Source organism: Streptomyces sp. NPDC050418, assembly GCF_044458745.1.
Classification (GTDB): Bacteria; Actinomycetota; Actinomycetes; order Streptomycetales; family Streptomycetaceae; genus Streptomyces.
Genome location: NZ_JBITIG010000008.1, coordinates 225970 through 338959, shown reverse-complemented (window position 1 = coordinate 338959; position 112990 = coordinate 225970). Strand labels below are relative to the sequence as shown.

Genomic DNA, 112990 nt, shown 5'->3' with positions numbered 1-112990 from the left:
GGCTGTGGACGGCCATCGCGGGCGCGGTGCTCTTCGCGTTCCGCCGCCCCGACGGCCGCTTCCGCTTCGCGGGTCCCGTCATCGGCGCGTATCTCGGCGTGGCCCTGCTGCACGCGCTCTGGGACTCGATGCACGGCATCGCGATCTGGCTTGTCGCGCGGATCACCACGGGCGGTCTCGACCGCTCGCTCTTCGCCCAGGGCTATATCCCCGAGCCGACCGACCAGCAGAAACATCTCTTCACGCTGTTCTCGATCGGCGGTCTCGTCCTGATCTCCCTGATCGGCATCAAGTGGCTGCGCTCGCTCGCGCAGCGCGACAGCACTTGGAAAAGTACCCCCTAGGGGTATACGGTGGAGAGCGTGAGGGAGGCCCCGGCAGAACCGGCCTCCTCATGGGGCACTCTGGTGCCGGGCAGCAGCCCGACACGAGCGCGCCCCTCCCCGACGCACTCCCTCGACAGGAGAACGACATGACCGCCCAGACCGAGCTCCCCCAGGCCGAGACCACCGGTTCCTGCTGCGGCGGCGGCAGCTGCAGCAGCACGCCGGCCGCCGACACGCAGGACGGCATCACCACCGTCTACCAGGTCACCGGCATGACCTGCGGCCACTGCGAGGGCGCGGTCTCCAGCGAGATCTCCGAGCTGCCGGGCGTCACCTCGGTCAAGGCCGTGGCCTCCACGGGCCAGGTGACCGTGATCTCCGCCGCTCCGCTCGACGACGAGGCGGTGCGCGCGGCGGTCGACGAGGCCGGTTACGAGCTGACCGGCCGCGCCTGATCCGGCACGGCAAGCAGGGGGTGTACGGCCATCGGCCGTGCGCCCCCTTCAGCCGTTGCGCGTACGGAACCTCGTCCACGTATCCCTGGAAGTCACCCCATGCCCACCACAGCCTCCGCCGCCATAACCCCGCCGACCGCCGGGCCCGCCGAGGTCGAGCTCTCCATCGGCGGGATGACCTGTGCCTCCTGCTCCTCGCGGATCGAGCGGAAGCTCAACAAGATCGAGGGCGTCACGGCCTCGGTCAATCTCGCCACCGAGAAGGCGAAGGTCGCGTACGGGGACGAGGTCGCGGTCGACGACCTGATCGCGACCGTGGAGAAGCTCGGGTACTCGGCGCGCGAGATCGTGCCGGAGCCGGTCGCGGCCGGACCGGCCCCGACCACCGCCGAGGACCATGAGGCGGACGGGCTGCGGCAGCGGTTCACCGTCAGCGCCGTCCTCACCCTGCCGGTGATCCTGATGGCGATGGTCCCGGCGCTGCAGTTCGACAACTGGCAGTGGCTCTCGCTGACGCTCGCCGCGCCCGTCGTGGTCTGGGGCGGGCTGCCCTTCCACCGGGCCGCGTGGACGAACGCACGGCACGGCGCCGCCACCATGGACACCCTTGTCTCGGTCGGCACGCTCGCCGCCTTCGGCTGGTCGCTGTGGGCGCTGTTCCTCGGGGACGCGGGGATGCCGGGGATGCGGCACGGCTTCGACCTCTCGGTCGGCCGCGGCGACGCCTCGTCCACGATCTACCTCGAAGTGGCCGCCGGGGTCGTCACGTTCATCCTGCTCGGACGCTGGCTCGAGGCGCGCGCCAAGCGCAAGGCGGGGGCGGCGCTGCGGGCACTGCTCGAACTCGGCGCGCGCGACGCGGCGGTCCTGCGCGACGGCAAGGAAGTGCGGGTTCCGGTCGGGGCGCTGCGGGTGGGCGACCGTTTCGTCGTACGGCCCGGCGAGAAGATCGCCACGGACGGCACCGTGGTCGAGGGCGCCTCGGCGATCGACGCCTCGCTCCTGACCGGCGAGTCGGCGCCGGTGGACGTGTCGCCCGGCTCCGCGGTGACGGGCGCGACGGTCAACGCGGGCGGGCGGCTCGTCGTCGAGGCCACGCGCGTGGGCGCCGACACGCAGCTCGCACACATGGCGAAGCTGGTGGAGGACGCGCAGACCGGGAAGGCGGAGGTCCAGCGCCTCGCGGACCGGATCGCGGCGGTGTTCGTGCCCGTCGTACTGCTGATCGCGGCCGGGACGCTCGGGGCGTGGCTCGGGATGACGGGCGACGCGAGCGCGGCGTTCACGGCGGCCGTCGCGGTCCTGATCATCGCGTGCCCGTGCGCGCTGGGGCTCGCGACGCCGACCGCGCTGATGGTCGGTACGGGGCGGGGCGCCCAGCTCGGGATCCTGATCAAGGGGCCCGAGGTCCTGGAGTCGACGCGCCGGGTCGACACCGTGGTGCTCGACAAGACCGGGACCGTGACGTCGGGGCGGATGGAGCTCGTGTCGGTGACTGCGGTTTCCGGTGGGGGTGGGGCGTTCGGGGGCGGCGGAGCGTCGGCGGCCGGGGACGCGTCGTCCGTGGCCGCGGACGAGGAGCGGGCGCTGCGGTTCGCCGCGGACGAGGAGCGGGCGCTGCGGTTCGCGGCGGCCGTCGAGCACGCGTCGGAGCATCCGGTGGGGCGGGCCGTGGCCGCCGGGTACGCCGGGGAGCTGCCGGCCGTCACGGACTTCGCGGCCGAGCCCGGACTCGGGGTGCGCGGGACGGTCGAGGGGCACACGGTCCTTGTGGGGCGGGCCGCGCTGATCGAGTCGGCGGGGATCGCCGTGCCCGCCACTCTGGCCGCCGCTCAGCGCGAGGCCGCCGACCAGGGCCGTACCGCCGTGCTCGTCGCATGGGACGGGGCCGCGCGGGCCGTGCTCGCGGTGGCGGACACGGTGAAGCCGAGCAGCGCCGAGGCCGTGACCCGGCTGCGGGCGCTGGGCCTGAAGCCGGTGCTGCTCACCGGGGACAACGCGGCCGTGGCGCGGGCGGTGGCCGCCGAGGTCGGGATCCCGGCCGAGGACGTGACCGCCGAGGTGCTCCCGCAGGACAAGGTCGATGTCGTACGGCGCCTGCAGGGCGAGGGCCGTACGGTCGCGATGGTCGGCGACGGCGTGAACGACGCGGCGGCGCTCGCCACCGCCGACCTGGGCCTCGCCATGGGCACGGGCACGGACGCGGCCATCCAGGCCGGCGACCTCACGCTCGTCCGCGGCGATCTGCGCGTGGCCGCCGACGCGATCCGCCTCGCGCGGCGCACGCTGGCCACGATCAGGAGCAATCTCTTCTGGGCCTTCGGCTACAACGTCGCGGCGCTGCCGCTGGCCGCCGCGGGGCTCCTGAACCCGATGATCGCGGGGGCGGCGATGGCCTTCTCCTCGGTCTTCGTGGTCACGAACAGCCTGCGGTTGCGGCGCTTTTCCTGAGCGGGCGGGGCGGGGCGGCACTCCGACCGGACCTCGGCCCGAGCTGGGGCTTCACATACTCACCACAACTCCCTTACGCTATGGATCGATTCGGCACATCAGGTTCGGACGTGCCGGTTCGGGACATTGCCGAGAGACGTAGATCACATCGAATCCAACGTAACCATTCGGAGGGCTCGTAGGTCTAAGAGGCGATGGCAGGAACGTCTTGGGGGGCGTTTCGGTCATCAGGGGATGTCTTGGGGGACGTTCCCAGTCCGCGTTGGCCGGGACACGTGCACGGAGAGCTTTGAGCGGCCCTCCCGCGTTACGCGTCCCGGCGGACCGCAGCACCAAAAGGCTTCAGCGCTCCACAGACGCCCGGCCGGATCCCGTGGGGGGAATCCGCACCGGGGCTAGGAAGGCGCCTCACCAGCCGGCCCGTGGGGGGACTGGCGGGTGAGGCGCTTTTCCCTTTGAGCCCCGGAAACGACTGAGCCGAACCCCGGAAACGACCGAGCCGCGCAGCCCCCGTACCAACGGGAACCACGCGGCTCGAAGTCAACGTTCAGGTGAGCCCTGAAAAACCTCAGCGCGCCTCGACGGGGACGAAGTCCCGCTCGACGACACCGGTGTAGATCTGGCGCGGGCGGCCGATGCGCGAACCCGGCTCCTTGATCATCTCGTGCCACTGGGCGATCCAGCCCGGCAGACGGCCGAGGGCGAAGAGCACGGTGAACATCTCGGTCGGGAAGCCCATCGCGCGGTAGATGAGGCCCGTGTAGAAGTCCACGTTGGGGTAGAGCTTGCGCTCGACGAAGTAGTCGTCGGACAGCGCGTGCTCCTCCAGCTTGAGGGCGATGTCGAGCAGCTCGTCCGACTTGCCGAGGGCGGAGAGAACGTCGTGCGCGGCGGCCTTGATGATCTTGGCGCGCGGGTCGAAGTTCTTGTACACCCGGTGGCCGAAGCCCATCAGGCGGACGCCGTCCTCCTTGTCCTTCACCTTGCGGATGAAGGTGTCGACGTCGTTGCCCGAGTCGCGGATGCCCTCGAGCATCTCCAGGACGGACTGGTTGGCGCCGCCGTGCAGCGGACCCCACAGCGCGGAGATACCGGCGGAGATCGACGCGAACATGTTGGCCTGCGAGGAGCCGACCAGACGCACGGTGGAGGTCGAGCAGTTCTGCTCGTGGTCCGCGTGCAGGATGAGCAGCTTGTCGAGCGCGGCGACCACGGTCGGGTCGAGCTCGTAGTCCGCGGCCGGCACGGAGAACGTCATGCGCAGGAAGTTCTCGACGTAACCGAGGTTGTTGCTCGGGTAGACGACCGGGTGGCCGACCGACTTCTTGTACGCGTACGCGGCGATCGTCGGAAGCTTCGCGAGAAGACGGATCGTCGAGAGGTGACGCTGCTTCTCGTCGAACGGGTTGTGGCTGTCCTGGTAGAAGGTGGACAGCGCGGAGACCACCGAGGACAGCATCGCCATCGGGTGGGCGTCCCGCGGGAAGCCGTCGTAGAAGCGCTTCACGTCCTCGTGGAGGAGCGTGTGCTGGGTGATGTCGTTGCGGAACGTGGCGAGCTCGTCCACGGTCGGCAGCTCACCATTGATCAGCAGATACGCGACCTCGACGAAGGTGGAGCGCTCGGCGAGCTGCTCGATCGGGTAGCCCCGGTAGCGCAGGATCCCGTTCTCGCCGTCGAGATAGGTGATCGCCGATTTATACGCGGCGGTGTTGCCGTAACCGCTGTCCAGGGTCACCAGACCGGTCTGGGCGCGCAGCTTCCCGATATCGAAGCCCTTGTCACCGACGGTGCTGTCGATCACCGGGTAGGTGTACTCGCCATCGCCGTACTGAACTACTACAGCGTTGTTCGCGTTGTCGCTCACGTCATCCCTCACCGACGTAGTGCCTCTTCTTCGAGGTGCCCTGACTGCTGTCCACCATCCCCCATTTGGCCCTGGGCAGTGCACTCGGGGTGGACCATTAGGTCGATTGACGGCACTCAGTGCCGTCAGCCTGCTCATCCTGCCCCCTCGACCATGGTTCCGGAACCCCTTGGTGATGTTTGCCACCGGGATGATCGATCAACGATCACCCCTCGCGGCCCCTCCGGTTCCACCGAGCCGATGGCTCAGGGCTGTACACCTCCTGCCCGCTGAAACCGTACGAACTGCCTGGCCAAGCGCCTTGCGCGACCCGACGAGCACCACCAGCCGCTTGGCTCGGGTGACCGCCGTGTAGAGCAAATTGCGTTGGAGCATCATCCAGGCTCCGGTGGTGACCGGGATCACCACTGCGGGGTACTCGCTGCCCTGCGAACGGTGGATCGTGACCGCGTACGCATGGGCCAGTTCATCGAGTTCGTCGAAGTCGTAATCGACCTCTTCGTCCTCATCTGTGAGGACCTTCAGCTTCTGGTCCACGACATCGAGTGCCGTGACCACACCGACGGTCCCGTTGAACACCCCGTTGGCGCCCTTCTCGTAATTGTTGCGAATCTGCGTGACCTTGTCGCCGACACGGAACGTCCGTCCGCCGAACCTCTTCTCCGCGAGGTCCGGACGCGCCGGTGTGATGGCCTGCTGAAGGAGCCCGTTGAGCGTCCCCGCGCCGGCCGGGCCGCGGTGCATCGGGGCGAGCACCTGCACATCACGGCGGGGATCCAGGCCGAACTTCGCGGGAATCCGGCGCGCCGCCACATCGACCGTGACCCGCCCGGCGTCCTCCGTCTCGTCCTCGACGAAATGGAAGAAGTCGCTGAGCCCCTGAGTGAGCGGCGGAATCCCGGAGTTGATCCGGTGGGCGTTGGTGACGACGCCCGACAGCTGCGCCTGCCGGAAGATCCGGGTGAGCCGCACGGCCGGCACCGGCGACCGCTCGGCCAGCAGATCCCTGAGCACTTCGCCCGCTCCGACGCTGGGCAGCTGGTCCACATCCCCGACGAACAGCAGATGGGCGCCCTGGGGCACGGCCTTCACCAGCTTGTTGGCGAGCAGCAGATCCAGCATCGAGGCCTCGTCGACGACCACCAGATCCGCGTCCAGCGGACGGTCCTGGTCATAGGCCGCGTCCCCGCCGGGCTTCAGCTCCAGGAGCCGGTGCACCGTCGAGGCCTCGGCGCCGGTGAGCTCGGCGAGGCGCTTGGCGGCCCGGCCGGTGGGCGCGGCGAGCACCACCGTGGCCTTCTTGGCGCGGGCCAGCTCCACGATCGACCGTACGGTGAAGGACTTGCCGCAGCCGGGCCCGCCCGTGAGCACCGCGACCTTGCGGGTCAGGGCGAGGCGCACCGCCTCCTCCTGCTCGGGCGCGAGATCGGCTCCCGTGCGCTCCTTGAGCCATCCGAGTGCCTTGGCCCAGTCGACGTCACGGAATCCGGGCATCCGGTCCTCGTCCGTGCCGAGCAGCCGTTTGAGCCGGCTCGCGAGGGACAGCTCGGCACGGTGGAACGGCACGAGATAGACCCCGGTCACCGGGGCGCCGTCGGGACCCGGCACCTGCTCCCGTACGACACCCTCCGGATCCTCGGCGAGCTCGCCCAGGCACTCGATCACCAGGCCCGTATCCACCTGGAGCAGCTTCACCGCGTCCGCGATCAGCTGGTCCTCGGGCAGGAAGCAGTGCCCCTGGTCGGTGGACTGCGAAAGGGCGTACTGCAGACCGGACTTGACCCGCTCAGGACTGTCGTGCGGAATCCCGACCGACTGGGCGATGCGGTCGGCGGTGAGGAAGCCGATGCCCCAGACGTCTGCGGCCAGTCGGTACGGCTCGTTCCTGACTATGGAGATCGAGGCGTCCTGGTATTTCTTGTAGATACGGACGGCGATGGACGTGGAGACGCCGACGCCCTGCAGGAAGACCATGACCTCCTTGATGGCCTTCTGCTCCTCCCAGGCGTCCGCGATCTTCTTGGTGCGCTTGGGCCCGAGACCGGGGACTTCGATCAGCCGCTTGGGCTCCTCCTCGATGATCCGCAGGGTGTCGATGCCGAAGTGCTGCGTGATGCGGTCCGCGAACACCGGGCCGATGCCCTTGACCAGGCCGGATCCCAGATAGCGGCGGATGCCCTGGATCGTGGCGGGCAGCAGCGTCGTGTAGTTCTCCACCGTGAACTGCTTGCCATATTGCGGGTGCGAGCCCCAGCGGCCCTCCATCCGCAGTGACTCCCCCACCTGGGCGCCCAGCAGCGCGCCGACGACGGTGAGCAGATCGCCGCCGCCGCGTCCGGTGTCGACGCGGGCGACCGTGTATCCGTTCTCCTCATTGGCGTACGTGATCCGCTCGAGGACTCCTTCGAGCACCGCGAGCCGCGGCGGGGGCACTCCCGCGCTGATGCCGGTCCGGCTGGTCATGAGGCGAATTTAGCGGTCGGCACCGACAGCGCGGGAAGCCTGTGGAAAACCCGGCGGACAGCCGCCCGCGGCCTGTGGACAACATGTTTGAGGGGGCCCGGCCCCCCGGCCGAACCCCCTCTGGTCCCCTCCTACAGGCCTTCCCGATCCCCCCTCGGATCCCCTCCCGGAAGCCCTGATGCCTAATACGACCCACGTCACCGAGAAAGGGTTGTACGGCTGCGCGCAGTAATTTTCGTGAGAGCCACAGCTCCGTTTGCGAGTACCGCGGCTCCGCTTCCGAGCAGGGCGGATCCCGGTTGGGCCGCAGGCCCTGGCCTCCCCTTCCAGGCGGGTCCGGGCCCTTCCAGGTGCCGACGAACCAGGGCGGCCGTAGCGTTTCAGGCATGAGTGAAGATGCGAACGTGCCGCTGGAGAAGGCCGTCATCGACGAGCTCGGCGACGACAAGCTGCAGGAGATCGCCGGTCTGCTCGATACGGACGCCGCCGGTGCGCAGAACATGATCACCGAGACGGTCTCGGCGCTCTCCGGCGGAATGCAGGAGAAGGCGCAGGGCGCCCCCGAGGACGTGGACGAGGTACGCCAGGCCTTCGCCGAGGTCGACGAGGCCGCCGGCGCGGCACCCCTGCAGGGCGTCGCCACCTTGGGCGGCGGGCTCGGCGGGTTGCTCGGCGGCGGCATGATGGCGGGGATGCTCGGCAAGATGAGCAAGCCGGTCGCTCAGGCGGTGTCCAAGAAGACGGGCATCCCGGCGGCGACGGTCTCGCGCGCGATCGAGCTCCTCATCCCGGTCCTGCTCGCGGTCCTCACCAAGCGTGCCGCCTCCACGAAGGGCGGCGGAGGCGGGGGTTCGGCCCAGGCGGGCGGGGTGCCCAGCCCCGGGCCGGTACCGCCGAGTGCGACGGCACCGGCCCCCGGCGCGGCTCCCTCCGCCGACGGCAAGGCGGCGGGCGGGCTCGACCTCGGTGATCTGCTGGGGAGCATCTTGGGCGGCGGCAAGAAGTAGCCGTCGCCTAGAGGGCTTCGGGTACAACGCGACGGAACGCTTCGGCGGTCTCCCGGAGAACCGCCTCGCCGTCCTGCCGCGCCCATAGCTCCGCGTTGAAGAGCTCGACCTCGATCGGGCCCGCATATCCGGCCCGGTCCACCAGATCGCACCAGTACGCGAAGTCGATGGAGCCGTCGCCGAGCTGACCGCGCCCGGTGAGCACGCCTTCGGGCAACGGCGTGGTCCAGTCGGCCAGTTGGAAGCTGTACAGCCGCCCTCCCGCGCCCGCCCGGGCGATCCCCGCGGGCGCCTGGTCGTCCCACCAGATGTGATACGTGTCCACGCAGACCCCGACCTGCTCGGCGGGGAAGCGTTCCGCCAGGTCGAGGGCCTGGCCGAGGGTCGAGACGACACAGCGGTCGGCCGCGTACATGGGGTGCAGCGGTTCGATCGCGAGGCGGACGCCGTGCTCCGCGGCGTACGGACCGAGTTCGGCGAGGGCGTCGGCGATCCGTTCCCGTGCGCCCGCCAAGTCCTTGTCCCCTGCGGGCAGTCCGCCCGAGACGAGGACGAGTGTGTCGGTGCCGAGTGTCGCGGCCTCTTCTATGGCCGCGCGGTTGTCGTCGAGCGCGCGGCGGCGCTCGGCCGGGTCGACCGCTGTGAAGAAGCCGCCGCGGCAGAGCGTCGTGACCGCCAGACCGGCGTCCTTGAAGAGCTTCGCGGCCGCCTCGACACCGAATTCCTGCACCGGTTCGCGCCAGAGGCCGACGCCGGGAACTCCTGAATGCCAACAGGCGTTGGCAAGTTCAGGCAGCGAAAGCTGTCTGACCGTCATCTGATTGATGCTGAAGCGCGAGAGGCCGGAGAGGGGGGTGCCGGGCGCGGGGTCCGCGGGCGACTGCGGCGGGTTGTTCACTGGGCGACTCCGTGCACATCGAGCAGGGATTTCATACGGGATGCGGCGAGCGCCGGATCCGGGAACAGGCCGAGGCCGTCGGCCAGTTGGTACGCGCGTGCCAGATGCGGGAGCGAGCGTGCCGACTGCAGACCACCGACCATCGAGAAGTGGGACTGGTGGCCGGCGAGCCAGGCGAGGAAGACGACTCCGGTCTTGTAGAAGCGGGTGGGTGTCTGGAACAAGTGCCTCGACAACTCAACAGTGGGATCCAGGAGTTCACGGAAGCCCTTGGTGTCACCCGTGTCCAGGACACGGACCGCCTCGGCCGCCAGCGGGCCGAGCGGGTCGAAGATGCCGAGCAGGGCGTGGCTGAAGCCGTGGTCGTCACCTGCGATGAGTTCGGGATAGTGGAAGTCGTCGCCGGTGTAGCAGCGCACGCCGTCGGGCAGGCGGCGGCGCAGCGCGATCTCGCGCTCGGCGTCGAGCAGTGAGACCTTGATGCCGTCCACCTTGTCCGCGTGGGCGGCGATCACATCGAGGAAGGTCTCGGTGGCGACGTCGAGGTCGGCCGATCCCCAGTAGCCCTCCAGGGCCGGGTCGAACATGGGGCCCAGCCAGTGCAGGATCACGGGTTCGGAGGCCTGCCGCAGCAGGCTGCCGCACACGGCGAGGTAGTCCTCGGGGCCGCGCGCGACGGCCGCGAGGGCGCGGGACGCCATGAGGATCGCCTGCGCGCCCGTCCCCTCCACGAGCGCGAGTTGTTCCTCGTACGCGGCCGTCACCTCGGCGAGCGTCGGCAGTCCGGCCGGTCCGGTGAGCTGGTCGGTGCCGACACCGCACGCGATCCGTCCCCCCACCGCCCTGGCCTCGGCGGCGGAGCGGCGGATCAGCTCGGCCGCGCCCGCCCAGTCCAGGCCCATGCCCCGCTGCGCAGTGTCCATGGCCTCGGCGACGCCGAGGCCATGCGACCAGAGGTGACGGCGGAAGGCGAGGGTCGCGTCCCAGTCGACGGCGGCCGGGGCGTCGGGTGACACATCGGCGTAGGGGTCGGCGACCACGTGCGCGGCGGAGAACACCGTGCGCGAGACCAGGGGTGCGGTGCCGGAGACGGTGAGCGGTGCGGTGTGTGGTGCGGTGCGCGGGGTGTGGGCGTAGGTGCCGCCGCCGGCGCGCGGCAGGTGGAGGGTCATGGTGCGGGCTCCGTCGGTTCGCGGCCGGTCACAGGGTCAGTTCGGGGACGTCGTAACGGCGGCCGTCCGTCGAGGACTTGAGGCCGAGGTCCGCGAGCTGGACGCCGCGGGCGCCGGCGAGCAGGTCCCAGTGGTAGGGCTCGTCCAGGACGACGTGGCGCAGGAAGAGCTCCCACTGCACCTTGAACCCGTTGTCGAACTCGCCGTTGTCGGGCACCTCCTGCCACTGGTCGCGGAAGGACTCGGTGGCCGGGATGTCCGGGTTCCAGACGGGCTTCGGGGTGGCGGAGCGGTGCTGGGCACGGCAGTTGCGCAGTCCGGCGACGGCCGAGCCCTCGGTGCCGTCGACCTGGAACTCGACGAGCTCGTCGCGGTTGACCCGGACCGCCCAGGAGGAGTTGATCTGGGCGATCACCCCGTTCTCCAGCTCGAAGATGCCGTACGCGGAGTCGTCGGCCGTGGCGGCGTAGGGCTTCGACTTCTCGTCCCAGCGCTGCGGGATGTGGGTGGAGGCGAGGGCGGTCACCGACTTCACGCGGCCGAACAGCTCGTGGAGCACGTATTCCCAGTGCGGGAACATGTCGACGACGATGCCGCCGCCGTCCTCGGCGCGGTAGTTCCAGCTGGGGCGCTGGGCCTCCTGCCAGTCGCCCTCGAAGACCCAGTAGCCGAACTCGCCGCGCACGGACAGGATCCGGCCGAAGAAGCCGCCGTCGATCAGGCGCTTCAGCTTGAGCAGACCCGGCAGGAAGATCTTGTCCTGGACGACGCCGTGCTTGATGCCCGCGTCCTTGGCGAGGCGGGCCAGTTCGAGGGCGCCCTCGAAGGACGTGGCGCTGGGCTTCTCGATGTAGAGGTGCTTGCCGGCGGCGATGGCCTTCTTCACGGCCTCCTCGCGGGCGGAGGTGACCTGGGAGTCGAAGTAGATGTCGATCGAGTCGTCGGCGAGGACGGCGTCGACATCGGTGGTCCAGTGCTCCAGGCCGTGACGTTCGGCGAGCTCGCGCAGGGCGGGCTCGCGGCGGCCGACCAGGACCGGCTCCGGCCACAGGGTCGTGCCGTCACCGAGGTCGAGGCCGCCCTGGTCGCGCAGGGCGAGGATCGAGCGGACCAGGTGCTGGCGGTAACCCATGCGCCCCGTCACGCCGTTCATGGCGATACGCACCGTTTTGCGAGTCACTGATGTCCCTCCGTATGCAGGCGCGCGCCGGGCGGCCTCGACGCCGGTTCAGTTGGTGGCCCTGCGGCCCGGTGGCCCCGTCCCCGGTGTCCCGGTGCATGCCGTTCGTCACCCGGGCATCGGCACGGATGACGCGCACCACCGGCCACACCCTCGACGACGCTCGATAGCAAGCGCTTTCTATCCGGGCCTGCGGGAAAGTTAGCCTGCGGGATGATGCCCGGACAAGAGGGCGGCTCAAATCCCTGCAAACGCTTGAGGGTTCGTTTGCCTGGGGTGGGGGGTCTCACCGGGGCTCGGCTCTCTGCGCGTGGGGCGCCCCACGCCGGCCCGCACCCGCGACCTCGCCCGCACCCACCCCGCACTCACCCCGCACGCCTCACCCGCACCCACCCCGCGCCCCCGCGCACGGGGTGGGGTTGCCCCCGTGGGCTGTGGTGTTCGTGCAGACCAGGGGGCCGGTGGGGCGGGGGTGGGCTCTGCGGGTGTGGGCGGAAGTCGTAGCCATCTCGTGGCCGGAAAACGTATCCGGAGCGGGGGTTCTGCCGGTATCACTGACTGCAACGGTGCAGTTCGCGACGGGCGGCTGCGACCGGGCCGCCGGATTCCGGGCGGTAGTGACCACCCAGCTCCCGGCCCCGGAGGACGACATGACCGTGACTTTGGCGGATGTGGCGGCGCGCGCCCAGGTCTCCCCCGCGACCGTCTCCCGTGTCCTGAACGGGAACTATCCGGTCGCCGCGGCCACCCGCGAGCGCGTGCTGCGCGCCGTGGACGAGCTGGACTACGTGCTCAACGGCCCCGCGAGCGCGCTCGCCGCCGCCACCTCCGACCTGGTCGGGATCCTGGTCAACGACATCGCGGACCCGTTCTTCGGGATCATCGCCGGGGCGGTCCAGTCCGAGATCGGCGGTCCGGGCGGGCGGGCCGGCGGGGAGCGGCTCGCGGTCGTGTGCAACACCGGCGGCTCCCCCGAGCGCGAGCTGACGTATCTCACGCTGCTGCAGCGCCAGCGCGCCGCGGCCGTGGTGATCACGGGTGGCGCGGTCGAGGACGTGCCGCATGCCGAGGCCATGGCGGCCAAGCTGCGCCGGCTCACCGAGGCGGGGACACGGATCATCCTGTGCGGCCGTCCGCCCGTGCCCGACACCGGCGCCATCGCCCTGGCCTTCGACAACCGCGGCGGCGGGCGGCGGCTCACCGAGCATCTGCTCGGCCTGGGCCACCGCCGGATCGGCTACGTCGCGGGCCCCGAGGAGCGCACCACCACACGGCACCGGCTCGAAGGGCACCGTGACGCGCTCAAGGGGGCGGGGGTCGACGAGGGGGAGACGGTCCATGTCCCCTACGACCGGCAGTCCGGTTACGAGGCGGCGCGCGAACTGCTGCGCAGGGACCCGGAGTTGACGGCGATCGTTGCCGCGAACGACACGGTCGCGCTCGGCGCGGCCGCCGCGGTGCGCGAGGCGGGGCTGCGGATTCCCGAGGACGTGTCGGTGGCGGGCTTCGACGATCTGCCGTTCAGCGTCGACGTCGTGCCCGCGCTCACGACCGTACGACTTCCGCTGCATGAGGCGGGGGCGCGGGCCGGGCGGATCGCCATGGGGCGGGAGGCGGAGCCGCCGGGGCGGATGGCGGTGATCGCCGGGGAGCTCATGGTGCGGGGGTCCACGGCGCGGCCTCGCGGCTGAGGGGCCGACAGCCGACACAGAGGCCGGGCCCACCCCGGCCCATCCGGCCCACCCGGTCCGCCCCGGTTCCCACGGCCCGCTTCGCGCGTTACCTTTGACTGAGTCAACGGTAACTCCCGAGGTGCCGAGGTGCGCCATGGCCCAGCAGTTCATTCATGAGATCCGGGCGTTCAACCGCTTCTACACGAACCTGATCGGCGCGCTCGACTACAGCCGCCATCTGTACCTTCCGCACACGCTGACCGAGTCCCGTGTCCTGTACGAGCTCGCGCACCGCGACGAGCCGGAGGCCGCGGATCTGCGGGCCGAACTCGGTATCGACGCCGGGTATCTGAGCCGGCTGCTCGCCAAGTTCGAGAAGGACGGCCTGGTCGAGCGTGCGCCGTCGCCGCGCGATCCGCGCCGCCAGCGGATCACGCTCACCGCGCGCGGGCGCGAGACCGCGGCGCTGCAGGAGGAGCGTTCGCGCGAGGCGGTCGGTGTGCTGCTCAGCAAGGTGCCGGCCGCCGAGCGTCCGCGTCTGACCGAGGCGATGCGGACCGTGCGCGGCATCCTCGCCGCCGCCCGCCCCACCAAGCCCGCCGAGGTCCGGCTGCGCGAGCCCGGGCCCGGTGACCTCGGCTGGATGGTGATGCGCAACGCGGCGCTGTACGCGGCGGAGTACGGCTGGAACGCGGACTACGAGGGGCTTGTGGCGCGGATCGTCGCCGACTTCGCCGAGGATCACGATCCGCATCTGGAGCGCGTGTGGATCGCGGAGCTCGACGGGATTCCCGTCGGTTCGGTGATGTGCGTACGGGATGACGCGCCCGGTACCGCGCGGTTGCGGCTGCTGCTCGTGGAGCCCGACGCGCGCGGGCACGGCATCGGGGACCGGCTCGTGTCGGCGGTGGTGGAGTTCGCGCGGGAGCAGGGGTACCGGGAGGTGGTGCTGTGGACGAACGATGTGCTCACCGCCGCGCGGCGGATCTATCTCCGGCATGGGTTCGTGCTCGCCGCGGAGAAGGCGCATCGGTCGTTCGGTCACGATCTGGTGGGGCAGGATTGGCGGTTGGGGTTGTCCTCGGGGACGGTCTGACGCGGAAGGCAGGGGCTTGAACGCCCCAGGCCCCTGACCTGCCACTCACAGCGAAAGGACCCCCATGAAGCTCGCCTTCTCCACCCTGGGCACCCCCGCCCTCCCCCTCCCCGACACCCTCCGCCTCGCCCAAACCCACCGCTACCACGGCATCGAACTCCGGGCTCACCCCGATGAGCCCGTGCACCCCGGGCTCGACGGCGGCGAACGTGCCGACGTGCTGCGGCAGTTCGAGGGCGCCGGGGTCGAGGTGCTCGGGATCGCCGGGTACGCGCGGGTCGCGGCGGCCGGGGCGGATGAGCCCGTGCTGGAGGAGATACGAGGGCTGGTGCGGCTGGCGCATGACGTGCGGGCGCCCTTCGTGCGGGTCTTTCCCGGCGGGGGTGAGCAGAGTTCCGAGGAGGCCGACGCGACGGCCGCGCGACGGCTCGGGGCCGCCGCCGAGTACGGCGCCGGGCTCGGGGTGCGGGTGCTCATCGAGACGCATGACTCGCACCGCGAGGGTGCCGCCGTGAGCCGGGTGCTCGGGACCGTGGGGCACCGGCACGCCGGGGCGCTGTGGGACGTGATGCACACGTGGCTCGGCGGGGAGCAGCCGAGTACGTCGTTCGCCGCGCTCGCCCCGTATCTCGGCTACGTCCAGGTGAAGGACATCGCCTCCGCCGAAGACACCACACCGCTCGCGCTCGGTGCAGGAGTGCTGCCTCTCACCGAGTGCGTGGAGGTGCTCAGCCGCCAGGGGTGGGACGGCTGGCTGTGCTGGGAGTACGAGAAGCGGTGGTATCCAGCGGCGACGGCGCTGCCCGCGCTGCTCGGCGCGGGCCGCGAGCATCTGTCCCGGCTCCTCAGCGACGCCGCCTGAGCCACGGGGGCGGAGCGGGGAGGAACAGGCGTATGAGCGGGAGTTCCGCAGGCCCCGTATGGGGCCGTCACCGGCGCAATCGGAGGGGGGCGCGCCGGTGACGGCATGCTGCCGGCCGCGTGCGTTGGAGAGGGTGGTCAGCGTTCGCAGCCAGCAGCGAGGCCGACAGCGCACCGCGGTGACTCTCCGGCAGCTGTGCATGGGACGAGCAAGGGCTGCAACAGGTTCCCGGCAGGAGCCGCACAGATGACCCGCCAAATGCCGCCACGCGTTCCGCTTCCGTCCCGGGAGTCTTGACCGGCAGAAATTTTCCGACTATCCGTGATCCCTGGAAGTTTCCTTCAGGGAGTCCCGAGGGTGCCCCACCGCCCGGGCCCCCACGGACAGTTGGGAGTGCTCGTGCAGCAAGGTCCGCTCCGTACCTCCAGACGCACGCTGCTGACCGTCACCGCGACCGCCGTGGCGGCCGCCGCGGCCGGTACCGGCCCCGCCTTCACCGCCCATGCCCAGGAAGCCCCGGAGGTCACCCGGACCCCACAGGGCAGCTCCGACCGGAACCACAAGGACCGTGCCTTGCGCCGCATCATCGCCCGGATGTCCCTGGAGGAGAAGGTCGGCCAGCTCTTCGTCTCCCGGGTCTACGGGGAGTCCGCCACCGACCCCGCCCAGGCCGACATCGACCTCAACCTCGCCCAGCTCGGCGTCCGCAGCGCCGCGGAGCTGATCGAGAAGTACCACGTCGGCGGGATCATCTACTTCGTCTGGGCGCACAACGTCCGCGAGCCGCACCAGATCGCCGACCTGTCGAACGGGCTGCAGGACGCGGCGCTCGGCCAGGACACGCCGATCCCGCTGCTGATCTCGACGGACCAGGAGCACGGCATCGTCTGCCGCGTCGGCAAACCCGCGACCCTGATGCCGGGCGCGATGGCGCTCGGTGCGAACGGGTCGCGCTCCGACGCCCGCCGCGCTGCCCGGATCGCGGGCCGTGAACTGGCCGCGGTCGGCATCCGGCAGAACTACGCGCCGGTCGCCGACGTCAACGTGAACCCGGGCAACATCGTCATCGGCGTACGGTCCTTCGGCGCCGACCCCGAGGCGGTGGCCGGTCTCGTCACCGCGCAGGTCGACGGATACCAGGGCGCCGGGATCGTCTCCACGGCCAAGCACTTCCCCGGGCACGGCGACACGGAGAACGACAGCCACTTCGAGCTGCCGTGGATCCACCACACGCGCGAGCAGCTGGAGGAGCTCGATCTGCCGCCGTTCAAGGCGGCGATCAGGGCGGGGATCGACTCGATCATGACCGCCCACATCGTGGTGCCCGCCCTCGACCCGAACGAGGACCCGGCCACTCTGTCCCACCCGATCCTCACGGGCGTGCTGCGCGAACAGCTCGGCTACGACGGCGTGGTGGTCACCGACGCCCTCGACATGAAGGGCGTCCGCACCAAGTACGGCGACGACCGGGTGCCCGTCCTCGCCCTGAAGGCGGGCGTCGACCAGCTGCTCAACCCGCCGAAGCTCGACGTCGCGTGGAACGCCGTACTGAACGCGGTCAAGAGCGGCGAGCTGACCGAGGAGCGGCTCGACGAGTCGATCCTGCGGATCCTGCGCCTCAAGGACAAGCTGGGCCTGTTCGACGACCCGCACACCACGCATCGCGCCGTGGACCGCACCGTGGGCGTCCGTGCACACCGCAAGGCCGCCGAGAAGATCGCGGACGAGACCACGACGCTGCTCGTGAACAAGGACCGCGTGCTGCCCCTCGCGCCCAGGCGGACGCCGAACGTACTGGTGGCGGGCGTCGATCCGGCCTCTCCTTCCGGTACGACGGGCCCGCCGACGACGGTGTTCACCGCGGCCCTGACCGGCCTCGGCTTCACGGCGACCGCGCTGTCCACCGGGACCGCACCGAGCGCCGCGAAGATCGACGAGGCGGTGGCGGCGGCCGCGGGCAAGGACGCGGTCGTGGTGCTCACGTCCAACGTCTCGGCGACGAGTTCCCAGCGCACGCTCGTCAGCCGTCTCGCCGCGACAGGAGTCCCGGTCGTGGCCATCGCCGTGAACCGTCCGTACGACGTGGCGCGGCTGCCCGACGCGAAGGCCGTGCTCGCCGCGTACTCCTGGACGGACACCGAACTGGAGGCGGCGGCCCGGGTGATCGCCGGCACCTCCCCCAAGGGACGGCTGCCCGTCCCCGTGCAGGACCCCGACGATCCCGCCACCACGCTGTACGCGATCGGTTACGGACTGTCGTACTAGCCCGGGGCCGGGTGTGTGACGTATCCGGCGTACGCCGCACACCCGGCGCCCGACCCCCAACTGGCCCAAAGCACCCTGCACATCTGGCGTGCGCCCCCGGCCTGCCTTCACGCTGGAAGGACGTCTCGGGGGGTTCACCATGCGCTATGCGCACTTCGCGCGGGTGCCGTGCGCGCCGGTTCTTGTCAGGTTCGTGGCTCTGGTGGGGGTGCTTGCGGGGCTGCTCGCCCTGTCCGCCTGCCAGAAGTCGCCCGGTGCGAGCGGCAGTCTGAACGACAATTCCGCATCCAAGTCTCCGTCCGGCTACGGCCTCGTCTTCCTCGGTGTCGACGAATGCGCCTCGCGCGGCCGCGGTTTCACCGAGGTGCCGTGCACCAGCGAGAAGGCGCGGGCGAGAGTCATCGCCCGCTATGACGGCAAGCAGTCGGAGGGGCCGTCCTGTCCGGGCACCACGGACTTCGTGCTGCACATCAGCGAGTCGCGCCCGGCGCACGACGAGGACGGCGACGGGGCCGTGCCCAAGGGCTATGCCTGCATGCGCAATCTGGAGGAGCCGCACCCGGGCGACCCGGGCGGAGGCGGCGGTCCGCGCACGGTCGTCGGTGACTGCGTCTACACGGCCGGCAAGAGCGAGGTCCGTGAGACGGCGTGCGACGGCTCGGCCAAGAACAAGCCGCAGTTCAAGGTGGCTTCCGCCGTCAAAGACCGGGACAAGTGCCCGGCGAGCACCGCTCTGTACGTCCAGCTGGGCGGGAAGAAGCCGGTCGGCTGCGCCGAGCCGGTCTGAAAAGCAGAACCGGTGTGACGCCCCGCGGAGGGGCGCCACACCGGCTTCAACGCGTCAGGCGTCAGGCTTCACGCGTCAGGCATCACGGACGCAGCGTCCGCGGCCCGTCCTGCCCGTCGAGCCCGTCCTGCCCGTCGAGCCGTGCGTCGTACGCGGTGAGCGCCTTCGCCTTGGCCGGGTCCGCCTGGACCGAGGCCGGTGCGACGTTCGCCCACTCGAGGATGCGCGCGGTCGCGAGCGCCTTGTCGTCGGCCTTCAGACCGGCCACGTTGGCCCCGTGGTTGGCGCCGGGCGCGGTGAACACATAGCTGTCATGCGTGCCCTTGCCCGGCCGGAAGCGCTCCGCGCCCCACGGGTCGTTCTCGCCGTAGACGTACATCATGCGCGTGGCGTTCTTGCGCACCCAGCTGTCCACGTCCCGCATCGACGACGGCTTGAACTTCATCGCGATGTCCCGCGGCACGAAGTTCCGCGGCGGCTGGTAGCCGTAGCGCGACAGGCCCTTGAGGTGCGGCTGCGCGATGTCCGGGGAGCCGAGCTCGGTGCCCGCCTGGTAGTAGTACGGCGTGTACGGCGAGAGCCCCTGGTCGGTGTAGAAGGAGAAGCCGGAGATCCCGTCGACCACGTTCCAGATCTCCTCGTCCGTGGCGGACTTGGCGACCGGGATGGAGGCGCAGTCGGCGAGCAGGCTGTACTGCCAGAACGCCCAGGTGAAGTCGAGGACGACGGCCTCGTACGCCTTGTCGAGCGAGCCGACGGTGTCGAAGGTGTAGCCGTTCTCCTTCGCGTACGCGGCGTACTTCTCCTCCAGCGGCGCGCGCCGGATCAGGGCCTCGCGCTGGATGTTGTTGAGCTTGTCGCGGCACTCCTTGGTGCCGACGGTGGCGAGGAAGCGGTCGTAGGCCGAGTCCTCCTTGTTGACCACGTCGTTCGGCGCGACGTACGCGACGACGCCGTCCATGTCCTTGGGGTAGAAGCGCTCGTAGTACGTGGCCGTCATGCCGCCCTTGGAGCCGCCGGTGGACAGCCAGCGCTTGGGGTAGACGGCGTCGAGCGCCTGGAAGATGCGGTGCTGGTCGCTGGCGGCCTGCCAGATGTCGAGCTTCGACCAGTCGGCGGGCTGCGGACGGGACGGCGTGAAGAAGCGGTACTCCATGGAGACCTGGTTGCCGTCGATGATCCGCGTGGGCTCGCTGCGGCCCGGGTTGGTGGAGACGCCGTAGCCCGAGGTGTGGAAGACGGTCGGGCGGTCCGTGTCCTTGTGCAGCACGGTCAGGCGCTGCTTGAAGGTGCCCTTGGACGGGTGGCGGTGGTCCACGGGCTGGGTGTAGTTGAGGACGAAGTAGCGGTAGCCCGCGTAGGGCTTCTCCTCGATCAGGCTCATGCCCTTGATCGAGAGCAGTCGGTCCAGGATGTCGGTCGACTGCGGGGTGGCGGCGGCGGTGGCCGTTACCGTGCCCGCCAGCACGGTGGCTATCAGCACCGCGAGTGTGAGCAGCCGTCTGAGCGTTTTGCGCATGCAGGTCCCTCCCCCTGTGGTCATGGATAGCACCGGAACCTAGTGCAGCAACTGATCCCGCACCAGGGGCAGTTCACCGCACCGGCATCGGTTCACGAGGAGAGGCGGAACGTTCACCGCCGGTAGGCGAACCAGCCCTTGCTCACCTTGCCGGAGCCCACCGAGGCCTTGATCCACACCTTGCGGCTGCCGACGTGGGTGCGCACCGGTCCGACGGACTTGCGGTGGCGGCCCGCCTTCACCACGGGACGGCTGCCGCGCGGCTGGATGCTGACGCTCATCGAGCGCACGGCGCCGGGGCGTTTGGCGTGGGTGATCGCGCAGAGGAAGCCGCCGCTGCGGTACACGTGCACGGATCCGGTCGAGAACCGCAGGGTGTCGACTTTGCGGCCCGGGCAGTGCGCCGCGGCGTGTGCGGCGCCGGACAGCGGGCCCACCAGCGTGAGCAGCACGGCGGCGGCGAGCAGCACGAGTCCGCTCCGGACCCTGCGCAGCGCCCCACCCTTCACCTGAGTCCCTCCCACCCCTGCAGCGTACGAAGATACGACGCCGTACCGGTACGGGTCGGTTCCGGCTCTGGCCGAAAGTGTTCGCTTCTATAAGGGCTCTGCCCGGTTCGGGCACGCTCGTAAGGCGAGCGGGAAGATCTCCGGCATCACCGAGCGCTGCTGACCGGGGCCGCCCCGGCCTCCTCCTCGGCCTCGCCGATGAAGGTGCGCCACAACCGCGCGTACATCCCGTCCAGCGCGAGCAGTTCGTCGTGCGTCCCGTCCTCCGCGACCCGCCCGTGGTCCATCACGACCACGCGGTCCGCGCGGGCCGCGGTGCTCAGGCGGTGGGCGACCACGAGGGTCGTACGGCGCGCGCCGAGACGGTCCGTGGCCTGGTTGACCTGGGCCTCCGTGGCGAGGTCGAGCGCGGCGGTGGCCTCGTCGAGCAACAGGACGTCCGGGTCGACGAGTTCGGCCCGGGCGAGCGCGATGAGCTGGCGCTGACCGGCGGAGAGGTTGCGGCCGCGCTCGCTGACCTCGTGCAGATAGCCGCCGTCGAGCGTGGCGATCATGTCGTGCGCACCGACCGCGCGGGCGGCCGCCTCGACCTGCGCGTCGCTCGCGTCGGGGCGCCCGTAGGCGATGGCGTCGCGCACCGTCCCCGCGAAGAGATAGGCCTCCTGCGGGACGACACCGAGGCGGTGGCGGTACGCGGTGAGGTCCAGGCCACGCAGATCGGCGCCGTCCACCGTGACACGTCCGCCGGTCGGGTCGTAGAACCGGGCGACCAGCTTGACCAGCGTGGACTTGCCCGCGCCGGTCTCGCCGACGAACGCGACGGTCTGCCCGGCCGGGATCGTCAGCTCGATGTGGTGGAGCGCGTCCTCCCCGTCCCCGTAGGCGAACTGCACGTCGTCGAAGACGATCTCGCCCCTCAACTCCGGGACATCGAGCGGCTGTTCGGCGCTCTTCGTCGACGTCGGCTCCTGGAGCAGCTCCTGGATCCGGCCGAGCGAGACGGTCGCCTGCTGGTAGCCGTCGAAGACCTGCGAGAGCTGCTGCACGGGCGCGAAGAACAGGTCGATGTAGAGGAGATACGCGACCAGGGCGCCCGTGGTCAGCGTCCCCGCGTCGACCCGGTGCGCGCCGACGATGAGGACGGCCGCGGCGGCCACGGACGACAGGAACTGCACGAACGGGAAGTAGACCGAGATCAGCCACTGGCCCTTGATGCGCGCCTGCCGGTAGCTGTGGCTGCGCTCGGCGAACCGCTCGCTGCCCGCCCGCTCGCGCCGGAAGGCCTGCACGATCCGGAGTCCCGCGACGGACTCCTGGAGGTCGGCGTTGACCACGGAGACGCGCTCGCGGGCGAGTTCGTACGCCTTCACGCTGGACTTGCGGAAGAAGTACGTGCCGACGACCAGGATCGGGAGGGTCGCGAAGACGACGAGGGCGAGCTGGAGGTCGATCACGAGCAGCGCGGCCATGATGCCGAAGAAGGTGACGACGGAGACGAAGGCCGTGACGAGGCCGGTCTGCAGGAACGTGGACAGGGCGTCCACGTCCGTGGTCATCCGGGTCATGATGCGGCCGGTCAGCTCGCGCTCGTAGTAGTCGAGTCCGAGGCGCTGCAGCTGCGCGAAGATCTTCAGCCGGAGCGAGTAGAGGACCTGTTCGCCGGTGCGGCCCGTCTTGCGGATCTCGCCGGTCTGCGCGGCCCACTGGATCAGGACGGTGAGCAGCGCGAGTCCGGCGGCCGCCCAGACGGCGCCGAGCGCGGCCTGCGTGACGCCTTCGTCGATGCCGTGCCGGATGAGGACCGGCAGCAGCAAGCCCATGCCCGCGTCGACGGCGACCAGCGCGAGCGCGACGGAGAGCGGCTTGCCGAAGCCCTTGAGCAGCCGCCGCAGCCCGTACGAGGTCTCGGCGGCGACCGCCTTGGCCTCGTCGATGCCGGGGGTGTCGTCGGCCGGGGGCAGCGCGTCCACGGCGGTGAGCAGTTCGGGCGTCGAGGGGGTGTCGCTGAGCGCGGTGTCCTTGGGCGTACGGTCGCCCGCCCACAGCTCGGGGGTGATCCCCCGCTCGGCGTCGAACTCTGCGTCCAGTTCGGCCCGTACGGAGGTGTCCTCCAGCTCCTTGGTGAGCGGGGTGAGGTGCCCGGGCGAGACGGCGCCCAGCTCGTCCGGGTCGGTCAGGAGCCTGCGGTAGAGGGCCGAGCGCCGCTCCAGTTCCTCGTGGGTGCCGAGGTCGGAGAGCCGGCCCTCGTCGAGGACGGCGATCCGGTCGGCGAGGCCCAGGGTGGAGCGGCGGTGGGCGATGAGCAGGGTGGTGCGCCCTGCCATGACCTGCTTCAGGGCCTCATGGATCTCGTGCTCCACGCGGGCGTCCACCGCGGAGGTGGCGTCGTCGAGGACGAGGAGGCGGGGGTCGGTGAGGATCGCGCGGGCGAGCGCCAGGCGCTGGCGCTGGCCGCCGGAGAGGGTGAGGCCCTGCTCGCCGACCTTGGTGTCGTAGCCGTCGGGCAGCTCGTCGATGAACCGGTCGGCCTGCGCGGCGCGGGCCGCGGCCTCGATCTGCTCCTGGGTGGCATCCGGGACGCCGTACGCGATGTTGGCGCGCACCGTGTCAGAGAAGAGGAAGGAGTCCTCGGGGACCAGGCCGATCGCGGCCCGCAGCGACGCGAGGGTCAGCTCGCGCACGTCCTGTCCGCCGACGAGGACGGCGCCGTGGGTGACGTCGTAGTAGCGGGGCAGCAGCAGCGAGACGGTGGACTTGCCGCTGCCGGAGGAGCCGACGACGGCGACGGTCTCGCCGGGCGCGATGGAGAGCGAGAAGTTCTCCAGGACCGGGCGGCCGTCCTCGTACGCGAAGGAGACCTCGTCGAACTCGACGGTCGCCGGGGCGTCGGCGTCGAGGGTCTTCGTGCCGTCCTCGATCACCGGCTCGGTGTCGATCAGCTCCAGGACGCGCTCGACGCCCGCCCGGGCCTGCTGGCCGACGGTGAGGACCATGGCGAGCATCCGGACCGGGCCGACGAGCTGGGCCAGATACGTGGAGAAGGCGACGAACGTACCGAGCGTGATCTCCCCGCGCACCGCCAGCCAGCCGCCGACGGCGAGCATCGCGACCTGGCCGAGGGCGGGGACGGACTGGAGGGCCGGGGTGTACCGGGAGTTGAGGCGGATGGTGCGCAGCCGCCCGGCGAACAGCCGGCGGCCGACCTCCCGCAGCTTCCCGGTCTCCTGCTCCTCCTGCCCGAAGCCCTTCACCACGCGTACGCCGGAGACGGCACCGTCCACGACGCCCGCGACGGCGGCGGCCTGGGCCTGGGCATACCAGGTGGCCGGGTGGAGGCGGGTCTTGGAGCGCTTGGCGATGAACCAGAGGGCGGGGGCGACGGCGAGCGCGACGAGGGTGAGGGGCAGCGACAGCCAGGCCATGATGGCCAGGGAGATCAGGAAGAGCAGGATGTTGCCGATGGTCATCGGCAGCATGAAGAGCAGGCCCTGGATCAGCTGGAGGTCGCTGGTGGCGCGGCCGACGACCTGCCCGGTGGACAGCTCGTCCTGGCGCCGCCCGTCGAGCCGGGTGATCGCCCCGTACATGTCGGTGCGCAGGTCGTGCTGGACGTCGAGGGCGAGCCGGCCGCCGTAATAGCGGCGGATGTACGTGAGGACGTAGACGACGAGGGCGGCTCCTATGAGCAGCCCGGTCCAGGTGCCGAGGGAGCGCTCCTTCGCCGTGATCACGTCATCGATGACGACCTTGGTGATCAGCGGGACGAGCGCCATGACGGCCATGCCGCCCAGGCTGGACCCGAGCGCCAGGACGACATCCTTCGGATAGCGCCACGCGTACCCGGTCAGCCTCCTGGCCCACCCCTGCTGTCCCGCCGCCGCCACGTGCTGCCTCCCGCTGTCGCCTCGCTGCCGAAGGGATCAACACCGGGGTGGAGCGGATTCATCCCGGATACGTGCTCATCCCGGATGCGTGGCCGCGAAGAGCCGTACGACCGCGGGCAGGACCACGACGGAGGGCCCGGGGTCCGCGAGGGCCTTCGCCAGGTCGTCGGCCAGGGTCTCGGGGGAGGTGCGGAGGGCCGGTACGCCGAAGGACTCCGCGAGGGCCACGAAGTCCGGCCGGGACAGTTCGGTGCCGGAAGCCTCCCCGTACGCATCGGTCATGTACTCGCGCAGCACCCCGTACCCGCCGTCGTCCACGATCAGCCAGGTCACCGGCAGATCGTGCTGGCGGGCCGTGGCCAGCTCGGCGATCGAGTACAGGGCGCCGCCGTCGCCGGAGACCGCGAGGACCGGGCGCGAAGGGTCGGCGACCGCCGCGCCGAGCGCCGCGGGGTACGCGTAGCCGAGTCCGCCCGCGCCCTGCGCCGAATGCATCGTGTTCGGGCGGCGGGCGTCGAAGGCGGACCAGGCCCAGTACGACAGGATCGTCATGTCCCAGAAGCTGGGGGACGTGTCCGGGAGTGCGCTGCGGATCGAGGCCAGGAGTTCCTGTTCGGCGTCGAGGTCCTGGCCGGCGATCCGTTCGCGTACACGGCTGAGGACCTCCCGTACCCGGGGAGCCGCCGTCGCGTCCTCGCGCGGTCCGTCGAGGGTCTCCAGGAGCGCGGTGAGCGCGAGGCGGGCGTCCGCGTGGATGCCGAGCGCCGGCAGGACGGCCTCCAGCTTGCCCGCGTCGGCCTCGATCTGGATGACGCGGCCCCTGGGGTTGAACGTGTAGTAGTTCGAGGAGAGTTCGCCCAGGCCGGAGCCGACGACGAGCAGGACGTCCGCGTCCTCCAGGAAGTCGGTGGTGTGGCGGTCCTCCAGCCAGGACTGGAGCGAGAGCGGGTGCTCCCAGGGGAAGGCGCCCTTGCCGCCGAAGGTGGTGACCACCGGGGCGTTGAGCTGCTCGGCGAGCGCGCGCAGCTTCCCCGCCGCGTCGGCACGTACGACGCCGCCGCCCGCGATGATCGCGGGGCGTTCGGCCCCCGCCAGGAGATGCGCGGCGACCGCCGTGAGCTCGGGGCGCGGGGCGAGGTCCTCGGGGAAGGCGTCCGGGGCGTTCACCACCGGCAGTACGGTCTCGGCGGCGAGCACGTCCACCGGGATCTCCACCCACACCGGACCGTGCGGCACCGTCAGCGCCGACCGCCAGGCGTCGGCGATCGCCGACGGGATCTGGGACGCGGTCCGTGCCGTGTGGACGGACTTCACCACGTCCCTGAACGAGGCCTGCTGGTCGCGGAGTTCATGCAGATGCCCCTGGCGGTGGCCGCCGAGGCCCCGCACCGGGATCTGGCTGGAGACCGCGAGCACGGGAGCCGAGGCGGCCGCGGCCTCCTGGAGCGCGGCGAGCGAGGTCAGCGCGCCCGGACCGGTCGACAGGAACAGCGGGGCGGCCTCCCCGGTGATCCGGCCGTATCCGTCCGCGGCGAAGCCCGCGTTGTTCTCGACGCGCAGCCCGACGTACCGCAGCGAGGAGCGGCGCAGCGCGTCGAACAGGGCGAGCGCGTGCTGGCCCGGCAGCCCGAAGACCGTCGTCGCGCCGAGTCCGTGCAGCGTCTCGATCACGAGGTCGCCGCCGGTGCGCCCGGCCGGCGGGTGCAGCGCGGCCTCGGTCTGGGCCGGGGTGGGCCGCAGCTCGACGTCGTGGTCGTGGGTCACTTGGCCCGCTCCTGCGCGATCTGCCGGCTCATGATCGTCGTCAGCTCGTACGCGGTGTGGGAGGCGGCCACCGCCGTGATCTCCGCGTGGTCGTAGGCGGGCGCCACCTCGACCACGTCCGCCGAGACGAGGTTGCAGGAGGCGAGGCCGCGCAGGATCTCCAGGAGCTCGCGCGAGGTCATGCCGCCGGCCTCGGGGGTGCCCGTGCCGGGCGCGTGCGCCGGGTCGAGGCAGTCGATGTCGATGGAGATGTACAGCGGGCGGTCACCGATGCGCTGGCGCAGCTGGTCCGCGACCTCGTCGGCGCCGCGCCGGTAGACGTCGGCGGAGGTGACGATGCCGAAGCCCATCTTCTCGTCGTCGGTCAGGTCCTGCTTGCCGTACAGCGGGCCGCGGATGCCGACGTGGGACAGCGCCTCGGTGTCGAGGATGCCCTCCTCGACCGCGCGCCGGAACGGGGTGCCGTGGGTGTACTCGGCGCCGAAGTACGTGTCCCACGTGTCGAGGTGCGCGTCGAAGTGGAGGAGCGCGACGGGGCCGTGCTTCTTGGCGACGCTCCTGAGCAGGGGAAGCGCGATGGTGTGGTCGCCGCCGAGGGTCATCAGCCGGGCGCCGGTGCCGAGCAGTTCGTCGGCGGCGGCCTCGACGGTCTCCACGGCCTCGTTGATGTTGAACGGGTTCGCCGCTATGTCGCCGGCGTCCGCGACCTGCGCGAGGGCGAAGGGCGAGGCGTCCTGCGCCGGGTTGTAGGGGCGCAGCAGCCGCGAGGCCTCACGGATCGCGTTGCCGCCGAAGCGGGCGCCGGGCCGGTAGGAGACACCGCTGTCGAAGGGCACACCGACGACCGCCACGTCCGCGGCACCGACCTCGTCGAGCCGCGGCAGCCGCGCGAACGTGGCCGGACCCGCGTACCGCGGGATGCGGGAGGAGTCCACGGGGCCGCGCGGGCCGGAGGGGGCGGAGGTGCCGGGGGTCTGGCTGCTGCTCATCGTCGAGCTCCTTCGGGTGGCGCCGTCTGTGCCTCACCAGTGTCACACCGTCCCTCCCGCGGGCCACCTTCCACTTCGTCGCCCCGGCCGCCGCCGACCTGCCACATCGTCGCGCCGCGCGCTCCCCGGTTCACCTTCCGCGGTGTCCGACCACCGGGACGCCCGGTCGGCCCGTACGGCCTGAAGGCACAATGAACCCATGCCGATACCCAGCCGCGAAGCCCTCGTCGACCATCTCGTCCGTACGCGTATCGCCGGTGATGTCGCCACACCCCGCGAGAACAACCTCTCCCACTACCGCAAGCTCTCCAACGGCGACCGCCACTACTGGCTGGGAATCGACCTGGGCGACCGGTGGACCGACGAGCAGGACGTCCTCGCGGTAATGGCCGAGCGCTGCGGGGTGATCGACGATCCCGAGCACCGTTTCGGGCAGGACACCATCGACCCCGAGCTGACCGTCGCCGGTCTGGAGCGGATGGCGGCGCGACTGCGCAAGGCCGCGGAGGCGCAGCAGCGCGTCCTGTTCGCGACCGGGCACCCGGGTGCGCTGCTCGACGTGCACCGGGCGACCGCGGACGCGATGCGGCGCGCGGGCTGCGAGATCGTACGGATCCCCGGCGGGCTCGTCGCGGACGAGGGCTATGTCTTCCAGTTCGCCGATGTCGCCGTCTTCGAGCGGGGCGCGAGCCTGTGGCACACGCACTCGCCCGAGCCGATGAACGCGATCCTCGACGCCCTGGAGGCCGAGGGCAGCCCGCTGCCGGACCTCGTGGTCGCCGACCACGGCTGGGCGGGGCGGGCGGGCCAGCGCGGCATCGACTCCGTGGGGTACGCGGACTGCAACGACCCGGCGCTGTTCCTCGGCGAGGCCGAGGGAACCGTGCAGGTCACGGTCCCCCTCGACGACCACGTCCTCGACCCGCGGTTCTACGAGCCGATGACGGCGTTCCTGCTGGACGCGGCAGGTCTGGAGCAGTAGGCCACCTGCCCCGGTCTCACCAGACCTTCCCGGCCTGCTCCCGTACGGTCCGGTTGATCCGGTTGAAGAAGTTGGTGAGGGCGATCTCCAGGATGAGCCCGGCGAGCTGCTCCTCGGTGAAGTGGTCGGCGGCCGCGTCCCAGATCTCGTCGGTGACGCCGGCCGCGCCGTCCTGGATCCGGGTGGCGGCCTCCGCGAGGTCGAGGGCCGCGCGCTCCTCGTCGCTGAAGAAGGGGGTTTCGCGCCAGGTGACCACGTTGTGCAGCCGTACGTCACTCTCCCCGCGCTTCTTCGCGCCTTCGACCCCGGCGTAGACGCAGGGGCTGCACCCGTTGATCTGGCTGGCCCGCAGATGGACCAGGCCGAGCAGGCTCTCGTCGACTCCGGCGGAGTGGATCGCCTTGTAGAGGTGCTGGACGGCGGTGGTCACGTCGGGGTTGGAGGCGCCCTGCATGCGCGGGGTGCGGGCGTCGGTACGTTCGCCGGTGCGCGCTTCGGTACGTGCTTCGGTACGTGCTTCCATCGGACTGCTCCTTCATCGGTTACGTGGGCCCGTCCGGGCCCGTCACCTTCCTGACGGAGCAGTCGCGAGGAAGGTGACAACATGAGCGGGAGCAGTCCGAAGGATCCGATGGCCGAGGCCTTCGAGGCCCAGCGCACCCGGCTGCGGGCCATCGCGCACCGCATGCTCGGCTCGGCGGCCGACGCGGAGGACGTGGTGCAGGAGGCCTGGCTCCGGCTGTCCCGCCAGGACCCGGCGGAGATCCACAACCTCGGCGGCTGGCTGACCACGGTGGTGGGCCGGATCAGCCTCGACGTGCTGCGCTCGCGCCAGGCCCGTCCGCAGGCCTCGCTCGACGACGAGGAACGCGGCGAGCTCGTCGTCACGGCCGACGACGGACCCGGACCCGAGGAGTCGGTGGCGCTCGCCGACTCGGTCGGGCTCGCCCTGCTCGTCGTCCTCGAATCCCTCCGCCCGCACGAGCGGCTCGCGTTCGTGCTGCACGACCTGTTCGCCGTGCCCTTCGACGAGATCGCCCGGATCCTCGGCAAGTCCACCGACGCCACGAAGATGCTCGCGAGCCGAGCCCGCAGGAAGGTGCAGGCGGGCGAGCGGCCGACGGCCTTCGCGCGGGAGCAGCGTCCGGTCGTCGAGGCGTTCCTGACGGCGGCCCGCGACGGTGACTTCGACGCGCTCCTGCGCGTCCTCGACCCCGAGGTGCGGCTCACCGCCGACACCCCGGACGGCCGTTTCGTCGTCATCGGCGCCAGCAAGGTCGCCGCAGGCGCCCGGATCGGCTCGGGCGCGGGGGCGCTCGGACGGGCCGTCCTCGTGAACGGACGCCCCGGCTACCTGGCCTGGCGCGCGGACCGCACCCCGCTCGCGCTGCTCGCGTTCACGGTCACCGACGGCCGCATCACGGAGATCACTTCCGTGGCCGACCCGGCGTGGCTGGCGGCGCTCGACCTGCCGGATCCGGTTGAGGCGTGAGAGCCCGCCGGACGGGGCGCGCCGGGGTGGACCGGGGGACCAGGGACGTCAAACCGCTCCCCCCTCGCACCCACCCGCACGCCCCGCCGCGGCTCAGGCCCTCTCAGCAGCCCCCGCCGCAGCAGCCGCGCGCTGCCGCGCCCCGACCTTGGCCGCCGTCTCCCGCAGCAGTCCGGGGCCCAGCCTGCGATGCACCGCGGACAGGGGCGTCCACACGAGCCGGCCGGGGGTCCGGTCGTAGCGCAGGAAGGTCGTCAGGGACACGCGGCCCTCCGCCGCCCGGACGATCAGCTGGCCGGTCAGGGACCCGGACGCGGCCTCGAGCCGCACCCAGTCCTCGCCCCGCCCGGCGATCCGCCAGCCCGCCACGGTCCGCGGCGAGCGGCCCCCGGCCAGCCGCAGGCCCAGCAGCCCACGCCATATGAACCGTTCCGTGCGGCTGGGCTCGTCGCCGAACATCGCCCGCGCCCAGTCCTCGGCGCTCGTCCTGCCGGTCGCCTCCCCCGCCGTCTCCCCCGCCGCGTCCGTACGCAGCGCGAACCAGTCGACGTAGTCGTACGACGGCAGCGAGGTCAGCGCACGGGCGTGGGCGGGGACGGCCCGCTCCCCGACCGCCCGCTCGACCGGCTCCGCGGACGGGGCCGGCTCCACGGACGGGACCTGCTCCACGGACGGGAGCTGCGGGCCCGGCTTCACGTGCGGCCCGCCCCCAGGTGCCGCCTCCCCCACGAGCCCGCGCTCGCGCCACGCCCGCTCCCACAGCCGCGTGAGCGTCGGCAGGACGATCAGGTGGCGGAACGGTGCGATGCCTGCCATGTACAGCCGGCCCAGCCGCCCCTTCGGCCGGACCAGGACCGCCATGCGCAGCTCGTGGTCACCGCTCGCGGCCGGCACCCAGCCGAGGTGCATGATCGCGTGCGCGGTGCCGTTGGCGATCTCGCGGGCGCACTCGCGGTCCAGGACGTACAGGGTGCTCAGCTCGCCCGCCGGTGCGGGCTCGGGCGCGAGCGCCCGCAGGTCGTCAGGGAGCCGGTCGCGCAGCGAACCGTGCGCCGCCGGGCCCGTTCCGGCCTTGTCCCAGCCGAACCAGGCACCCAGCTTGAAGCGCACGGCGAACAGGAACCGCAGCGGCCACGGCTGCCGCGCGGGCTCAAAGGCGGCGTCGAACGCCGCCAGCATCTCCGGGAAGTCCCCGGGGCCGGCGCCGGGGGTGCGGATGGCCCACACGTCCTCGAGCCGGAAGTCGTCGGCCAGTGCGTGAATGCGCCACGGCTGGTCCGTATGGGCAGTTCCGGGGAGCCTCATCGTCGTCTCCGTTCCGGTACACGTCCGGTACACATCGCGTTATACGGTGGCGTACAACTCAAGGCTAACGCCTTTTATACGGTGGCGTATAACTGGGCGTACGACCGGTCACGGTGAGGTGGGACACAGCATGGGCGCAGCGCGCACTCCGCGGGAGAAGTGGATCGAGGAAGGACTGCTGGCCCTGGCCGACGGCGGCCCGGACGCCGTCCGCGTGGAGGCGCTCGCGAAGCGGCTCGGGGTCACCAAGGGCGGCTTCTACGGCTACTTCACCGACCGCGCGGCACTCCTGACGGCCATGCTCGACACGTGGGAGCGGGAGAGCACCGACGAGGTGCTGCAGCAGATCGCGCAGGAGGGCGGCGACCCGAGGACGCAGGCCCAGCGCGCGGGCGAACTCACCTTCTCCGACGACCGGCTGCTCCCCCTCGACCTCGCCGTCCGCGACTGGGCCCGGCGCGACCCGGAGGTGGCCGAGCGGCTGCTGCGCGTGGACGAGCAGCGCATGGCCCTGCTGCGCGAGGTCATCGGCGGCTTCTGCTCCGACCCCCTGGAGGTGGAGGCCCGCAGCCTGATGGCCTTCTGCGTGGCGATCGGCGAGCACTTCCTCTCGGTCGGCCACGGCGGGCACACCCGGGCCGAGGTCATCCGCCGCGCGGCCGACCTCGTCCTCAACCGCCCGGCACAGTCCCCTTAGTCGCCCTCCGTGGGCGGCGCCGGATCGATGTCCGTGGGCGGCGTCGGATCGATGAAAACCCGCCGCACCGAGGGGAAGCGGGCCCGCAGGCGGTGTTCCGCCTCCTCGCAGGAGCGCTCCACGTCCGCCGCCGTCACCACGTCACGGAAGTCCGCCTTCGCCGCGATCAGCACCTCGCCCGGGCCCTGGACCAGCGTCACCAGGTCCACGACCTCCATCACATGCGGGACGGCGAGGAGTTCCTCGCGGATCTGCTCGCGCGTCTCCGGAGGCAGCGAACGGCCGATCAGGAGGTCGGCGTTGCTGCGGCCCAGCTCCCATGCCACCCCCACGAGCAGCAGGCCGATGAGGACCGACGCGATGCCGTCGTAGACCCCGGAGCCGGAGAGCTGGCCGCCGAGGAGGCCGCCCGCGGCGAGCGTGAGGCCGATCAGGGCCGCGCTGTCCTCCAGGAACACCGCCTTGACCGCCGTGTCCGGGGTCCAGCGGACATAGCGCTTCACGCCGACCCGGTACCGCGCGGCCTCACCGCGCACCTGCCGCCACGCGACCCGCAGTGAGGAGGCCTCCAGGGCGAAGGCGAGCGCCAGGATGATGTACGAGACCGTCGGATCGCCCGGTGCCTCGCCGTGCGTGAGCGTGTGGATGCCGTCGTACACGGCGAAGACCCCGCCGCCGACGAAGGTCGCGACGGCCGCGAGCATCGCCCAGACGTAGCGGGCGCCGCTGTAGCCCAGCGGGTGGGCCTCGTCGGCCGGCTTCCCGCCCGCCCTGAGGGAGACGAGCAGCATCAGCTCGGTGACGGTGTCGGCGAGGGAGTGGGCGGCCTCGGAGAGCATGGCGCTGGAGCCGCTGATCACTCCGGCGAAGGCCTTCGCCACGGCGATGGCGAGGTTGACGCAGACGGCGACGATGACCGTCCCGACGGACTCCGAGTGCTCCGGCTCGCTCATGTCGCGACGGTATGTCCGGTTCGGATGCGGTGCGATCCGGGCCGCGCGGCAGGCGAGTCAGCGCGGTACCCGGACCACGCCTTCCTGGATCACCGAGATCGCCAGGCGGCCGTCCTGGGTGTAGATACGGGCCTGGCCCAGGCCGCGGCCGCCGGAGGCCGAGGGGGACTCCTGGTCGTAGAGGAGCCATTCGTCCGCGCGGAACGGGCGGTGGAACCACATCGCGTGGTCGAGCGAGGCGCCGACCACATCGCCGACCGTCCAGCCGCCGCGGCCGTGCGCGAGCAGCACCGAGTCGAGGAGCGTCATGTCGGAGACGTACGTGGCCAGGCAGACGTGCAGCAGCGGGTCGTCGTCGAGCTTGCCGTTCGCGCGGAACCAGACCTGCGAGCGCGGCTCGCGCGCCTCGCCGACGGTCCCGTACGGCGGGGCGTCCACGTACCGCAGATCCACCGCGCCGCGTGCCTTGATCATGCGGTCCACGACGCCGGGGTCCCGGAAGTTCGCCGCGTACCGCGGCAGCATCTCGGCCGCGGTCGGCAGCGACTCGGGGTCGGGCGCGGGCGGCATCTCCGCCTGGTGCTCCATGCCCTCCTCGTACGCCTGGAACGACGCCGAGAGGTGGAAGATCGGCTTGCCGTGCTGTACCGCGACGACCCGGCGCGTGGTGAAGGAACGCCCGTCGCGGATCCGGTCGACCTCGTACACGATGGGCGCGCCGGGGTCCCCCGTGCGCAGGAAGTACGCGTGCAGGGAGTGGGCGTCGCGCCCTTCGGGCACGGTGCGGCCGGCCGCGACCAGGGCCTGGGCGGCGACTTGCCCGCCGAAGACCCTGGGCACGAGCGCGGACTGCGACTGCCCGCGGAAATAGTCCTGCTCGATCCGCTCCAGGTCGAGCAGATCGAGCAGGCGCTGCAGTTCTTCGTTCAAGGCAGGTGGCCTTAGAGGCCCATGTCCTTCGCGATGATCGACTTCATGACCTCGGACGTGCCGCCGTAGATGCGGTTGACGCGGTTGTCCGCGTACAGGCGGGCGATCGGGTACTCGTTCATGAAGCCGTAGCCGCCGTGCAGCTGCAGGCAGCGGTCGATCACGCGGTGCGCGACCTCGGTGCAGAAGAGCTTCGCGGAAGCGGCCTCGGCGGGGGTCAGCTCACCGGCGTCCAGGGCCTCCAGGGCGCGGTCGGCGACGGCCTCGGCGGCGTCCACCTCGGCCTGGCAGGCGGCCAGTTCGAACTTGGTGTTCTGGAAGGACGCGACGGTCTTGCCGAAGACGGTGCGCTCCTGGACGTACTCCTTGGCGAACTTCACCGCGGCCGCCGCCTGGGCGTACGCGCCGAAGGCGATGCCCCAGCGCTCGGAGGGCAGGTTCTGGCCGAGGTAGTAGAAGCCCTTGTTCTCCTCGCCGAGGAGGTCCTCGACGGGGACCTCGACGTCGACGAACGCCAGCTCGGCGGTGTCGGAGGTCTTCAGGCCCAGCTTGTCGAGCTTGCGGCCGATCGAGTAGCCGGCGGACTTGGTGTCCACGGCGAACAGGGAGATGCCGAAGCGGCGGTCCTGCTCGGTCGGCGCCGAGGTGCGGGCGCAGACGATCACACGGTCGGCGTGCACACCGCCGGTGATGAAGGTCTTGGCGCCGTTGAGGATGTAGTGCGTGCCGGCCTCGTTGAGCTTGGCCGTGGTCTTCATGCCGGCGACGTCGGAGCCGGTGCCCGGCTCGGTCATCGCGAGCGCCCACATCTCCTCGCCGGAGACGAACTTCGGCAGGTAGCGCTTCTTCTGCTCGTCGGAGGCGAGCAGCTGGATGTACGGGAGGCCGAGGAGGACGTGCACCCCGGAGCCGCCGAAGGAGACGCCGGCGCGGGCGGTCTCCTCGTACATGACGGCCTCGTACTTGTGCGAGTCGATGCCGGCGCCGCCGTACTCCTCCGGGACGCGGATGCCGAAGATGCCCAGCTCACCGAGCTTGTAGTAGAAGTCGCGCGGGGCCTGGCCGGCCTCGTACCACTCGTCGTAGACGGGGACGACCTCGTTCTCGATGAACGCGCGGATGGTCTCGCGGAAGGCGTCGTGGTCCTCGGTGAACACGGTGCGGCGCACGGGGTCTCCTCTTACGTCGGTGGGGCGCCCACAGTCGTTGAGGGGCTGCACCCTGGCTAAGCGCTTGCTCAGGTTACCGGCCGGTTGGTACGCGCGTCCAGGGTGGCGATGGCCACACCACTGGACGCGAACGCCCCGCGAGCCATCCGGTGCAGCAAGCCCGCCATGGCCGCCCGCCCCGGAAGCGCGCCGGGCCGGCTCAGGTGCGGGGTCGAGTTCAGGAGACCGAAGACCGCGTGGACCGAGGCGCGGGCATCCGCCTCCACCAGGGACGGGTAGACCTTGCGGACGACCTCGACCCACAGCTCGACGTACTGGCGCTGCAGCTGGCGGACCAGTTTGCGGTCGCTGTCGCGCAGGCGGTCCAGCTCGCGGTCGTGCAGGGTGATGAGAGGACGGTCGTCGAGCGCGAAGTCGATATGGCCCTCGATGAGCGAGTCGAGGAGCGCGGAGGGCTCGCCCTCCGCCTCGGCCACCCGGCGCTTGCCGCCGGTCAGGAGCTGTTCACTGATGCCGACGAGCAGTTCGGCCAGCATCGCGTCCTTGCCGGCGAAGTGCCGGTAGAGGCCGGGGCCGCTGATACCGACCGCGGCCCCTATTTCATCGACGCCGACCCCGTGGAACCCGCGTTCGGCGAAGAGCCGCGCCGCTTCCTTGAGGATCTGCTCGCGGCGGGTCGCGCCCGCGGTCGTGGTGCTCATGAAGTCATTCTAGACAGTGCGGTTAGCGGTCGTTAACCTGTTGGCAATGGGTTAACGCTCATTAACCGAGCAAGGGGGCTCACCACCATGCAGCAGGCACCCGTGCTGAGCAGCGGCGCCGATCCGGCGTCCGAGGCCTGGCGGTCCAACGAGGCGGCGCACCGCGCGCTCGTCGAGGAGCTGCGCGAGAAGCTCGCCGCGGCCCGGCTCGGCGGCGGCGAGAAGTCGCGCGCCCGCCATGTCGCGCGCGGCAAGCTCCTGCCGCGCGACCGTGTGGACACGCTGCTCGACCCGGGCTCCCCGTTCCTGGAGCTGGCCCCGCTCGCCGCGGACGGCCTGTACGGCGGGGACGCGCCGGCCGCCGGGGTGATCGCGGGGATCGGCCGGGTGTCCGGGCGCGAGTGCGTGATCGTCGCCAATGACGCCACCGTCAAGGGCGGCACGTACTACCCGATGACGGTGAAGAAGCATCTGCGCGCCCAGGCCGTGGCCCTGGAGAACCGTCTCCCCTGCCTGTATCTGGTCGACTCCGGCGGCGCCTTCCTGCCGATGCAGGACGAGGTCTTCCCCGACCGTGAGCACTTCGGGCGGATCTTCTACAACCAGGCCAAGATGTCCGGCGCGGGCATCCCGCAGATCGCGGCCGTCATGGGCTCGTGCACGGCCGGCGGCGCGTACGTCCCGGCGATGAGCGACGAGGCCGTGATCGTGCGCAATCAGGGCACGATCTTCCTGGGCGGCCCGCCGCTGGTGAAGGCCGCGACCGGCGAGGTCGTCACGGCCGAGGAGCTGGGCGGCGGCGAGGTCCACTCGCGGACGTCGGGCGTGACCGACCACCTCGCTGAGAACGACGCGCACGCGCTGCGGATCGTACGGAACATCGTCGCCACGCTGCCCGAGCGCGGCGCGCTGCCCTGGTCGGTCGAGGCTCCCGAGGAGCCGAAGGCGGATCCGGCCGGGCTCTACGGCGCCGTGCCCGTCGACTCCCGTACGCCCTATGACGTGCGGGAAGTGATCGCGCGGATCGTCGACGGCTCGCGCTTCCAGGAGTTCAAGTCCGAGTACGGGCAGACGCTCGTCACCGGGTTCGCGCGGATCCACGGGCACCCGGTCGGGATCGTCGCGAACAACGGCATCCTGTTCTCCGAATCCGCCCAGAAGGGCGCCCACTTCATCGAGCTGTGCGACCAGCGCGGCATCCCGCTGCTGTTCCTGCAGAACATCTCGGGCTTCATGGTCGGCCGCGACTACGAGGCGGGCGGGATCGCCAAGCACGGCGCGAAGATGGTGACCGCCGTGGCCTGTACGCGCGTGCCGAAGCTGACGGTCGTGGTCGGCGGCTCGTACGGCGCGGGCAACTACTCGATGTGCGGGCGGGCGTACAGCCCCCGCTTCCTGTGGATGTGGCCCAACGCGAAGATCTCCGTGATGGGCGGCGAGCAGGCCGCGTCCGTGCTCGCCACCGTCAAGCGCGACCAGATCGAGGGTCGCGGCGAGGAGTGGGCGGCCGAGGCCGAGGACGAGTTCAAGGCGCCGATCCGCGCGCAGTACGAGACACAGGGGAACGCCTACTACGCGACGGCCCGCCTGTGGGACGACGGGGTCATCGACCCCATGGAGACCCGCCAGGTCCTGGGCCTCGCGCTGACCGCCTGTGCCAACGCCCCACTCGGCGACCCCGAGTTCGGCGTCTTCCGGATGTGAGGGGACCCCTGACGATGTTCGACACAGTTCTGGTCGCCAACCGCGGCGAGATCGCGGTCCGCGTGATCCGTACGCTGCGGGCGCTCGGGGTCCGCTCGGTCGCGGTGTTCAGCGACGCGGATGCCGATGCCCGGCACGTACGGGAGGCGGACACGGCGGTACGGATCGGGCCGCCGCCCGCTTCCGAGTCGTATCTGCGCATGGACGCATTGATCGACGCGGCCCGGCGCACGGGCGCGCAGGCCGTGCACCCCGGCTACGGCTTCCTCGCCGAGAACGCCGCCTTCGCACAGGCCTGCGCGGACGCCGGCCTGGTCTTCATCGGGCCGCCCGCCTCGGCGATCGACCTGATGGGCGACAAGATCCGCGCCAAGGAGACGGTGAAGGCGGCCGGGGTTCCGGTCGTCCCCGGCTCCTCCGGCAGCGGGCTCACCGACGCCCAACTGGCCGATGCGGCACGGGAGATCGGCGTTCCGGTCCTGCTCAAGCCGTCCGCGGGCGGCGGCGGCAAGGGCATGCGGCTCGTACGGGACCTCGCGGTCCTCGACGAGGAGATCGCCGCGGCCCGGCGCGAGGCCCGCGCCTCCTTCGGCGACGACACCCTGCTCGTGGAGCGCTGGATCGACCGGCCCCGGCACATCGAGATCCAGGTGCTCGCGGACGGCCACGGGAACGTGGTGCATCTCGGCGAGCGCGAGTGCTCGCTGCAGCGCCGCCACCAGAAGATCATCGAGGAGGCGCCCAGCGCGCTCCTCGACGAAGCGACCCGGGCCGCGATGGGCGAGGCGGCCGTGCAGGCCGCGCGCTCGTGCGGCTACTCGGGTGCGGGCACGGTGGAGTTCATCGTCCCGGGCGGTGACCCCTCCGCGTACTACTTCATGGAGATGAACACGCGCCTTCAGGTCGAGCACCCCGTCACCGAGCTGGTCACCGGGATCGACCTGGTGGAGTGGCAGCTGCGGGTGGCCGCCGGGGAGCAACTCCCGTTCGCGCAGAACGACATCACGCTCACCGGGCACGCGGTCGAGGCGCGGATCTGCGCCGAGGACCCGTCCCGCGGCTTCCTGCCGTCCGGCGGCACGGTGCTCGCGCTGCACGAGCCGTCCGGGGACCGGGTGCGCACGGACTCCGGGCTCTCCGAGGGCACGGAGGTCGGCAGCCTGTACGACCCGATGCTGTCCAAGGTGATCGCGTACGGCCCTTCGCGGGCGGACGCGTTGCGCAGGCTGCGGGCCGCGCTCGCGGACACCGTGACACTGGGCGTGCAGACGAACGCGGGCTTCCTGCGCCGCCTTCTCGCCCACCCCGACGTGGTGTCCGGCGAGATGGACACGGGGCTGGTCGAGCGCGAGGTCGACGGACTGGTCGACACCGCCGTACCGGACGAGGTGTACGCGGCCGCCGGCCTGCTGGCCCGGTCCCGGCTCGACCCGCAGGCGGCTCCCGGCCGTTGGCTCGACCCGTTCGACGTGCCCAGCGGCTGGCGCATGGGCGACGCACCCGCCTGGCTGGAGCACCCCGTTCGCGTGCCAGGTCAGGAGCCGGTGGCGGTCGCGGTGCGCACCGACGGGCCCTCCGGGACGGAGGTGCGCGTGGATACCGAGGCCGCGCCCGCCCGGGCCCGCCTGACCGCGCTCACCCCCACCCACCTCACCGTCGAACTCGCGGGCCTCACCCACAAGTTCACCTACGCCACGGGCGCCGACGGCACCTGGCTGGCCCGCGACGGGCACAGCTGGCACCTCCAGGACCACGACCCCGTCGAGGCCGCGCTCACCGGCGCCGCGCACGCGGGCGCCGACGCCCTGACCGCCCCGATGCCCGGCACCGTCACCGTCGTGAAGGTCGCCGTGGGCGAGGAGGTGGCGGCCGGGCAGAGCCTGCTCGTGGTCGAGGCGATGAAGATGGAGCACGTCATCGCCGCCCCGCACGCGGGCACGGTCACCGAGCTCGATGTGACCGCGGGCGCGACCGTCGCGATGGACCAGATCCTCGCGGTCGTCGCCCCGCACGAAGAGGCCCCGCACACCGAGGAGACCTCATGACCGGGCTGCCGATGACCGTCCCCGCCCCCGAGCTGCCGCCCCGGATCCGTATCCACGAGGTGGGTGCGCGCGACGGGCTGCAGAACGAGAAGGCGACCGTCCCGACGGAGGTCAAGGCGGAGTTCATCCGCCGCCTGGCCGCCACCGGCCTCACCACCATCGAGGCCACCAGCTTCGTGCACCCCAAGTGGGTGCCCCAACTGGCCGACGCGGAAGCCTTGTTCCCGCAGGTCTCCACCGTCGAAGGCGTGGATCTCCCGGTCCTCGTGCCCAACGAGCGCGGCCTGGACCGCGCCCTGGAGCTGGGCGCGCGGCGGATCGCCGTCTTCGGGTCGGCCACCGAGACCTTCGCGCAGAAGAACCTCAACCGGTCGGTCGCCGAGTCCCTCGCGATGTTCGAGCCGGTGGTCGTCCGCGCGAAGGACGCCAAGATGCACGTCCGCGGCTATCTGTCGATGTGCTTCGGCGACCCGTGGGAGGGCGCCGTCCCCGTCCACCAGGTCGTCCGTACGGCCAAGGCGCTGCTGGACCTCGGCTGCGACGAGCTGAGCCTCGGCGACACCATCGGCGTGGCCACCCCCGGCCACGTCCAGGCGCTGCTCTCCGCGCTGAACGAGGAGGGCGTGCCCACCGGCGCCATCGGTGTGCACTTCCACGACACGTACGGCCAGGCGCTCTCCAACACCCTCTCCGCGCTCCAGCACGGCGTCACCACGGTGGACGCGTCCGCGGGCGGCCTCGGCGGCTGCCCGTACGCGAAGAGCGCCACCGGCAATCTCGCCACCGAGGATCTCGTGTGGATGCTCGACGGCCTCGGTATCGAGACCGGGGTCGATCTGGCCGCGCTCACCGCCACAAGCGTGTGGCTGGCCGAACAGCTGGGCCGTCCCAGCCCCTCCCGCACCGTCCGCGCGCTCTCCCACAAGGACTGAGCCCGTCTCTCACCTGGAGTGATCAGGGATGACCCTGGACCACCGGCTCTCCGCCGAACACGAAGAACTGCGCCGTACCGTCGAGGAGTTCGCGCACGACGTCGTCGCGCCGAAGATCGGCGACTTCTACGAGCGCCACGAGTTCCCGTACGAGATCGTCCGCGAGATGGGCCGCATGGGCCTGTTCGGGCTGCCCTTCCCCGAGGAGTACGGCGGCATGGGCGGCGACTACCTGGCGCTCGGGATCGCCCTGGAGGAGCTGGCGCGCGTCGACTCCTCCGTCGCGATCACCCTGGAGGCCGGTGTCTCGCTCGGCGCGATGCCGCTCCATCTGTACGGGACCGAGGAGCAGAAGCGGCAGTGGCTGCCGAAGCTGTGCAGCGGCGAGATGCTCGGCGCGTTCGGGCTCACCGAGCCGGGCGCCGGTTCGGACGCGGGCGGCACCCGCACCACGGCCGTACTCGACGAGGCCACCGACGAATGGGTGATCAACGGCTCCAAGTGCTTCATCACCAACTCCGGTACGGACATCACGGGTCTGGTGACGGTCACGGCGGTCACCGGCCGCTCCCCGGAAGGCAAGCCGCAGATCTCCTCGATCATCGTCCCGTCCGGCACCCCGGGCTTCACGGTGGCCGCCCCGTACTCGAAGGTCGGCTGGAACGCCTCGGACACCCGCGAGCTCTCCTTCACCGACGTCCGCGTCCCGCGCGCCAACCTGCTCGGTGAACTCGGCCGCGGCTACGCCCAGTTCCTGCGGATCCTCGACGAGGGCCGCATCGCCATCTCGGCGCTCGCGACCGGGCTCGCGCAGGGCTGTGTGGACGAGTCGGTGAAGTACGCCAAGGAGCGCGAGGCGTTCGGGAAGCCGATCGGCGCCAACCAGGCGATCCAGTTCAAGATCGCCGACATGGAGATGAAGGCGTACACGGCCCGCCTCGCGTGGCGTGACGCGGCCTCGCGGCTCGTCCACGGCGAGTCGTTCAAGAAGGAGGCCGCGCTCGCCAAGCTCTACTCGTCGACGATCGCCGTCGACAACGCGCGCGAGGCCACGCAGATCCACGGTGGCTACGGGTTCATGAACGAGTACCCGGTGGCCCGTATGTGGCGCGACTCGAAGATCCTGGAGATCGGCGAGGGCACGAGCGAGGTGCAGCGGATGCTGATCGCGCGGGAGCTGGGGCTGACGGGCTGACCGGCTGAGAGCAGCACCACATCGAAAGCGGGCCTTAGGTTAGGTTAACCTAAGGCCCGCTTCGACGTCCGTCCCCGAGAAAGCAGACTGCACATGCCCAAGCCCCACCTCTCCCGGCTCTCCCGACGTGGTCTGCTCGCCGCGGGCGGCGCTGTCGGCCTCGGTGCCGTCCTGGCCGCGTGCGGTGACGACAAGGGCAAGAAGGACGGCGGTTCGACGAAGACCGGCGGCTCCGGCTCGTTCTCCTTCACGGACGACCGCGGCACCGAGGTGAAGGCCGGCAAGATCCCCGCGAACGTCGTCGCCTTCACCGGCACCGCCGCCGCGCTCCACGACTACGGCATCGAGGTCAAGGGTGTCTTCGGCCCGACCGAGACCTCGGACGGCAAGCCCGACGTCCAGGCCGGCGACATGGACATCTCCAAGGTCGAGATCCTCGGCAACGCCTGGGACAAGTTCAGCGTCGAGAAGTACGCGGCCCTCAACCCCGAGCTCCTGATCACGGACATGTGGATCAAGGACCAGCTCTGGTACATCACGGGCACCGCCGCCGAGAAGAAGATCCTCCAGCTGAAGGTCCCCTCGGTCGCCCTGTGGGCCGCCGAGACCACCATGGACAAGGCGCTGGCCCGCCGCGTGGACCTCGCGAAGGCGCTCGGCGCCGACACCTCCGCCAAGAAGGTCACCGACGCCAAGGCCGCCTTCGAGAAGGCCGCCGCCCGGCTGCGCGCGGCCACCAAGGCCAACCCCGGCATCAAGGTCATGGTCGGCTCCGGCTCCGCTGACCTCTTCTACGTCACCCTCGCCAAGACGGCCGCGGACACCGCGTACTTCGAGTCCCTGGGCGTGGAGTTCGTGAAGCCGAAGGTCAACGCGCAGGGCTTCTTCGAGGAGCTCAGCTGGGAGAACGTCGACAAGTACAAGGCCGACGTGATCATGATGGACAACCGCACCGGCACGCTCCAGCCCGCGGACCTCGACAAGTCGAAGCCGACCTGGAAGCAGCTCCCCGCGGTCAAGGCCGGTCAGGTCGTCCCGCGCGTGACCGAGCCGATCTACTCGTACGCGAAGTGCACGCCGATCCTGGAGGACCTGGCGAAGGCGATCGAGGACGCGAAGAAGGTCACCAAGTGACCTTCCGCCTGTTCGGCCTCGAAGTCATCCGCACGGAGCGGCTGTCGCCGTCGCTGGCGCGCGTCACGTTCACGGGATACGGCGAGTCCGACGAGGACCGGGCCCTGACCGGGTTCCGCTCGGGCGGCCTCGACCAGAGCTGCTCCCTGTTCCTGCCGCAGCCGGGCCAGAAGGAGCCGGTGCTCCCGCCCGAACAGGAGCCGGGCGCCTGGTACATGGCGTACCGCTCGATGCCGGACGACGAGCGCGCCGTGATGCGCTCGTACACCGTGCGCGCCCAGCGCCCCGAGGCGGGCGAGGTGGACATCGACTTCGCGCTGCACGAGGACGGCGGACCGGCGTGCGTCTGGGCGGAGAAGGCCGCGCCCGGCGACCGCGTGAACGTGCTCGGTCCGGCGGACGCCGACAACACGGGCGTACGGTTCCAGCTGCCCGAGTCCGCGCCCTGGGTGCTCCTGTGGGCCGACGAGACGGCGCTCCCGGCCGCCTCCGCGATCCTTGAGTCGCTCCCGGCCGGCCTCCCGGTCCGCGCCTTCTTCGAAGTCCCGTACGCCGCCGATGAGCTGGCGCCGCGGACCGCTGCGGACCTCACGGTCACCTGGCTCGCGCGCGAGCGCGGCGAGAGTGCCCTCGAAGCGATCCGCGCCGCCGACGGGCTGCCCGCCGAAGCCCCGTACATCTGGCTCGCGGGTGAGGCGGGCGCGATGAAGCTGATCCGCCGGCACCTCCTCGACGACCGCGGCTACGACCGCCGCTCCGTCAGCTTCACCGGCTACTGGCGCCTGGGCGCCAGCGAGGACCGGCTGCGCGACGAGGCGGTGGCAGGGGTCACGGAGTCCGAGGAGGACTGACCCGCCGGGCACGCCCGCACACTCCGGAGCCCTGGGAGACGGTCCTCCCAGGGCTCCGGCATGCCGGACGCGAGTGCGTCGGCCCGCCTGCCTCACTCCCCGGGCCAGGGCACCTTCGGCGACTTGTAGTACTCCATGCCGAGCGCGTCCCAGCGCGGTCCCTGCGCCGCGATCCGTCCCTTGTACGCGTCCCAGTCATGCGTGGACGCGGGCGACCAGCCGAGCTCCGCGATCCCCGGCAGCCGCGGGAACGCCATGTACTCGATGTGCTCGCTCGTCGACAGCGTCTCCGTCCACATCGGCGCCTCGACGCCGAGCACCGAGGACTCGGGCGCCCCGGTCAGATACGTCCCCGGATCCCAGTCGTAGGACCGGTCCACCTCGACGAGGCCCGCCCACGCCAGGCCCAGGGGCGTGTCCTTCGTGTACTTGTGGTCGATGTACGCGCGGTCCGCCGGCGAGAGCACCAGCTTGGTGCCCTTCTTCGCCGCCGCCACGACCTGGTCGCGCTCGGCCTGCCCGGTCCGGTCGTAACCCCAGTACTGCGCGACGGCGCCCTTGGCCGGGTTCGCCCCCGTCAACTGGTGCCAGCCCATCACGGTCTTGCCGTACTTGGCGACGACCGGCTGCACGCGCTCCATGAACTTCACGTAGTCCTCGTGCGACGTCGAATGCGCCTCGTCCCCGCCGATGTGGAGATAGCGGCCGGGGGTGAGGGCGGCGATCTCACGGATCACGTCGTCCACGAAGTCGTACGTGACCTCCTTGGGCACGCACAGCGAGCTGAAGCCGACCTCGATACCGGTGTAGAGCTCCTTGGCGACGCCGTCGCAGTTCAGTTCGGCGTACGAGGCGAGCGCGGCGTTCGTGTGGCCCGGCATGTCGATCTCCGGGACGACCTCCAGATAGCGCTCGGAGGCGTACCGCACGATCTCCGTGTACTGGGCCTTCGTGTAGTAGCCGCCCTTGCCGCCGCCGACCTGCGTGGACCCGCCGTGCTCGGCGAGCCGCGGCCAGGAGTCGATGGCGATCCGCCAGCCCTGGTCGTCGCTGAGGTGCAGATGCAGCTTGTTGACCTTGTACATCGCCATCTGGTCGATGTAGCGCTTCACTTGGCCGACGGTGAAGAAGTGCCGTGACACATCGAGCATCGCCCCGCGGTACGCGAAGCGCGGGGTGTCCTCGATCCGGCCGCCCGCGACCTTCCACGGGCCGTCCTGCTCACTGTCCTTCTCCACCTGCGCCGGCAGCTGCTGCCGCAGCGTCTGCACCCCGTGGAAGAGCCCCGCGGGCTCCTTGGCGGTGATCGTGACGCCGCGCTTCCCGGACACCAGACGGTAGCCCTCACCGCCCAAGTCCCTGGCGCGCCGGTCGAGTTCGAGCCTGATGCCGCCCTTGCCGCGGTCCTCGGTGACCGGCAGCCGGTAGCCCGTGGACGGCCGGAGCACCCCGGCCAGCGCCTCACCGATCCGCCGCGCCTCCCGCGAGCCGTCCTCGACGCTGATCCGGGTGCCCGAGGTGATCTCGTACGGGGATCCTCCGGCGTCGACCTCCGCGGGTGCCGGGATCACCTGGCCGAGCGGGGTGACGGCGGGCACCGCGCGCGCCTCGCCGGCGGGGGCGGCCCCTCCGCAGGAGATCACCATGCCCGCCACGAGCAGCAGCGGGCCGAACAGCCGGGCGGACGTTCTGTGCTGTCTCACAAGCCGGTCCCTTCGACGGGTGTGGTCCAGTCCTGTGTGCAGTCGAACGGTCACCATCCGTACCGCACCGCATTCGACCGGTCAAGGTATAGACCAGTGAGTCGCCCGTAGACAGTGAGCCATCCGTAGACAGTGAGCCGCCCGTAGACAGTGAGCCGCCCGTAGACAGTGAGCCGCCCGCGGACCCGGAACTCCCCCATGACAATCCGGCGCCGGATGCCAGAATCAAACCCATGGCGGAAATCATCCAGCGCGACGGCACCTGGACCTTCGACGGCGACACCCTCCGGCTCGTACCCGGACACGACAAGAACGTCAGTGTGCTGCGCAAGACGCTGGGTGAACTGGAGCTCCCCGTCCAGGCGTTGGCGGGCATCTCCTTCGAACAGGGCAAGAAGCAGGGGCGGCTCAGGCTGCGGCTGCGCGAGGGCGCCGATCCGCTCACGGTGGTCACCGGCGGCAAGCTCGCGGACGCCGCCGACCCGTACCAACTGACCGTCGAATCCGACCGCTACGGCGTCGCCGAGTACTTCGTGGACGAGGTACGCAACGCCCACCTCCTGGAGCAGGTCCCGGCCGACCCCTGCACCACGTACCTCCTCCCCGGCCCCGCCGTCCCCCTCTCCGTGAGCGCGGGCGACGGCACCGCGAGCTTCGACGGCGAGCGGGTCCGTCTGGAGTGGAAGTGGAACACCGAGGACGCGAAGGCGGCCTCCGGCACCCGCACCCTCGCCCTGGACGACATCGAGGCCGTGGAGTGGCAGCCGTCCGCCGGCCTGGAGAACGGCTACCTCCGCTTCAAGGTCAGGAACGCCTCGACGAAGGCGCCCCCGAAGTACGACCCGAACGCGATCGAGCTCTGGGGCTTCAAGAAGGACCCGCTGATGTCCTTGATCGCCGCAGCGGTCCAGGCCCGCCTACCGCACCCGGCCGCGGAACCCACCCCACCCGGGACCCCGAAGGCCCTCGCCGCGGCCGCCACCCCTTCCGAGGACCACGACGCCTTGCTCCGCCGCCTGCGCGAACTGGGTGAACTTCACCAGTCGGGAATCCTCACGGCGGAGGAGTTCACGCTGGCGAAGCAGGCGGTTCTCAAGCGGCTGTAATCATCACAAAACGGGTTTCAGGGATGGCCAGGCAGGGGAAACATTCATCCCCTGCCCGATTCCGGGCAGGATCGTTGCGAACAAGCCCCCCGATCCCCCAGGATCTCCCCAATGCACGACGACCTCGTTGATCACCTCACGCGAACCACCCCGCTCCAGCGGGGCGAAGCGCTGCGCGTGATCCAGGACGTCCTCGCGTACTTCGACGAGACGACAGAAGACTTCGTCCGTCGCCGCCACCGCGAACTCCAGAGTCAGGGCCTGGTGAACGCGACGATCTTCGAACAGATCGCGGCGGACCTGAAATACCGCGCGGTCGCGCCACCGGAGCTGTCCCTCCGCCAGCTGCGCCGCATCGTCTACGGCTGAACGCCCACGGACCGACGGCTGAACGCCGACGGACCGGACGCCCCTACTCGACCCGACCCAGAGGAACCCTCATATGTGCGGAATCGTCGGTTATATCGGCAAGCGAGACGTCGCCCCGCTCCTCCTCGAAGGCCTGCAGCGCCTGGAGTACCGCGGCTACGACTCCGCCGGCGTCGTCATCACCGGCCCCAAGGCCGCGGGCCTGAAGATGGTCAAGGCCAAGGGCCGCGTCCGCGACCTGGAGGCCAAGGTCCCCGCCCGCTTCAAGGGCACGACCGGTATCGCCCACACCCGCTGGGCCACCCACGGCGCCCCCTCCGACGAGAACGCGCACCCGCACATGTCGGGCGACAACAAGGTCGCCGTCGTGCACAACGGCATCATCGACAACGCGGACGACCTGCGCGCCAAGCTGACCGCCGACGGCGTCGAGTTCGCCTCGGAGACCGACACCGAGGTCCTCGTCCACCTGGTGGCCCGCTCCCAGGCCGAGACGCTGGAGGAGAAGGTCCGCGAGGCCCTGCGCCTCATCGAGGGCACGTACGGCATCGCCGTCCTGCACGCCGACTTCAGCGACCGCATCGTCGTCGCCCGCAACGGCTCCCCGGTCGTCCTCGGCATCGGCGAGAAGGAGATGTTCGTCGCCTCGGACGTCGCCGCGCTCGTCTCGCACACCCGCCAGGTCGTCACCCTCGACGACGGCGAGATGGCCACCATCAAGGCCGACGACTTCCGTACGTACACGACGTCCGGCACCCGCACGACCGCCTCCCCCACCACGGTGGAGTGGGAGGCCGAGTCGTACGACATGGGCGGCCACGACACGTACATGCACAAGGAGATCAGCGAGCAGCCCGACGCGGTCGACCGCGTCCTGCGCGGCCGCATCGACGACCGTTTCTCCACGGTGCACCTCGGCGGCCTCAACCTGGACGCGCGCGAGGCCCGCACGATCCGCCGGATCAAGATCCTCGGCTGCGGCACCAGCTACCACGCGGGCCTGATCGGCGCCGGTCTCATCGAAGGACTGGCCCGGATCCCCGCGGACGCCGAGCCCGCCTCGGAGTTCCGCTACCGCAACCCGGTCGTCGACCCCGACACCCTCTACATCGCGGTCTCGCAGTCCGGTGAGACCTACGACGTGCTCGCGGCCGTCCAGGAGCTCAAGCGCAAGGGCGCCCGCGTCCTCGGTGTCGTGAACGTGGTGGGTTCGGCCATCGCCCGCGAGACCGACGGCGGTGTGTACGTGCACGCCGGACCCGAGGTCTGCGTCGTCTCCACCAAGTGCTTCACGAACACCGTGACGGCCTTCGCGCTGCTCGCCCTGCACCTCGGCCGCATCCGCGACCTGTCGGTCGCCGACGGCAAGCGGATCATCGAGGGCCTGCGCCGCCTGCCCGGCCAGATCCAGGAGATCCTCAAGCAGGAGGACGAGATCAAGAAGCTGGCGAAGCGGTACGCGGACGCCAAGTCGATGATGTTCATCGGCCGGGTCCGCGGCTACCCGGTCGCCCTGGAGGCTTCGCTGAAGCTGAAGGAGATCTCGTACATCCACGCCGAGGCGTACCCCGCCTCGGAGCTGAAGCACGGTCCGCTCGCGCTCATCGAGCCCTCGCTGCCGACCGTCGCGATCATCCCGGACGACGACCTCCTGGAGAAGAACCGCGCGGCCCTGGAGGAGATCAAGGCCCGCAGCGGCCAGATCCTCGCCGTCGCGCACCAGGAGCAGGAGAAGGCCGACCACACCATCGTCGTGCCGAAGAACGAGACCGAGCTGGACGCCATCCTGATGGGCATCCCGCTGCAGATCTTCGCGTACCACACGGCCCTGGCCCTGGGCCGGGACATCGACAAGCCGCGCAACCTCGCGAAGTCGGTGACCGTCGAGTAGTCACGTCCTTCGTACGGACGCGAACGACCCCCTGTGTGTGCCACCAGCGCACAGGGGGTCGTTCTCGTGTGAGCCGAAGTCGCCCATTACTCCGGCCCGTTGGCTGCTCAGCCGGTGGCCGTCACCCCCCGGCCGGCAGCACGTCCGGTGAGGGCGGGCCATTTCGCGAGGACCGCCGTGGCGCCGTACCAGGCGACCGCACCCGCGGCGACGCCGGCCCAGCCGCCGACCTTGGCGAGCCCTTCGGTCTCGCCGAACGAGGCGATGGCGAGCAGGAGCAGGGACAGGAAGGTGAGCGCGTACATGCCCTGGCCGAGCAGACCGCCGCCGGCTGCTCCGAGGGTCAGACTGAGGGCCAGCAGAGCGAAGAGGAGCAGGAAGAGACCTGCTGCGTTGGTGGAGACTTCGGCGTCGGCGGTGCCCCAGGTGAACCAGAAGGCGCCGAGACCGGCATACGCGGTGCCCGTGAAGGAGTCACGGTCACGGAAGGCGAACAGGCCGGCGATGAAGAGCGCGATACCGCCGACATAGGTCGCGACGGACATGGCGTCGGCGGCCGTCACTCCGTCGATCACATCGGCGTGACCGAGACCGAACGCCAGGAGGGTCACTCCGAGTGCGAGTTGGCCGAGGGTGGACGTGGTGCTGCTTCCCGCGGAGACTTCGTTGTCCACGGCGGGCTCCCTTCGAAGGTGCAGTCGTGCTGCGCGGTGCCGGCTCGTGCAGTGGGGCCGGCGAGCTTTATGTACCCTTCACAAAGGCACAAAGCACCTCTACTGCGCAGTAGATTTGTCGACCGTCAAAGGGAAGTTGACGTTTCGAACGCCCCATCTCACCTGGGACAACGGGGAGTTACGGAACGGCAACGGCGGAGCGCCACGAGGTGAGGACGGCGGAGTGCTGCGAGACGAGGGCGGCGGGCTCTACGGGATGACGACGACCGGCCGCTGCGCCCGCTTCGCGAGCCGCCCCGCGACCGAGCCGAAGATCCGGCCGACGATGCCGTGCGTCGAGCCGACGACGATCGCGTCCGCCTCGTACTCGCGGCCGACCTCCTCCAGCTCGTGGCAGATGTCACCGCCGCGCTCGACGAGGATCCAGGAGACCTCGGAGAGATAGTCCGCACACGCGAGCTCGAGCCCGAGCACCTCGGTGCGGTGGTCGGGGACGTCGACGAAGACCGGCGGCTCGCAGCCCGCCCAGACCGTGGTGGGCAGCCGGTTGGCCACGTGCACGATGATCAGCGCGGACGAGGAGCGCCGGGCCATTCCGATGGCGTACGAGAGGGCGCGCTCGCTGGAGGTCGAGCCGTCGAAGCCGACGACGACGCCATGACGGAACGCGGGATCACAGGACTTGCGCAGCTCTTCCGCGGCGATCGGCTCGCCTGCGAGGGCCGCGATCTCATCGGGATCGGCGACCTGGCGCTTGCGGGGCGCGGGTTCGGGAAATTCGTGACCGGCCATCGGTGTCTCGGAAAAGTGAGTCCTCGAAGGAGGGGACAGCAGTAAGAGGGACTGACGAAGGGCTCAGGTGCAGAAGGTTCAAGGTGCAAGGGCTGGCGAAGGGCTGTGCCACGGAGCAGTGTCCGGGAATCATCTTCCCAACCCGTATACCCCAAGGGTACGGCGACACTCCTCTCCTGCCCAGGCTCCGCAGGGGGCTCCCCGCGGCGTTTCAGGAGCATGCATGAGCGCTGACCGTATGGCAATGGTCCCTGCCTCCTACAGCCATTTGCCCGGACTCGTCACAAGCTACGAGCCTCGCACGACACCCTGCCGAGGGGGCGCAGACAAGGGCTCACAGGGGCGGGCGGGGAGGCGGCTGGTTCACGCCGGGCGCCGACCGGAAACGGTCGTGCGCCCCCGTCGCTTTTCGGCCAAAGTCCCGGACGGCGCGTGGCGTTGCGCCGCAGGGCCCCCAACCCCCGTACCACCAGCGGAAAAAGCCCCGGCGGGGGGCCGCACACCCTATGTGGACCGGCCACCGGCAAAAGGCGGACTTCCCAGCAACGCCCTGGAGTGCAACGCTTCGTGATCGAATGCTTCACGCCAAGTTGCCTTGTCGACAATGCAGTACGGCCTTAACTGGTCACGCCGGCACCATCGGACCCAGTAGATTCGATCATGACCGTCCAGGCGGGGGACTCGTTGCGAGGGGAAACGTGCAGGAGCGACGCTGCGGCAGTGCAGGACGCCGAAACGCAAGGGGTGCCGCGACCACCGAGGGGGGCTTAGCGCCATGAGCCACGACTCCGCCGCACCGGAGACGAGCCGCAAGCTCTCCGGCCGAAGGCGCAGGGAAATCGTCGCCGTGCTGTTGTTCAGCGGCGGGCCCATCTTCGAGAGTTCCATCCCTCTGTCCGTGTTCGGCGTCGACCGCCAGGACGCCGGCGTGCCGCGCTACCGCCTGCTCGTGTGCGGCGGCGAGGACGGACCGCTGCGGACCACCGGCGGGCTCGAACTGACCGCACCGTACGGTCTCGAAGCCATCGCACGGGCCGGCACCGTCGTCGTGCCCGCGTGGCGCTCGATCACCGCACCGCCGCCGCAGAGCGCCCTCGACGCCCTGCGCCGCGCCCACGAGGAAGGGGCACGGATCGTCGGTCTGTGCACCGGCGCCTTCGTGCTCGCCGCGGCCGGACTGCTCGACGGGCGCCCCGCGACCACCCACTGGATGTACGCGCCGACGCTCGCCAAGCGCTATCCGTCGGTCCACGTCGACCCGCGCGAGCTCTTCGTCGACGACGGGGACGTGCTGACCTCCGCCGGCACCGCGGCCGGAATCGACCTCTGTCTGCACATCGTGCGCAGCGACCACGGAACCGAGGCGGCCGGGGCCCTGGCCCGCCGTCTGGTCGTGCCGCCGCGCCGCTCCGGCGGTCAGGAGCGCTACCTCGACAGGTCTTTACCGGAGGAGATCGGCGCGGACCCGCTCGCCGAGGTCGTCTCCTGGGCACTGGAGCACCTCCACGAGCAGTTCGACGTCGAGACGCTCGCGGCCCGTGCGTACATGTCACGCCGTACCTTCGACCGCCGTTTCCGCTCCCTGACGGGCTCGGCGCCGCTGCAGTGGCTGATCACGCAGCGTGTGCTGCAGGCCCAGCGGCTGCTCGAGACCTCCGACTACTCGGTCGACGAGGTCGCGGGCCGCTGCGGCTTCCGCTCGCCGGTCGCGCTGCGCGGCCACTTCCGGCGCCAGCTGGGCTCCTCGCCCGCCGCCTACCGCGCGGCCTACCGGGCCCGCAGGCCGCAGGCCGAGCGCCCGGCGCCGGAACCGGTGGAGGGTCCGATCCCCGCACAGACCCGCCGTACGGCGGCGGCGAGTGCACACGGGATGCCGTCGGCGTCCGTACCGGCGGATGGAGCACGCGGGCAGGACCGGGGCGAACGGGTTCCGGACCGGGGAGATCGCGCCCCGGACCCGGACAAACCGGGCTCGGACCTCTACGCCCCCGGCACCCCGGCCCGTCCGACGCTGCCCGGCCAGCGGGAGCGCCCCGTAGGGTGATGGGCATGAACGATCGCATGGTGTGGATCGACTGCGAGATGACCGGGCTCTCGCTGACGGACGACGCACTCATCGAGGTGGCCGCACTGGTCACCGACTCGGAACTGAACGTGCTCGGTGAAGGCGTGGACATCGTGATCCGCCCGCCGGACGCGGCGCTGGAGACGATGCCCGAGGTGGTGCGCAATATGCACACCGCCTCGGGCCTCCTCGACGAGCTCGCGGGCGGTACGACGCTGGCCGACGCCGAGGAGCAGGTCCTCGCCTACGTACGTGAGCACGTCAAGGACGCGGGCAAGGCCCCGCTCTGCGGGAACTCGGTCGGCACCGACCGCGGCTTCCTGCTCCGCGACATGCCCACCCTGGAGGACTACCTCCACTACCGGATCGTGGACGTGTCCTCGGTCAAGGAGCTGTCGCGGCGCTGGTACCCGCGGGCCTACTTCAACAGCCCGCAGAAGAACGGCAACCACCGCGCGCTCGCCGACATCCGCGAATCCATCGCGGAGCTCCGCTACTACCGCGAGGCGATCTTCGTCCCGCAGCCGGGACCGGACTCCGAGACGGCCCGCACGATCGCGGCGAAGCACGTCCTGCCTGCGGACGAGTCCTGACAGCCCCTTGATACGCCCCTGATCAGCCCTTGATCCGCCCGGGAAAAAGGTGGGCGCGAGCACCCTCTCGGACCCTGTACACTTTTTCTCGGCCGGTCGGAAAAACGACCGGACATGGTGGGTGTAGCTCAGTTGGTAGAGCACCTGGTTGTGGTCCAGGTGGCCGCGGGTTCAAGTCCCGTCACTCACCCTGAATGATCAAGGCCCGTCCCGTGAAAACGGGGCGGGCCTTGATGCGTAGTACGGCCCTGCCGGCGATACGGGTCTCACATCCCGGCAACCTTCGCCGCCAGGAACCTCGGAGCCTGGAGCCGGTAGCTGTCCGTGAGGAGTTCCGTGAGTTCGGTCCAGTCCGTGTGCGGGCCGAGGATCGCGGCTGCGACGTTCTGGCCCCAGGCCGCGCGGAAGTAGGGGAAGCCCTCGCTGGTCAGGCCGAGGAGGTCGTCGGCGGGGACGCGGAAGGTGACGACCGTGAGCTCCTCGCCGGCCGTGGCGTACGGGGCGTAGAACGGCGAGCGGTCGATGTCCGGGCTGTAGACGTGGGCGATCGTGCGGGCGCGGATGCGCCAGCGCAGGCCGATCCAGGCCGGTTCCTCGTACGCCTCGGGGAGCCGCTCGCAGATCGGGCGCAGCCGGTTCAGGATGTCCGGGGGAACGTCGCCGGGGCTGGTCATGAGGCGAGCGTAGCCACGGCCGCTCGAAGCGTCGTCACGACCGCTTGAATCGGTAGGGCTCGCCGCCGCCCGGGCGGCCCGTGGGAACGGCCTCCAGGGAGTCGTCGTCGACGAGGACGACTTCGAGACTGACGGGGACGCTGACCGTGAGGCACGCGGTCTCGAACGCGATGCGGTACTCGCCGTCCGTGTCCTTGGGTGTCACCTTCGCGCCCCCGCAGAGCCGCGACGGCGACGTGCCCAGGTCCGCCTTGCCGGTCTCGTACACGCGGATCTGTGCGTAGTCGGCGAAGTCCGAGAAGCCCTGCGGCTGGGCGCCGTCCGCGACCCATTCGCCCGTGATCGGGTCCGGCTCCTCCGAGCAGCCGCCGAGCAGCAGACCTATGACGAGCGCGGGCACGGCGAGAGTTCGGCGCATACGGGGCTCCTCCTGGGTGCGGCCGCCTGGCTGCGAGACTTGTCCCATGGACCGTACCGATCACGTTGCCGCCGACTCTCCCACGTACGAGGACGTCGTACGCGCCCATCAGCGGATCGGCGGGGTCGCCCACCGCACGCCCGTGCTCACCTCGCGGCTCACCGATGAGGAGCTGGGTGCCCGGTTCTTCTTCAAGGCGGAGAATCTGCAGCGGATGGGGGCGTTCAAGTTCCGTGGCGCGTACAACGCGTTGGCGCAGTTCGACGAGCGGCAGCGGCGGGACGGGGTGGTGGCGTACTCATCCGGGAACCACGCGCAGGCCGTCGCGCTCTCCGCGCGGCTCCTCGGGATCCCGGCGACCATCGTGATGCCGCACGACGCCCCCGCGGCGAAGGTCGCGGCGACGCGCGGGTACGGGGCCGAGATCGTGGTGTACGACCGGTACACCGAGGACCGGGAGGCCATCGGGCGGGCGCTGGCGGACGAGCGCGGGCTCACTCTGATTCCGCCCTACGACCATCCCCATGTGATGGCCGGGCAGGGGACCGCGGCGAAGGAGCTCTTCGAGGACGCCGGCGAACTTGACGCCCTGTTCGTGCCGCTGGGCGGCGGCGGGCTGCTGTCGGGCACGCTCCTTTCGGCGGAGGCGCTCTCTCCCGGGTGCGCGGTGTACGGGGTCGAGCCCGAGGCCGGGAACGACGGTCAGCAGTCGCTCCGCAAGGGCGAGATCGTGCACATCGACACACCGCGGACCATCGCGGACGGCGCGCAGACCCAGCATCTGGGACAGCACACGTTTCCCGTGATCCGGGAGCGGGTGCGCGATGTGCTGACCGCGACCGACGAGCAACTCATCGAGTGCCTGCGGCTGTTCGCATCCCGTATGAAGACCGTGGTGGAGCCCACCGGCTGCCTCGGCTTCGCCGCCGCCCGCGAACGGGCGGCCGAGCTGCGCGGGCTCAGGGTCGGGGTGATCCTCAGCGGAGGGAACGTGGATCCGTCGCGGCTGGGGGCGTTCCTCGCCTCGTAGGGCGCCGAAAAGCAGATGCCCGCACCCCTGCGCCTCGCTACGGTGAAGGCGTTCAGGTGCGAAGGCAGCGGCTACTTCTCCCTATAAGAGAGCAACGCGGGTTCGAATCCCGCCGCCGGCAAGACGCCGGTGTCGTCCAGCGGCCCAGGACACTTACGTCGCCGCAGCCGACCGGGATCTCTGGACACCTTCGCGCGGGCGCGCCTCAGGACGACGCCCGCACCACCAACTCCGTGGGCAGCACCAGCTGTTCGCGGGCCAGGCGGCGGGATGCCTGCGGATGGCGGGCGCCCACCGAGGCGATCTCCGCCAGCAGCAGCCGGGTCATCTCGCGCCCCATCTCCTCGATGGGCTGACGCACGCTCGTGAGCGGCGGGTCCATGTGCCGGGCGACGGCCGAGTCGTCGAAGCCGACCAGCGCCACGTCCTCGGGGATGCGGCGGCCCTTGTCGCGCAGGATCTGCCGGGCGCCCGAGGCCATCACGTCCGACGCGGCGAAGACCGCGTCGAGGTCGGGGCGGCGGGCGAGCAGTTCGGTCATGGCGCGGCGGCCGCCCTCCTCCGTGAAGTCCCCCGGTTCGACGAGCGTGTCGTCCACCTCCTGGCCCGCCGCGGCCAGCGCCGCCCGGTAGCCGTCGAGGCGGCGCTGGGCGCCGTAGACGTCGAGGCGGCCGGTGATGGTGGCGATCCGGGTGCGGCCCCGGGAGAGAAGGTGCTCGATGGCCGCCTTCGCGCCCTCGAAGTTGTCGGAGTCGACGGAGGTGAGGGGTTCGGTGGCCGAACGGCGGCCGGAGACCACCGCCGGGATGTCCAGCTGCTCGATGAGATCGGGCAGCGGATCGTCCGCGTGGACGGAGACGAGGAGCACGCCGTCGACCCGCTGGGCCGCCAAGTACTGGGCGAGGCGCCGCCGTTCGCGGGCTTTGCTCGCAAAGGTGAGCAGCAGCTGGACCTCGGTGTCGGCGAGGGCGTCGCCCACCCCGTGGATGATGTCCGAGAAGTACGGCTCCGCGAAGAAGCGGCCCTCCGGTTCCGGCACGACCAGGGCAATCGCGTCCGTACGGTTCGCGGCGAGCGCGCGCGCCGCCGTGTTCGGGACATAGCCGAGCTCGGCGACGGCGGCCTCGACGGCGGCGCGGGTCCGTTCGCTGACGCGAGGCGAGCCGTTGATCACGCGGGAGACCGTGCCGCGGCCGACGCCGGCGCGCGCCGCGACCTCCTCGAGCGTGGGCCGGCCGCCGCTCCTGGCCCGTCCTCCCGGACGGGGTTGACGGATCGTCATGCCTGCCTCCCCAGACGGAACGTCATGCCTGCCCTCCCGGACCGAGCGCCATGCCCGCCTCCCCTCCCGTACGCCATGGGTGTCTCCCCGTCCCGCACGAATCATTCGCGCATCCGGCCGGAACTTCGGTCACCCGGGCGAAAACTAACAGCCGGATAACCGATTCGACTCCGTCCGTCAGGTCCCTTGACACCCCTTGGCGGAGCCGGGACTCTTCAACTCATCACACATGGGAGCGCTCCCACCGTACCTGGCACTTACAACACCCGCACGTTCCCGCCCGAGCCGCACCTTGAAATACCCCCACAGCACGACAGAGTTGGCTGGGAGTCGGCACGTCAGGGCACAAGGAGGACGCAATGCGCATGAGGCACCGAACGTCCCGTCAAGCGGTGGTCCTTGCGGCCGTCGCCGCATTGGGCGCGGGGCTGCTGGCCGGCTGTGCCGAGGACTCGGACGAGCCCGGCGGATCCGGCGGCGGCAAGAAGGACGCCAAGGGCAAGACCACGATCACCGTGGGCGTGTTCGGCGCCTTCGGCCTCAAGGAGGCCGGTCTCTACAAGCAGTACATGAAGGAAAACCCCAACATCGTCATCGAACAGACCTCGGTGGAGCGCAACGAGAACTACTACCCCGCGCTGCTCACCCACCTCGCCTCGGGCAGTGGTCTCGCCGACATCCAGGCGGTCGAGGTCAACAACATCGCGGAGATCACCGCGACCCAGGCCGACAAACTCATGGACCTCGGCAAGGTCGAGGGCGTCGACAAGAACAACTTCCTGGACTGGAAGTGGGCCCAGGGCACCGCCAAGGACGGCAAGACGGTCGCCCTCGGCACGGACGTCGGCCCGCAGGGCATCTGCTACCGCAAGGACCTGTTCAAGAAGGCCGGGCTGCCCACCGACCGTGACGAGGTGAGCAAGCTGTGGGCGGGCGACTGGAACAAGTACCTCGAGGTCGGCAAGGACTTCCAGGCCAAGGTGAAGGACTCCAAGTTCGTCGACGGCGCGCAGAACGTGATGGCCGCCGTGCACGGCAGCAGCGAGAACCGCTTCTACGACAAGGACGGCGAGGTCGTCTACAAGACCAACCCCGTCATCAAGGAAGGCTGGGACCTCGCCGCCGAGTTCGCCGAGGCGGGCCTGTCGGCGAAGCTGCAGAGCTTCACGCCGTCGTGGGACCAGGGCTTCGCCAACGGTGACTTCGCCACGATCTCCTGCCCGGCGTGGATGCTCGGCTACATCAAGGACAAGGGCGGCAAGACGGCCGAGGGCAAGTGGGACGTGGCCTCCGCGCCCAAGCCCTCCAACTGGGGCGGCTCCTTCCTCGCCGTACCCGAAGCGGGCAAGAACAAGGAGGAGGCCGCCAAGCTCGCCGCCTGGCTGACCGCTCCCGAGCAGCAGGCGAAGCTCTTCACCGAGCGCGCCAGCTTCCCGAGCGCCAAGGCCGCGTACGAGCTGCCGGCGGTCAAGGACGCCAAGCACAAGTACTTCGGCAACGCGCCCATCGGTGAGATCTTCGCCAAGGCAGCCGAGGGCACGCCCGTGCAGATCCTCGGTCCGAAGGACCTGATCATCGCGCAGAACCTCGCGGACGTGGGCATGCTCCAGGTCGACCAGAAGGGCACCGACCCCGATGAGGCCTGGGACAAGGCAATGAAGTCGATCGACAACGCGCTGGATCAGTAAATGGTGAATCAGTACCGGACCACCGCGGCCCCCCTGGGGGAGGGGGCCGCGGCCCCGCGCGTGGACGAGGGCCCGGCGAAGGAGCCGAGCCCCAAGGAGCTCAAGGCCCGGGCGTGGCGCAGCAGGCGCTACCGCTGGGACATGAAGTTCAGTCCGTACGCGTTCCTCACGCCGTTCTTCCTCTTCTTCCTCGCCTTCGGGCTCTTTCCGCTGCTCTACACCGGCTGGGCCTCTCTGCACCGGGTCTCGCTGACCGCTCCGAACGACATGGAGTGGGTGGGGCTGAGGAACTTCACCCGGCTGCTCAGTGACGAATTCTTCTGGAACGCGCTGCAGAACACGGTCACGATCGGTCTGCTCTCGACCGTGCCGCAGCTGGTGATGGCGCTCGGGATCGCGCATCTCCTCAACTACCGGCTCCGCGGCTCCTGGTTCTTCCGGGTCGCGGTCCTCACGCCGTACGCGACCTCGGTGGCCGCGGCGACGCTCGTCTTCGTGCTGCTCTTCGGGCGCGACTACGGGATGTTCAACTGGGGTCTCGGCATGCTCGGGATCGACAACATCGACTGGAAGAACGGGACATGGACGTCCCAGCTCGCCGTGTCGACGATCGTGATCTGGCGGTGGACGGGGTACAACGCCCTGATCTATCTGGCCGCGATGCAGTCCATCCCCAACGACCTCTACGAGTCGGCCGCGCTCGACGGGGCCACGCGCTGGCAGCAGTTCTGGCATGTGACGCTGCCGTCGCTGCGCCCGACGATCCTGTTCACGTGTGTCGTCTCCACGATCGGTGCGACGCAACTGTTCGGTGAGCCGCTGCTGTTCAACGACGGCGCCTCGCCGACGGGCGGGCCCGACCACCAGTTCCAGACGCTGGGCCTCTATCTGTACGAACAGGGCTGGGTGAATCTGCATCTGGGCCGCGCCTCGGCCATCGCCTGGGCGATGTTCCTGATCCTCCTGTTGATCGCCCTGGTCAACTGGCTGCTCGCCCGCCGGCTGCAGAAGAACGAAGGGAAGGTCCGATGAGCGCCACCGTCACCGACCGGGTGCCGGACGCCGGTCCGGGCCACGACCGCTCACGCCCGCGCAAGTCCCGTAAGAGCAAGGCCGGCAAGACGCTGTACGGGGGCAAGTGGACGTATCTCGTCCTGATCGTCGTCACCGTGCTCTCGCTGTTCCCGCTGGTGTGGACGGCGATCGCGGCCTCGCGCAACAACACCCGGCTGGCGCAGACCCCGCCGCCCTTCTGGTTCGGCGGGAATCTCTTCAAGAACCTGGAGATCGCCTGGACCGACGCCAACATGGGGACGGCGCTGCTCAACACGACGATCGTCGCGAGCATCGCCTCGGCGGGAACGGTGCTGATCTCCACGCTGGCCGGTTTCGCCTTCGCCAAACTGCGGTTCCGCTGGAAGAACTTCCTGCTCTTCTTCGTGATCGCCACGATGATGGTGCCGCCGCAGCTGAGCGTCGTCCCGCTGTACATGCTGATCGCCGAGCTGTCCTGGACGGACCAGCTGCAGGCCGTGATCATGCCCTTCTTCGTCTGTGCCTTCGGGGTGTTCTTCATGCGCCAGTACCTGGTGCAGGCGCTGCCGAACGAGCTGGTCGAGGCGGCGCGCGTGGACGGCGCCAGCAGTTTCCGGGTGCTGTGGCACGTGGTGTTCCCCGCGGCGCGGCCCGCGATGGCCGTGCTGGGGATGCTCACCTTCGTGCAGGCCTGGAACGACTTCTTCTGGCCGATCATCGCCCTCACCCAGAACGGGAGTCCGACCGTGCAGGTCGCACTGACCGGGCTCGGGCGCGGGTACATCCCCGACCAGTCGGTGATCATGGCGGGTGCGCTGCTCGGCACGCTGCCGCTGCTCATCGCGTTCGTCGTGTTCGGCAAGCAGATCGTGGGCGGGATCATGCAGGGGGCGGTGAAGGGCTGAGCTCTCCCCCTCCCCCCGCCCACAGAAGATGCGATTCATCAACTCCCCTTTCCCGTACGAAGAATGGGAGCGCTCCCGTGCCCGCAGTCGAAGCGTCCGAAGCCCTCGCGACCGCAGTCCCCGCGACCGAACTGTCCCCCTCCGGACCGGCCGGCTTTCCGCCGGGCTTTCTGTGGGGGGCCGCCACGGCCGCGTACCAGATCGAGGGCGCCGCCCAGGAGGACGGGCGCACCCCGTCCATCTGGGACACCTTCAGCCGTACGCCGGGCAAGGTGCTCGGCGGTGACACCGGGGATGTGGCCTGCGACCACTACCACCGCTTCCGTGACGACGTCCGCCTCATGGCCGAACTCGGCCTGGGCGCCTACCGGTTCTCCGTCTCCTGGCCCCGCGTGCAGCCCACCGGGCGCGGGCCCGCCGTGCAGCGCGGGCTCGACTTCTACCGTGCGCTGGTCGACGAGCTGCTGGAGCACGGCATCACACCGATGGCGACGCTCTACCACTGGGACCTGCCGCAGGACCTGGAGACGGCCTTCCCCAGCGGTTCCAGCGCCGGCGGGGGCTGGCCCGAGCGGGACACGGCGGAGCGGTTCGCCGAGTACGCCGGGATCGTGGGCGAGGCGCTCGGCGACCGGGTGGAGCTGTGGTCCACGCTCAACGAGCCGTGGTGCAGCGCCTTCCTGGGCTACGGCTCAGGGGTGCACGCGCCGGGCCGCACCGACGACGTGGCGGCCCTGCGCGCGGCCCACCACCTCAACCTCGGGCACGGGCTCGCCACCCGGGCGCTGCGGGCGGTGCTCCCGGCGCGGGCGCGCGTCGGCATCGCGCTCAATCCCAGTGCCGTACGCCCCCTGACCGATGCACCGGCGGACCGGGACGCGCAGCGCAGGATCGACGCGCTCGCCAACCGGATCTTCAGCGGGCCGCTGCTCAAGGGCGCCTATCCGGCCGATCTGCTCGCCGACACCGCGCATATCACCGACTGGTCCTTCGTCCGCTCCGACGATCTCGCCACCATCAAGAACCCCCTCGACTTCCTCGGCATCAACTACTACGCGCCCGCGGTCGTCTCGGCCACGAGCGATCCCACCGCCCCGCGCGCGGACGGGCACAACTCCAGCTCCCACTCCCCCTGGCCGGGCGCCGACTCGGTGGCCTTCCACCGGGCGCCGGGCGAACTCACCGCGATGGAATGGCCGGTGGACCCGACCGGCCTCACGGACCTTCTCCTTCAATACACCGCCGAGGCCCCGGGGGTTCCGCTCTTCGTGACGGAGAACGGGGCGGCCTTCGACGACCGGGTCGGCGAGGACGGCTCGGTGCACGACCCGGACCGCGTCCGCTATCTGCACGGGCATCTGTCCGCGGTCCACGCGGCGATCCGCCAAGGAGCGGACGTACGCGGCTACTTCCTGTGGTCGCTGCTCGACAACTTCGAGTGGGCGTACGGATACAGCAAGCGCTTCGGCGCGGTGTACGTGGACTACGAGACGCAAGCGCGGACACCGAAGACGAGCGCGCGCTGGTACGCGGAGGCGGCCCGCAGGGGGGTGCTGCCGCCGGTGGACTGACGGCCGGAGGACCCGGACACACACCCCGGCCGGACAGAAGGGGGAAGCCCGGCCGGGGTGTGTCACACCCCCGAAGCGCCGGCCGTCTGGCCCTTCTTGCGGCGGCGCACCGCCGCGCCCCGGTGGCGGCGCCTGCCCTCCGTGGGCCGGCGCTCGTCCAGCTGGATCCAGATACGGATCTCCGTACCGCCGAGGACCGAGGAGCCGATGCGGACGTCGCCGCCCGTCGACTCGGCCATCCGCCGCACGATGTCCAGGCCGAGGCCCGTCGAACCCGCCGCGCCCGAGCCGCCGCCGCGGCGCAGGGCCGCCTCCGGGTCGGTGATGCCGGGGCCCGCGTCCGAGACGAGGATGATCACCGCGTCCTCGCCGTTGTGCACGTCGACCGCGAAGGCCGTGCCTTCGGGTGTGTGGCGGAAGACGTTGCCCAGCAGCGCGTCGAGGGACGCGGTCAGTTCGGTCCGTACGACCGGGATCGGCACCGGGCGGTCCACGCCCGCGACCCGTACCTTGCGTGCCTCGTCCTCGGCGAGCGCCGACCAGAAGTCCATCCGCTCGCGGATCACCGCGGCCGCGTCACAGCCGCCCCCGCCGCCGTGCGCGGTCTGCGGCTTGGCCTCGCGGGCGGTGCGGATGATCGTGTCGACCTCGTTCTCCAGCTGCTCGACCGCGGACCGCGTCTGGTCGGCCGCCGCGCCGTCGCCGAGCGAGGCCGCGTTCAGGCGCAGGACCGTCAGCGGCGTACGGAGGCGGTGGGAGAGGTCCGCCGCGAGTTCGCGCTCGTTCGCCAGGAGCTGGACCACCTGGTCCGCCATCGAGTTGAAGGCCACCGCCGCCGACTTCAGCTCCGTGGGCCCCTCCTCGGGCACGCGGGCCCCGAGCTTCCCCTCGCCCAGGGCCTGCGCGGCGCCCGCGAGGCGCTTGGCCGGCTGGATGAGCCGTACGCCCAGGCGGTCCGCGACCGCGACGGAGCCGATGATCAGCGCGATGCCGACACCCGCGAGCACCACCCACGCGGTGGTGACGCCGTCGCCGACCTCGCCCTCGGGCACGTAGATCTCGACGACCGCGTTGCCGCCGGTGCTCAGCGCGGTCGGCTGCAGCAGGACCGAGCCGCCGGGCGCCTGCGCGATGAACGCGCGGCTCTTGCGGCGGGCCGTCTCCACATCGGCGTCCGAGGCGCGCTGCACGCCCAGCTGGTACGCGGCCTGCCCGTCGCCGCGGGGCACGTGGACGGCCATCCGGCCGTCGCCGCCCGCGTCGGTGATCGCGATGGCGCGTTCCAGTTCGGCGCGTTCGGTGGTGATGGAGAGCGTCGGGGCGATGTTGGCGGCCTGGCGCTCGGCGTTGGAGATCGCACGGTCGCTGGCCATCTCCTTGATGACCAGCGCGAGGGGCACCGCGAAGGCGACCACGACCATCGTGGTGACGGCCAGGCACACCTTGACGAGGGCCCACCTCACCGCGGGGGCTCCAGCTTCACACCGACGCCGCGCAGGGTGTGCAGATAGCGGGGCTTCGCCGCGGTCTCGCCCAGCTTGCGCCGCAGCCACGACAGATGGACGTCGATGGTCTGGTCGTCGCCGTACGACTGCTGCCAGACCTCCGCGAGCAGTTCCTTGCGCGGGACGACGACGCCGGGGCGGCCCGCGAGGAACGCGAGGAGGTCGAACTCGCGGCGCGTCAGGTCGAGGGCCGAGCCGTCGAGGGAGGCCTGGCGGCGGAGCGGGTCGATCGCGAGACCGCCGACGCGCAGCACGCTGGACGCCGCGGTGTCGCTCCCCCCGCCGGCGCCCGCGCGGCGCAGCACGGCGGCCATCCGGGCCGAGAGGTGCTCGACCGAGAAGGGCTTGGTGAGGTAGTCGTCGGCGCCGTCGTTGAGGAGCCGGACGATCTCCGTCTCGTCGTCACGGGCCGTCGCGATGATCACCGGGACGTCGGTGATCCCGCGCAGCATCTTCAGCGCCTCGGCGCCGTCCAGATCAGGGAGCCCCAGATCGAGGATGACCACGTCGAAGCGGATATGAGCGACCTCGCGCAGCGCCTCCAGGGCCGTGCCGACGCTGCGCACGGTGTGCGAGGCGTCGGTCAGATGCCGGATGAGGGCCGAGCGCACGAACTGGTCGTCCTCGACCACGAGCACACTTGCCATGGCCCGCACCGTACGCCATACGGGGGAACGCGGTCAGCGGACCGGCGTTCCCGGGGACGGGGCCATTCCAGGCAGGCCCCGGGACACGCCTGGGGTGCATGAGGCAGTATGGCGCGCGATGCACAGAGGTTTGGTACATGGAGTGGCCTGGACATGCGCCACCGGGGCGGCCGTGACGCTGTCCTGGTGGGGGGTGCACACAGTGATGGCCGGGACCGCCTATGACCGGCCGAGGACCCCGTCGCTCTCCGCCCCGCAGGAGACCACGCAGCAGGCCGCCGACGCCGAGACCTCGGCCACGAACCGGCCCAAGGAACCGTCGAAGTCCGCGAAGCAGGACGACAAGGGCGGGTCGCGCAAACCGTCCGAATCCGGCAAGGGGTCGGGGGACGGCGGGGCGAAGTCTCCCAGTGGTACGCCGAGTGCGCCGAGCAGTTCCTCGGGCTCCTCGTCCGCGAACGGCAAGGTGAAGAGTTACAGCGTCTCGGGCGGGCAGGTCGTCTTCGAGATCCACGGCGCATCGGCCGAGCTGGTCTCCGCGACGCCGCGCACCGGCTGGCAGATGCAGATCTGGAACCAGCCCGAGCTGGACTGGATCCGGGTCACGTTCACGCAGGACGGACGCGAGGTGTCCGTCTTCTGCACCTGGCACGACCACCCGCCGCAGGTGGAGATCGACGATCCCTGATCCCTGGGGGCACGCTCAGCGGAACACCCCGGGCGGTGGCGCGGGCGAGGCGACCGCCGCCGCGTCACCGACCGGCGCGGCTCCCCCGGTGAAGTCGCTCAGCGCCCGCCCGTGCTCGACGCGGCCGGGGTGCGGGTCGGAGGCGATACGGCGGGTGAGATCGGCGACCGGCAGCGTGCGGTCGGAGGCGACGAGGACCGCGTTGCCGAAGCGTTTGCCGCGCAGCACCGCGGGGTCGGCGGCCAGCGCCAGCTCCGGGAAGACCGCCGCGGCCGTCGCGATCTGGCCGCGCAGATGCGCGAGAGGCGGGCCGTCCGCGAGGTTCGCGGCGTAGTGCCCGCCGGGTCCGAGCACCCGGCGCACGTCCGCCAGGAATTCGACGCTGGTCAGATGCGCGGGCGTCCGCGCCGCGCTGAACACGTCGGCGATCACCAGATCCGCCCAGCCGTCGGGGATCTTCGCCAGCCCCTCGCGTGCGTCGGTGGAGCGCACCCGGATCCGCGCGCCCGGGTCCAACGGCAGCTCGCGGCGGACCAGTTGGACCAGCGCCGCGTCCCGTTCGACGACCTGCTGCGAGGAGCGCGGCCGCGTCCCGGCCACGTACCGCGCCAGCGTGAACGCGCCGCCGCCGAGGTGGACGACGTGCAGCGGCTTGCCCGGCGGGGCGATCAGGTCGATGACGTGCCCGAGGCGGCGCTGGTACGAGAAGTCGAGGTAGGCGGGGTCGTCGAGGTCCACGTGGGACTGCGGCGCACCGTCCACGAGGAGGGTCCAGGCGCGTGGCCGGTCCGGATCGGGCATCAGCTCGGCGAGCCCGCCGTCGACCGCCTCGACAACGGCCTGAGCTGCGGTTTTCCTTCTGGCCATCTGGCCATTATGCGGCGCGGGGCGGGGGCCTCGCCTCGCGGGCGGGAGGCCGGTCCGCCGACCTGTACGGCGAAAGGGCGCTGACGGCTCCGCAGCCCCGTACTCCCGCGGGTGCGCGATGATGGACGGGCGAGGCGATCAATGGCGATACGCCCCCGTACGTGCCGCACGCACCGACGTACCCGCGTACCCACCTCCCCCGTAGCTCTGGAGCAACCCCATGGCAGCCCGCATCCTCCTCGCCCGGCACGGACAGACCGCGTGGTCGCTGGCCGGGAAGCACACCGGCCGCACGGATGTGCCCCTGCTCGACGAGGGCCGGGCGGGCGCGAAGCTGCTCGGGGAGCGGCTGCGGCGCGCGCCGTACGACGGGCTGCCGGATGTCGAGGTGCGGACATCCCCGCTGGTGCGGGCGGCCGAGACCTGCGAGATCGCCGGCTTCGGCGGGCGGGCCGAGCGCTGGGACACGCTCATGGAGTGGGACTACGGGGCGTACGAGGGGATGGCCCCCGCGGAGATCCAGGCGGTGAACCCGGGCTGGTTCATCTGGCGGGACGGCGTCCCGGACGGCGAGACGCTCGCCGAGGTCTCCGCGCGGGCGGACGAGGTCGTGGCCTGGGCGCGCTCGGCGGACCGCGACGTCCTGGTGTTCGCGCACGGCCACATCCTGCGCTCGATCGGCGCCCGCTGGCTGGGCCTCCCGATCGACTTCGCCGCCCGCATCCGCCTCAACCCGACGTCCCTGTCGGTCCTGGGCTGGGCCTACGGCGCCCCGGCGATCGAGTCGTGGAACGAGACGGGCCACTTGGAGGGCTGAGCCACCCGCCTCGCGCGAACCGGCCTGCGGCTCACGCGATCCGCCCCAGCCCTTCCTGACGCGCCAGAAAGCGCGCCACCCCCGCCGATCTGCGGTGGGGCAGCAGGACGCGGGCCGTGCCGCGCAGTATTGAGGCGATACGGGTGGAGTGGACCTCGGCGAGGAGGTCAAGGGCGCGGCGGCCTGTTGCGGCGGCTTCGTCGGGGCGGCCCTCGCGGGCGAGGTTGTCGGCCAACTCCGCCGTGTACAGCGCGATGTTGCGTGTGAAGTGCGGATCCTGCAGGCCGACTGCGGTACGGGCCTGGGCGCCGGCCCGGGACCACTCGCCGAGCGCCGACCAGCACTGCGCCTCCAGACCGGCCAGCTCCGCCTCCCCGAAGAACGACATCCACTCGGGGTCCGCGTCGCAGGGCCCGCGGCCGAAGAGCCGCTGGGCGCGGGCGAGCGCCTGCTCGCAGCCGGTGCGGTCGGCCAGGCCCGCGAGCCCGCCGGCCTCGCGGAGCGCGAGCAGCGAAAGCAGCCGGTCCGAGCCGAGCAGCCCGGCGGCCCGCTGCGCGGCCTGCGCCGCACGGACCGCCTCACGGGGCCGCCCCGCGTCCCGCGCCAGGAACGACATGTTGCAGAAGGCGTGCGCCTCCAGCGCGGGGTCGGCCAGCAGCCGCGCGGTGGCCAGCGCCTCGCCGTAATGCGAGCGCGCGTCCTCGTAGCGGCCGGAGTCGTGCGCCAACCAGCCGACGGAGATGGCCAGTTCACCGGCCCCCGCCTGCAGCCGGTCGACCACGGCCTGCCGTGCGGTCCCCGCGTCGAGCAGGGCGTACGCGCTGCGCAGCGGTCCGGCCGCGCGGCGGTAGAGGCCGTCGGCGCCGTGCCGGTCGTCGAGCAGCCGGATCCGGCGGACGGCCTCCTCGACAGCCTCGGCCTCGGCCCCGCCCACCCGCCGCCGGGACGGCACGGCGGCCGCGGGCGCGGCGAGCCCGAGCGAAGGGGCGGTGACCGCGGCCGTGGCGACCGCGGCGGTGGTGCCGGTCATGAACACGCGACGCAGCACGTCGCTCTCCTCTGGATGTTTCAAGTACGGGGTGGCGCCCGGCGGTTCGATGGATGAGACCGGCGCGCGGGCGGCGGCACGCGCCCCGCGGCCGCGGACGGTCTCCCGGGGTGCGAAGCCGAGGTCGGTCAGGGCGCGACCGGGGAACATGTGCAGAAAGACCCGCTCGTACGCGTAGTTGGGACAGCGGATCTCGCCCGCCTCGACCCGTCCGATGTAGCGCGCGTCGCACGAGACCCGCTCCCCGATCTCCCGCGCCGCCCTGCGCACCGCCGCGGCGAACTCGCCCGGCGAGAGGCTGCCGCGCAGCATCCGGAACGCACGGTTGGGGTGCGGGGGCACGGCGGACGGCCCCGGCCCGTCGGACGCCGCACGGGCGGCGGGCACCGACGCGGCCTGCGCGGCGGCGGGCAGGGGAGGCGTGGCGGGAGGCGGAGGCGATGCAGGCGACACGGGAGTCGCGGAAGTCCGCGAGGACGATGCCATGGACCAGCCCTCTCGTGACGGCTCACGGTGGTCGGCGGGATTCAGCTGGGTCGAGCAGGGTTCAGCGGTGTCAAGCAAGGCCGAGCAGGGTTCAGCGGGTGACGAACGTACCGGGAGTGACGGGTGCGCCACGCAGAGTTTTGCTACAAACCGGAAATCCCAGCCCCGATCCGCCATGAACTGCCATCCAATGCGGCGATTCGGCGCCGTAGCCGTTGACGCGGCCACGCGTTGAACCATGCGGTGACGGGTCCCCAGCCGGGTTCACCCGCGAGCATCCCTGAGCCAGGAGGGGTTCCCTTGTTGGAGGCCGGTTTGGACAGCAGCGGCTCCCGTACGAACAGCGGCGGCTCGCCGGTGAAGCGGGGCGGGGAGGTCGCGTGCGACCTGGTGACCGTGCCCACCCGGCAAGGACTCGAGGCGGTCGACATCCTGCGGCGCGGTGCGCCGGCGGTCGGCCCGGTCCTGCACGACGACAGTCATGACACCCTCGGTTTCGTGGTACCGCCCGGCACCGCGGACGCGTGGGACGTGCCGGGTTCGGCCTGTACGCAGACGGCGGGCCGCGGCCTCCCGCTCGCCTCGCCGTCCTCCCCCTCCGCCCCGTCCGGGGGCGCGGGCTGGCTGCTCCCGCCGACCGACGCGGACGCCGTGACGGACCCGGCGGTGCTGCGCGCGGCGCTGGGCGAGGCGGCCCGGATGATCGCGGCCGCGGACGGGTGCCGCGAGTAGTGGACGGGTGCCGCAAGTAGCGCACGGGTCCGCGGCACCGCCGCGGCGGGCCGGACCGACTCCCGTTGTCAGTGGGAAGTGCGAGACTTCCGCAGGTGAGCGAAATCCCGACGACGACCGCGGCCGGACCCTTGCGCGCCCGGCTCGCCACCCTGCGCGGACCCGACGCCCAGCCCAAGCCTCTGGACGCGCGGGCGCTCGCCGCGCTCGCGGCCAATCCGGGCTGCCGCAGGCGGGCGTTGCTCGACGGTGCGGGGGTCGACAAGACGAAGCTGGCCGAGGCGCTCGGCGTGCCCTCCGGCTTCGGCCAGTCGCAGTTCGCGTTCATCCGCGGCAATGCCTTCGAGGCCCGGGTCAAGGGGGACGGCGGCGCGGAGCTGCTGCGGCTGGCCCATCAGCGGCTCGGCGGCCCGGAGCCCACCGCGGACACCTCGCGCGTGCCCGAGCTCACGGCGAGCGGCCCCGAGGGCCGCGCCGCCCGTACGGAACTGGCGCTGCGCGAGGCCGAGTCGGGCGTCTGGACGCTGCTCGACCATCCGATGGTGGCGCTCGATGTGGCCGGCTCGCCCGCGTTCCTGGAGCCGGACGCGGTGGTGGTGCATCCCGACGGCCGCTGGACGGTCGTGGAGATCAAGTCCTTCCCGATGATCGACGGTTCGGCCGACGCCGCGAAGGTCGGCGCCGCGGCCCGTCAGGCCGCCGTCTATGTGCTCGCCCTGGAGCAGATCACCGCCCGCCTCGACCCCGCCCCCGAGGTCGGCCACGACATCCTTCTGGTCTGCCCGAAGGACTTCTCGAACCTGCCGACCGCCTCGGCCGTCGACGTACGGCGGCAACGGGCCGTCACCCGGCGGCAGTTGGACCGTCTCACCCGCATCGAGGACATCGCGGCCGCTCTCGCCCCGGGCGCGACCTTCGCCCTTGAGCAGCCCGCGGAGCAGCTGACCGCCACGGTCGAGTCGGTGCCCGCCACGTATGCGCCGGAGTGCCTCTCCGCCTGCGAGCTGGCCTTCCACTGCCGTGACCGGGCGCGCGGACAGGGCGCGGTCACCGCGCTCGGCCGCTCGCTCCGCGGCGACCTGGGCGAACTGACCACGGTGGACGCGGTGCTTGCCGCCGCGCACGGCGAGAGCGGCGACCCGGACGACCCGGCGGTGGCCGCCCTGCGCCGCGCCGCCGCCCTGCGCGCGGAGGCACTGGCGTCGGTGTCGGCGTGCACGGCGCCTGCTCCTCGTAGCGCACAGGCATCGGTGGACATCGCGGGAGAGGCGCCGGACATCCCGGGCGAGGCCGACTCCTCGGTACGGGACGGAGGCGCCGCATGTCGCTGATCGCCACCCTGGCCCGCCTGGAGGCGGTGAGCAGCGGCCGGGCACAGCCGCTGGCCACCGTGCGGCACCGGCATCTGTCCGAGCGCCCCCTGGTGTTCGTGCCGCTGACCACCGCGGGCGAGGCGGGCGCCCCGCTCGGCGCGCTGGTCGGCACCGACCGGCACGCGCCGCGTCTGCTCGTCGTGCCGCAGCCGCGCGACCGCGAGCTGCGCTTCGCGTTCCTGGCCGAACTGGCCGAGGAAGTGCTGCCGTACGTGGAGTCCTTCGCCGGGGAGACCCGCGCGGAGACGCGGCCCGAGACGGATCCCGAGACCGGCAAGAAGGTCAAGGTCGAGGTAGAGCTGTGCACGGACGCGCCGCAGGTGATCGTGCCGGGCCGGGCGGGTGTGGAGTTCGTGCGGCTGCTCGGCCGGTCCATGCGGTTCCGGCGCACCGCCGAGCAGGACCCGGACACGCCCTACCCCGCACCACCCCGCGTGCCGCTGCTCGGCCGCTGGCTGACGCACTTCGGCGAGCGGGCCCAAGTGCCGGGCTCCGCGCAACTCGTGGCCATGACGGAGCTGCTCGGACGCCACTGGGCGACGGGCCAGTCCAGCCTGGAGGACCAGCATCTGGGGGCGCTGCTCGCCTGGATCGATCCGCCGGAGGGCATGAGCGGCGCCGAGGCCGCCCACGTGGCGAGCCTCGGGCGGGACGAGGACGGTCAGCTGCTCTGCCCGCCCGCGGGCCCGGCCACCGACCCGGCCTTCGACAACCGGCTGCTGGCCCCGGCCATCGAGCGCTTCGACCGGGCGCGCACGGCACTGCAGTCGGCCGAGGACGGCCTGGCCGCGGACGACCGGCTGGGTGAACTGGCCGCCGCGCAACGGGACATCGCCCAATTGATCGCCTCCCGCACCCGCCCGACGTGGGACGCGGTGTGGCGGGGCGTCGATCTGCTGCGCGCGCTGCCGGACGCACGGCGCAACCCCGACCGCTGGACGCGCGACCTGTGGTCGTACACCGCTCACCGCGACCGTGTCCTGGCCGGCGAGCCCCCGCAGCCCCGCCGGGACGACGCGGTGACGGCGGCCCGCAAGCTCCAGCGCCGCGAGGAGGCGCAGGCCCGTCTCGAGGCGCACGAGGCCCTGGACGATCCGCTGGTGATGGCCGGGCGGCGGCTCACGGGCGAGGCCTTCGCCGGTGAGGTGACCGAGGCGGTCCTGGTGTACAGCGAGGACAAGCGGCCCCGGCCGCGCCCGCTGGTCACGGTGCGCACGGAGGACCGGCCGCATCTGGCCGAGGGCGCGAAGGTGTTCCGGTCGCTCGACGGCAAGGCGCAGGCGGCCGAGTTCGTCGGGTACGACGGCGAGGGCGGTGCGGTCCTGCGGATCCTGGACCGGATGGGCCGCGGCAAGGAGCCCGACGCGGGGTCCGTGCCCGTGAAGGGCGATCTGCTGTGCTGGACGCTGTTCGAGCACGACGCTCGCGGCGGCGCGAAGCTCCCCGACGCCGAGGCGACTCCCTGGACGCACGGCGGCCCGCCGGGCGAACCGGCCGCCGAGCTTCCCGACCGACCGACCTCGGAGGATGTGCTGTGACCGGCCCCCAGGCGCCCTCGGGCCCCGACCAGTCCACCCCGTCGGGCCCCGCCTCCGCGGGCTTCGACCCCTCAGCGGCCGCGGGCCGGGCCACCGCCGCGATCCTGCACGACACGCTGCACGGCACGGACCGCGGCGTGGTCGTCGACTCCCCGCCGGGCGCGGGCAAGTCGACGCTGGTGGTGAGCACCGCGCTCGAACTGGCCGCGGCGGGGCGCTCGTTGATGATCGTGGCGCAGACGAACGCGCAGGTGGACGATCTCGTCATCCGTCTCGCGGAGAAGGACCCCGAGCTGCCGGTGGGCCGCCTCCACAGCAGCGACGCGGACGCGTACGACAAGGCGCTCGACGCGTTCGGGCAGGTCCGCAAGTCCTCCAAGGCGGGCGATCTGACCGGCCTGCCCATCGTCGTGTCGACCGCGGCGAAGTGGGCGCACGTCAAGGACGTGGACCCCTGGCAGCACGCCATCGTCGACGAGGCGTACCAGATGCGCTCGGACGCGCTGCTCGCCGTCGCCGGCCTCTTCGAACGGGCGCTGTTCGTGGGCGATCCGGGGCAGTTGGACCCGTTCTCGATCGTCGGCTCCGAGCAGTGGGCCGGGCTCTCCTATGATCCGTCGGCGTCCGCGGTCAGCACGCTGCTCGCGCACAATCCGCAGCTCCCCCAGCACCGGCTGCCCGTGTCGTGGCGGCTGCCCGCGTCCGCGGCACCGCTGATCTCCGATGCCTTCTACCCGTATACGAAGTTCCGCAGCGGCACCTCGCACGGCGACCGCGCCCTGAGTTTCGGCGTCCCGGGCGACGGCGGCGCGCACGACCGGGTGCTCGACGAGGCGGCGGCCTCGGGCTGGGGCCTGCTCGAACTGCCCGCGCGGCACACACCGCGCACCGATCCCGAGGCGGTACGGGCCCTCGCCCAGGTGGTCCGCAGGCTGCTCGACCGGGGCGGGGTCACCGTCAGCGAGCGCTCGCCCGACCCGGCGCCGCTCACGGCGGACCGGATCGCCGTCGGCACGGCCCACCGCGACCAGGCGGCCGCGGTCCGAACGGCCCTGGCGGAGCTGGGGGTTCACGGCGTCACGGTCGATACGGCCAACCGGCTCCAGGGCCGCGAGTACGACGTCACGGTCGTCCTGCACCCGCTTTCCGGCCGCCCCGACGCCACCGCCTTCCACCTGGAGACGGGCCGTCTGTGCGTGCTCGCCTCACGGCACCGGCACGCGTGCATCGTGGTCTGCCGCGCGGGGGTCGCCGAGCTGCTCGACGAGCATCCGTCCACGGAGCCCGTGCAGTTGGGGGTCACGGTGAAGTTCCCGGACGGCTGGGACGCGAACCATACGGTCCTGTCCCATCTGCGGGAACACCGGGTGACGTACCGGCCGTGAGGCGGGCGCACGACCCGGGGCGCGCGAACCGGCCGGGCTCACGAGCCGCGCTTCACCAAGTACATCCCGATCGAGCCGTGCTCCGCGGTGTCCGCGAAGCCGAACTTCTCGTAGAGGAAGCGCGCCGGGCCGTCCGCGATCAGTGAGACATACGCGGTCGCGGGCGCCCGGCGGTCCAGCTCCGCGGTGAGCGCGGCCATGATGCGCCGGCCCAGGCCGCGGCCCTGGTGCGCGGGGTGGACACAGATGTCGACGATCTGGAAGGCGGTGCCGCCGTCCCCGATGATCCGCCCCATCCCGATGGCCGCGCCCTCGTGGTGGAGGACCACGCCGTGCCAGGTGTTGGGCAGGGCCAGGGCCACGTCCTCGGGGTTCTTGTCGGAGAGGCCCGCGTCGGTGCGCAGCCGCCGGAAGGTCTCGACGGTGGGCACACCGACGCGGAGTTCGTACGGGTCGTTCACCTGCGGTCCGCTCGCGTACGGGTCGTTCATGACAGCCTTCGTCCTCTCGGTCCGGTCCTCCGCCATCATGCCGCCCCCCGCGGAACCCCTGCCCTCAGCCCTGCTTGCCCGGGATCAGCCACGTCACGATCACCGCGGAGACCGCCGCGAGGCCCATGGCGACGAGGAACGCGTCGTCGAAGCCGCCCGCGCCGCCGCCGACCGCGAGGCTCGCGGCGGCCGTGCTGGAGACGGCCGCGGCACCGGCCGACGCCCCGAACTCGTGGAAGGTGCTGACGATTCCGGAGGTCACCCCGGCCTCGTGCGGGGCGACGGCGCCGAGTGCGGTGGCGGACGCGACCACGAACAGCGCGCCCAGACCGGCCGCCGCGACACTCACGCCGATCACCATCGTCGCGGTGCCGGACCCGAGAACGGGGATGAGGAAGCCGACGGCCGCCACGGCCAGCGCGCCCACGGCGAGCAGCCGCGCGCCGGTCTTTCCGATGAGCCGTCCGGACATCATCGCGGAGACCATCGTCAGGAGCGCGACCGGCAGGAACAGCGTGCCGGTGAGCAGCGGCCCGTGGCCCTGCAGGTTCTGCAGATAGAACGAGCCGAGGAAGAAGACCCCGACCATCAGCGCCGTGGCCACGGCGATCACGAAGATGCCCGCCACGACCGAGCGCCGACCGAGCAGCGCGAGATCCATCAGGGGCGCGGCCGTCCGGCGCTGCCAGAGACCGAACAGCAGGTACCCGGCCACCGCGGCGATCCCCAGGCCGATGGTGAGGCCGTCGAACCAGCCGTCGTCGCCGGCCCGGATCAGCGCGTAGATGAACGAGCCGGTGGCGGCGGCGACGAGGACGGCGCCGGGCAGATCGAGCGAGCCGCTGCCCGCGCGGGGCAGGGCGGGCAGGATCCGCGCGAGGGTGACCAGGACGGCCAGTCCGACGGGGACGTTGACGAAGAAGACCCAGGCCCAGCCGGGGCCCGCCGTGATCAGTCCGCCGAGCAGCACGCCGAGCGCGGCACCGCCGCCGCCGAGCGCCGACCAGATGCCGAGCGCGCGGTTGCGCTCCTCGCCGTCGAAGAGCCGGACCACCACCGAGAGGGCGGCGGGCGAGAGCAGCGCGGCGCCCGCGCCCTGTGCGATCCGGGCGCCGAGCAGCAGGGGTGCGCCGGTGGCGAGGCCCGCGACCAGGGACGCGGCAGTGAACACCGCGAGTCCGGTGAGGACGATCCGCTTGGGTCCGAAGAGATCGGCGGCGCGGCCGCCGAGCAGCATCAGGCTGCCGAAGGTGAGCGCGTATCCGCTGACCACCCAGGTCAGCGCGGCGCGGTCCAGGCCGAGTTCGGCGCCCATGTCGGGCAGCGCGATGGCCACGACCGTGATGTCCAGGATCAGCATCAGCTGCGCGAGACCCAGGAGTCCCAGGATCGACCAGCGCAGCGGGTGGGGTGTGTCCACGGGTGGTGCGGTGGCGCTCTTGGTGTCGTCGGTGTCGTCCATGACACTCATCTCTCCTCGCTAACTCGAACAGTAGTGTTCAAGTTATACGGCCCAGGGGCACAACGCAAACAGCACTGTTCGAGTTAGTGGGGTACGGTGGCGCGTATGACCACCGCCAAACGCGCCGACGCGCTGCGCAGCATCGAGGCGATCACGCAGGCCGCCGCCGTCTGCCTCGGCCGGAATCCGGACGCGAGCATGAGCGAGATCGCGCGGGCCGCGGGGGTCGGCCGCGTGACGCTGTACGGACACTTCTCGTCCCGAGCGGAGGTCGTCGACGCGGCGATGACCCGCGCACTCGACGAGGGCAACGAGGTGCTCGACGCGGTCGACCTGACCGGCGACCCCCGCCTCGCCCTCGGCCGCTACATCGACGCGGGCTGGCACCTCGTGGACCAGGCGCGGTCCCTGCTGGCCGCCGCGCAGCGGGAGTTGTCCGCCGCGCGCATCCTCGAACTGCACGCCGGACCGGCCGCCCGCGTGGAGGCCCTGGTGGCCCGCGGGCGCGCGGAGGGCGCCTTCCGCACGGACCTGCCGGTCTCCTGGATGGTCAACATCCTGCACGCGATCATGCACAGCGCCGCCGAGGAGATCCGCGGCGGCCGCCTCACCTCGGAGCACGCCGCGGCCCAGATCACGGCGACGGTCCTGGCAGCGTTCACACCGCCCGGGACACCCGTACCGCCGGCGCCCGAGACGTAAATCCCGGGAAGTTCGCAGTACGAATTACGGTGTTACGCTGACGTCGTGGGCGAGAAGAATGCAGCAGAAGACGGACGGCTCGGCGTCGTGGCCGCACTCGTACGGGCGTCGTTCCTGGTGAACTCCGTGTACGCGGAGTCCGCCCGCGAGTACGGAATCACCCCGCAGCAGGGGCAGTTGCTCTGCGTCCTGATGGGGCAGCCGTACGGGATGGGCGCGTTGGGCTCGACTCTCGGGCTCGCCAAGTCGAGCCTGACCGGCCTGGTCGACCGGACCGCACGGAACGGGCTGGTCGAGCGCGAGCCCGACCCCGAGGACAGCCGGGCGGTACGGGTCGCGCTCACGCCTCAAGGCGCCCGCCTCGCCCAGGACTTCTACACCGAGACCTGCCGCCGCGTCGACCGCCTGCCCGACGGCCTCTCGGCCGAGGAACGCGAGCTGCTCGCAGGACTGCTCGGCCGTGTCGTGCTCGACAACGCGGTCCCCGAGGTCTTCCTGACGGCGGACGGCAGCACCGGGTGACGGTTGCAGTTCGTGGCACGAACTAATAAAGTTCGTGCCACGAACTGCATCGCGTTTGCGTGCGAGCCCGCACGCAAACTCCTGTGGAGGTGACCTCTCATGTCCGTACAGGAATCACCCGTCTCGGGATCACCCGTCTTCGGCTTCGGCGCGCACAGCACTCTCGACGAAGGCCCCGAACTGCTCCGGCTGGTCCGGCAGGCGGACCGCGACGGCCTCGACCACTTCTCGCTCTCCGACCACCCGTATATCGGCGAGCGGCTCGACGCGTACGCCACGATCGCCTTCCTGCTCGGCCGTACGGAGCGGATCGCCGGATTCGCCAACGTCACCAACCCGACCCGGCCGCCCGCGATGCTCGCCCGCACCCTGACCTCGCTCTCCTCACTGAGCGACGGCCGCGTCATCCTCGGGATGGGCGCGGGCGGGATCTGGGACCGGATCTCCGCGATGGGCGTACGGAAGCTGACACCCGCCGAGGCCGTGGAGGCCTTCGAGGAGGCGATCGTCCTGGTCCGGCTGCTGTCGGGCGGCGGCGACCCCGTCACGTACGAAGGCAGGCACTTCCAGGTGCACAAGATCGCGCCGGCGCCGGTGCCTGCTCCCCCGGTGTGGACGGGCTCGGTCGGCCGCAAGTCCCTCGCCGTGACGGGCCGGGTGGCCGACGGCTGGATCCCCGGGCACGCGGCGGACTGGCTGAGCGAGCGCTACCGCGACTCGCGCCCCGTGATCGACGAGGCGGCGCGGGCGGCGGGCCGCGATCCGGACGGCATCGCCACGGTCTTCAACCTGCCCGGCCGCATCACGGACGCACCGCTCCCGGCGACGCGGGACGCAGAGGGCCGGTGGCTCGGCGGCAATGTCGCGCAGTGGACCGAGGAGCTGACCTCGGCGGTCCTCGAACACGGCGCGTCCGGCTTCACACTGTTCTCGCCGAAGGGCGGCACGCAGGACGGGCTGTCGCTGGGGCGCTGGGGTGCGGAGATCGCCCCGGCGGTACGGAGGCCGTGGCGAAGGCGCGCCCGTAAGGACCGGAGCGCCCGCTGGGCCCGGGCTCAGTCGGTGGGCTCGCCGCGCAGCAGCCCGCGGCCGAACTCGACCATCTTCTTCGCGTAGTCCTCGGTCCACTCCGCGCGCCGCGCGATGTCGGCGGGCGTGAGCCGGTCGAAGCGGTGCGGGTCGGCGAGCTGGGCGGCGGCGACGGCCTGGTACTCGACGGCACGGTCGGCCGCGGCGCGGAACGCGAGGGTCAACTCGGTGGCGCGGCTCAGGAGTTGCCGCGGGTCCTCGATCGACTCCAGATCGAAGAAATGCTCCGGGTCGGCGGCCGCGGCGGTCGGCTCGAAGAGCAGGGGTGCGGGGCGCAGTCGCCGCTCGGTCCGCTCGGAGTCCGCCATGGTCTTCCTTCCGTCGTACCCGTGCGGAGCCCACTCACGGTTTCCGCGCGCCCCCTTCCGGTCGAGGTGGGCCGTCTTCCATTGTCCCGGGTCGCGCAAGAGGGCCTCGTGCGGCGGTACGGGGCCGGGGTCCGGCGCTGCGTTCGACGGGCCCGGCCCCGTGTTCGACGGATGCGGCCTTGTGTTCGACGAAGCGCAGCGTTGCGTTGGCATATGCCGGGCGGACGGTACTGCATGGCCGGGGCACCCGTCTCAGGAATCCGTAACTCCGCGAATCCGTCCGCTCACCACCTGTAGATCTGTCTCCCATGAACACTCGACTGACCGGTGGCCACCCCATGGAGGCGCACGCCGGATTCGTGACGCCCGAGGGTGCGGCCTGGCTGGCATCCTCGGCCTCCCACCAGCGCTCCACGCTCGCCTTGTGGGAGTCACGTCCGACAGCGCCCGTGGTGCTGCCGTGCGGGAAGGCCTTCGACGTCGTGAGCGTGCCGGCGGTCTTCGGCCGGCGGATGCTCGACCGGCTCTGGGAGCAGGGTCCGGGTTCGGGGCCCGTGGCCACGTACCGCGGCCGCATGCTGATCTTCGCGGCGCCGGGCACGGCCCAGCGGTTGCCGTCGCTGCTCGCGTGGGAGGAGTGGGGCACGGCGATGCCGACCCCGCTGTGCCACGGATCGGGGGACGCGGTGACGGTGCCGGCGCCCGCGTCGGCACCGGGCGGCGGAGCGAGCGGCGCACGCTGGCTTGTCGCCCCGGACACCCGTCACCCCTGGCTGCCGGGCCCGGAGGTCGTCCTCTGGGCAGCCGTCCAGGCGGCACGGGCGGCGGTCCGCATATCGATTTTTCCTCCCCCGGATCAGGATGCTAAGGTCTACGACGTCAGCAGGCGCCGCTAGCTCAGTTGGTTAGAGCAGCTGACTCTTAATCAGCGGGTCCGGGGTTCGAGTCCCTGGCGGCGCACGCAACACGATGGCTCTTCGCTTCGGCGAGGGGCCATCGTCGTTTCCGGGGTTCGCCGCTGGCGGCTGGGGGTTCGGGGGTTATCCCCCGATGAACACAGCATCAGCGGGTCCGGGGTTCGAGTCCCTGGCGGCGCACGCAAAGGAAAGCCCTCCACGAATGTGGGGGGCTTTCGTCATGCTCGGGGGCCGAGGCCGCCCCGCCCGTGCCCTCAGATCGCCAACGACAGCAACACCGGCGCCGCACCCCGGTTCAACGTATCCGCAGCGGCTCGCAAGCGGTGCGCGTGCTCGACCGGCATCGAGAGGGCGAGGCAGCCCACCGCCGCGCCTGCCGTGATCGGGACCGCGGCGCAGACCGTGCCGACCGCGTACTCCTGGAGGTCGAGGATCGGGACCGTCGGGGGCTGGGCGTCGAGGCGGCTGAAGAGCAGCCGTTCGTTGGTGATCGTGCGCGATGTGAGCCTGGCCGGCTTGTGGCGGGACAGGTGGTCGCGGCGCCCGTTGAGGTCGAGCTGGGTCAGGAGCGACTTGCCGACCGCGCTCGCGTGGGCCGCCGAGCGGAAGTCCACCCATTCGTTGACCGCGGGGGTCGAGGGCCCGGCCGCGTACTGCGTGATGCGGACCTCGCCGTCGATGTAGCGGCTGATGTAGACGGCCGCGCCGACGGAGTCCCGCAGCTCGTCGAGCGTGGTCTGCAGCTTGTCCGTGATCGCCTGCTCGCGCTCGCGCGTGGACGAGCCGAGACGGGACAGCGCATCGCCACTGACGTACGCGCCGTCGGCGACCTGCTGGATGTATCCCTCACGGCGCAGCATGAACAGCAGCGCCGACAACTGCCGTACGGGCAGGCCGGTTTCGCGGGCGATCTGGACATCCGTCACGCCCGTGGTGTGCCGCGCCACGGTTTCGAGCACGCGAAGTGCGTGCTGCACCGAGTGGTTCGGCGCGGTCGACTCAGGCTTCAGCGCCACGGTTTCCCCCTGCATGGACCGGTTCCGGACAGCTGGGCTCGGTACCACGATAGCCGCCAAACGGCTTGCACGGAGGGGCTGTTGACGAGATTGATGGCGCGCTCCGCGCGACGGACAGGCCGCCTACGCAGGAGCGCGCCACCCTGGCATATGCCAGTGTCACAGGCTGACGCCACTGGCTCGGTGATTGTGCCGATCAGCGCGCCGGACCCCTTCGTTCACCCAGCGAAGTCAGAGGACTGCGCTGAGGAATTCCCGGGTGCGTTCGTGATCGGGATCACCGAAGATCTTTTCCGGAGCACCCGATTCGATGACCTTGCCGCCGTCGAACATGAGCACCTGGTCCGAAATGTCCCGGGCGAAGTTCATCTCGTGGGTCACGCAGAGCATCGTGATGTCAGTCGTGCGCGCGACATCACGGAGCACGTCGAGCACACCGGCGACGAGCTCCGGGTCGAGCGCCGAGGTCACCTCGTCGAGCAGCAGCACCTGCGGCCGCATCGCCAGCGCGCGGGCGATGGCGACGCGCTGCTGCTGGCCGCCCGAGAGCTGCGACGGATAGGCGTCGCAGCGGTCCGCGAGCCCGACCATGTCGAGGAGCTCGCGCCCGCGCTGCTCGGCCTCGTCCTTCCCCAGGCCGAGCACCTGGACCGGTGCCTCCATGATGTTCTGCAGCACGCGCATGTTCGGGAAGAGGTTGAACTGCTGGAAGACCATCCCGATGTTCTTGCGCACCTCGCGCACGTGCTTCTCGCCGGCCGGGACCAGCTTCCCGCCGCGCTCCTCGTGCGTGAGGTACTCGCCGCCGACCTTGATGGTGCCCTCGTCGGGCTTCACCAGGGTCATCAGGAGCCGCAGGATCGTGGTCTTGCCGGAGCCGGACGGTCCGATCAGCGTGACGTGCTTGCCCGAGTCGACGGAGAAGCAGAGGTCGTCGAGGACCGTGTTGCCGCCGAACCGCTTGGTGACCTTGTCGAAGCGGATCAGCTCGCTGCCGTCGACGGCGGGATTCGAGTCTGCGGGTGTGGTTTCAGCGGACAAGACGACGCTCCAGGGCTCGGAGAAGAACAGAAGCCGGGTAGGCGATGACGATGAAGGCGATACCGACGACGCTGATCGCCTCGAAGGTGAAGGTCTCCTGGCTGAAGCCGCGCGCCTCGCCCAGCATTTCGAGGGCGCCGATGCCGATCAGCTGCGGGGATTCCTTCAGCATGACGATCACGTAGTTGCCGAGCGCGGGGATCACGCGGCGCACGGCCTGCGGCAGGATCACCGCGGTCCATGTGCGGCTCTTGGACAGGCTGAGCGCGGTGGCCGCCTCCCACTGGCCGACGGGGACGCCGTCGATGCCCGCGCGGTAGACCTCGCTCGTGTACGTGGAGTAGTGCAGGCCGAGGCCGACGATGCCGGTGACCAGCGCGGTCATCGTCACCCACTCGCCCACCACGTAGTAGAGGAAGAACAGCTGGATCAGGAGCGGGGTGTTGCGGATGAACTCCGTGAACACCGCCACGGGGATACGGATCCAGGCCTGGCCGGAGCGCAGGGCGATCGCCCAGAGGAGGCCGAGGGTGAAGGCGATGACCACACCGCCGGCCAGGGCCTGAAGGGTGACGACGACGCCGTCCCAGAACCGCGGCATGAACGCGTCGACATTGGACCAGTCCCAGGTCACTTGGCACCCCCCACACCGGCGGTGCCGGTCACAGCATCGATGGCGCCGCGCTCACGCAGGCCGCTGAACAGGCCGCCCTTCGGCGGAGCCTGGCCGATCCTGGCCTTGGCACGCCGTTCGAGGAGCCGCATCCCGCGGGTGAGCAGGAAGGCGAAGACGAAGTAGATGCCGAGCAGCAGCGTGTAGACGGGCGCGCTGTCGGCCGTCACCAGACGCTGCAGGTTCCCCGCGAAGGTCATGTCCGCGATCGAGATCAGGGAGACCAGCGAGGTGCCCTTGAGGAGCTCGATCAGCAGGTTGTTGAACGGCGGGAGCATCTCGGGCCAGGCCTGCGGGATCTCGATCCGGCGCAGCCGCTGGACCCGCGTGAAGTTGAGGGCGATCCCCGCCTCGCGCTGGGCGGCGGGCACGGCCTGCAGGGCACCGCGCACGATCTCGGAGCCGTACGCCCCGTAGGTCAGGCCGAGGGCGAGGACACCGGCGGCCATGCCGATGAACGTGACCTGGAAGAGCATCGGGACCGTGAACGCGATCCAGAACATGAAGACCAGGGAGGACGTCGAGCGGAAGAGCTCGAAGTAGATCCCGCACAGTATGCGCACGGTCCGGCTCGGCGCGGTGCGTCCGAGGCCGATCAGGAAGGAGACGACGAAGGCGAGCGCTGCGCTGAGGAAGGTGACCTGGATGGTGATCCAGATACCGGGCAGGAACCAGCTCTCGAAGAAGGCCCAGGACATCATGACGCGTCACCTTCTCCTGCGGGCGGGCAGAGCTTCTCGACGGTGAGGTCGGTCATTTCGTCCTGGGTGAACCCGAACGGCTTGACCACGCGCAGGAGTTCACCGCTCTCCTTCATCTTGAGCAGTTCCTCGTTGAAGGCGTCGCGCAGCCGCTTCTCGGAGAGGCGGAACGCGAAGCCGCCCGCGCCGTAGGCGGGTGCGCCGTCGACCATCGGCTGGAAGGGCTCGGTGGCCTCGACCCCGCTCTTGCCCTTCACGACACCGGCGACGGTGATGTTGGTGCCCGCGAAGGCGTCGAAGCGGCCTTGCCGCACGGCTTCCATGCCCGCCACCTGGTCGGGCAGCACCGCGACTTCCTTGACGCCGTTGGCCTTGGCGTACTCGATCTCCGCGTACGCGGTGCCACTGGCCAGCTTCAGGCCCTTCTTGGCGATGTCCTCGTACGTCTTGATGCCGTGCGGGTTGCCGGCCTTCACGACGAAGGCGTCGAGCATCAGGTAGTCGGGGTCGGAGAACAGGACCTGTTCGCAGCGCACCGGGTTGATGTACATGCCGGCCGACACCACGTCGAAATGGCGGGCCTGCGTCAGCCCGGGGATCAGCGCGCCGAACTCCGTGGGGACCGCCGTGACGTTCGGTACGCCCAGGCGGGGGAAGATGACCTTGGCGATTTCCGGTGCCTCACCGGTCACTTCGCCGTCCTCGTCGATGTATCCGAAGGGGACCTCACCGGCGACCCCGATCCGTACCGTCCCGGCATCCCTCAGCCGGTCGAGCAGGTCACCACCCTCCACTTTGCCCGCCGCGGGCACGCGGCTGCAGGCGGTGACGCCCAGCGTTCCGAGGGCCGCCGCGCCCGCGAGCACGGAGCGGCGGCGCAGCGCACGACCCGCCCGTGGCGTGCGAAGGCCTTGTCCCTGACGGTCTTTCCCGTTGTCGTTCCCAAGTGGTGGAGCCATGGCCGCGCGGCTACCCGAAGTCATTCGAGATATGCCGATCAATTTCGGCCCCGACACGGAGCGGCCGTTCTCACTTGTGCACAAGGAGGTGTTGACCTCGGCGGGACGATGGGGGGATGACGGAACGCCACATCGAAGTCTCCCTGGACAAGCGCGGTGTCCGCTGCACCGCCCGCCTCCTGACCGACAAGGCCCCGCTGACCTGCGCGGCGGTCTGGGACGCCCTGCCGCTCGGCTCGTCCGTGTACCACGCCAAATACGCCCGCAACGAGATCTACGCCCTTTTCCCGGCGTTCGCCGAAAAGGAGCCGCCGCTGGAGAACCCGACGGTGACTCCTATTCCGGGCGATCTCTGCTACTTCACGTTTTCCGACACGGAATTGGGAACAAGTGCGTACGGCTACGACACCGAGCAGCGGGGCACCGTCGTCGACCTGGCGCTGTTCTACGAGCGCAACAACCTCCTCCTGAACGGTGACGTCGGCTGGGTCCCCGGCATCGTCTGGGGCCAGGTCGTGGACGGCCTCGACCGGATGGCGGAGGCCTGCCAGGACCTCTGGCGGGCGGGTGCCTTGGGCGAGACGCTGAGTTTCCGGCGGCTCTGAGCCGACGCGCCCCTACGGCAGCCGGGCCGCCCGGACTACGGCAGCGAGGGCGCCGGGAGGTCCGCCGCCCCCGCCTCGTACAGCGCGTGGGAAGCGCGCAGCACGAGGGCGTCGCGGTGGCGGGCCGCCACGATCTGGACCCCGATCGGCAGCCCCTGGGAGTCCAGACCGCAGGGGACCGTCGCGGCGGGCTGCTGGGTGAGGTTGAAGGGATACGTGAACGGGGTCCAGCTCGTCCAGCGGCCGCGGCCCGTGGGCGTCTCGCGGCCCGCCTCGAAGGCGGTGAGCGGCAGGGTCGGGGTGACCAGGAGGTCGTACGTGGCGTGAAAGCGGCCCATCCGGCGGCCCAGGTCCATGCGGACGTCGGCCGCGGCGAGGTAGTCGAGCGCGCTGTAGCGGGCGCCGCGGCCTGAGATCTCGCGCAGGCCCGGGTCGAGGAGTGCGCGCTGGTCCTTGCCGTAGGGCTGCGTGACGCGGGCCGCTCCCGCGAACCACAGGGTGTGGAAGGCCTCGACCGGGTCGCTGAAGTCGGGGTCGGCCTCCTCGACGTACGCGCCGAGCTGCGCGAGCCGTTCCACCGCCCTGCGGACGGCGGCGGCGACCTGCGGGCCGACCGCGACCTGGCCGCCGAAGGACGGCGAGTAGGCGACGCGCAGGCCCTGAACGCCGTCGTCCAGGCCGTCGCGGAAGGAGCCCTCGGCGGGGCCGAGGCCGGACCAGTCGCGGTGGTCGGGACCGCTGATGACGTCCATGACCAGGGCCGCGTCGGCGGCGTCGCGGGTCATCGGGCCCACGTGGGCGAGGGTGCCGAAGGCGCTGGCCGGGTAGAGCGGGACGCGGCCGTACGTCGGCTTGAGGGCGAAGATGCCGCAGAAGGCGCCGGGGATGCGGACGCTGCCGCCGCCGTCCGTGCCGAGCGCGACAGGCCCCGCGCCGAGCGCCACGGCCGCCGCGGCGCCACCGCTGGAGCCGCCGGCGGTGCGCGACGGATCGTATGGATTGCGGGTGATCCCGGAGAGCGGGCTGTCGGTGACGCCCTTCCAGCCGTACTCGGGCGTGGTGGTCTTGCCGAGAAACACCGCGCCGTGCTCGCGCAGCCGCGCGACGGACGGCGCGTCCTCGTCCCAACTGCCGTCCGTGCGGCTCAGCTTGGAGCCGCGCAGGGTCGGACCACCGCGCTGCAGCAGAATGTCCTTCACGGAGACGGGGACGCCGTCGAGCAGGCCCTGGGGCTCACCCCTGCGCCAGCGCGCCGCCGACTCCCCGGCCCGGCGCAGCGCGTCCTCCGCATCGACGCGCACGAACGCGTTGACCGCGGGCTCGGTCCGCTCGATCCGGTCGAGCGCCGCGCGCGTGGCGTCGACGGGGCTCAACTCCCCTTTGCCGTACGCCGCGACGAGTTGTACGGCCGTGAGGCTGCCGAGCTCGGTCATACGCCCTCCCTGTCGTCCGCCGGATGAACGCGGGTGCTGCCGGTGCTGCCGTGACGCCGGCTGCGCGTGGTGCCGGGTGATCACTGCAAGGCGATCACCGGCGCCGATCAATGTCCAGGCACATACCCACGTTTCTTGTCGATCACGTTCTTGAGCGGCTTTCCGGCCGCCCAGCGCTCGTACAACTCGACGAACTGCACGGCGAGTTCATCGCGCCAGCCGATGATGTCGCCGCTCATGTGCGGCGACACGAGCAGTCCGGGGACCTCCCACAGCGGGCTGTCCGCGGGCAGCGGTTCGCGGTCGAAGACATCGAGCGCCGCGCCCGCGATCCACCGCCGGCGCAGCGCCTCCACCAGGTCGTCCTCGACGACGAGCGGGCCGCGGCCCACGTTGATGAAGTGCGCCGATGGCTGCATCACGCCGAAGCGGCGCGTGTCGAACATGCCACGGGTCGCCTCGGTGAGCGGCGCCGCGCACACCACCCAGTCCGCGTGCGCGAGCAGCCGGTCCAGGTCGCCCGGGCCGTGTATGCCGGTGCGCGGGGTACGGCCGACGACCGCGGCCTGGATGCCGAGCGCCTTGAGGCTGCGGGCGATGGCCCGGCCGATCGGGCCCGAGCCGACCACGCACGCGCGGGTCCCGGCGACCCTGCGGGTCTCGCGGTGGCGCCATTCGCGGCGGGCCTGGAGGCCGAGGGTGCGCGGCAGGTCCTTGGCGAAGGCGAGCACGAGCCCGGCCACGTACTCGGCGATCGGCTCGTCGAAGATGCCGCGCGCGTTCGTGACGACGGTGTCGGAGGCGATCAGCTCGGGGCTCATCAGATGGTCGGCGCCGGCGCTCGCGGTGTGCACCCACACCGGCCGCGGGCCCTGACCGGGCCAGGCGGTCCGCAGGGCGTGCGAGGTGAAGTCCCAGACCAGGAGCACATCGGCCTCGGGCAGCCGCTCGGCGAGCCGCGCCGCGTCGGTGTGCACGATCCGGGCGCGCCCGGTGAGCTTGCCGAGCCGCGGCGGCGGGTCCGCGTCGAGCACCAGAAGGGTCGGGCGGGTCGCGCGCGACCGCCCGGACATGGGTGGGAAACCGTTCTGCAATGCGGGTCCGCTTCCCTGGAGGTGGCGTGGCTCATCGCGTGCGGCGCCCTTTGCGGGCACCGTCTGAAGTGCACGGATTGACCACGCTGGCACCCGAATCTACCTTCGTCAACACGGGCATAACACAAGCCCGTACGCATACACACAGGTACCGGTCCTTCCGCCGACCGGACCTCACATCAGTCCTCGCATCGGACCTCCGATCCTCCCTCCGCTCCTCCGTCCTTCTCCTCCCTCCTTCCCTCATCCCGACGTCCCCGGCATCCGCTGCCGGATCCCGCACCTTCCGGCCACCGGCCGGCCCTTGTCCCCACCTGCACCGTTCTGTTCAAAGGGGCCAGTCATGGACGTCTCCTGTCTCAGCGGACCGCACCCGCAACGCGGCCTCGGTGTCGTCGCACCCTTCGACTTCGCGCTCGACCGTGAGCTGTGGCGCTGGGTGCCCGACGAGATCTCGCTCTATCTCACCCGTACACCGTTCGTGCCGGTCGAGGTCAGCCTCGACCTGGCCCGTCTGGTCAGCGAGCACCAGACGCTGCACGAGGCGGTACGGGCCCTCATCGCCGCCGAACCCGAGGTGATCGCGTACGCGTGCACCTCGGGCAGCTTCGTGGACGGCGCCATCGGCGAACGCACGATGTGCGCGGCGATGGAGGCGGCCGGCGAGGTGCCGGCGCTGACCACGTCCGGCGCACTGCTCGACGCCCTCGGCGAACTGGGGGCGCGGCGGATCGCGCTGGTCACGCCGTACACGTCCTCGGTGACGCAGTCGCTCGAGGACTATCTGGCCGAGGCCGGCATCTCGGTCGCCGGGCGCTCGTACCTCGGGCTGACCCGGCACATCTGGAAGGTCGCGTACCGCGATGTGGTCGACATGGCACGCAGCGCGGTCGGACGGCTGCCGGCGCGGGTCGACGCGCTCTTCATCAGCTGTACGAACCTGCCGACGTACGACGCGATCCCGCAGCTGGAGGCGGAGCTGCGGATCCCGGTTCTCTCGGCGAACCAGGTGACGATGTGGTCGGCCCTGCGTCGCATGGGTACGCATGCGGTGGGCCCGTATCAGGCTCTGCTCGATACGGCGGCGAGGCGCATGCTGGTGGTGAGCGATGCGCTGCCGGAGCCTCCGGTGGCGTCCCTGGCGGATCCGCCGGTGGTGTCGCTGCAGGATCCACCTGTGGCGGCGTCCTTGCCGGAGCCTCCGGTGGCGGCATCGTTCCCGGAACCTCCGGTGGCGTCCCTGCCGGAGGCGGGCGGAGTGCTGCCGGACCCGCCGGCGGCACCGGACGACCCGGCCCTGCCCGACTGAGCCCGCCCCACCCCGTACGCCCCACCCCGTACGCCCCGCGCACGCGCCACGGACCGACCGCCCGCTCCGACCTCGCACCGGGAGACGACACCCATGACCGCACTCGGATTCCTCTACCCCGGCCACAGCGCCGAGGACGACTACCCGCGCATCGAGCAGCTGCTCGACAGCGACATCCGGCTGACCGTGATCCACACGGACATCGGCGAGGATGCGCACCGCGTGGACGCGCTCCTCGAGATGGGCTCGCCCGAGCGGCTTGCGGCGGGGGTGGACCAGTTGCGGCACTCGGGTGCGGAGGCCGTGGTGTGGGCGTGCACCAGCGGCAGCTTCGTCTTCGGCTGGGACGGGGCGCACGACCAGGTCCGCGCCCTCGCCAAGACGGCAGGTCTGCCGGCCTCCAGTACGTCCTTCGCGTTCGCCCACGCGGTACGGGAGTTGGGCGTGGCACGCGTCGCGGTCGGCGCGACCTACCCGGACGACGTGGCGGACCACTTCGCCGCGTTCCTGCGCTCGGACGGCATCGAGGTGGTCGCCCTGCGCGGCAGCGGCATCATCACGGCGGCGGAGGTGGGCACGTGGGGCCTGGACGAGGTCCTCGAACTGGCCCGCACGGCCGACCACCCCGACGCCCAGGCGATCCTCCTGCCGGACACGGCCCTCCACACGGCGGCCCACCTCCGCACCCTGGAACGCGAACTCTCCAAACCGGTCCTCACCGCGAACCAGGTCACGGTCTGGGAGGCGCTCCGCCTGACCGGCCGCAGGGTGAACGCCCCGTCCCTCGGAACACTGTTCACGAAGGAACCGGTGATCCAGGTTCGCGACTGAACCACCGGGAGCGGGCGTGCTGGACCTGGCCTACATCCCGTACGCATCGGCGATGAGCTCGTACGACCTCAGCCGCACCGCCCCGCCATGCGCGTTCGCCGTGATCATCAACTCATCGGCGCCCGTACGCTTCTGGAGCTCGTCCAGCCCGTCCCGTACCGCATCGGGCGTGCCGTGAACGACATTCCGCACCCAGCCGTCCACAAACTCCCGCTCCAGCTCGCTGAACTGATACGCCTCCGCCTCCTCGGGCGTCGGGATCAGGCCGGGCCGCCCGGTCCGCAGCCGCAGCATCGACAGCGCGCCGGTCATCACCTGACGCCGCGCTTCCCGCTCCTCCTCGGTGGCGAGGGCGGCGACGCCGATGGCGGCGTACGGCCGGTCGAGCACCGCGCTCGGCCGGAAGCTCTCGCGGTAGAGGTCGAGCGCGGGGACCGTGTTCTGCGCGGAGAAGTGGTGCGCGAACGCGAACGGCAGCCCGAGCGTGGCGGCAAGGCGCGCACTGAACCCGGACGACCCGAGCAGCCACACGGGCGGGCGGCCCGGAGGACCCTGCACGGGCCCGGGCACGGCATGGATCCGCGCGTACGGATGCCCATCGGGAAAGTCATCATCAAGAAACCGCGTCAACTCAGCCAACTGCTGCGGAAATTCATCCGCACCCTCATGCAGGTTCTCGCTCCGCCGCAGCGCGGCCGCGGTCGCCCCGTCCGTCCCGGGCGCCCGCCCGAGCCCGAGATCGATCCGCCCGGGAGCCATCGCCTCCAACGTCCCGAACTGCTCGGCGATCACCAGCGGCGCGTGGTTCGGCAGCATCACGCCACCGGACCCGAGCCGGATCCGCTCGGTGTGCGCGGCGAGATGCGCCAGGATCACGGCGGGCGAGCTGGACGCGACGCCCGGCATGGAGTGATGCTCCGCCACCCAGTACCGCTGATACCCCCGCGCCTCGGCCACCTGCGCGATCTTCACACTGTTCCGAAGCGCCTCGGCGGCGGTGCTCCCCTTACCGACGGTGGCGAGGTCCAAAACGGACAACGGGACCGGAGCACTCCCCTTCACGTCCCCACGAATAGCGTCACTCACCGGCCGGCCTCCCATGCGATTCCCTGCGATTTGGTGCGCTTGGGCAACCTCTGCGAGGGGCCGGCCTATTCCTTCAGGAGCTCCAGGGACCGACGAAGAAGTACTCGACCTGCAGGTCGGCCTCCCCGTCGGCCAGCCCGACCCCCTCGGTCATGGACAGCAGGTTGTGGACGATCCTCACGAAAGCATGCAGGTCAGAGGCGACCAACCGGTCGATCCCGCCTACGAGGACGGCGACGGGCGGCTCGTCCAGGTCCGCGTTCAGCAGATCCCAGAGCCGGTCGTTGAAGGCCGCCCAGCTTCCGGCCCCCACCTCCGTGAATCCGAGCGCCGCCGTCAAGGCCACCAGCAGCGCCTCCTCCGGATCTACCGCACGCTCGGGAAGGTCGGCCCTGACGACACGGAATCCGAGCCCGGCAAGCTGCCGCTCAATCGCTTCCGAATCCTCGACGAGATACGGCCTGGCCTTCAGCGCCGGCAGTACCGACGCAATGTCGACCCACTCCCGGGGCTGCCTGGTCGCCTTCCGCCACGGCGGTATGCCCGGTTCACCGCTCACCGGTCGACTCCTCCACCAACATCGCCGAAATCCCCTCCGCCGGCACCGCCCGCGAGTAATGCCACCCCTGCCCGGTGTCACAGCCGATGGACCGGAGCCGGTCCGCCTGGAGGGCCGTCTCGACGCATTCCGCGGTGACCGTGAGGCCCAGGCGGTGGGCCAGCTGGACCATGGCCTCGACGATCGTGGCGTCGGCCGGGTTGGCGTGGGTGTCGCCGTCCTCGTACTGGAAGCCGCGGACGAAGGAGCCGTCCAGTTTCAGGACCGAGACCGGGAGGCGGGAGAGGTAGGCGAGGTTGGAGTAGCCCGTGCCGAAGTCGTCGATCGCGATGCGGACGCCCATGTCGGAGAGCGCCTGGAGGGCCTGGAGGGGGCGGCCCGCCGAGCCCATGACCGCGGATTCGGTGAGTTCGAGTTGGAGGAGGGAGGGGGGAAGGCCGGTTTCCGAGAGGATTGCGGCTACGTCCGCCACGAGGTCGGAGTCCCAGACCTGGCGGACCGCCACGTTCACCGAGACGAACACCGGTGGGACGGATGGGTGCTCCAGTTGCCAGCGGCGGGCCTGGGCGCAGGCCGTGCGCAGGACCCAGCGGCCGAGCTGGACGATCGAGCCGTCCTCCTCGGCCAATGTGATGAACCGATTCGGCGTCAGCGTTCCGAATTGCGGGTGGTTCCAGCGGACGAGGGCCTCGACGCCGCGGACGCCTCCGTCGTCGAGGCCCACGAGCGGCTGGTACTCGAGGACGAACTCGCCGCGTTCCACGGCGGGCCGCAGCGTCGAGGACAGGGCCTGGCGGGTCATGCGGTGGGCGTTGCGCTCGGGGTCGAAGAGGGTCCAGCGGTCCTTGCCGTCGGCCTTCGCCCAGTAGAGCGTCGTGTCCGCGGCCTGCATGAGGTGGGTGGCGGTGGTGCCGGCGGCGCGGCGCTCGACCACTCCGATCGAGGCCGATACGGAGAGGCGCCGGCCGGAGAGGTCGAAGGGCTCCTGCAGAGCCTTCAGAACCGATTCGGCAAGGTCGGCCAGCTGCTCCGTACCGGTGGAGTCCTCGACGAGCAGCGCGAACTCGTCGCCGCCGAGCCGCGCCACGAGCGGCATCCCGTGGCGGTGCGGCCGGCGGTCGTACGCGACCTGCTCGGCGCAGCGCGTGAGGCGGGCGGCGGCCTCGGCGAGGAGCCGGTCGCCGACGCGGTGGCCGAGGGTGTCGTTGACCGCCTTGAAGCCGTCGAGGTCGAGATAGCAGAGCCCGATGCGGCCGGTGCCGCCGCCGTCGTCGTACGCGGCGGACTCCAGGGCGCCGGTGAGGCGCTCGAAGAACAGGGTGCGGTTGGGCAGCCGGGTCACCGCGTCGTACATCTGCAGATGGCGCAGCTGCGCCTGGAGCTCGCGGCGGGCGCTGATGTCCGCGAGCGCGAGCAGCACGGTGGACGTGCCCGGCACCGGTGCGACGGTGATCTGCGCCCACAGCGCGCGGCCGTCGGTGTGCTTGAGGCGGCGGGTGCAGCGGAGTCTGGCCTGCCGGCCGCGCAGCACCTCGCGGTACGTGTGCCAGGTGCGGGGGTCGGAGGCCAGGTCCACGAGGTCGGCGGCGGCCTTGCCGGTCAGCTCGGCGGCGGGGGTGCCCAGGAGGGTGCCGAGCGCCTCGTTGCCGGAGACGACCTGGCCGTCGCGGTCGACGACGGCCATCGCGAAGTGGGCGGCGTGGAAGGCGGCGCGGTAGTCGCGGTGGTCGGAACGGCTGCGGCCGGGGGGCGGCAGGCCGGGAAGCCCGGCGGGGAGCTCCGGGAGTCCTCGGACCCGGCCCATATGACGCTCCGTGATCATGGACCGTGGGGCATCGGGGGCCGAGGCGGTCGTTCCCGCCGTGGGCGCCTGCCCTTCGGACGTTCCGCTCACCGCACACTCCCGCAGGGAAGAGATCGAGTTCGTGGCTGGTCGGAATGGGCCGGCCGGAAAGTGTGCCGATCATAGAGGCCGTCCGGAGGGCCATTCCAGTTACCTAACGGCCGTACCCCGCCGACGGGGACACCTCCCGTACTCCCTTGCCTCGTAAGGCCGTTACCGCCAGATCGTTTCTGCGCAGGTCACGACGGGATCGTTTCACCCGCCCCCGCTCCGGCGACCGCTTCTGAGCCGCCTGTGACGTTCTGTGAACGCCGGGCATGTCTCCGTCTCACCCGACCGGGTCACCCAAACAAGGCGAAGCCGAACAAACCACCACAGGCTGAGGGAGGTGTTCCGCCGCCCGCATGCGGAACGTACAAAGCCGCATCCGGAGGTCCATGTGCCGCGTCAGCTCTCACTGGGGGGCCTGCCTCGTGAGGGGGACCGGGCACGCGCGGCTGCCGCCGCCTTCACGTCGCTCGCGGCGCTCGCGTCCATGTCGCTCGTGACGGGTCCCGCCGTGGCCGAACCGGTCGCCGGGCCGTGCGCCCTGGAGCGCACGAGCGCGCACCACTCCGAGGGCCTCGACACGTGGAACGGCGCGTATCCGCGCCCGGTGGAGCGGCTCGACGCGGTGATGGTCTTCCTCTCGTTCCCGGACGCGGCCCCGCTCACCACGCCGAAGGAGCTGACCGCCGACTACTTCCCGTCCACCAGCCGCTTCTTCGAGCGCGCCTCGTACGGCCGCTTCCAGCTGAAGCCGCATCCGCGCGCCGAGTGGATCGAGATGCCGCAGGCCTCGACGGCGTACGGCATAGAGCGGGACTGGGACTCGGACAAGCGCGGCATGTACCTGAAGGACGCGCTGTCGGTGGCGGACCCGGTGGTCGACTTCAGCCAGTACGACGTCGTCTACTTCGTGGCCGATCCCGACGCTCCCGGCGTGGACTCGGACGCCACGAAGGTCGTCAACTTCGACGATCCGCTGGAGGCCGACGGCACCGACGTCCGCCGGATCGTCACCGTCTTCGAGCAGCACCCGCCGGACCGCAACGTCCTCGCGCACGAGACGGGCCATGTCTTCGACCTGCCCGACCTCTACCACCGCCCGCGCGACGGCAAGGGCGACTGGGACACGCACGTCGGCGACTGGGACGTGATGGGCAGCCAGTTCGGGCTGGCCCCCGACCTGTTCGGCTGGCACAAGTGGAAGCTGGGCTGGCTCGATCCGCACCAGGTGGAGTGCGTGCAGGCCGGCAAGGCCGATCTCCTCACGCTCGACCCGCTGTCCGCGCCGACGGCCCGCGGCCAGTCGGGCGGCACCCGGCTCGCGGTCGTACGGACCGGGCGCGGCAGCGCGGTCGCCATCGAGGCACGCGGCTCGGCGGGCAACGACCACCAGACCTGCACGGAAGGCGTGCTCGTCTACCGCGTACGCAACGAGACCGAGTCGGGCGGCGGCCCCATCGAGGTCCTTGACGCGCACCCCAAGTCGGAGGCGTGCTGGGACGCCTCGGTCTACCCGCCGCTCGCGGACGCGCCGGTACGGGTCGGCGAGACCTACAAGGTCCCGGGGGAACGGACCCGCATCAAGGTGGTGGGGCGGACGCCGTCGGGGTCGTGGACGGTGAAGGTCACGCCATGAGGGCCCCGTCGCTGTCGTAGGCCGCCTCTAGCATGGCGCGATGCAGACGCAGCTGATGATCCACGACGGCACCGCCCCGGCCGGTGCCGATGTCCCGCGCACCGGCGGCATCCCGCTGGCTCCGGCCGGTTTCGCCTGGCCGGTGTGCGGTTCCTCGTGCGGGGAGCCGCTGCAGTTCTTCGCCCATCTCCCCGTCGAGGACGGCGTCCTGTCGGTGTTCGTGTGCCAGAACGATCCGGGCGCGTGCGAGTTCTGGGATGCGGAGTCCGGCGCGAACCGGGTGTACCTGTTCCCCCGGGACGGTCTTCGGCCGGTGCCCGTACCGGAGAAGGGCCTGACGCTGCTGCCCGTCACATCGGCCATCCGCACGCACCTGGTGACGGTCGGCCCCGAGGAGATCGATCCCGCCGAGGAAGCCGCCCCGGACGCGTACGACCTGGCCCGTTCGGGGTGGCGGCGCGAACCCGGGGAGCGGTTCGGGAAGCAGCGCGAGGTGCTCGGTTCACTCGGCGGCAGTCCGTCCTACCTGGAGGACGACAGGGTGCCCGGGTGCCCGTCCTGTTCCGGCGCGATGGAGTTCGCGGCCCACCTGGAGGAAGGGCTCGACTCGCGTGCGGCGATGAATCTCGGCGGGCAGCTGGGCTATGTCTTCGTCTGCCGCGCCTGCCGCGAGGGGGCCTTCCTCACCGACTGACCCCGCGCCCACCAGGCACGCTGACAGCCTCCGCCTCCGCTGTCAGTCCCCCTGACGCCGCTGTCAGCACGCTGTCCGTGTGCTGTCAGGAGCTCCCGGCAGTGTCTTGCCCATCGAGAACGACGCTCGACAGCAACGTTCGACAACGGCAAGCCACCACCGAGGAGTTGACCACCATGACGTACGCGATCAAGGCCGAGGGACTCGTCAAGAAGTACGGGGACTTCACCGCCCTCGACGGGGTGGACCTGGAGGTCCCGGCCGGCAAGGTCGTCGGGGTGCTCGGCCCCAACGGTGCCGGCAAGACCACCACCGTCCGGATCCTCGCCACCCTGATGCGTCCCGACGCCGGGCACGCCACCATCGGCGGCCACGACATCGTCAAGGACGCGGTCCGGGTCCGCCAGCTGATCGGCCTCACCGGGCAGTACGCCTCCGTGGACGAGACGCTGTCCGGCACCGAGAACCTCGTCCTGATCGGCCGGCTGCTCGGCCTGTCCCGCCGGGACGCCAAGGCCCGCGCGGCCCGGCTCCTTGAGGACTTCTCGCTGACGGACGCGGCCCGCAAGCCCATCGCCACCTTCTCCGGCGGCATGCGGCGGCGCCTCGACCTGGCGGCGAGCCTGGTCGGACGGCCGCGGATCCTCTTCCTCGACGAGCCCACCACCGGGCTCGACCCGCACGCCCGCAACGAGGTCTGGGACGTCGTGAGGAACCTGGTCGCCGAAGGCTCCACCGTGCTGCTCACCACGCAGTACCTGGAGGAGGCCGACCAGCTCGCCGACTCGATCACCGTCTTCGACAAGGGCCGCAAGGTCGCCGAGGGGCGCCCCGGTGAGCTCAAGCGCCGCGTCGGCGGTCAGGTGCTCCAGGTCCGGCCGACCGTGGCCGCCGATGTGCCGCAGGTCGCGCAGCTGCTCGCCGAGTTGTCCGGGCACGCCGCCAACGAGGACTCCGGTGTCCTGACCGTCCCGGTCGACGACCCGCTGCTCGTCGCCGCGGTCGCCCGCCGGCTCGACGGCGCCGGGATCACCGCCGACGAACTCGGGCTGCGGCTGCCGAGCCTGGACGAGGTCTTCCTCGCGCTGACCGGGCACGCGCCCGACGCCGAGGCCGCGCCGCGCGACGCCCAGCCGGTCGCCGTCTGACCCGCACGGAGCACCACGCCGCACCAACTCCCCGTACAGCAAAGACTTTCCGAGAGGACCCCCGTCATGAGCACCCAGACCATCTCCGCGCCCGCCGCCCCCACCGCCCACGAGCTCTCCGGCCGGGTCGGCCTCGGCAAGACCATGTCGCACAGCTTCGCCCTGGCGGGCCGTGGCTTCACGAAGTTCATGAAGTCGCCGATCCAGCTGGTCGATGTCGTCCTCACGCCGATCATCACCCTGTTGATGTTCATCTACCTCTTCGGGGAGTCGATGGCGAAGGGCAATACCGAGTGGTATCTGCACCATGTGGTGCCAGGGGTGATGGTGATGGCCGTCTTCCAGGCCAGCGTCGGCATCGGCGCCTCGCTCGCCGCGGACGCCAGCACCGGCATCTTCGACCGGTTCCGCTCCATGCCGATCGCCCGCTCCGCCCCGCTGATCGGCGCCGTCCTGGCCGACATCGTCCGCTACGTCGCCTGCCTCGCCACGCTCGTCGCGCTCGCCCTGGTCATGGGCTACCGCTTCGGCACCAACCCGGTCTCCTGGCTCGGCGCGCTCGCGCTGCTGATCGGCTTCGCGCTCAGCTTCTCCTGGATGTCGGTCTACCTGGGCATGCTGATCAAGAACCCGGCGTCCGTTCAGGGCCTGATGACCATCCTGATCCTGCCGCTGACCTTCGCCAGCAACGTGTTCATGGCGAAGGAGGGCATGCCCGGCTGGCTGCAGGCCTGGTCCGACGTCAACCCGGTCTCGCTGGTCGCGGAGGCCACCCGCGGTCTCCTCAACGGCGGCCCCGTCGCCCACGGCCTCACCGGCAGCCTGATCTGGATGGCCGGCATCGTCGCGGTCTTCTTCCCGCTGGCCATGCGCGCCTACCGCAGGAGCGCCGACTGATCACGGTCGCGAGCACCAACCGGGCGGGGCCCGCACCCACAAGGTGCGGGCCCCGCCCGGTTGTTCGCGTGTACGGCCGCCCCTTCACGCACGCAGGGTCCGTTCCTCCAGCCACCGCAGCGCGTCCGTACGCGAGAAGGCCGCCCCCTGGTCGTACGCCTCCTGGAAACCGTCCGCGCCGAGTGTCTCCTTGAGGCGGTCGACGAGTTCGCACCACTCGGGCTCGCCCCAGTCGAACGCGCCGCGCATCACCTGGCTCATCCCGAGCGCCATCGCCCCCTCCTCGGGTGCGCCCTCCAACGGGCGCAGTCCGCCGAGGAGTTCGGCCACCCAGGCGAGCGCGGCGCCCGCGCCCTGGCCGAAGAGGGCGCCGGCCGCTTCGGGGAGCAGGGCGCGGGCGGCCGGTCCGTCGCCCGCCGCGAGGCGGTTCTCGATCCGGGTCGAGACGATCAGGTCGCGGGCCAGGTCCCGCAGTTGGGGGCGGCGGACGCTCAGTGCCTCGAGGCGGTCGAGGGTCGCGTCGGACTGCGGCAGGTCGCCGGCGCGGCGGTGCACGTTGGCGAGGCCCACGAGGATGTTGGCCTCCAGGCGGAGCTGGCCGCGTTCGCGGGCCTGGCGGTGGGCGGCGTGCAGATCACGGAAGGCGCCGTCGAGGTCGCCGCTGCGGCGGCGTTCGCGCGCGAGGCGGGCCTTGCTGAGGTAGAGGTAGTCCTCGGTGCCGAGTTCGGAGGACAGCGCGACCGCGCGTTCCCAGGTGGCGATGGCCTGCGGGTACTCGGCACGCAGGGAGTGCGCCGTGCCGAGCGGCAGCAGGGCGAGCACGATGCCCCAGCGGTCGCCGACCTGCTCGAAGCCGCGCAGCGCCGCGGCGCGCGAGGCGGCCCCGGCCGCCAGGTCGCCCTCCTGGGAGAGGGCGAAGTCATGGGCGAGGTGGGCGCTGGCGCGGACCCAGGGGTCGGGCGAGTCGAGGAGCCGCGGGAGGTCCGCCGGGCCCGACTCCCCATGGGCGAAGGTCACTTGGCTCATCCGGAGGAGCAGGCCCGCCGGGTGGAACTCGGCCGCGAGGGCGGTGCCGCCCTCGGTGCCCGGTGCGCTTCCTGAGCCCTCCGCCGGTGCCCCGACCTCCGCGAGGTGCGTCTCGAACTGGCTGCTCATGCCCCGGATCCCCCAGTACCAGAGCAGCGCCGCGCCGAACCGCGCGGCCCGTTCGCGGTCCCCGCTCTCGCGGACGGTACGGAGTGCGTGCGCAAGGTTGTCGTGCTCGGCGTCGAACACCGCGATGGCCCGCAGCTGCCGGCCGGTCCGCAGCAGCGGCTCGTGCTCCTCGGCGAGATCCAGGCAGTACGCCGCGAGGCGGTCGGTGATCCGGGCGCTGTCCTCGGGGGACGCGGCGAGACGGCGGCCCGCGTACGCGCGGACGGTCTCCAGCATCCGGTAGCGGCCCTCGTCGCTCTCCACGACGAGGGACTTCTCGATCAGCGCACCGGCCACGTACAGGATGTCGTCGGCGGGCAGCAGCTCATCGGCGCAGACCGCTTCGAGCGCCTCCAGGGTCGCACCGCCGGGGAACGCGGAGAGGCGGGCCGCGAGGGTGCGCTCGGGCTCGTCGAGCAGGTCCCAGCTCCACTCGACCAAGGCGAGCAGGGTGCGCTGGCGCGGCAGGGCGGTGCGGCTGCCGGAGGAGAGCAGCCGGAAGCGGTCGTCGAGGCGGCGGGCGATCTGCTCGACGTTCATGGAACGGAGTTTGGCCGCGGCGAGTTCCAGGGCGAGCGGCATGCCGTCGAGGCCACGGCAGATCCGCAGGACGGCGTCGAGCGTGGAGTCGTCGAGGACGAAGTCCTGCCGTACGCCCGCGGCCCGGTCCACGAAGAGCCGTACGGCGGCGGTTCGCAGCGCCTCGGCCGGTTCGGGTTCGCCGGGCGGCAGGTCGAGCGGGCCGAGATGGAAGAGCGCCTCGCCGGTGATCGCGAGCGGCTCGCGGCTGGTGGTGAGGATGCGCAGTTCGGGGAGGCGTACGAGGAGGTGGTCGGCGAAGTCGGCGGCCGCCTCCACCAGGTGTTCGCAGTTGTCGAGCATGAGGAGTACGTCGCCGCTGCCGAGCAGTCCGGCGAGCCGGTCGACGGCGCCGGTCTGCGGTCCGCCGCCGCCCGATTCGTAGAGCCCGCCGTCGGTGGCGCCGATCGCGCCGAGCACCGCGTCGGCGAGCTGCTCCGGGTCGCTGACGCCCGCGAGCGGTATGTAGTGGAGGCGGCCGCGGTCGTGTGCGGGGTCGTGGGTCGCGGCCTCCAGGGAGAGCCGGGTCTTGCCCGCGCCGCCGGGCCCGACGAGTGTGACGAGGCGCGAGGAGCGCATCAGTGCGGCGAGCCGGGCGAGTTCGTCGTCGCGGCCGACGAACGTGGTGAGACGGGCGGGCAGCGGTGAGGCGGCGGCCGCCTTCGCGGCGGGGCGCTCCAACTCGCCGCGCAGGAGGGCGAGATGGATCTCCTTGACCTCGGCGGACGGGTCCACGCCCAGCTCGTCACCGAGGCGGGAGCGCAGTTCCTCGTAGACGGTGAGCGCGTCGGGCTGGCGTCCCGCTGCGGCCAGGGCGCGCATCCGCAGGCCCGCGATCCGTTCGCCCAACGGCTGCTGTGCGCCCGCCGCTTCGAGGTCGGCGAGGACGTCGGCGGCGCGCCCTTCGCGTATCTCCGCCTCGAAGTGGTCCTCGACCGCGGCGGCCCGCAGCCCGTCGAGCCGGGTGGCGACGGGCGGGGCGAAGGGGGCGTCGAGGACATCGGCCAGGGCGGGCCCGCGCCACAGCGCGAGCGCCGCGTCGAGGGAGCGGGCGGCCTCGGCGGTGCGGCCCGCGGCGAGGGCGCGGCGGCCGGCGGCGGCGAGCTTCTCGAAGCGGTACGTGTCGACGTCCGTCTCCTGGACGTCGAGCCGGTAGCCGCCGCCCGCGGACTCGACGGTGGCGTGCCCGCGCAGGGAGCGGCGGAGCCGGGAGACCAGGGCCTGCAGCGCGTTGGCGGCGTCGGCGGGCGGCTGCTCGCCCCACAGCCCGTCGACCAGGGTGTCGGCGCCGACCGGGCGTCCGCCTTCGAGGGCGAGCCGGGCGAGCAGCATCCGCAGCCGTACCCCGCCGATCTCGACCGGGCCCACGGACTCGGTCCCCGCCCGTACCGGCCCCAGCAGGTCCACCTTCAGTGCCACGGCTCCCCGGCCTTCCGTTGCTTCGGCGTCCTGTGGTCGACGCGGCCTAAGAATCACGTAGTTGTGCGAGCTGGTAAAGCCCCGTCCGGTGCGCGAACGGCGCCCCGCCCGAAGCCGCCTGAGGCAACTCCCGTACGGATCAGTACGGTTGATCCGCAGCACCGCTTGCCGATCACCCGGGAGGGGACCCGCACCATGTCCACGCACACGACCGACCGCACCCATCGCACCGACCGCACCGGCCGCTCCGACCACACCAGGCGGCGCCGCCTGTTCCGTGCCGCCGCGGCGGTCGTCGCCGTCACCGGGCTCGCCCTGCTGCCGTCCGCGGCGGGGGCGACGCCGGGGAGCGGGGTGACCGGGACGGTCCTCGCCAAGGGGACCTCGGAGGACACCCTGCGGCTGAAGGCGAAGGGCCGCACGGACGTCACCTTCCGGACGATCACCATCGCGCCCGGCGGCTCCACGGGCTGGCACTACCACCCGGGCCAGGTCCTCGCGGTGGTCCAGGAGGGCACGCTCACCCGCACCCTCGGCGACTGCTCCGTCGAGACAACCCCGGCCGGCGGCTCCTTCGTGGAGGAGGGCGGTCCGAAGGACGTCCACATCGGCCGCAACCTCGGCACGAAGCCGGTGGTGCTCTACGTGACGTACCTGCTGCCGGAGGGCAGCGACCTCTCGGTGGACGCACCGGACCCGGGCTGCTGAGCCCAGGTCCCCCACCTACGGGCAACCACGGCGGAGGCCCCTCGCGGGCCGCCGCGTGGCGCGCCCCGGAAACGACGAAGGCCCCTCGCCGAAGCGAAGGGCCTTCGTGTCGCGTGCGCCGCCAGGGACTCGAACCCCGGACCCGCTGATGCTGCATTCAACGGGGGATAACCCCCGAACCCCCAGCCGCCCGGTGCTCACGCCAAACGCCGAACCCCGGAAACGACGAAGACCCCCCGCCGAAGCGAAGGGCCATCGTGTCGCGTGCGCCGCCAGGGACTCGAACCCCGGACCCGCTGATGCTGCATTCAACGGGGGATAACCCCCGAACCCCCAGCCGCCCGGTACTTACGCCAAACGCCGAACCCCGGAAACGACGAAGACCCCCCGCCAGAGCGAAGGGCCATCGTGTCGCGTGCGCCGCCAGGGACTCGAACCCCGGACCCGCTGATTAAGAGTCAGCTGCTCTAACCAACTGAGCTAGCGGCGCTTGACCTCGTAAATAGTACCCGGTGTCCGGGGGTGGTTCCGACCATTAATCGGCCGGGGGCACCACGGTGGGTCAGCGGCCCAGGAGGTCCTCTCGGCCCTGCGTCCGGTAGCGGGCCAGGAGGGCTGTGCGGTCCGCGGGGGTGAAGGGGGCGTACGGGGCCGAGGGGTCCTTGCGCCACCACACCGGGTCCGGGCAGTCGAAGCCCGCGCGGCGCAGGGCCACGCGGTGGACCTTGTTCGTGGCCGTGACCGGGATGCGGTCGACGATACGGAGGTAGGTGGGGAGCATTTTGGGGCTCAGGTCGGACTGGGAGGAGAGAAAGGCGGTGAAGGCGGAGGGGTCGAAGGGAACGCCGTCGCGCAACGCGAGCGTCGCCATGACCTGGTCGCCCGCGACCGGGTCCGGCACGGCGTAGACGGCGACCGCGGACGCCGCCTCCCAGCGGGAGAGGATGTTCTCGATCATCGCCGCGGCCAGGTTCTCACTGTCGACGCGCAGCCGGTCGTCCGTACGGCCCGCGAAGTAGAGGAATCCGGACGCGTCCCGGTAGAAGAGGTCACCGGTCCAGTACCAGCCGTCGCGGACCCGCGCGGCGTCCGCCGAGGGATTGCGCCAGTACCCCTCGAAGACATGCCGCCCCCGGTTGACCAGCTCCCCGATCGCCTCGTCCCCGTTGAGCAGCCGCCCGCCGGGCCCGAACCGCGCGGGCGGGCACTCCGCGCGCGTGGCGGGGTCGACGACGGCCAGGTCGTCGCCGGGCGTGGCCCGCCCGATCGCCCCGGCCGGGGTGTCGGCCGTGCGCTGGACCGACGCGCCGCCCTCGGAGGACCCGTACCCCTCGACGAGCTTCACACCGAACCGCTCGGCGAACCGCCGCGCGTCCACGGCCCCCGCCTCCGTACCGAAGCCGACCCGCAGCGGGTTGTCCCGGTCGTCGGGACCGGGCTCGGTCGCGAGGAGGTACTGCACGGCGCGGCCCACGTACGTGAAGTACGTGGCGCGGTATTTGCGGACGTCGGAGAGGAAGGCCGAGGCGGAGAACCGGCGGCGCAGCGCCACCCCCGCGCCCGCGGCGAGCGCCGGCGCCCAGTCGGCGATCACCGCGTTGCCGTGGAACATCGGCATGCAGATGTAGTGGACGTCGTCGGCGCGCACCCCGTGGAAGCGCACGAGGGAGTGCCCGGCCCCCGCGAGCCGCCCCTGCGTACAGATCGCCGCCTTCGGCGCGCCCGTCGAGCCGGACGTGAAGTAGAGGAGGATGCGCGACCGCGGCCCGACCTCGGCGACCGTGTACTCGCCCGGCTTCGCCCCCGCGTACCCCTTCACCAGCTCCGCGTACTCCTCGGTGTCGGTCACGAGGATCCGTATCCCGTCGAGCTCCAGGCCGTCCAGGAGCGGGAGCTGGGACCGCTCGGTGACCAGGAGGCGCGCCTCGGTGTGCAGGATGTCGCGGGCGAGCTCGGCGCCGCGCCGGGTCGGGTTGATGCCGGCGACGGCCGCCCCGGCGAGGGCGGCGGCGCTCAACCACCTTGGGAACTCCGGGGTGTTGTCGAGCAGCACCGCCACGTGCGGCTCGGCCCCGCGCGGCAGCAGATCGGCCAGCAGCGCCGCGCGCGCTGCGGCGGCCGCGGTGACCTGGTGATGCGTGGACGCGTCGTCCTCGAACCACAGCCCGGTGCGGTGATCGGCCCAGCGGGCCTGGACGAGTTCCGCGACGGTTGCGCCTTGGGTGCCCATGAGGCGGCACGATAATTGACGGATCGTCAGATGGGGAGGGAGCAGGAGGCAGGCACTCAGGGCATCCCGCTTGCTCCCCCGACCATGCGCCCGCGGCTCGGACGGAGGGGAACTCGATCCGAGGAAGATCCGAGCCACGGGCCCACGGGTCAGGGGCCAGGGGTCACGACAGGCGACCGGGCCGTACGCGCCTGGGTCAGAACTGCACGTCCGAGCAGGCGTAGAACGCGTTGCCCGTGTCCGCGATCGTCCAGACCGCGAGGATGACGTGGTGCCCCGACTTGCCCGACGGCAGCTGACCGGAGTGCGAGAGCGTCGCCGGGGGCTGGCCGCTGAAGGGGACGGTGAGGAACGGCGTGAGTTCCAGGGACGACCGCGAGAGCGGGGCGTTCTGGTTCCAGCCGTTCTTGGTGATGTAGTAGCGGAAGTCGGTCGTGGAGTGCCGCGCCGTGAACTGCCAGCGGAAGGTCTGCGTGGATCCGCTGTTCACGGAGGTGGCCGGCCAGGCGCCACCGCCCGGCTTGGTGGGCGAGTTGAGCGCGTCGAACTGGCCGAGACCCGCCGAACAGATCTTGCCGTCCGCCGGACCCGCGGCCGGGAAGCCCTTGGGGCCCTCGACGCTCTGCGGCTCCCACTGGATGGACCCGCAGCCGGTCACGGTGCCGTTCTGGCACGCCTTCTGGCGGCTGAGGGGCAGGTCGGTGTAGCCGTGGCTGCTGGCGCCACCGGAGGAGAGCGCGAACGCTCCCGCGGTCGCGAGGCCCAGCAAGGCCGCGTATGTCTTCTTTCTCCGCATAACTGCTGCTCCAGGGGCTCGTGAATACGTGGGGGTGAGCTCGAGCGCTGCGCAGTGCTCTGTGCGGAAGCACAGGGTCCGGTCTAGACCAAGTCCCAGATTATTGCCGGGAGTTGGCTGTGTCCATATCAAAAGAAAGACATGTCCAGACCAATAGTGGAGACGATCCGGTCGGCCCTCGCCCGCGAGCCCTCCACGAGCACCCCATTGGGCCGGTCGTTCGTCCGCACCCAGTCCTCCGCACCCCGCCGCGTCCGGCCACCCGCCAACTGCCGTTCCACCAGCCTGAGTTGACGCACATCCCCCGGCGCCTCGACGTACCACAGCGCCCCCATCAGGAGGCGCGCCTCGCGCCAGCCGGGCAGATCGCAGCCGAGGTAATTCCCCTCGGTGATGACCAACCGCGCCGACGGCGGTACGCGATGGCGGGCCGCCACCGGCTCGTCCAGCGTCCGGTCGAAGTCCGGTACGTAGACATCGCGCCCGGGCTCGGCCAGCACGCGCCGGAGCAGGGCGAGATACCCGTACACATCGAAGCTCGGCTCCGAGCCCTTGCGCGCGGTGAGCCCGAGCCGCGCCAACTGGGCGTTGGACAGATGGAAGCCGTCGAGCGGCACGTACGCGGCCCGCTCCCCGAGCCGCTCCACGAGCGCCCGCGCGAGCGTGGACTTCCCGGCGCCGGGCGGCCCCGCGAGCCCGAGCAGGACGCGCGGGCCCACGGACGGGCGAGGGCCTTCGGTGGTCAGCCGCCAGGCGTCCTCGGCGAGGGAGGCGAGGCCGGGGCGGGGGTCCGGTGCGGTGGGCTCAGCGATCTCCATGTCCCGTATAGAACGCCACCGTCAGATCCTTCACCAGGGCCTTGCGCTCGGTCTCGTCCAGCTCGACGAGCCCGCGCAGGGTCAGCCGGGTCACGGTGTCCTCCACCGAGTCGACCACCTGCGTCAGGACGCTCTCGCGGTGCCGCATGTCGAGCGCGGCGATCCGGCGGCGCTGCATCACCTCGGCGACCTCGGGCGCGTACTCGATCCGGGTCGGCTGCGCCGAGAAGACCTCCAGACCCGCGGGCGCGGCGTCCGCGACGAGCAGCCGCGTGAGCGCGTCGCCGACGGCCTCGGCGTTGCGGAGCGTCGCACCGTCGCCGTGGAAGGCGTCCGCGGGCAGCTGCGAGAAGACCCGCGCCATCGCCGCCTCCACGCACTCGCGCAGATACGTCTCATGGCCGTCGACCCCGAGCGTGGCCCGCGCGGTGTCCCGCACCCGCCACACCACGAGCACGACCACGCGCAGCGCCACGCCCTGCGCGTCGACGGCCGGCAGGGGTGCGCTGCGCCAGTGCCGCAGGCGCACGTCGACGCGGCGCCGCTTGAGACACGGGTTGATCCACACCAGGCCGGTCCGCCGCACACTCCCCCGGTACCGCCCGAACAGCGAGACCACCCAGGCCCGCCCGGTCCGCCCGCGCCCCAGCCCGCCGAAGGAGCAGAGCGCGAGGGCACCCGAGCCCGCGAGGAGTGCCCACTGCGCGGGGCCCGGCTCGGCGCCTTCGAGTACGGGCAGCCGCGCCAGCCGCAGCACGAACGGCGGGACGAGCCCCGCCCACCACAGTCCCGCCCCGCAGCCCCCGAGCCCCACCGCGCCGGCGGCGACGGCGAGGACTCCGGAGCGCGCGGCGGCCGGGCGCTCGGCCAGGGACGGGTCGACGGGCAGGACGGGACGCGCGGCCGCCTTGGCTGCGGGCCGCTGCGGCCGTCGCGCCACACGCGGCTGCTCACCACTGCCCTGGCGGGCGCGGGCCAGGCCCGGGAGGGGTGCGTTGCCGGGGAGCGGCGAAGATCCCGTGGCTGCCGCGGGGACCTGCGCCGGCCCGAAGACCGAGGCCATCCCCGAGCCCGGCCCCGCCCCTTCCTCCTCGTCCCGGAACAGCAGATGCACCGGGATCTCGGTGGTCGCCTCGTTCTGGATCAGCCGTACCCGCTCGGGCCCCGGGGCCGCGGCCCCCGTTTCCGCCGACGTCATCGCACCCTCCGTAGCACCGCAGCCGACACCCACTCCACAGCCCGCACGCGACCGGCCCACCGGACCGGCCCGCGCAAGGCATCCGCTCTCCTCACAGGAACAACCGCCGCCACGTCTCCGGCCCCGGCACCCCGTCCGCCGCACCGCCGCGCCAGCCCTGCGCGCGCTGGAACGCCTCGACCGCGCGCCGGTCGGCCTCGCCCCAGCGCGGGCCCGGGCCCTGCGTGTAGAAGCGGCCGTATCCCTTCTTGACGAGCTGCCGCCCGAGCGCGGTGACGAAGGCGTTGGACTGCCCGGGCCGGAACGAGGCGCGTCCCGGGTACGCCGGTGCCCCGCCCACCGCACCCGGCGTACCGCTCGCCGGGATGTCGCGGCCCTTGCCGCTCACCAGGTACTCCCAGGTCAGTGGGCCCGGCAGCCCGTCCGCGTCCTTGCCGCGCCAGCCCTGCGCGAGCTGGAAGGCCTGCGTGGCCCGCCGGTCCGCCTCGCCCCACACGGGCCCGGGGCCCTGTGTGTAGAACCGCTTCCCGCCGCGCGCGGCCAGCAGCTTCCCGAGCTGCGTCACATACGGGCTGCGCACTCCGGGCCCGAACGCGGCCCGACCCGGGTAGCGCGCGGGGGCGCCGGAGGCGGCCGCGGTCAGGGCCTTGTAGCGGTAGGCCGTATAGCGCTTGGAATTGCTCCAATACGCATACGGAGTGGACTGCCTGCGGGCGTGCGGGCGGGCCTGTTCGTAGGCGACGTAATGGGTGCGGGTGTAATCCGTCCAGCCGCCGAAAATCGTCACGTGCGAGCCTCTCGTCGGATCGGCGGGATTGTGGAACAGGAGAATGTCGCCCGGCTGCAGCTGGTCGCGGCTGATGCGGACGCCGAATCGGCCGAGAGTTCCGGTCCACTGATTGGAGCCGAGATTCCAGGCCATCGAGACGAATCCCGAGCAGTCCTGGCGGTAACCGTCGCGCCAGTACGTGTTCAGTCCGTACGGCACCTCGGCGGCCACCCACGCCTTGGCCCGCCGGATGATCTCGGCCCGCGTGACGGGCTTCGGCGCGGCGGCCGGCTTGCCCGGGGCCCCGTACAGCGGGGCGGCGGTGCCCTGCGGGCTGCTCGGCGGATCGTCGTCCGCGGGGCGTACGTAGGGGTGGGCGGCGGCGGTGGTCAACGGAGTGCCGGCGGCGAGAAGCGTGCCGGTCGCGGTGAGGGTGACAAGCGCGCGGGCGCAGTGCGCGAATGCGCCCGGACCCGTTACCGGGGCTTTCCCCTCCCCTAAGCTCCGGCAGCCGGTGCATTCGCATCCGGCCGCGGGTTCGATTTCCTCGAACGAGAGCGCACCCTCGTTCCTGAATTCCGGGAGCCCGGCCGCGGAGGATTCCATGCGATCTACCTCACACTCGGACGGGGTTCGGGAAATCGCCTTACGCGGATCTGCATGGTCGTCAGTTTCCCAACTGCTCCCGCATATCGCATGTTGACGACCCGAATCCTGTACGCGAACGGCCCACCGCCCCGCCCCCCGCACCCGGGCGTGGTCGGACCCACCCCCACCCATCGGGTAGAGTTCTCCAGGTCAGCAGGCGCCGCTAGCTCAGTTGGTTAGAGCAGCTGACTCTTAATCAGCGGGTCCGGGGTTCGAGTCCCTGGCGGCGCACGCAACACGATGGCTCTTCGCTCCGGCGGGGAGCCATCGTCGTATCCGGGATTCACCACTTGCAGTGAGCACCAGACGGCTGGGGGTTCGGGGGTTATCCCCCGATGAACACAGCATCAGCGGGTCCGGGGTTCGAGTCCCTGGCGGCGCACGCAACACGATGGCTCTTCGCTCCGGCGAGGAGCCATCGTCGTATCCGGGGTTCACCACTTGCGGTGAGCACCAGACGGCTGGGGGTTCGGGGGTTATCCCCCGATGAACACAGCATCAGCGGGTCCGGGGTTCGAGTCCCTGGCGGCGCACAGACACGGAAAGGCCTCCACCTCGCGGTGGGGGCCTTTCTGCTGCGTACAGGGCCGGAACCAGCCACCCGACGGATACGGTGTCGCCCATGGCGAGCGACATACAGGAGCGGATCAAGCGGCTCATCATCGACGGGCGGCTCGCGTCGGGGGCCTCGCTGCCCACCGAGCCCGAGCTGATGGCGCTCCTCGGTGTGAGCCGCAACTCCGTGCGGGAGGCGCTCAAGGCGCTGCAGGCGATGGGAATCGTGGAGATCCGGCATGGGTTCGGCACATATGTCGGACCGATGTCCGTCGCACCCATGATCGAAGGCCTCACCTTCCGCACGGTGGCGGGCCACTACCGCGGCGAGGACAGCTTGTTGCAGCTCCTGGAGCTGCGCGAGGCCGTGGAGACCGGTTTGATCTCCCGTCTCGCCGGCCGCGTCCCGCCGGAGGACCTCGCGGAACTCGACGCCCTCCTCGCGCGGATGGAGAGCGAGGCCGAGGACGGCGCCGTGGCCGCCGAGACGGACCGCGCCTTCCACGCCACGCTCTACCGCGGTCTGGGAAACCTCCTGCTGGGAGAGGTCCTGGAGGCGTTCTGGGACGCTTTCCACCGCGTCCGCACCGATCTCGTCGACGTCCTGCCGGACCCGAAAGTGACCTGCCGCCAGCACCGCGAGATCCTCGACGCCGTGCGCTCGGGCGACGTCATCCGGGCCGAGCAGGCAATACGAGAGCACTTCGGTAATATTCGTACTCGGCTCGGCTCACCTGCATCAACTGAGCTCCCAAACCACGCGTATGACAAGTAAACACCTGGTATCGCTCTTGCGATCAAGCCAGTGGTCGTAGAACCCTGGCCTGGAGAATGGGAGCCTTGGGCTTCCATGTGGCGGACGGTACGGGACAGTTGGGGGTTCCCGACGCCCGCCAGGTGTGCACGGGAGCCCGGGGAGGGGCTCCCGCCTGTGAATCGGCGGGGGTCTTGTTCATGAAGCAAGGCGGGGCGGGCATCATGCAACCGGAAGGTGCCCCTTCCATGTCCTAGTGACGGGTGGGGTGGCCAGCCAGTGACGCGCCTGCACGAGTCGAGGGGGACTCGGGCAGGCGGAAGGACCGACGAACACGCAGACCAGTGCGTGCGGGGGGATGACTCATGACGTCGACGCCGACGGGCGCCCGGCCGGGCTCCGACCCGACCGAGACGACCCAGTTGCGCGTGCCATCGCATCGGACCGGCGGCTTCAGGCGCATCAAGAAGACGCTGCCCAGATACGACTACGAGCACTACAGCCGGCTGGCGGGGCCGTTGACCAACCCCGATCCCAGCAAGCCGTACAAGGTGCAGTACCGCTCGCTGCTCTCGCAGGAGCCGCACCGGATCCGGGCCGCCCTCATGCTGGGCGCGGCACCGCTGCTCTCCCTCATCCTGCTCGCCTGGCTGCTGCAGCCCGAGCACTGGACGAAGCGCGACTACGTTCCGAACGGGTACCTGGAGCACCTCGACCTCGTCATGCTGATCTCGATCGGCCTGATCGAGTTCTTCCGGTGCATGAACGTGCTGTCGAACGCGCACGCCACCCTCGTCGCCCGCGACCCGATCCCGGTCGTGCCGGAGACGGGGACGCGTGTCGCGTTCCTCACCTCGTTCGTGCCCGGCAAGGAGCCGATCGAGATGGTCACCAAGACCCTGGAGGCCGCGGTCAAGCTGCGCCACCGCGGTCTGCTGCACATCTGGCTGCTCGACGAGGGCGACGACCCCGAGGTCAAGGAAGTCTGCGCGCGCCTCGGTGTGCACCACTTCTCCCGCAAGGGCATCGCGAAGTGGAACCGGAAGAAGGGCCCGCACCGCGCCAAGACCAAGCACGGCAACTACAACGCCTGGCTGGACGCGCACGGTGACGACTACGACTACTTCGCCTCGGTCGACACCGACCACGTGCCGCTGCCGAACTACCTGGAGCGGATGCTCGGCTTCTTCCGCGACCCGGACGTCGGCTTCGTCATCGGCCCGCAGGTCTACGGCAACTACGACTCGTTCGTCACGAAGGCCGCCGAGTCCCAGCAGTTCCTCTTCCACGCCCTGATCCAGCGCGCGGGCAACGCGTACGGGGCGCCGATGTTCGTCGGCACGTCCAACGCCGTACGGATCAGCGCGCTGAAGCAGATCGGCGGTCTGTACGACTCGATCACCGAGGACATGGCGACCGGCTTCGAGATCCACCGCCACCGCAACCCGAAGACGGGCCGCAAGTGGCGCTCGGTCTACACGCCGGACGTGCTGGCCGTCGGTGAGGGCCCGAGCGCCTGGACGGACTTCTTCACGCAGCAGATGCGCTGGTCGCGCGGTACGTACGAGACGATCCTCAAGCAGTACTGGAAGGGCTGGTACTCGCTTCCGCCGACCAAGCTCTTCAACTACACGATGATGATCATCTTCTACCCGATGTCGGCGATGAACTGGATCCTGGCGGCGCTCAGTTGTGCGCTGTTCCTGGGCCTGGGCGCCTCGGGTGTCAACATCGACCCGACGATCTGGCTGATGCTCTACGGCAACGCCTCGGCACTGCAGATCGGCCTGTACATCTGGAACCGCCGCCACAACGTCTCGCCGCACGAGCCCGAGGGCTCCGGCGGTGTGGCCGGCATGGTGATGTCCGCGCTGTCCGCGCCGCTGTACGCGAAGGCGCTGTTCGACTCGGCGCTGCGCCGCAAGTCCAAGTTCGTGGTCACGCCGAAGGGTGACTCGGCGTCCCCCGACCGCTGGTTCGGCACGTTCCGCTACCACTGGTACTTCATCGTGATCTTCGCCGCCTCGATGGGCGCGGGCTTCTACTACGGCCACGCCCACCCGGCGATGATCATCTGGGCCACGATCGCCATGCTGATCACCGCCACGCCGATCTTCGTCTGGCGCTGGCAGATCAAGCAGGACAGGAAGAAGCCCGCGTCGGGTGCCCCGGGCGGCACTCCGGCCGGCGGCGCGCCCGCGCCGCAGCCCAGCGCGGTACCGCCGCAGGCGGCCGCACACGACCGGAACAGGCCCAGCTGGGCCGCGGCGGGGCAGCAGCCCGGTCAGCATCCCGGCCACCCCGACCAGACCATGCAGATCGCCCTTGGGGGACGTAAGAAATGACCGTCGGCTCCACGCCGGTGAAGCACACCCGCCGCCGCGCCCGCCGCATAGCGATAGGCGCGGCGGTGGTGCTTGCACTCGCCGGAATGAACGGTCCCGCGCTGTGGCGCTTCGCCTCGGACCAGTACCACGACTACAAGATCAACAGGCCCGAGTACAAGGCCGACAACGGCAAGTGGGACATCGTCGAGCTGCCCGACGAGTACAAGCTCAACACGATCCACGCGGCGCTCCTGCACACCGGCAAGGTGCTGCTCGTCGCGGGCTCGGGCAACAACCAGAAGAACTTCGACGCGAAGAAGTTCGACACCGTCCTGTGGGACCCGGTGAAGAACACCTTCAAGAAGATCCCCACCCCCAACGACCTGTTCTGCACGGGGCACACGCAGCTCCCTGACGGCAAGCTCCTGGTCGCGGGCGGCACGAAGTCGTACGAGAAGCTCAAGGGCGATGTCACCAAGGCCGGCGGCCTGATGATCGTCCACAACGAGAACCCGGACAAGCCGATCACCCTGCCCAAGGGCACCAAGCTCACGGGCAAGGAGAACGGCAAGACCTTCGTCCTGACCGAGTCGGTCGTCGTCGAGCGCGCGAAGAAGAAGTTCGACCCCGAGACCGGTGCGTTCGTCAAGACCGTCGCCGGATTCGAGCGGGTCTATGTCGAGGCCGCGAAGAGCGGGAAGAAGTACGAGACCGGCGCCCAGGACCAGTACAAGGTCGATGGCCTGACCGGCAAGAAGGACCAGCAGACCTACGGCATCGCCGAGAAGCTCGCCCTGGACAAGAAGGACTTCCAGGGCATCGACGACGCCTACGAGTTCGACCCGGTGGCCGAGAAGTACATCAAGGTCGACCCGATGAACGAGGCGCGCTGGTACCCCACGCTGACCACGCTCTCGGACGGCAAGGTGCTCGCCCTGTCCGGCCTCGACGACATCGGCCAGATCGTGCCCGGCGACCGCAACGAGGTCTACGACCCCGAGACCAAGAAGTGGACGTACGTCAAGCAGGACCGGCAGTTCCCGACGTACCCGGCGATCTTCCTGCTGCCCAACGGCAAGCTGTTCTACTCCGGCGCCAACGCCGGCTACGGACCGGCCGACGTGGGCCGCAAGCCCGGTGTCTGGGACTTCGAGACCAACGACTTCACCAACCTCAAGGGCCTCTCCGACCCGAAGCTGATGGAGACGGCGGGCACGGTGTGGCTGCCGCCCGCGCAGGACGAGAAGTTCATGGTCGTCGGCGGCGGCGGTATCGGTGAGTCCGAGGTCTCCAGCAAGAAGACCCGGATCATCGACCTCACCGAGGACGCCCCGGTGTTCAAGGACGGGCCCAGCTTCGACAAGGGCACCCGCTACCCGCAGTCCTCGGTCCTGCCCGACGACAGCGTGCTGATCTCCGGCGGCTCCGAGGACTACCGCGGCCGCAGCGACTCCAACATCCTCGAAGCGCGGATGTACGACGCGAAGACCGGCGAGATGCGCAAGGTCGCCGACCCGCTGGTGGGCCGCAACTACCACTCGGGCTCGCTGCTCCTGCCCGACGGCCGGGTGGTCTTCTTCGGCTCGGACTCGCTCTACGCGGACGAGGCGAACACCAAGCCCGGCACGTTCGAGCAGCGCCTGGAGATCTACACGCCGCCGTATCTCTACCAGGGCTCCCAGCCCACGCTCGGCAGCGGTCCGAAGGCCATCGAGCGCGGTGACTCGGGCACGTACAAGACGCAGCACGCCTCGTCGATCAAGAACGCGCGGCTGATCCGGCCGAGCGCCTCGACGCACGTCACGGACATCGACCAGCGGTCGATCGCCCTCGACGTGAAGAAGTCGGCGGACAGCGTCACGGTGACGGTCCCGAAGAACAAGAACCTGGTGCAGCCGGGCTGGTACATGCTGTTCGTCACCGACGACCAGGGTGTGCCGAGCGAGGCGCAGTGGGTGGAGATCCCGGAGTAGGACCCGCTCGTATGTGTACGTGAAGGAGGGCGCCCCCTGATGCAGGGGGCGCCCTCCTTCATTTCCGTACGAAAACCGATCGGCCCTTTCCGTACGGGACCTACTTGGCGTTCTTCGCCAGCTCCAGCGCGTACTCAGGCCACCACTCCCCGGCCTTCGGACCGCCCCTGCACTCGCCGTCCGACTCACCGGGACGCTTGATCCACAGATAGGCGTCGACGCTCTCGTCGGCCGTGTCGACCGAGGGGATCTCGCCGAGGGCGCGGCCCGGCGGGTTGCACCAGAGGTCCTTCTCGTCGGCCTTGTACGTCCCGTTGCCGTTGCGGCTCGTGTCGATCACGAACGGCTTGTTGCCCACCTTCTCGGAGAGCTTCTTGCCGAAGTCGATGGACTCCTCGGTGGTGTAGAAGTTCGACACGTTCACCGCGAAGCCGTCGGCCTTGTCGATGCCGGCCCACTTCAGCGGCTCCCAGAAGGAGTCCGGCTGGGCCGCGCCCGGATTGCCGCCGTCGATGTAGACCTTGGTGTTCTTGAGCGTGTGGAGCTTGTCGATGGCGCCCTTGAGCAGGTCGTAGCGCTCCTCGTGGAACTCCTGGGGCGTACACCCGTCCACCAGGTGCAGCAGGGCGTCCGGTTCGAGGATGACCGTGGCCTTGCGGTCCTCGATGCCCTTGGCGACCTCGTCGATGAACGTCCGGTACTCGTCGCCGTCGGCCGCGCCGCCCTTGGAGAACTGATTGCAGTCGCGGTGCGGGATGTTGTAGAGCACCAGGACCGCCTCGCGGTCGGCCTCCGTGGCGGCCTCGGTGAAGCCGCGGGCCTGCTCCTGCGCCGTCTCCGGGATGATCCACTGGCCCGTCGGCTGCTCGGCGATCTTCTTGATCAGCTCGGCGTCCGAGGACTTGTCCTCGTTCTTGAACTTCTGGACCTGCTCGGACGCGTTCGTATCGGGGTTGACCCAGAACGGGTCCTTCTCCTTGGGCTGCTGCGACGCGCTGCCACTGGGCGTCTCGGGGCCGTCGCCGTCGTCCGACGAGCAGCCGGTCAGAAGCAGTGCCGCCGCCCCCACGAACGCCACACCTGTCTTCACCGCCCCCCGGATCGCCGCGGAACTGCTGTACATCCACTCCCCCTTGGGTGCACTGTCGGAGGTTCAATCCTGACATAGGTGCACGTGAGTCACGAGGGCCGCCCGGCCCGCGGGCCCGTTCGTGCACGACCTGTTACAGCGCCCCTGATCGGCCTGTTACGGCGCCCCGCATCGGGGTAGGCGAGCAGCCACAGGTGTGTGCGGGAGGCCCGATGGTCGATGCGGGGAGAGATCTGCGGCTGGCCGCGGCCCTCGTCGCCCTGGCCGACAGCCTGGGCGAGACCTTCGAGGTGAGCGCGTATCTGGGGCGGTTCGCCGACGACTGCGTGACACTGCTCGGGGCAGACGCGGCCGGGCTGCTCCTGGTCGGCGCGGACGCCGAGGTCTCCCTCGTCACCAGCGCCGATCCGACGGGACGGGTGCGCGGGCTCCTGGAGATCCAGCACCAGGGCGGTCCGTGCCTGGACGCCTGCGCGTCGGGTGAGGCGGTGCCTCCGGTGCGGTTCGCCGGTACGGAGGCGGCGGAGCGCTGGCCCCGGTTGACGGAGCGGGCGCTGCGGGAGCGGATGACCGTGACGTGCGCGGTGCCGCTGCGGCGTGGCGAGACGGTGATCGGGGCGCTGAACCTGTTCGCGAACGGGCGGCCCGAACATGTGCGGATCCAGCTGGAGTTGGCGCAGCTGCTCGCCGACGCCGCGGCGATCGGGCTGGCTCAGCGGCGGATCCATG

96 protein-coding genes and 4 tRNA genes (2 of these 100 running past the window's edge) are annotated in these 112990 nt (G+C 71.0%); 53 read left to right on the top strand and 47 right to left on the bottom strand.

Annotated features, from left to right (window positions below):
• The 3 genes from ACIBI4_RS21680 to ACIBI4_RS21670 all read left to right on the top strand — a co-directional run.
• A protein-coding gene (locus ACIBI4_RS21680; RefSeq protein ID WP_399205591.1) for a PrsW family intramembrane metalloprotease crosses the window boundary here: on the top strand, window positions 1-344 show its end. The gene continues 562 nt to the left of window position 1, outside the view; the window shows 344 of its 906 coding nt (coding positions 563-906); its start codon lies beyond the left edge, outside the window; its stop codon occupies window positions 342-344.
• A 128-nt stretch (window positions 345-472) separates the two neighbouring features.
• Entirely contained in the window at window positions 473-781 is a 309-nt protein-coding gene (locus ACIBI4_RS21675) for a heavy-metal-associated domain-containing protein (protein ID WP_399205590.1), read from the top strand.
• Between the two features lie 99 nt (window positions 782-880).
• Window positions 881-3232 carry a heavy metal translocating P-type ATPase gene (locus ACIBI4_RS21670; RefSeq protein WP_399205589.1) on the top strand — a complete coding sequence of 784 codons (2352 nt, stop codon included), beginning with the start codon at window positions 881-883 and terminating at the stop codon, window positions 3230-3232.
• Window positions 3233-3800: 568 nt separating this feature from the next.
• On the opposite strand, the gene ACIBI4_RS21665 is transcribed toward ACIBI4_RS21670, so the two are convergent.
• Together ACIBI4_RS21665 and ACIBI4_RS21660 are read right to left on the bottom strand one after the other, a co-directional pair.
• Window positions 3801-5111, bottom strand: coding sequence for a citrate synthase (locus tag ACIBI4_RS21665; RefSeq protein WP_399205588.1), 1311 nt, complete (start codon window positions 5109-5111; stop codon window positions 3801-3803).
• A gap of 186 nt (window positions 5112-5297) precedes the next feature.
• On the bottom strand, window positions 5298-7562 hold the full coding sequence (locus ACIBI4_RS21660; protein ID WP_399205587.1) for an ATP-dependent RecD-like DNA helicase: 2265 nt from the start codon (window positions 7560-7562) through the stop codon (window positions 5298-5300).
• A gap of 386 nt (window positions 7563-7948) precedes the next feature.
• Here ACIBI4_RS21660 and ACIBI4_RS21655 point away from each other — a divergent pair, with 386 nt between their 5' ends.
• Entirely contained in the window at window positions 7949-8569 is a 621-nt protein-coding gene (locus ACIBI4_RS21655; protein ID WP_399205586.1) for a DUF937 domain-containing protein, read from the top strand.
• Window positions 8570-8576: 7 nt separating this feature from the next.
• Here ACIBI4_RS21655 and ACIBI4_RS21650 read toward each other — a convergent pair whose 3' ends face one another.
• The 3 genes from ACIBI4_RS21650 to ACIBI4_RS21640 form a co-directional block, all read right to left on the bottom strand.
• The gene (locus ACIBI4_RS21650; RefSeq protein WP_399205585.1) at window positions 8577-9386 is read right to left on the bottom strand and encodes a sugar phosphate isomerase/epimerase family protein; all 810 of its coding nucleotides are present in this window, start codon (window positions 9384-9386) and stop codon (window positions 8577-8579) included.
• A 77-nt stretch (window positions 9387-9463) separates the two neighbouring features.
• Window positions 9464-10639 carry a dihydrodipicolinate synthase family protein gene (locus ACIBI4_RS21645; protein ID WP_399205584.1) on the bottom strand — a complete coding sequence of 392 codons (1176 nt, stop codon included), beginning with the start codon at window positions 10637-10639 and terminating at the stop codon, window positions 9464-9466.
• A 28-nt stretch (window positions 10640-10667) separates the two neighbouring features.
• Complete coding sequence (locus ACIBI4_RS21640; protein WP_399205583.1) at window positions 10668-11819, bottom strand: Gfo/Idh/MocA family protein; 1152 nt, start codon at window positions 11817-11819, stop codon at window positions 10668-10670.
• A 650-nt stretch (window positions 11820-12469) separates the two neighbouring features.
• On the opposite strand from ACIBI4_RS21640, the gene ACIBI4_RS21635 reads away from it, so the two are divergent.
• The 5 genes from ACIBI4_RS21635 (at window position 12470) to ACIBI4_RS21615 (ending at window position 18502) form a co-directional block, all read left to right on the top strand.
• The gene (locus ACIBI4_RS21635) at window positions 12470-13510 is read left to right on the top strand and encodes a LacI family DNA-binding transcriptional regulator (RefSeq protein ID WP_399205582.1); all 1041 of its coding nucleotides are present in this window, start codon (window positions 12470-12472) and stop codon (window positions 13508-13510) included.
• A 136-nt stretch (window positions 13511-13646) separates the two neighbouring features.
• On the top strand, window positions 13647-14588 hold the full coding sequence (locus ACIBI4_RS21630) for a GNAT family N-acetyltransferase (RefSeq protein WP_399205581.1): 942 nt from the start codon (window positions 13647-13649) through the stop codon (window positions 14586-14588).
• A gap of 64 nt (window positions 14589-14652) precedes the next feature.
• Window positions 14653-15450, top strand: a complete 798-nt coding sequence (locus tag ACIBI4_RS21625; protein ID WP_399205580.1) for a sugar phosphate isomerase/epimerase family protein — start codon at window positions 14653-14655, stop codon at window positions 15448-15450.
• Between the two features lie 399 nt (window positions 15451-15849).
• Window positions 15850-17715 carry a glycoside hydrolase family 3 protein gene (locus tag ACIBI4_RS21620; protein ID WP_399205579.1) on the top strand — a complete coding sequence of 622 codons (1866 nt, stop codon included), beginning with the start codon at window positions 15850-15852 and terminating at the stop codon, window positions 17713-17715.
• Between the two features lie 139 nt (window positions 17716-17854).
• Window positions 17855-18502, top strand: coding sequence for a hypothetical protein (locus ACIBI4_RS21615; RefSeq protein WP_399205578.1), 648 nt, complete (start codon window positions 17855-17857; stop codon window positions 18500-18502).
• A gap of 82 nt (window positions 18503-18584) precedes the next feature.
• Here ACIBI4_RS21615 and ACIBI4_RS21610 read toward each other — a convergent pair whose 3' ends face one another.
• The 5 genes from ACIBI4_RS21610 to speB all read right to left on the bottom strand — a co-directional run bounded on the left by ACIBI4_RS21610 (window position 18585) and on the right by speB (window position 27167).
• Window positions 18585-20021 carry an aminopeptidase gene (locus ACIBI4_RS21610; protein ID WP_399205577.1) on the bottom strand — a complete coding sequence of 479 codons (1437 nt, stop codon included), beginning with the start codon at window positions 20019-20021 and terminating at the stop codon, window positions 18585-18587.
• A gap of 113 nt (window positions 20022-20134) precedes the next feature.
• Window positions 20135-20545, bottom strand: coding sequence for a hypothetical protein (locus ACIBI4_RS21605; protein WP_399205576.1), 411 nt, complete (start codon window positions 20543-20545; stop codon window positions 20135-20137).
• Window positions 20546-20676: 131 nt separating this feature from the next.
• Window positions 20677-24414 (bottom strand): ABC transporter ATP-binding protein, encoded by a 3738-nt coding sequence (locus ACIBI4_RS21600; RefSeq protein ID WP_399205575.1) that lies wholly within the window; start codon window positions 24412-24414, stop codon window positions 20677-20679.
• A 75-nt stretch (window positions 24415-24489) separates the two neighbouring features.
• Complete coding sequence (locus tag ACIBI4_RS21595) at window positions 24490-26178, bottom strand: thiamine pyrophosphate-binding protein (protein WP_399205574.1); 1689 nt, start codon at window positions 26176-26178, stop codon at window positions 24490-24492.
• Window positions 26175-27167: an agmatinase gene (gene speB, locus ACIBI4_RS21590; protein WP_399205573.1), complete on the bottom strand. Its 993-nt coding sequence runs from the start codon at window positions 27165-27167 to the stop codon at window positions 26175-26177. Before speB ends, ACIBI4_RS21595 begins: the two co-directional genes overlap by 4 nt.
• A gap of 199 nt (window positions 27168-27366) precedes the next feature.
• On the opposite strand from speB, the gene ACIBI4_RS21585 reads away from it, so the two are divergent.
• Window positions 27367-28149 (top strand): phosphatase, encoded by a 783-nt coding sequence (locus ACIBI4_RS21585; protein WP_399205572.1) that lies wholly within the window; start codon window positions 27367-27369, stop codon window positions 28147-28149.
• Between the two features lie 16 nt (window positions 28150-28165).
• Here the strand turns inward: ACIBI4_RS21585 and ACIBI4_RS21580 are convergent, their stop codons facing one another.
• Window positions 28166-28603 carry a carboxymuconolactone decarboxylase family protein gene (locus ACIBI4_RS21580; protein WP_399205719.1) on the bottom strand — a complete coding sequence of 146 codons (438 nt, stop codon included), beginning with the start codon at window positions 28601-28603 and terminating at the stop codon, window positions 28166-28168.
• A 150-nt stretch (window positions 28604-28753) separates the two neighbouring features.
• On the opposite strand from ACIBI4_RS21580, the gene ACIBI4_RS21575 reads away from it, so the two are divergent.
• Complete coding sequence (locus tag ACIBI4_RS21575; protein ID WP_399205571.1) at window positions 28754-29641, top strand: sigma-70 family RNA polymerase sigma factor; 888 nt, start codon at window positions 28754-28756, stop codon at window positions 29639-29641.
• A gap of 93 nt (window positions 29642-29734) precedes the next feature.
• Here the strand turns inward: ACIBI4_RS21575 and ACIBI4_RS21570 are convergent, their stop codons facing one another.
• Window positions 29735-30946: a DUF2867 domain-containing protein gene (locus tag ACIBI4_RS21570; protein WP_399205570.1), complete on the bottom strand. Its 1212-nt coding sequence runs from the start codon at window positions 30944-30946 to the stop codon at window positions 29735-29737.
• A 130-nt stretch (window positions 30947-31076) separates the two neighbouring features.
• On the opposite strand from ACIBI4_RS21570, the gene ACIBI4_RS21565 reads away from it, so the two are divergent.
• A complete protein-coding gene (locus ACIBI4_RS21565) occupies window positions 31077-31643 on the top strand; it encodes a TetR/AcrR family transcriptional regulator (protein ID WP_399205569.1) in 567 nt (188 codons plus the stop codon).
• Here the strand turns inward: ACIBI4_RS21565 and ACIBI4_RS21560 are convergent.
• The 4 genes from ACIBI4_RS21560 to ACIBI4_RS21545 form a co-directional block, all read right to left on the bottom strand.
• The gene (locus ACIBI4_RS21560) at window positions 31640-32596 is read right to left on the bottom strand and encodes a cation diffusion facilitator family transporter (RefSeq protein ID WP_399205568.1); all 957 of its coding nucleotides are present in this window, start codon (window positions 32594-32596) and stop codon (window positions 31640-31642) included. The genes ACIBI4_RS21565 and ACIBI4_RS21560 overlap by 4 nt on opposite strands.
• A 57-nt stretch (window positions 32597-32653) precedes the next feature.
• Window positions 32654-33526 (bottom strand): acyl-CoA thioesterase II, encoded by an 873-nt coding sequence (tesB, locus tag ACIBI4_RS21555; protein WP_399205566.1) that lies wholly within the window; start codon window positions 33524-33526, stop codon window positions 32654-32656.
• 11 nt (window positions 33527-33537) lie between these two features.
• A complete protein-coding gene (locus ACIBI4_RS21550; RefSeq protein ID WP_399205565.1) occupies window positions 33538-34695 on the bottom strand; it encodes an acyl-CoA dehydrogenase family protein in 1158 nt (385 codons plus the stop codon).
• A gap of 68 nt (window positions 34696-34763) precedes the next feature.
• On the bottom strand, window positions 34764-35396 hold the full coding sequence (locus ACIBI4_RS21545) for a TetR/AcrR family transcriptional regulator (protein WP_399205564.1): 633 nt from the start codon (window positions 35394-35396) through the stop codon (window positions 34764-34766).
• A gap of 87 nt (window positions 35397-35483) precedes the next feature.
• On the opposite strand from ACIBI4_RS21545, the gene ACIBI4_RS21540 reads away from it, so the two are divergent.
• The 6 genes from ACIBI4_RS21540 to ACIBI4_RS21515 all read left to right on the top strand — a co-directional run bounded on the left by ACIBI4_RS21540 (window position 35484) and on the right by ACIBI4_RS21515 (window position 43257).
• Window positions 35484-37100 carry a carboxyl transferase domain-containing protein gene (locus ACIBI4_RS21540; protein ID WP_399205563.1) on the top strand — a complete coding sequence of 539 codons (1617 nt, stop codon included), beginning with the start codon at window positions 35484-35486 and terminating at the stop codon, window positions 37098-37100.
• Window positions 37101-37114: 14 nt separating this feature from the next.
• Window positions 37115-39145, top strand: coding sequence for an acetyl-CoA carboxylase biotin carboxylase subunit (locus ACIBI4_RS21535; protein WP_399205562.1), 2031 nt, complete (start codon window positions 37115-37117; stop codon window positions 39143-39145).
• Window positions 39142-40077 (top strand): hydroxymethylglutaryl-CoA lyase, encoded by a 936-nt coding sequence (locus tag ACIBI4_RS21530; protein WP_399205561.1) that lies wholly within the window; start codon window positions 39142-39144, stop codon window positions 40075-40077. Before ACIBI4_RS21535 ends, ACIBI4_RS21530 begins: the two co-directional genes overlap by 4 nt.
• 28 nt (window positions 40078-40105) lie before the next feature.
• Window positions 40106-41272, top strand: a complete 1167-nt coding sequence (locus tag ACIBI4_RS21525) for an acyl-CoA dehydrogenase family protein (protein WP_399205560.1) — start codon at window positions 40106-40108, stop codon at window positions 41270-41272.
• Between the two features lie 93 nt (window positions 41273-41365).
• Window positions 41366-42406, top strand: coding sequence for an ABC transporter substrate-binding protein (locus ACIBI4_RS21520; RefSeq protein ID WP_399205559.1), 1041 nt, complete (start codon window positions 41366-41368; stop codon window positions 42404-42406).
• Window positions 42403-43257 (top strand): siderophore-interacting protein, encoded by an 855-nt coding sequence (locus tag ACIBI4_RS21515; RefSeq protein ID WP_399205558.1) that lies wholly within the window; start codon window positions 42403-42405, stop codon window positions 43255-43257. The genes ACIBI4_RS21520 and ACIBI4_RS21515 overlap by 4 nt, the downstream gene beginning before the upstream one ends.
• Before the next feature lie 92 nt (window positions 43258-43349).
• On the opposite strand, the gene ACIBI4_RS21510 is transcribed toward ACIBI4_RS21515, so the two are convergent.
• On the bottom strand, window positions 43350-44903 hold the full coding sequence (locus tag ACIBI4_RS21510) for a beta-N-acetylhexosaminidase (protein ID WP_399205718.1): 1554 nt from the start codon (window positions 44901-44903) through the stop codon (window positions 43350-43352).
• Between the two features lie 290 nt (window positions 44904-45193).
• Between ACIBI4_RS21510 and ACIBI4_RS21505 the strand changes: the two genes are divergently transcribed.
• From ACIBI4_RS21505 to glmS, 3 genes are all read left to right on the top strand, one after another.
• The gene (locus ACIBI4_RS21505; RefSeq protein WP_399205557.1) at window positions 45194-46066 is read left to right on the top strand and encodes a DUF4429 domain-containing protein; all 873 of its coding nucleotides are present in this window, start codon (window positions 45194-45196) and stop codon (window positions 46064-46066) included.
• A 111-nt stretch (window positions 46067-46177) separates the two neighbouring features.
• Window positions 46178-46435: a hypothetical protein gene (locus ACIBI4_RS21500; protein ID WP_399205556.1), complete on the top strand. Its 258-nt coding sequence runs from the start codon at window positions 46178-46180 to the stop codon at window positions 46433-46435.
• Window positions 46436-46508: 73 nt separating this feature from the next.
• A complete protein-coding gene (glmS, locus tag ACIBI4_RS21495; protein WP_399205555.1) occupies window positions 46509-48326 on the top strand; it encodes a glutamine--fructose-6-phosphate transaminase (isomerizing) in 1818 nt (605 codons plus the stop codon).
• A gap of 107 nt (window positions 48327-48433) precedes the next feature.
• Here the strand turns inward: glmS and ACIBI4_RS21490 are convergent, their stop codons facing one another.
• Together ACIBI4_RS21490 and ACIBI4_RS21485 are read right to left on the bottom strand one after the other, a co-directional pair.
• The gene (locus tag ACIBI4_RS21490) at window positions 48434-49000 is read right to left on the bottom strand and encodes a GPR1/FUN34/YaaH family transporter (RefSeq protein WP_399205554.1); all 567 of its coding nucleotides are present in this window, start codon (window positions 48998-49000) and stop codon (window positions 48434-48436) included.
• 249 nt (window positions 49001-49249) lie between these two features.
• On the bottom strand, window positions 49250-49792 hold the full coding sequence (locus tag ACIBI4_RS21485; RefSeq protein WP_399205553.1) for a universal stress protein: 543 nt from the start codon (window positions 49790-49792) through the stop codon (window positions 49250-49252).
• Between the two features lie 775 nt (window positions 49793-50567).
• Between ACIBI4_RS21485 and ACIBI4_RS21480 the strand changes: the two genes are divergently transcribed.
• The 3 genes from ACIBI4_RS21480 (at window position 50568) to ACIBI4_RS21470 (ending at window position 52640) form a co-directional block, all read left to right on the top strand.
• Window positions 50568-51836, top strand: a complete 1269-nt coding sequence (locus tag ACIBI4_RS21480; protein WP_399205552.1) for a helix-turn-helix domain-containing protein — start codon at window positions 50568-50570, stop codon at window positions 51834-51836.
• 5 nt (window positions 51837-51841) lie between these two features.
• The gene (gene orn, locus ACIBI4_RS21475; RefSeq protein ID WP_399205551.1) at window positions 51842-52450 is read left to right on the top strand and encodes an oligoribonuclease; all 609 of its coding nucleotides are present in this window, start codon (window positions 51842-51844) and stop codon (window positions 52448-52450) included.
• A 117-nt stretch (window positions 52451-52567) separates the two neighbouring features.
• Window positions 52568-52640 (top strand) — tRNA-His (locus ACIBI4_RS21470).
• Window positions 52641-52716: 76 nt separating this feature from the next.
• Here ACIBI4_RS21470 and ACIBI4_RS21465 read toward each other — a convergent pair.
• Together ACIBI4_RS21465 and ACIBI4_RS21460 are read right to left on the bottom strand one after the other, a co-directional pair.
• Complete coding sequence (locus ACIBI4_RS21465; protein WP_399205550.1) at window positions 52717-53124, bottom strand: MmcQ/YjbR family DNA-binding protein; 408 nt, start codon at window positions 53122-53124, stop codon at window positions 52717-52719.
• Between the two features lie 34 nt (window positions 53125-53158).
• Window positions 53159-53542, bottom strand: coding sequence for a hypothetical protein (locus tag ACIBI4_RS21460; protein WP_399205549.1), 384 nt, complete (start codon window positions 53540-53542; stop codon window positions 53159-53161).
• A gap of 46 nt (window positions 53543-53588) precedes the next feature.
• Between ACIBI4_RS21460 and ACIBI4_RS21455 the strand changes: the two genes are divergently transcribed.
• Window positions 53589-54572, top strand: a complete 984-nt coding sequence (locus ACIBI4_RS21455; protein ID WP_399205548.1) for a threo-3-hydroxy-L-aspartate ammonia-lyase — start codon at window positions 53589-53591, stop codon at window positions 54570-54572.
• Between the two features lie 205 nt (window positions 54573-54777).
• Here ACIBI4_RS21455 and ACIBI4_RS21450 read toward each other — a convergent pair whose 3' ends face one another.
• Entirely contained in the window at window positions 54778-55854 is a 1077-nt protein-coding gene (locus ACIBI4_RS21450; protein ID WP_399205547.1) for a LacI family DNA-binding transcriptional regulator, read from the bottom strand.
• A 359-nt stretch (window positions 55855-56213) separates the two neighbouring features.
• On the opposite strand from ACIBI4_RS21450, the gene ACIBI4_RS21445 reads away from it, so the two are divergent.
• From ACIBI4_RS21445 to ACIBI4_RS21430, 4 genes are all read left to right on the top strand, one after another.
• Window positions 56214-57542, top strand: coding sequence for an ABC transporter substrate-binding protein (locus tag ACIBI4_RS21445; protein ID WP_399205546.1), 1329 nt, complete (start codon window positions 56214-56216; stop codon window positions 57540-57542).
• Window positions 57543-58574 carry a carbohydrate ABC transporter permease gene (locus tag ACIBI4_RS21440; protein ID WP_399205545.1) on the top strand — a complete coding sequence of 344 codons (1032 nt, stop codon included), beginning with the start codon at window positions 57543-57545 and terminating at the stop codon, window positions 58572-58574. It begins immediately after the preceding gene.
• Window positions 58571-59482 carry a carbohydrate ABC transporter permease gene (locus tag ACIBI4_RS21435; RefSeq protein WP_399205544.1) on the top strand — a complete coding sequence of 304 codons (912 nt, stop codon included), beginning with the start codon at window positions 58571-58573 and terminating at the stop codon, window positions 59480-59482. The genes ACIBI4_RS21440 and ACIBI4_RS21435 overlap by 4 nt, the downstream gene beginning before the upstream one ends.
• 131 nt (window positions 59483-59613) lie before the next feature.
• The gene (locus tag ACIBI4_RS21430; RefSeq protein WP_399205717.1) at window positions 59614-61053 is read left to right on the top strand and encodes a GH1 family beta-glucosidase; all 1440 of its coding nucleotides are present in this window, start codon (window positions 59614-59616) and stop codon (window positions 61051-61053) included.
• A gap of 62 nt (window positions 61054-61115) precedes the next feature.
• Here the strand turns inward: ACIBI4_RS21430 and ACIBI4_RS21425 are convergent, their stop codons facing one another.
• Together ACIBI4_RS21425 and ACIBI4_RS21420 are read right to left on the bottom strand one after the other, a co-directional pair.
• Complete coding sequence (locus tag ACIBI4_RS21425; RefSeq protein ID WP_399205542.1) at window positions 61116-62516, bottom strand: ATP-binding protein; 1401 nt, start codon at window positions 62514-62516, stop codon at window positions 61116-61118.
• Entirely contained in the window at window positions 62513-63205 is a 693-nt protein-coding gene (locus tag ACIBI4_RS21420) for a response regulator transcription factor (RefSeq protein ID WP_399205541.1), read from the bottom strand. The genes ACIBI4_RS21425 and ACIBI4_RS21420 overlap by 4 nt, the downstream gene beginning before the upstream one ends.
• A gap of 118 nt (window positions 63206-63323) precedes the next feature.
• On the opposite strand from ACIBI4_RS21420, the gene ACIBI4_RS21415 reads away from it, so the two are divergent.
• Window positions 63324-63893 carry a hypothetical protein gene (locus ACIBI4_RS21415; RefSeq protein ID WP_399205540.1) on the top strand — a complete coding sequence of 190 codons (570 nt, stop codon included), beginning with the start codon at window positions 63324-63326 and terminating at the stop codon, window positions 63891-63893.
• A gap of 15 nt (window positions 63894-63908) precedes the next feature.
• Here the strand turns inward: ACIBI4_RS21415 and ACIBI4_RS21410 are convergent, their stop codons facing one another.
• Complete coding sequence (locus tag ACIBI4_RS21410) at window positions 63909-64760, bottom strand: spermidine synthase (RefSeq protein WP_399205539.1); 852 nt, start codon at window positions 64758-64760, stop codon at window positions 63909-63911.
• Between the two features lie 220 nt (window positions 64761-64980).
• Between ACIBI4_RS21410 and ACIBI4_RS21405 the strand changes: the two genes are divergently transcribed.
• The gene (locus ACIBI4_RS21405; protein ID WP_399205538.1) at window positions 64981-65577 is read left to right on the top strand and encodes a histidine phosphatase family protein; all 597 of its coding nucleotides are present in this window, start codon (window positions 64981-64983) and stop codon (window positions 65575-65577) included.
• A 31-nt stretch (window positions 65578-65608) separates the two neighbouring features.
• Here the strand turns inward: ACIBI4_RS21405 and ACIBI4_RS21400 are convergent, their stop codons facing one another.
• Window positions 65609-66937, bottom strand: coding sequence for a hypothetical protein (locus ACIBI4_RS21400; RefSeq protein ID WP_399205716.1), 1329 nt, complete (start codon window positions 66935-66937; stop codon window positions 65609-65611).
• A gap of 474 nt (window positions 66938-67411) precedes the next feature.
• On the opposite strand from ACIBI4_RS21400, the gene ACIBI4_RS21395 reads away from it, so the two are divergent.
• The 4 genes from ACIBI4_RS21395 (at window position 67412) to ACIBI4_RS21380 (ending at window position 72139) form a co-directional block, all read left to right on the top strand.
• On the top strand, window positions 67412-67843 hold the full coding sequence (locus tag ACIBI4_RS21395; protein ID WP_399205537.1) for a hypothetical protein: 432 nt from the start codon (window positions 67412-67414) through the stop codon (window positions 67841-67843).
• A gap of 104 nt (window positions 67844-67947) precedes the next feature.
• Entirely contained in the window at window positions 67948-69174 is a 1227-nt protein-coding gene (locus ACIBI4_RS21390) for a hypothetical protein (RefSeq protein WP_399205714.1), read from the top strand.
• Window positions 69165-70754: a hypothetical protein gene (locus tag ACIBI4_RS21385; protein ID WP_399205536.1), complete on the top strand. Its 1590-nt coding sequence runs from the start codon at window positions 69165-69167 to the stop codon at window positions 70752-70754. Before ACIBI4_RS21390 ends, ACIBI4_RS21385 begins: the two co-directional genes overlap by 10 nt.
• A 101-nt stretch (window positions 70755-70855) precedes the next feature.
• The gene (locus tag ACIBI4_RS21380; RefSeq protein ID WP_399205713.1) at window positions 70856-72139 is read left to right on the top strand and encodes an AAA domain-containing protein; all 1284 of its coding nucleotides are present in this window, start codon (window positions 70856-70858) and stop codon (window positions 72137-72139) included.
• Between the two features lie 38 nt (window positions 72140-72177).
• On the opposite strand, the gene ACIBI4_RS21375 is transcribed toward ACIBI4_RS21380, so the two are convergent.
• Both ACIBI4_RS21375 and ACIBI4_RS21370 read right to left on the bottom strand, forming a co-directional pair.
• Window positions 72178-72630 carry a GNAT family N-acetyltransferase gene (locus ACIBI4_RS21375; protein ID WP_399205534.1) on the bottom strand — a complete coding sequence of 151 codons (453 nt, stop codon included), beginning with the start codon at window positions 72628-72630 and terminating at the stop codon, window positions 72178-72180.
• 64 nt (window positions 72631-72694) lie between these two features.
• Window positions 72695-74092 carry an MFS transporter gene (locus ACIBI4_RS21370; RefSeq protein WP_399205533.1) on the bottom strand — a complete coding sequence of 466 codons (1398 nt, stop codon included), beginning with the start codon at window positions 74090-74092 and terminating at the stop codon, window positions 72695-72697.
• A gap of 105 nt (window positions 74093-74197) precedes the next feature.
• Between ACIBI4_RS21370 and ACIBI4_RS21365 the strand changes: the two genes are divergently transcribed.
• From ACIBI4_RS21365 to ACIBI4_RS21355, 3 genes are all read left to right on the top strand, one after another.
• Complete coding sequence (locus ACIBI4_RS21365) at window positions 74198-74794, top strand: TetR/AcrR family transcriptional regulator (RefSeq protein WP_399205532.1); 597 nt, start codon at window positions 74198-74200, stop codon at window positions 74792-74794.
• 45 nt (window positions 74795-74839) lie between these two features.
• Entirely contained in the window at window positions 74840-75316 is a 477-nt protein-coding gene (locus ACIBI4_RS21360) for a MarR family winged helix-turn-helix transcriptional regulator (protein WP_399205531.1), read from the top strand.
• 99 nt (window positions 75317-75415) lie between these two features.
• Window positions 75416-76432 carry an LLM class flavin-dependent oxidoreductase gene (locus ACIBI4_RS21355; protein WP_399205530.1) on the top strand — a complete coding sequence of 339 codons (1017 nt, stop codon included), beginning with the start codon at window positions 75416-75418 and terminating at the stop codon, window positions 76430-76432.
• Here the strand turns inward: ACIBI4_RS21355 and ACIBI4_RS21350 are convergent.
• Window positions 76372-76713 carry a hypothetical protein gene (locus ACIBI4_RS21350; RefSeq protein ID WP_399205529.1) on the bottom strand — a complete coding sequence of 114 codons (342 nt, stop codon included), beginning with the start codon at window positions 76711-76713 and terminating at the stop codon, window positions 76372-76374. The two genes, ACIBI4_RS21355 and ACIBI4_RS21350, sit on opposite strands and share 61 nt — an antisense overlap.
• Window positions 76714-77021: 308 nt before the next feature.
• On the opposite strand from ACIBI4_RS21350, the gene ACIBI4_RS21345 reads away from it, so the two are divergent.
• Together ACIBI4_RS21345 and ACIBI4_RS21340 are read left to right on the top strand one after the other, a co-directional pair.
• Complete coding sequence (locus ACIBI4_RS21345; RefSeq protein WP_399205528.1) at window positions 77022-77609, top strand: bifunctional DNA primase/polymerase; 588 nt, start codon at window positions 77022-77024, stop codon at window positions 77607-77609.
• Window positions 77600-77673 (top strand) — tRNA-Lys (locus ACIBI4_RS21340). The genes ACIBI4_RS21345 and ACIBI4_RS21340 overlap by 10 nt, the downstream gene beginning before the upstream one ends.
• Window positions 77674-77884: 211 nt before the next feature.
• Here the strand turns inward: ACIBI4_RS21340 and ACIBI4_RS21335 are convergent.
• From ACIBI4_RS21335 to ehuB, 5 genes are all read right to left on the bottom strand, one after another.
• The gene (locus tag ACIBI4_RS21335; protein WP_399205527.1) at window positions 77885-78646 is read right to left on the bottom strand and encodes an IclR family transcriptional regulator; all 762 of its coding nucleotides are present in this window, start codon (window positions 78644-78646) and stop codon (window positions 77885-77887) included.
• A gap of 231 nt (window positions 78647-78877) precedes the next feature.
• On the bottom strand, window positions 78878-79687 hold the full coding sequence (ehuA, locus tag ACIBI4_RS21330; protein ID WP_399205526.1) for an ectoine/hydroxyectoine ABC transporter ATP-binding protein EhuA: 810 nt from the start codon (window positions 79685-79687) through the stop codon (window positions 78878-78880).
• On the bottom strand, window positions 79677-80321 hold the full coding sequence (ehuD, locus tag ACIBI4_RS21325) for an ectoine/hydroxyectoine ABC transporter permease subunit EhuD (protein WP_399205525.1): 645 nt from the start codon (window positions 80319-80321) through the stop codon (window positions 79677-79679). Before ehuD ends, ehuA begins: the two co-directional genes overlap by 11 nt.
• On the bottom strand, window positions 80318-81058 hold the full coding sequence (ehuC, locus tag ACIBI4_RS21320) for an ectoine/hydroxyectoine ABC transporter permease subunit EhuC (RefSeq protein ID WP_399205712.1): 741 nt from the start codon (window positions 81056-81058) through the stop codon (window positions 80318-80320). Before ehuC ends, ehuD begins: the two co-directional genes overlap by 4 nt.
• Complete coding sequence (gene ehuB, locus ACIBI4_RS21315) at window positions 81058-82020, bottom strand: ectoine/hydroxyectoine ABC transporter substrate-binding protein EhuB (protein WP_399205524.1); 963 nt, start codon at window positions 82018-82020, stop codon at window positions 81058-81060. The genes ehuC and ehuB overlap by 1 nt, the downstream gene beginning before the upstream one ends.
• Before the next feature lie 116 nt (window positions 82021-82136).
• Here ehuB and ACIBI4_RS21310 point away from each other — a divergent pair, with 116 nt between their 5' ends.
• Window positions 82137-82625, top strand: a complete 489-nt coding sequence (locus tag ACIBI4_RS21310; RefSeq protein WP_399205523.1) for a DUF3830 family protein — start codon at window positions 82137-82139, stop codon at window positions 82623-82625.
• 35 nt (window positions 82626-82660) lie between these two features.
• Here ACIBI4_RS21310 and ACIBI4_RS21305 read toward each other — a convergent pair whose 3' ends face one another.
• Together ACIBI4_RS21305 and ACIBI4_RS21300 are read right to left on the bottom strand one after the other, a co-directional pair.
• Window positions 82661-84058, bottom strand: coding sequence for an amidase (locus ACIBI4_RS21305; RefSeq protein WP_399205522.1), 1398 nt, complete (start codon window positions 84056-84058; stop codon window positions 82661-82663).
• A gap of 107 nt (window positions 84059-84165) precedes the next feature.
• The gene (locus ACIBI4_RS21300; RefSeq protein WP_399205521.1) at window positions 84166-85131 is read right to left on the bottom strand and encodes a D-2-hydroxyacid dehydrogenase; all 966 of its coding nucleotides are present in this window, start codon (window positions 85129-85131) and stop codon (window positions 84166-84168) included.
• A 364-nt stretch (window positions 85132-85495) separates the two neighbouring features.
• On the opposite strand from ACIBI4_RS21300, the gene ACIBI4_RS21295 reads away from it, so the two are divergent.
• Both ACIBI4_RS21295 and ACIBI4_RS21290 read left to right on the top strand, forming a co-directional pair.
• On the top strand, window positions 85496-86461 hold the full coding sequence (locus tag ACIBI4_RS21295) for a decarboxylase (RefSeq protein ID WP_399205520.1): 966 nt from the start codon (window positions 85496-85498) through the stop codon (window positions 86459-86461).
• Window positions 86462-86554: 93 nt separating this feature from the next.
• Window positions 86555-87292, top strand: coding sequence for a decarboxylase (locus ACIBI4_RS21290; RefSeq protein ID WP_399205519.1), 738 nt, complete (start codon window positions 86555-86557; stop codon window positions 87290-87292).
• A gap of 30 nt (window positions 87293-87322) precedes the next feature.
• Here the strand turns inward: ACIBI4_RS21290 and ACIBI4_RS21285 are convergent, their stop codons facing one another.
• From ACIBI4_RS21285 to ACIBI4_RS21275, 3 genes are read right to left on the bottom strand one after another with little or no spacing between them, the layout of a single operon-like run.
• On the bottom strand, window positions 87323-88393 hold the full coding sequence (locus ACIBI4_RS21285) for an LLM class flavin-dependent oxidoreductase (protein ID WP_399205518.1): 1071 nt from the start codon (window positions 88391-88393) through the stop codon (window positions 87323-87325).
• Window positions 88394-88451: 58 nt separating this feature from the next.
• The gene (locus tag ACIBI4_RS21280; protein WP_399205517.1) at window positions 88452-88937 is read right to left on the bottom strand and encodes a hypothetical protein; all 486 of its coding nucleotides are present in this window, start codon (window positions 88935-88937) and stop codon (window positions 88452-88454) included.
• Window positions 88927-90831 (bottom strand): putative bifunctional diguanylate cyclase/phosphodiesterase, encoded by a 1905-nt coding sequence (locus tag ACIBI4_RS21275; protein WP_399205516.1) that lies wholly within the window; start codon window positions 90829-90831, stop codon window positions 88927-88929. Before ACIBI4_RS21275 ends, ACIBI4_RS21280 begins: the two co-directional genes overlap by 11 nt.
• Window positions 90832-91315: 484 nt before the next feature.
• Between ACIBI4_RS21275 and ACIBI4_RS21270 the strand changes: the two genes are divergently transcribed.
• The 4 genes from ACIBI4_RS21270 to ACIBI4_RS21255 all read left to right on the top strand — a co-directional run bounded on the left by ACIBI4_RS21270 (window position 91316) and on the right by ACIBI4_RS21255 (window position 95203).
• Entirely contained in the window at window positions 91316-92464 is a 1149-nt protein-coding gene (locus ACIBI4_RS21270) for a M6 family metalloprotease domain-containing protein (RefSeq protein WP_399205515.1), read from the top strand.
• A 40-nt stretch (window positions 92465-92504) separates the two neighbouring features.
• Window positions 92505-93158, top strand: coding sequence for a hypothetical protein (locus ACIBI4_RS21265; protein WP_399205514.1), 654 nt, complete (start codon window positions 92505-92507; stop codon window positions 93156-93158).
• Between the two features lie 176 nt (window positions 93159-93334).
• Entirely contained in the window at window positions 93335-94306 is a 972-nt protein-coding gene (locus ACIBI4_RS21260; protein WP_399205513.1) for an ATP-binding cassette domain-containing protein, read from the top strand.
• A gap of 66 nt (window positions 94307-94372) precedes the next feature.
• Window positions 94373-95203: an ABC transporter permease gene (locus ACIBI4_RS21255; RefSeq protein ID WP_399205512.1), complete on the top strand. Its 831-nt coding sequence runs from the start codon at window positions 94373-94375 to the stop codon at window positions 95201-95203.
• An 84-nt stretch (window positions 95204-95287) separates the two neighbouring features.
• On the opposite strand, the gene ACIBI4_RS21250 is transcribed toward ACIBI4_RS21255, so the two are convergent.
• The gene (locus ACIBI4_RS21250) at window positions 95288-98395 is read right to left on the bottom strand and encodes a BTAD domain-containing putative transcriptional regulator (RefSeq protein ID WP_399205511.1); all 3108 of its coding nucleotides are present in this window, start codon (window positions 98393-98395) and stop codon (window positions 95288-95290) included.
• A 195-nt stretch (window positions 98396-98590) separates the two neighbouring features.
• On the opposite strand from ACIBI4_RS21250, the gene ACIBI4_RS21245 reads away from it, so the two are divergent.
• Window positions 98591-99103, top strand: a complete 513-nt coding sequence (locus ACIBI4_RS21245; protein WP_399205510.1) for a cupin domain-containing protein — start codon at window positions 98591-98593, stop codon at window positions 99101-99103.
• 416 nt (window positions 99104-99519) lie between these two features.
• Here ACIBI4_RS21245 and ACIBI4_RS21240 read toward each other — a convergent pair.
• The 6 genes from ACIBI4_RS21240 to ACIBI4_RS21215 form a co-directional block, all read right to left on the bottom strand.
• Window positions 99520-99593, bottom strand: a tRNA-Lys gene (locus ACIBI4_RS21240).
• 72 nt (window positions 99594-99665) lie between these two features.
• Window positions 99666-101333 (bottom strand): AMP-binding protein, encoded by a 1668-nt coding sequence (locus ACIBI4_RS21235; RefSeq protein ID WP_399205509.1) that lies wholly within the window; start codon window positions 101331-101333, stop codon window positions 99666-99668.
• A 196-nt stretch (window positions 101334-101529) separates the two neighbouring features.
• On the bottom strand, window positions 101530-102129 hold the full coding sequence (locus ACIBI4_RS21230) for a lytic polysaccharide monooxygenase (RefSeq protein ID WP_399205508.1): 600 nt from the start codon (window positions 102127-102129) through the stop codon (window positions 101530-101532).
• Between the two features lie 128 nt (window positions 102130-102257).
• A complete protein-coding gene (locus tag ACIBI4_RS21225) occupies window positions 102258-102947 on the bottom strand; it encodes a nucleoside/nucleotide kinase family protein (protein WP_399205507.1) in 690 nt (229 codons plus the stop codon).
• Window positions 102934-104145 carry an SPFH domain-containing protein gene (locus ACIBI4_RS21220; protein ID WP_399205506.1) on the bottom strand — a complete coding sequence of 404 codons (1212 nt, stop codon included), beginning with the start codon at window positions 104143-104145 and terminating at the stop codon, window positions 102934-102936. The genes ACIBI4_RS21225 and ACIBI4_RS21220 overlap by 14 nt, the downstream gene beginning before the upstream one ends.
• Window positions 104146-104236: 91 nt before the next feature.
• On the bottom strand, window positions 104237-105520 hold the full coding sequence (locus ACIBI4_RS21215) for a peptidoglycan-binding protein (protein ID WP_399205505.1): 1284 nt from the start codon (window positions 105518-105520) through the stop codon (window positions 104237-104239).
• Between the two features lie 199 nt (window positions 105521-105719).
• Here ACIBI4_RS21215 and ACIBI4_RS21210 point away from each other — a divergent pair.
• The 4 genes from ACIBI4_RS21210 to ACIBI4_RS21195 all read left to right on the top strand — a co-directional run bounded on the left by ACIBI4_RS21210 (window position 105720) and on the right by ACIBI4_RS21195 (window position 111171).
• Window positions 105720-105793 (top strand) — tRNA-Lys (locus ACIBI4_RS21210).
• 391 nt (window positions 105794-106184) lie between these two features.
• The gene (locus ACIBI4_RS21205) at window positions 106185-106892 is read left to right on the top strand and encodes a FadR/GntR family transcriptional regulator (protein ID WP_399205504.1); all 708 of its coding nucleotides are present in this window, start codon (window positions 106185-106187) and stop codon (window positions 106890-106892) included.
• A 344-nt stretch (window positions 106893-107236) separates the two neighbouring features.
• Window positions 107237-109216, top strand: a complete 1980-nt coding sequence (locus tag ACIBI4_RS21200) for a glycosyltransferase family 2 protein (protein ID WP_399205503.1) — start codon at window positions 107237-107239, stop codon at window positions 109214-109216.
• Window positions 109213-111171 (top strand): galactose oxidase-like domain-containing protein, encoded by a 1959-nt coding sequence (locus ACIBI4_RS21195; RefSeq protein ID WP_399205502.1) that lies wholly within the window; start codon window positions 109213-109215, stop codon window positions 111169-111171. The genes ACIBI4_RS21200 and ACIBI4_RS21195 overlap by 4 nt, the downstream gene beginning before the upstream one ends.
• 100 nt (window positions 111172-111271) lie before the next feature.
• Here ACIBI4_RS21195 and ACIBI4_RS21190 read toward each other — a convergent pair whose 3' ends face one another.
• Window positions 111272-112294, bottom strand: a complete 1023-nt coding sequence (locus ACIBI4_RS21190) for a glycoside hydrolase family 6 protein (RefSeq protein ID WP_399205501.1) — start codon at window positions 112292-112294, stop codon at window positions 111272-111274.
• Between the two features lie 179 nt (window positions 112295-112473).
• Here ACIBI4_RS21190 and ACIBI4_RS21185 point away from each other — a divergent pair, with 179 nt between their 5' ends.
• On the top strand, window positions 112474-112990 hold the 5' portion of the coding sequence (locus ACIBI4_RS21185; protein ID WP_399205500.1) for a GAF and ANTAR domain-containing protein. Its footprint extends 233 nt past the window's final position; 517 of the gene's 750 nt are visible here — the first part of the coding sequence; the start codon lies at window positions 112474-112476; the stop codon falls past the right edge of the window.

Excerpts from the sequence above, each read along its gene's own strand:
- ACIBI4_RS21635 (WP_399205582.1), top strand. The coding sequence starts at position 12,470 with ATGACCGTGACTTTGGCGGATGTGGCGGCGCGCGCCCAGGTCTCCCCC.
- ACIBI4_RS21545 (WP_399205564.1), bottom strand. The coding sequence starts at position 35,396 with ATGAGCACCACGACCGCGGGCGCGACCCGCCGCGAGCAGATCCTCAAG.
- ACIBI4_RS21350 (WP_399205529.1), bottom strand. The coding sequence starts at position 76,713 with ATGGCGGACTCCGAGCGGACCGAGCGGCGACTGCGCCCCGCACCCCTG.
- ACIBI4_RS21525 (WP_399205560.1), top strand. The coding sequence starts at position 40,106 with ATGACCCTGGACCACCGGCTCTCCGCCGAACACGAAGAACTGCGCCGT.
- ACIBI4_RS21295 (WP_399205520.1), top strand. The coding sequence starts at position 85,496 with ATGGACGTCTCCTGTCTCAGCGGACCGCACCCGCAACGCGGCCTCGGT.
- ACIBI4_RS21290 (WP_399205519.1), top strand. The coding sequence starts at position 86,555 with ATGACCGCACTCGGATTCCTCTACCCCGGCCACAGCGCCGAGGACGAC.
- ACIBI4_RS21625 (WP_399205580.1), top strand. The coding sequence starts at position 14,653 with ATGAAGCTCGCCTTCTCCACCCTGGGCACCCCCGCCCTCCCCCTCCCC.
- ACIBI4_RS21650 (WP_399205585.1), bottom strand. The coding sequence starts at position 9,386 with ATGACGGTCAGACAGCTTTCGCTGCCTGAACTTGCCAACGCCTGTTGG.
- ACIBI4_RS21245 (WP_399205510.1), top strand. The coding sequence starts at position 98,591 with ATGTCCACGCACACGACCGACCGCACCCATCGCACCGACCGCACCGGC.
- ACIBI4_RS21440 (WP_399205545.1), top strand. The coding sequence starts at position 57,543 with ATGGTGAATCAGTACCGGACCACCGCGGCCCCCCTGGGGGAGGGGGCC.
- ehuC (WP_399205712.1), bottom strand. The coding sequence starts at position 81,058 with ATGTCCTGGGCCTTCTTCGAGAGCTGGTTCCTGCCCGGTATCTGGATC.
- ACIBI4_RS21585 (WP_399205572.1), top strand. The coding sequence starts at position 27,367 with ATGCCGATACCCAGCCGCGAAGCCCTCGTCGACCATCTCGTCCGTACG.
- ACIBI4_RS21450 (WP_399205547.1), bottom strand. The coding sequence starts at position 55,854 with ATGACGATCCGTCAACCCCGTCCGGGAGGACGGGCCAGGAGCGGCGGC.
- ACIBI4_RS21675 (WP_399205590.1), top strand. The coding sequence starts at position 473 with ATGACCGCCCAGACCGAGCTCCCCCAGGCCGAGACCACCGGTTCCTGC.
- ACIBI4_RS21560 (WP_399205568.1), bottom strand. The coding sequence starts at position 32,596 with ATGAGCGAGCCGGAGCACTCGGAGTCCGTCGGGACGGTCATCGTCGCC.
- ACIBI4_RS21615 (WP_399205578.1), top strand. The coding sequence starts at position 17,855 with ATGCGCTATGCGCACTTCGCGCGGGTGCCGTGCGCGCCGGTTCTTGTC.
- ACIBI4_RS21535 (WP_399205562.1), top strand. The coding sequence starts at position 37,115 with ATGTTCGACACAGTTCTGGTCGCCAACCGCGGCGAGATCGCGGTCCGC.
- ACIBI4_RS21345 (WP_399205528.1), top strand. The coding sequence starts at position 77,022 with ATGAACACTCGACTGACCGGTGGCCACCCCATGGAGGCGCACGCCGGA.
- ACIBI4_RS21365 (WP_399205532.1), top strand. The coding sequence starts at position 74,198 with ATGACCACCGCCAAACGCGCCGACGCGCTGCGCAGCATCGAGGCGATC.
- ACIBI4_RS21400 (WP_399205716.1), bottom strand. The coding sequence starts at position 66,937 with ATGCTGCGCGGCAGCCTCTCGCCGGGCGAGTTCGCCGCGGCGGTGCGC.
- ACIBI4_RS21575 (WP_399205571.1), top strand. The coding sequence starts at position 28,754 with ATGAGCGGGAGCAGTCCGAAGGATCCGATGGCCGAGGCCTTCGAGGCC.
- ACIBI4_RS21300 (WP_399205521.1), bottom strand. The coding sequence starts at position 85,131 with ATGTCCGGGCGGTCGCGCGCGACCCGCCCGACCCTTCTGGTGCTCGAC.
- ACIBI4_RS21455 (WP_399205548.1), top strand. The coding sequence starts at position 53,589 with ATGGACCGTACCGATCACGTTGCCGCCGACTCTCCCACGTACGAGGAC.
- ACIBI4_RS21630 (WP_399205581.1), top strand. The coding sequence starts at position 13,647 with ATGGCCCAGCAGTTCATTCATGAGATCCGGGCGTTCAACCGCTTCTAC.
- ACIBI4_RS21370 (WP_399205533.1), bottom strand. The coding sequence starts at position 74,092 with ATGGACGACACCGACGACACCAAGAGCGCCACCGCACCACCCGTGGAC.
- ACIBI4_RS21310 (WP_399205523.1), top strand. The coding sequence starts at position 82,137 with ATGACGGAACGCCACATCGAAGTCTCCCTGGACAAGCGCGGTGTCCGC.
- ACIBI4_RS21265 (WP_399205514.1), top strand. The coding sequence starts at position 92,505 with ATGCAGACGCAGCTGATGATCCACGACGGCACCGCCCCGGCCGGTGCC.
- ACIBI4_RS21225 (WP_399205507.1), bottom strand. The coding sequence starts at position 102,947 with ATGGAGATCGCTGAGCCCACCGCACCGGACCCCCGCCCCGGCCTCGCC.
- ACIBI4_RS21235 (WP_399205509.1), bottom strand. The coding sequence starts at position 101,333 with ATGGGCACCCAAGGCGCAACCGTCGCGGAACTCGTCCAGGCCCGCTGG.
- ACIBI4_RS21660 (WP_399205587.1), bottom strand. The coding sequence starts at position 7,562 with ATGACCAGCCGGACCGGCATCAGCGCGGGAGTGCCCCCGCCGCGGCTC.
- ACIBI4_RS21255 (WP_399205512.1), top strand. The coding sequence starts at position 94,373 with ATGAGCACCCAGACCATCTCCGCGCCCGCCGCCCCCACCGCCCACGAG.
- ACIBI4_RS21215 (WP_399205505.1), bottom strand. The coding sequence starts at position 105,520 with ATGGAATCCTCCGCGGCCGGGCTCCCGGAATTCAGGAACGAGGGTGCG.
- ACIBI4_RS21610 (WP_399205577.1), bottom strand. The coding sequence starts at position 20,021 with ATGCGCAAAACGCTCAGACGGCTGCTCACACTCGCGGTGCTGATAGCC.
- ACIBI4_RS21460 (WP_399205549.1), bottom strand. The coding sequence starts at position 53,542 with ATGCGCCGAACTCTCGCCGTGCCCGCGCTCGTCATAGGTCTGCTGCTC.
- ACIBI4_RS21670 (WP_399205589.1), top strand. The coding sequence starts at position 881 with ATGCCCACCACAGCCTCCGCCGCCATAACCCCGCCGACCGCCGGGCCC.
- ACIBI4_RS21465 (WP_399205550.1), bottom strand. The coding sequence starts at position 53,124 with ATGACCAGCCCCGGCGACGTTCCCCCGGACATCCTGAACCGGCTGCGC.
- ACIBI4_RS21230 (WP_399205508.1), bottom strand. The coding sequence starts at position 102,129 with ATGCGGAGAAAGAAGACATACGCGGCCTTGCTGGGCCTCGCGACCGCG.
- ACIBI4_RS21420 (WP_399205541.1), bottom strand. The coding sequence starts at position 63,205 with ATGGCAAGTGTGCTCGTGGTCGAGGACGACCAGTTCGTGCGCTCGGCC.
- ACIBI4_RS21540 (WP_399205563.1), top strand. The coding sequence starts at position 35,484 with ATGCAGCAGGCACCCGTGCTGAGCAGCGGCGCCGATCCGGCGTCCGAG.
- ehuB (WP_399205524.1), bottom strand. The coding sequence starts at position 82,020 with ATGGCTCCACCACTTGGGAACGACAACGGGAAAGACCGTCAGGGACAA.
- ACIBI4_RS21200 (WP_399205503.1), top strand. The coding sequence starts at position 107,237 with ATGACGTCGACGCCGACGGGCGCCCGGCCGGGCTCCGACCCGACCGAG.
- ACIBI4_RS21405 (WP_399205538.1), top strand. The coding sequence starts at position 64,981 with ATGGCAGCCCGCATCCTCCTCGCCCGGCACGGACAGACCGCGTGGTCG.
- glmS (WP_399205555.1), top strand. The coding sequence starts at position 46,509 with ATGTGCGGAATCGTCGGTTATATCGGCAAGCGAGACGTCGCCCCGCTC.
- speB (WP_399205573.1), bottom strand. The coding sequence starts at position 27,167 with ATGAGCAGCAGCCAGACCCCCGGCACCTCCGCCCCCTCCGGCCCGCGC.
- ACIBI4_RS21285 (WP_399205518.1), bottom strand. The coding sequence starts at position 88,393 with ATGGGAGGCCGGCCGGTGAGTGACGCTATTCGTGGGGACGTGAAGGGG.
- ACIBI4_RS21485 (WP_399205553.1), bottom strand. The coding sequence starts at position 49,792 with ATGGCCGGTCACGAATTTCCCGAACCCGCGCCCCGCAAGCGCCAGGTC.
- ACIBI4_RS21355 (WP_399205530.1), top strand. The coding sequence starts at position 75,416 with ATGTCCGTACAGGAATCACCCGTCTCGGGATCACCCGTCTTCGGCTTC.
- ACIBI4_RS21565 (WP_399205569.1), top strand. The coding sequence starts at position 31,077 with ATGGGCGCAGCGCGCACTCCGCGGGAGAAGTGGATCGAGGAAGGACTG.
- ACIBI4_RS21435 (WP_399205544.1), top strand. The coding sequence starts at position 58,571 with ATGAGCGCCACCGTCACCGACCGGGTGCCGGACGCCGGTCCGGGCCAC.
- ACIBI4_RS21580 (WP_399205719.1), bottom strand. The coding sequence starts at position 28,603 with ATGCAGGGCGCCTCCAACCCCGACGTGACCACCGCCGTCCAGCACCTC.
- ACIBI4_RS21195 (WP_399205502.1), top strand. The coding sequence starts at position 109,213 with ATGACCGTCGGCTCCACGCCGGTGAAGCACACCCGCCGCCGCGCCCGC.
- ACIBI4_RS21270 (WP_399205515.1), top strand. The coding sequence starts at position 91,316 with ATGTCGCTCGTGACGGGTCCCGCCGTGGCCGAACCGGTCGCCGGGCCG.
- ACIBI4_RS21500 (WP_399205556.1), top strand. The coding sequence starts at position 46,178 with ATGCACGACGACCTCGTTGATCACCTCACGCGAACCACCCCGCTCCAG.
- ACIBI4_RS21570 (WP_399205570.1), bottom strand. The coding sequence starts at position 30,946 with ATGAGGCTCCCCGGAACTGCCCATACGGACCAGCCGTGGCGCATTCAC.
- ACIBI4_RS21190 (WP_399205501.1), bottom strand. The coding sequence starts at position 112,294 with ATGTACAGCAGTTCCGCGGCGATCCGGGGGGCGGTGAAGACAGGTGTG.
- ACIBI4_RS21385 (WP_399205536.1), top strand. The coding sequence starts at position 69,165 with ATGTCGCTGATCGCCACCCTGGCCCGCCTGGAGGCGGTGAGCAGCGGC.
- ACIBI4_RS21445 (WP_399205546.1), top strand. The coding sequence starts at position 56,214 with ATGCGCATGAGGCACCGAACGTCCCGTCAAGCGGTGGTCCTTGCGGCC.
- ACIBI4_RS21415 (WP_399205540.1), top strand. The coding sequence starts at position 63,324 with ATGCACAGAGGTTTGGTACATGGAGTGGCCTGGACATGCGCCACCGGG.
- ACIBI4_RS21530 (WP_399205561.1), top strand. The coding sequence starts at position 39,142 with ATGACCGGGCTGCCGATGACCGTCCCCGCCCCCGAGCTGCCGCCCCGG.
- ACIBI4_RS21645 (WP_399205584.1), bottom strand. The coding sequence starts at position 10,639 with ATGACCCTCCACCTGCCGCGCGCCGGCGGCGGCACCTACGCCCACACC.
- ACIBI4_RS21655 (WP_399205586.1), top strand. The coding sequence starts at position 7,949 with ATGAGTGAAGATGCGAACGTGCCGCTGGAGAAGGCCGTCATCGACGAG.
- ACIBI4_RS21375 (WP_399205534.1), bottom strand. The coding sequence starts at position 72,630 with ATGAACGACCCGTACGCGAGCGGACCGCAGGTGAACGACCCGTACGAA.
- ACIBI4_RS21410 (WP_399205539.1), bottom strand. The coding sequence starts at position 64,760 with ATGGCCAGAAGGAAAACCGCAGCTCAGGCCGTTGTCGAGGCGGTCGAC.
- ACIBI4_RS21505 (WP_399205557.1), top strand. The coding sequence starts at position 45,194 with ATGGCGGAAATCATCCAGCGCGACGGCACCTGGACCTTCGACGGCGAC.
- ACIBI4_RS21305 (WP_399205522.1), bottom strand. The coding sequence starts at position 84,058 with ATGACCGAGCTCGGCAGCCTCACGGCCGTACAACTCGTCGCGGCGTAC.
- ACIBI4_RS21220 (WP_399205506.1), bottom strand. The coding sequence starts at position 104,145 with ATGACGTCGGCGGAAACGGGGGCCGCGGCCCCGGGGCCCGAGCGGGTA.
- ACIBI4_RS21260 (WP_399205513.1), top strand. The coding sequence starts at position 93,335 with ATGACGTACGCGATCAAGGCCGAGGGACTCGTCAAGAAGTACGGGGAC.
- ACIBI4_RS21480 (WP_399205552.1), top strand. The coding sequence starts at position 50,568 with ATGAGCCACGACTCCGCCGCACCGGAGACGAGCCGCAAGCTCTCCGGC.
- ACIBI4_RS21205 (WP_399205504.1), top strand. The coding sequence starts at position 106,185 with ATGGCGAGCGACATACAGGAGCGGATCAAGCGGCTCATCATCGACGGG.
- ACIBI4_RS21520 (WP_399205559.1), top strand. The coding sequence starts at position 41,366 with ATGCCCAAGCCCCACCTCTCCCGGCTCTCCCGACGTGGTCTGCTCGCC.
- orn (WP_399205551.1), top strand. The coding sequence starts at position 51,842 with ATGAACGATCGCATGGTGTGGATCGACTGCGAGATGACCGGGCTCTCG.
- ACIBI4_RS21510 (WP_399205718.1), bottom strand. The coding sequence starts at position 44,903 with ATGGTGATCTCCTGCGGAGGGGCCGCCCCCGCCGGCGAGGCGCGCGCG.